The following is a 115,343-nucleotide window of genomic DNA, read 5'->3' as shown; positions in this document are numbered from 1 at the left end:
AGCGATATAACTTCAATGACTTGCTCGTGCAGCTGCGTGATAAAAATATAAAAAATGTAGCTGATGTTGAATTTGCTATTTTAGAATCTTCAGGAAGGCTATCCGTGTTTGAGAAAGATCAGCAATCAGGTGAAAAAGGCAATTTGAATTTGCCTTTTATCATTGACGGCATTGTTCAAGAAGAGCATCTGCTGCATGAACATAAAACGACGGAATGGTTAAGGACAGAGCTGGAAAAGCGAGGGTATTCAAACTTAGATAAGATTTCATATTGCAGCTACGACAACGGAAAATTTTTTATAGATTTGGTAGATGTGAAACAATAAAACGCGGATTGCTCCGCGTTTTATTTTCGTTTAAAATAGCGTAAAACAGAAAAACGGTTTAATTCTTCCTTTGTTATCAGTCTAAAAAGCAGCAAAAACAGTACGTATACAATGCTTGTAAGTGCAATCGATAAAACGGTTCGTAAGCTCAAAGGGATGGAAGTGAAAAGGTTCATATAAGCGAAGTGTCCAATAAAGCCTGATATGCCCATTACAGAAAAACTGCGAAGATACTCAAACACATGAATCTTATATGTGATTTTTTTCATGACGGTAGACAGGTGTAAAAGAGTGACAAGCATCATTCCCACAACAATTGCAAGACCAGCTCCCATAATGCCTAGATTTGGCTGAGTTGCGAGTAAGAAGATAAGAGATGTTTTGACCGCTGCTCCTATAAAACTGTTAATCATGGCTGCTTTTGCAAGGTCTAGCGCCTGCAGAACAGCTTGAAGCGGCCCTTGAAAGTAATAAAAGATAAAAAAAGGCGCCATGACTTTGACAAAAATAGCAGCTTTGTCAGAACCATACATCAATTCCATTACCGGATTAGCAAATACATAAAGAACAACAACGGCCAGTCCGCCTGTTACAAACGACAAGCGGAGAGCTTGATGAAGCCGATATTCGATTTGCTTCATTTGATTCTGTGCAAGAGATTCACTGATTGCGGGAACCAAAGATGTGGATAGAGACACCGTTACAAAAGAAGGCAGCATCAGGAGAGGGAGTGCAAAGCCTGTTAATTCCCCGTACTGCTTCGTTGCTACAGCTGTCGCTACTCCTGCAATTGCTAAACTTTGAGCTACTACAATCGGTTCTAAAAACCAAGAAATTGACCCAATCATGCGGCTTCCTGTCGTGGGAAGAGCGATTCGCATTAAGTCAAAGAACGTATCTTTGCCCGCATGTAAAGAAGCAAAAAATTTTCGTCTTACCGTTATTTTCTTCTTTCGCTTGAACATAAACACCATATAAAACAGTGAAGCTAGTTCTCCAAATACAGAAGAGAGCATAGCGCCAGCCGCAGCGTACTCAATTCCATAGGGCAAAAATGCTTTTGTACATACGGCAATTAACGTAATCCGCACCACTTGTTCGATAATTTGAGAATAAGCAGCAGGCTTCATTTGCTGCTTTCCTTGAAAATATCCGCGAATGACAGACGAGACGGCGATGATTGGAATAACTGGAATAATTGCAAGCAGCGGATAGATCGTACGTGAATCTGTAAAGAAGGTTTTTGCTACAACGGGAGCGAATAATATTAGTCCGAGCGTAAATAAAACGCTCAGCGTACACGTAATACTTAAAGAGACGACAAGTATTTTTTTTATTTTATGCCTGTCACCTAAAGCTTCTGCTTCTGCCACTAACTTGGATATGGCAACCGGTAGCCCAAGCTGTGTTAAGGTGATTACTAATACCAGCGTGGGGACCGCCATCATATAAAGTCCCACACCTTCGTCTCCAATCATTCGAGCCACCACAATTCGATTGACAAACCCGAGTACACGTGTAATTAAGCCAGCAATTATTAAAATAATAGTTCCCTGTAAAAATTTAGACATATACTCACTGCTTTCTTGAGGTTTATACAGTGAATATATGCGCCCCCGGTGTCCAAGCATGACAAGTATTCCTCATACGAGAAAGAAATTTTACGCGAAATGTCAAACAGAAAGGAGGATCGATATGACACATCCATTTATTTCAGCTTCGAAAGAACTTATACAGCCTGTCTTATCCAGCAAAATGGAAGAATTTCATATGCTTGGATATGAAGAAGTAACGGAGAACGATTTATTGAGTTATTTAGAAATGAAAAAATGGAAAAAAGAAAAGGAGCTATCTCTCCATCAAGTGGTAAATGATATTTTATCTGTTAAGATCACGCAGGTGATGAGCTATGTAACAATTGAATCTTATAAATCTGATATGTTCTCAAGTGTTAATAATGGAGAAGACTGGAAAGAATTATTAAAGTAGAGCTTGTAAAATACATGTAATAAAATTTGATAAGGTCTTTATTTGACAGACATTAGGTTATGAATGATAATTAGATTGGTCATTTATCTATTGTTATCATTTCATGTTTTTTACATAAGAAGGAGGATTTTCTGTCGATGGTTAAAAGAGGACGTATCGTTGCCTTTTTCCTCTTAGTACTGCTTGTGTTTAGTACAATCGGAACAACGATGACTGGAATTACAAAAGATATTAAACTTGGCCTCGACCTTCAAGGTGGATTTGAAATTTTATATAAAGTCAGTCCAGCTAAAAAAGGCGATGTCATTGACAAAAAGGCACTTAACAGCACGGTTGAAGCGTTGCGTCAACGTGTCGATGTACTGGGAGTTAGTGAGCCCAGCATTCAAATTGAAGGAAACGATCGTATCCGCGTTCAGTTAGCTGGTGTCACGAATCAAAAGCAAGCCAGGGATCTGTTATCCACTCAAGCAAACTTAACGTTCCGTGACGTGAACGATAAGGTGCTGATGGATGGTACAGACTTAGCGCAAGGCGGAGCAAAGCAATCGTTTGACCAAAGCAATCAGCCTAGCGTCTCACTAAAGTTAAAAAATGCGAAAAAATTTGAAAAGATCACGCGAGAGCTTTCTCAAAAACCAGCACCTAACAATTTAATTGTCATTTGGCTGGATTATGAAGAAGGAAAAGACTCATACCAAAAAGAAGCGACAAAACAAAATCCGAAGTATCTATCTGCAGCCTCTGTTAGCAGCGTGTTAACACAGCCAGATGTTGAGATTTCAGGTGGAAACTTCACAGTGAAAAGTGCAACGCAGCTGGCGGAATTGCTAAACGCCGGGTCGCTGCCGGTTAAATTGGATGAGCTATACTCTACATCCGTTGGAGCACAGTTCGGAGAAGAAGCTCTTCATACCACTATATTAGCGGGTATTATCGGCATCGGAATTATCTTCCTTTACATGCTGTTTTTCTATCGTTTACCGGGGCTTATTGCCGTTATTACACTCAGTTTCTATATCTACTTGAACTTAGTTGTATTTGACTTGATGCATGTGGTTATGACGCTTCCAGGTATCGCGGCTCTTATTCTCGGCGTAGGTATGGCAGTAGATGCAAATATTATTACCTACGAGCGGATTAAAGATGAACTCAAAACAGGAAGATCCGTTATATCGGCATACCGGGCAGGAAATCGTCGCTCTCTTGCCACCATTTTTGATGCCAATATTACAACGATGTTAGCGGCTCTTGTACTGTTCTTTTATGGTCAAAGTTCAGTAAAAGGATTTGCTACGACGTTAATGATCGGGATTGTGCTAAGCTTTGTAACTGCTGTTTATGGTACTCGTTTACTAATGAGTCTTTTAGTAAACAGCCGCTGGTTTGATAAAAAACCAGGCTACTTTGGCGTGAAGAAAGAGCAAATTCACGATTTAAGCAAAGATGACGGCACAACCGTTTTACCTACAGCGTGGGATAAAATTGACTTTGTTAAATACCGTAAAGCGTTCTTCACGTTTTCAAGCGTGCTCGTCATTATCGGTATTATCTCGGTTGCCGTGTTCAGGCTGAACCTCGGTATTGACTTTACAAGCGGAACTCGCATAGAGATTCCGGCAAATCATACCGTTACGCAGGCTGAGATACAGCGCGAAATGAAGTCCCTTGATATCGAAACGGATGACGTAGTTATTACAGGGAAAAGTAATGATACGGGTGTCGTACGTGTAGTCGGGGTCTTGAATAAAAAAGAAATTGCCAATTTAAAAGATCACTTTAAAGATAAATACGGTTCTGAACCAAATGTAAGCACCGTTTCGCCGACAGTTGGAAAAGAACTGGCAAAAAATGCAATGATGGCGATTGTAATTGCTTCAATCGGAATTATCATTTATGTAACGATTCGATTTGAATTTTACATGGCGCTTGCAGCCGTGCTTGCTCTGTTGCATGATGCGTTCTTTATCGTTACTGTTTTCAGCTTAACGAAGTTAGAGGTTGATTTAACGTTTATTGCTGCTGTCTTGACGATTGTTGGTTACTCAATTAACGATACGATCGTTACGTTTGACCGCATTCGTGAAAATATGCAGAAATTTAAATCCAAAACGTTTGACGACTTGGCGTTTATCGTAAATCTAAGTTTGCGTGAAACGTTTACTCGCTCAATGAACACCGTGTTAACAGTTGTGATTGCAGTTGTAGCACTTCTTCTATTCGGAAGTGAATCGATTCAAAACTTCTCAATTGCTCTGTTAGTAGGTTTAATCCTTGGTGCATATTCATCTGTGTTTATTGCTGCTCAGCTATGGCTTGTGTGGAAAGGAAAACAGTTGAAGCGTGAGGAACAAAAAGAAGTAGAAAGCAAGTAATTCAAAAACGTGCGAAGTATTCGCACGTTTTTTTGTGCGTCAAAATTCAAGACGTACTGTCAGAAAAATGTGCTTATTTTCTTTCGTTGCTCCATTTCATCCACTCTAGTATAATAATGTGGGTTAAGGGGTGAAGAGACATGTTACAGTCAAAAAAACGTTGGAATGTTCAAGAATGTGATGAACAACTTGTTAATGAATTTGTAGAAAACCTCAATATTACACCTCTAGTAGCTTCGTTATTACTTAATAGAGGCATGACAACAGTAGAAGCGGCGCGTGAGTTTTTACACGTTGATGCACAAACGTTCCACGATCCGTTTTTGTTGCACGATATGGACAAAGCAGTAGCTCGTATTCAGCAAGCAATTGATCATAATGAAAAAATTATGATCTATGGAGATTACGATGCTGACGGCGTCAGCAGCACTTCTGTTATGTTATCTGCTTTACAGCAGCTTGGCGCTGATGTTGATTTTTATATTCCTAATCGCTTTACAGAAGGTTATGGGCCGAATAAGGCGGCATTTGATAAAATAAGCGCAGGCGGCTATCAGCTGGTGATTACGGTAGACACAGGTATTTCGGCAGTCGAAGAAACTGCGTATGCACGTGAATTAAACTTTGATTTAATTATTACGGATCACCACGAGCCGGGGCCGGTTTTACCGGATGCTTATGCAATTATTCATCCAAAGCTGCCGGGAAGTACATATCCATTTAAAGAACTGGCAGGTGTAGGAGTGGCTTTTAAACTCGCTCATGCGCTGTTAGGGGAGCTTCCGGAACATCTGTTAGAACTAGCAGTAATTGGGACGATTGCTGACTTAGTTCCTTTAGTGGACGAAAACCGCTTAATTGCTCGCAAAGGTCTTGATTATCTCAAGCTCACGAAGCGCACGGGAATTGAAGCGCTGCTGAGCGTATGCGGAGTAAAACGTGAAGAAATTAATGAGGATACAATTGGATTTGCGATGGCTCCTCGCATTAATGCAGTAGGACGTCTTCAAGATGCTGATCCAGCTGTTCATTTACTTATGACGACAAATGCTGAAGAGGCAAAAGGTTTAGCTAAAGAAATTGATGCGTTAAACAAGGAAAGACAGCAAATCGTAAACGATATTACAGAAGAAGCCGTTGAATTTGTTGAGAGTATGTATCCTCCGGATGAAAACAGCGTTCTTATTGTAGAGGGAGAAGGATGGAATGCAGGCGTTGTTGGAATTGTCGCTTCTAGGCTCGTAGAAAAATTCTATAGACCAACAATTGTACTAAGTATTGACTCTGAAAACCGTATTGCCAAAGGTTCAGCAAGAAGTATCGAAGGTTTTGACTTATTCGCGAACTTATCTAAGTGCCGTGACATTTTGCCGCATTTTGGAGGGCATCCAATGGCAGCCGGCATGACATTAAACAGCGATGATGTAGAAGAGCTGCGCAGACGTCTTAATGAACAAGCAAGCAACGTGTTGACGGAACAGGATTTTATTCCAATTACATCAGTTGATACAGTATGCACAACAGAGGAAATTACGCTGGAAAACATTGAACAAATGAGTGCGCTTGCTCCATTTGGTATGCATAACCCGAAGCCAAAAGTTCTCATTAAAGATGTTCATACAACATCTATGCGGAAAATTGGTGCTAATAAAAATCATTTAAAACTCGTATTTGAAGACAGCGGTGTATCGGTTGATGCAGTAGGATTTGGGTTAGGCTATATATTAGATGAAGTATCTCCTATAGCTAAAGTATCATTAGTAGGTGAACTATCTATTAATGAGTGGAATAATATGCGCAAGCCGCAGCTGATGGTGGAAGATATTTCTGTAGATGAATGGCAGATGTTTGATTATCGCAGTGCAGTTGATGTCAAACGTTTCTTTCAGCAGGTATTTACGGATCAAATGAAAGTTGTTGCTTTTCACGCTTCAACAATTGATAAATACAAGTCGCTGCTGCCGATGGAGCATGTTGTTCTTATTCAAGATGAAGAACAGGCAAAAGCATGTATGTTTGCAGGGGAACAGATCGTTTTATTAGATTTGCCTCCTTCACAGAAATGGCTTGAATGTTTGTTTGTCCAAGGTATCCCTTCTAGAATATACGCTATTTTCTTAACGGAAGAAGACCATTATTTTGATACAATTCCAACTCGCGATCATTTTAAATGGTTTTACGGCTTTTTAGCGAAAAAGGGTCCCTTTGATTTAAAACGCTACAAAGAAGATTTAGCGATTCATAAGGGCTGGTCAAAAGAAACGATTGATTTTATGGCAAAGGTGTTTTTTGAGTTAGAATTTGTTACAATAAACAATGGCTTAATTTCGTTAGTGAAAAATTCTGCGAAACGTGATTTAATAGAATCTGCGACTTATCGCCAAAAGCAGCAGCAGATTGAAATAGAAAAAAACTTTATTTATACGTCATATGTACAGCTTAAAAATCAATTTCAAGATATTTTTAAGCGTTCGATTGAATGAGGAGGCAACATTAGAATGAATTTTAAAGATTATATTACAATTGTACCTGACTGGCCAAAACCAGGTATTACATTTAAAGATATCTCAACATTAATGGATAACGGTGATGCATACCGTGCCGCAACGGATGAGATTGTAAAATATGCGAATGATAAACAAGTTGATATTATCGTAGGGCCAGAAGCTCGCGGATTTATCGTTGGTTGTCCAGTAGCATATGCGTTAGGTATCGGTTTTGCACCTGTTCGTAAAGAAGGAAAATTACCGCGTGAAGTAATCAAAGTAGATTACGGTTTAGAATACGGTAAAGACGTATTAACGATTCACAAAGATGCAATTAAGCCAGGTCAGCGCGTGTTGATTACAGATGATTTATTAGCAACAGGCGGTACAATTGAAGCGACAATTAAGCTTGTCGAAGAATTAGGCGGAATTGTTGTTGGAGCTGCGTTCTTAATTGAACTTTCTTACCTTGACGGCCGTGACAAACTAGACGGTTATGATGTATTCACATTAATGACGTATTAAGAAGAACGATCACATAAAAAAGAGTACCTGATACAGGTGCTCTTTTTTCGTTAAAAAACGTTAATACGTAAAATGGAAATGAGGTAAATTTGATAAATTAAACGCAAAGGCTTTACATCCTTGGATTTTTTCAAGATAATAGTTACAATATGAATTAAAAATGCTAGTTGATAAAAGGTGATTTCATGGCAAATGAGCAAGTCCTAACAGCGGAACAGGTCATTGACAATACGAAGCGATATTTAAATGAAGAAGACGTGGCTTTTGTACAAAAAGCATATGATTTTGCAAAAGAAGCTCACAAAGAACAATATCGCAAGTCGGGTGAACCATATATTATCCACCCGATTCAAGTCGCAGGAATTTTAGTTGATCTAGATATGGATCCAGCAACAATTGCAGCTGGATTTCTACATGATGTGGTTGAAGATACAGAGATAACACTAAAAGATTTAGAAAAAGCTTTCAATGAAGAAGTAGCAATGTTAGTAGACGGCGTAACGAAACTGGGAAAAATTAAATATAAGTCTAAAGAAGAGCAGCAGGCTGAAAATCACCGCAAGATGTTTGTAGCAATGGCTCAAGATATTCGAGTCATACTGATCAAACTTGCGGATCGTCTTCATAACATGCGTACGCTAAAGCATTTACCGCAGGAAAAACAGCGACGCATTTCAAATGAAACGCTTGAAATTTTTGCTCCTCTTGCTCATCGTCTTGGTATTTCAAAAATTAAGTGGGAGCTTGAAGATACAGCTTTACGTTACTTAAATCCTCAGCAATATTATCGCATTGTAAATTTGATGAAGAAAAAGCGTGCGGAACGCGAGCAGTATTTGGCTGAAGTTATCGATGAAGTTCGAGAGCAAGTAGATGAAGTGTCGATTAAAGTTGAAATTTCAGGACGTCCAAAACATATTTATTCCATCTATCGTAAAATGGCACTGCAAAACAAGCAGTTTAATGAAATTTACGATTTACTAGCTGTGCGCATTATTGTAAATAGCATTAAAGACTGCTATGCGGTGTTAGGAATTATTCACACGTGCTGGAAGCCAATGCCAGGACGGTTCAAAGATTATATTGCAATGCCAAAACAAAATATGTACCAGTCTCTTCATACGACGGTTATCGGACCAAAAGGTGATCCGTTAGAAGTTCAAATTCGAACGTTTGACATGCACCAAATTGCTGAGTATGGAATTGCTGCTCACTGGGCTTACAAAGAGGGAAAAACAGCTGAGCATGCTTCATTTGAAGAAAAGTTGACGTGGTTTAGAGAAATTTTAGAATTTCAAAATGACGCAAACGATGCAGAAGAGTTTATGGAATCTCTAAAAGTTGATTTGTTTTCTGACATGGTTTACATTTTTACGCCAAAAGGCGACGTCATTGAGCTTCCTTCGGGTTCTGTTCCAATTGATTTTTCCTATCGTATTCATTCTGAAATCGGAAATAAAACCATTGGAGCAAAAGTCAACGGCAAGATGGTTACGCTTGATTACCGTTTGAAAACGGGGGACATTATCGAAATTTTGACGTCTAAGCATTCGTATGGTCCAAGCAAGGACTGGTTAAAGCTTGCTCAAACGTCTCAAGCCAAAAATAAAATTCGCCAATTCTTTAAAAAGCAAAGCCGCGATGAAAATATTGAAAAAGGCAAAGAGCTGGTTGAAAAAGAAATTCGTCAAATGGAGTTTGACTTAAAAGAAGTATTAACAGCTGATAATATCAAACGAGTAGCGGAGAAGTTTAATTTCTCAAACGAAGATGATATGTATGCAGCTATTGGGTATAACGGATTAACTGCGGCTCAAGTAGCTAATCGTTTAACCGAGAAGTGGAGAAAGCAGCGCGATCAAGAACAAGAGATCCAAATTGATGATATTGCACGCGACACTGCGGCCAAGCGTGTTCGCCAACATAAGCGAAAAGATTCCGGGGTTATCGTACCGGGTGTAGAGAACATGCTGATTCGCTTGTCTAAATGCTGTAATCCAGTTCCTGGAGATGAGATTGTTGGTTTTATTACAAAGGGACGGGGAGTATCTGTTCATAGAGCAGATTGTTTAAACGTTCACACAGATGATGCTGAAAGCCGTCTTATTCCTGTAGAGTGGGAAACACATATTAAAGAAGGCAAAGAGTTTAACGTAGAAATTGAAATTTCAGGATACGACCGCAGAGGCTTACTAAATGAAGTTCTGCAGGTTGTAAACGAGACTAAAACGAATATTTCAGCCGTTTCAGGAAAATCGGACCGAAACAAAATGGCTACGATTCATATGTCAATTTCTATTCATAACATCAGTCACCTTCATAAAGTGGTTGAGCGCATTAAGCAGCTTCGAGACATTTATTCAGTTCGCCGAATTATGCATTAAGAAAGGTCGTTATACATGAGAGTAGTCGTACAAAGAGCAAAGAATGCAAAAGTAACTGTTGCAGGTGAGACGGTCGGTGAGATTAAGCAAGGATATATGCTTTTAGTGGGCATTACCCATGACGATACTGAAGCTGATGCAGAGTATGTAGCAGATAAAATTGTGAATTTGCGAGTGTTTGATGATGAGTCTGGCAAAATGAATTTGTCGCTTCTAGATGTAGAAGGAGAAATTTTATCGGTATCTCAATTTACGCTTTACGGAGATTGCCGAAAAGGCAGAAGACCAAACTTTATGGGAGCTGCTAGGCCAGATCATGCTGTAACGCTTTACAACTATTTTAATAAAATATTATCAGAAAAAAATGTTCGAGTAGAGACCGGCGCATTTGGTGAAATGATGGACGTATCATTTACAAATGACGGACCGGTCACACTTATTGTAGAAAGCAAAGAAAAAACGCAGACTCACAGATGAGCCTGCGTTTTTTCTTTGCTTTGAAAGTAATGATTTAACCCTTCAGCGATAGCGGACGTCATCATTTGCTGATAACTGATGGAATTAATATACGTTTCTTCCCGTTCGTTGCTTAAAAAGCCCAGTTCAATTAATGTACTTGGACGTGTATTTTCGCGAAGAACATAATAGTTTCCAAAACGTTCTCCTTTGTCTTTCAATTTTGCATGATTAATAAGGGACTGATGAATAGAATGTGTGAGTGGACTGTCCTGATGCTGATGGTAATAATACGTCATAAGGCCAGTTAGCTGTGAGCTGTTCGTACTGTTGTAGTGAATGCTTATAAAAGCATCTGCTTTAGTCGATTGCAGCGTGCGCTGTGAAAGTAGAAGGTACTTATCATGGGTGCGGGTTAAAATGACGTGTGCGCCTTCTTTTTGAAGTTTGTTTTGTAAAATAAGTGCTGTTCGGAGAGTGAGGTCTTTTTCATATGTGCCCTGTGTGCCGATGGCTCCTTTGTCTTTTCCTCCATGGCCTGCATCAATAATAATTGTTTTGCCCTTTAGGTGCCGCAAGCTTTTACTCAGCGTATAAACAGGCTGGCGCTGCGCTACCTGCATGCTAGGCTGAACGCTGCTGAGCGCTACGGTTTTCGTGAATTTTTTAAACACCCATCCTTGAATATCCGAGCTTTCTACATAATACCAATCTCCTTGACGGTCTGAAACGGATAGTCTTGTATTCTTCGTCAATTTATTTGTAATTGAAAATGAACGTCCTGGACCGCTGCGTACATGAAGAGAGTCAGCTGTTACAATAATGGGTTGATGCACCGGTACATTTGGGCGCTCAAATGAGGACGAGCACAGTAACAAAAGGATACTTGCAGTCAAAACAGATACAGACTTCATGTTAAGATGGCGAATAGATAGACCTCCTTTTTATAACAAAATAGAGTATTCGATGAAAATAAAAAAAATCCTTTCTCTTATGTAAAAACATCTTTTTTGGGCAATGCTAATAAAAGGATAAGTAAGTGTAGGCAGGGAGGAAGAAACAATGAAGTTTAGTGAAAAAGGTGAACAATCATTTCAGCAGGTAAATCCGGTATTTGGCATTCATTTTCATGATTTTATTGATAGAGAAAGTGAAGCTTCATCCCTTGAATTGGCTTCTGAATTTGGTTTAACGCTTCGAGATATTCAGAAACTAAGAAAACAATTAGACCGCTCTTAACATGAAAGGTGCTTGACAACTGCTCATTTCATTCGTAATATAGAAAGCAATTGCTAAATTAAAATGAATGTATAACATTTTTATATTGATAAGCCAAAGATCGAGAAAAGTAGTAAAGATGACACATGGCTAGAGAGGAAATGTCTTAGGCTGAAAGCATTTCTACATGATGACTTTATGAAAGAACACTCAGGAGGCTTCACTCTGAAAAGGGAAACTTAGTAGGAGATGAACGTGTTCGTGCGTTAACGAAATGAGTGGAAACATGTCATATGTTTCAATTAGGGTGGTACCACGTGAGATCAACTCTCGTCCCTACTATGGAAAAATAGTAGAGGCGAGAGTTTTTTTGTATTGTAAATTTTAAATATAGGAGGCATATCACGTTATGTCAGTTCAAATACCTAGAGGCACACAAGATATTTTACCGGGCAAAGTAGAATATTGGCAGTTTGTTGAACAGCGAGCAAGAGAAATCTGCCGTGCGTTCAACTACCAAGAAATTCGTACACCAATGTTTGAACACACTGAATTATTTTTGCGCGGAGTGGGAGAAACAACAGATATCGTGCAAAAAGAAATGTACACATTTAAAGATCGAGGTGACCGCAGCTTAACGCTTCGCCCAGAAGGAACAGCTGCAGTTGGACGATCATTTGTGTCAAATAAGATGTTTGGAAATCCAACGCAGCCAACCAAGCTGTTTTATATTGGCCCTATGTTTCGCTATGAACGACCTCAAGCGGGACGTTTCCGTCAATTCGTTCAGTTTGGTGTAGAAGCATTAGGGGTAAATGATCCAGCTATTGATGCTGAAGTTCTTGCCCTGTTAATGAGCTTTTACCAATCGCTTGGATTGAAAAAATTAAAGTTGGTTGTTAACAGTTTAGGAGATACAGAAAGTCGTCAAGCTCACCGTCAAGCGCTTATTGACCACTTTGCACCTCGCATTGGAGAGTTTTGCAGCGACTGCCAAAGCAGATTGGAGAAAAATCCTCTTCGTATTTTAGACTGTAAAAAAGATCGGGACCATGAACTGATGGCTACAGCGCCGTCTATTCTTGATTATTTAAATGACTATTCAAAAGAATATTTTGAAAAAGTACAGCAGTACTTAACCGATTTAGACATTGACTATGTTGTAGATCCGACGCTAGTACGCGGGTTAGATTATTATAATCACACAGCATTTGAACTAATGAGTGAAGCAGAAGGATTTGGCGCCATTACAACTCTTTGTGGCGGAGGCCGTTATAATGGGCTGATTCAAGAAATCGGCGGACCTGAAACACCGGGTATCGGATTCGCTTTAAGTATCGAACGCTTATTATCTGCATTGGAAGCAGAAGGAATTGAGCTCCCGGTAGAAACAGGCGTAGATTGCTATGTAGTAACTATGGGCGATGAAGCAAAAGAAAAATCCGTTTCAATTGTGAATACGCTTCGACGTGCAGGCTTTGTAGCCGATAAAGATTATCAAGATAAAAAAATGAAAGCTCAGTTTAAAGCAGCTGATCGTGTACAAGCAAAATTTGTTGTTGTTCTAGGTGAAGATGAGCTAGCAAAACAAGTTGTAAACGTAAAGAATATGGAATCTGGCGAACAGCAAGAAGTATCAATTGATCAATTGGTCAGCTATTTGCAAGAACAAGTATAAGGGGGAACCATGATGACAAAACGTTCATACTACTGTGGTGATGTAACAGAACAAGCAACTGGCGAAACAGTTCTATTAAAAGGATGGGTTCAAAAACGCCGTGATTTAGGGGGATTAATCTTTATTGATTTACGCGACCGCGGCGGAGTTGTACAGGTTGTATTTAATCCTGAAAAATCTGCTGAAGCGCTAAAAATTGCTGAAGATGTACGTAATGAATTCGTACTGGAAGTGCAAGGAACTGTTGTAGCTCGTGAAGAGGGAACCGTTAACCCGAACTTAAAAACAGGTAAAATTGAAGTTCACGCTGAGCAGATTACGGTATTAAACAAAGCCAAAACACCTCCTTTTGCTATTGCGGATCAAACGGAAGTATCAGAAGATGTTCGATTAAAATATCGTTATTTAGATCTTCGACGTTCTGAGATGTTTAACACGCTTAAAATGCGCAATGACATTACAAAAACAATTCGTGACTTCTTAGATCAAAATGACTTTTTAGATGTTGAAACACCTATTTTAACGAAAAGTACGCCAGAAGGCGCACGTGATTATCTTGTACCAAGCCGCGTGCACGAAGGGGAGTTTTATGCTCTTCCTCAATCACCGCAAATCTTCAAGCAGCTGCTAATGGTAAGCGGAGTTGAGCGTTATTATCAAATCGCTCGCTGCTTCCGTGATGAAGACTTGCGTGCAGATCGCCAGCCTGAATTTACTCAAATCGATATTGAAACATCATTTTTATCTCAAGAGGACATCATGACAATGACGGAAGAAATGATGTCTAAAGTAATGAAGCGCGTAAAAGATTTAGATATAACGACGCCTTTCCCGCGCATGTCATATGATGAAGCGATGAGTCGCTACGGTTCAGATAAGCCGGATACACGTTTTGAAATGGAGCTAGTCAACTTATCAGAGCTTGTGAAAGACTGCGGATTCAAAGTATTTAGCGCAGCAGTTGAAAACGGCGGAGAAGTAAAAGCCATTAACGTAAAAGGTGCCGCTTCTAGCTATTCACGTAAAGATATCGATGCTCTAACAGAGTTCGTGAAAATTTACGGTGCTAAAGGGTTAGCATGGCTGAAAGTTGAAGCTGACGGCTTAAAAGGACCGATTGCAAAATTCTTCAATGAAGATGAGCAAAAGCAATTTGCGGAAGCTCTTCAAACGGAAGAAGGAGATTTACTTTTATTTGTAGCTGATAAAAAGTCAGTTGTAGCAGATGCACTTGGCGCTCTTCGCCTAAAGCTTGCAAAAGAACAAGGAATTATTGATGAAACGAAATTTAACTTCCTATGGGTAACAGATTGGCCTCTTCTTGAGCATGACGAAGAAGACAACCGTTACTACGCGGCTCATCATCCATTCACAATGCCAGTTCGTGAAGATTTACCAATGTTAGAAAGCGATCCTGGACAAGTCCGTGCACAAGCATATGACTTAGTATTGAATGGCTACGAACTTGGCGGAGGATCTTTACGTATTTACGAGCGTGATATTCAAGAAAAAATGTTTAAAACGCTTGGATTTACATTAGAAGAAGCATATGAGCAGTTTGGTTTCTTACTTGAAGCATTTGAATACGGTACTCCTCCTCACGGCGGAATTGCGTTAGGTCTTGACCGTTTAGTTATGCTTCTAGCAGGACGCACAAACTTGCGTGATACAATTGCCTTCCCTAAAACAGCAAGTGCAAGCTGTCTATTAACAAATGCACCTGGTGAAGTAAGTGAAGCGCAATTAGACGAGCTGCATTTGCAGGTAAAAAAGCAAAAAACAGAAGCGTAATCGATTGAACCGTCTGTTAAATCGAGCCTGTCACGTTCCAGTGACAGGCTCGATTTTTTTGTTTTACTTATTAATTGCAAAGTGATTTTTTCTGTGATAAGATACTTTCAAGAACTAAATAGTCCTGATGTGTTCGTCCTTAATCCAGTTTTGACCGAACAATTTTTTGCTTGGGAGCTCGGAGTTTTTAACGAGCGTACATGCCTCATCTCGAGGACTTACAATGGTTAAAGCAGAGCACCCACCTGCCGAGAGCGGGTTCAAAACGAAGGCACTCGAGACGGCACGATCGGGACTAGCATACATATAAAAAATCCTCTATGTAATTATTTGCATAGAGTTTTTTTATGGATAAATAACGAATGCTCATGTTCGTTTTGCTAAAAATATGGTATAGTCAATTTCGTTGTTTATTTGAATTATTCATACACGTTAGTGTATTTAATAGAGGAGTGTTTTAACATGTTGCATCAGTTTTCGCGTAATGAACTGGCGATAGGAAAAGAAGGGCTAGCTACTTTAAAAGGCAGCACAGTTGCTATTTTAGGGATAGGAGGAGTAGGGTCGTTTTCTGCTGAGGCTTTGGCTAGGTCAGGAGTAGGGCGTTTAATTCTTGTAGATAAAGACGATGTTGATATTACAAACGTAAATCGTCAAATTCACGCGCTGCTTTCTACGGTAGGTCAGCCCAAGACAGAATTAATGAAACAGCGTATTTTAGATATTAACCCAGACTGTGACGTCGTTTCTCTTCAAATGTTTTATACGGAAGAAACGTATGAAGAGTTCTTTAGTTACGAACCGGACTTCGTAGTGGATGCATCCGATACGATTTCGTATAAAATTCATTTAATGAAAGAATGTTTAAAACGTGATATTCCGATTATTTCAAGTATGGGTGCTGCGAATAAAATGGATCCAACACGTTTCAAAATTGCAGACATTTCAAAGACACATACAGATCCGATTGCAAAAGTGGTTCGTACTCGTCTGCGTAAAGAAGGAATTCGCAAAGGAATTAACGTCGTTTTTTCTGATGAACGTCCAATCGTTATTCGCGAAGAAGTTCGCAAAGAAGTAGGAAACGATCAAGCGCAAATTCGAAAAGCGAAAATGCCCCCATCTTCTAATGCTTTTGTTCCATCTGTAGCAGGATTAATTATGGGCGGTCATGTTATCAATGAATTATTAACTGATATTAAGATTCGCCGCGTAGGTGATCAATAAAAAGAAGGCTATCGCAGCCTTCTTTTTTTTATGGAAATATCTGTTCTATTTATGCTTTGGATGGAATCTTCTGTTTGATATGTATAAAAAGTACTAATAAATTGAAAAATATGGCTTGATGGTGAATTTACACTGTATTAAAAAAAGAGATTTATGTAAATTTATTTAACGCTTTATTTACATAAAATTTACGTTTTGGCTTTCTTTCTTTTGTATCTTCTACAGTAATGTCCAGAAAGTCTTATATATCAAGGGTTTTAATAGAAATAAGAAAAAATAAACCCCAAATAAGTAAGTTTACAGTAACTTAAAATTCACTTCATATAAAGACAACAATCTACTCGTATAATGTGTCTTGTACCTGTTGTTCGAGTACAAAGGACTAGTACTAATTACACATATATTTATTGGAGGGTAATGTAATGAAAACAAAGGGTTTTAAAGTAACATTAGCAGCTTTTTTAATGGTAGGAGCACTAGCAGCATGTGGTAAAGACGGAGCAAGCAACGACAGTGGTTCGGGCAGCAAAGAAGAAGTGTCAGGTACGTTAACAGCAGCGGGATCTACAGCTTTACAACCACTTGCAGAAGAAGCAGCGAATGGAATTACTGAAAAATATCCAAACCTTTCAGTAACGGTACAAGGTGGAGGTAGTGGAACTGGTGTTAACCAAGTAGCATCAGGAGCAGTTGACATCGGAAACTCTGACGTTCCAGCAGCCGATAAAATCGAAGATAAATCAAAAGCAGATAAACTTGTCGATACGAAAGTAGCGGGCATTGGGTTCGCACTTGTTGTAAATAAAGATGTAAAAGTAGAATCGTTAACACAAGAGCAAATTCAAAAGATTTTCTCTGGTGAAATTAAAAACTGGAAAGAAGTTGGCGGAAACGACGAAAAAATTAACGTAATCAACCGTCCAGCATCATCTGGTACACGTGCTACATTCGAGAAAACATTAATGGGTGACGCAAAAGTAAATGACAGCGTTGGTACAGCTCAAGATTCAAACGGAGCGGTTGAGCAATCAGTAAACTCAACGCCAGGAGCAGTAAGTTACCTTGCTATGTCGTATTTAATTGGCGATAAAAAAGAAAGTCTAAAAATGCTTAATATTGATGGTGTGGAGCCAACAACAGAAAACATTGTTTCTAAAAAATATCCGTTTTGGTCTTATGAGTACATGATTACAAACGGTGAGCCAAAAGATGCTGCAAAAGAGTACATTGACTATGTAGCTGGTAAAGACTTTGCTAAGCAAGTAGAAGATATGGGATATATCCCAATGACTGAGTTCAAAAAATAAGAGTGTTTTTAAAAAGAATAGGGCTGACTAACACAGTCAGTCTTATTCTATTTGAATGTTAATAAAGTATATAGCGAATAAAAAGAAAAGCGAATATATACTGAATATGTAAGGAGACAGAGCGATGAAGGGGAAAAAATCCATTAATTATGTAAAAAGCGAATACATTGGCCGTACGCTTTCTACATTTTGCGGTATTTTAATTGTACTTGTTACGTTAGCTATTATCGTATTTATTTGTGAAAAAGGCATACAGTCATTTTTACAAAGTAATATATCAATCGGTGAAATGTTGACTTCAACAAAATGGAGCCCAAACAATAAAGAATACGGGGCACTTGTGTTTATCCTGGGTTCCATGCTTGTATCGATCGGAGCCGTTATTATAAGTGCTCCAATTGGAATTGCTATCGCCATTTTTAACAACTATATTTCGCCTAAATTTGGGTCAACGGTTTTACGACCGGTTTTAGAACTTTTAGTCGGAGTTCCTTCAGTGGTATACGGCCTTTTAGGGGTTACCATTTTAGTACCGCTTCTTCGCGATAACTTCGGCGGAGTGGGCTTTAGTTTGATTGCCGGAATTATTGTCTTAAGCGTCATGATTCTTCCGACAATTGCAAGTATTGCTGACGATGCAATTCGAAGCGTAGCACCTGAATATTTAGAAGCTTCTTATGGACTAGGTTCAACAAGATGGCAGGCAATTAGCCGAGTCATTATTCCATCTGCTAAAACAGGTATTTTAACAGGTATCGTGTTAGGGCTTGCCCGCGCATTCGGAGAAGCGCTAGCTGTTCAAATGGTTATCGGAAATACGGTTAAGCTTCCTGAAAGCTTATATAGCCCAACGGCAACATTAACAGGTATTTTAACAATGGATATGTCTAATACGCTAAACGGAACGGCATGGAATAACGCATTATGGACGTTAGCCATGATTTTACTGCTTATTTCTTTCGTGTTCATTTTAATTATCCGAGCAATTGGGAAACGAGGTGCTCATCAATGAGAAACAAAAATGCACGCACAGTAAATAATATATGGACAGGTATTTTTTATGGCATTGCCGCTCTAGTTGTGTTGCTATTAGTGTATTTAGTTGTTGAAATTATCGCTAAAGGCTGGGGATTTTGGGATCCGAACTTTTTATTTGGAAAGCCAAGCAATACGATGGCAGGAGGCGGTATCGGACCACAGCTGTTTAACTCGTTCTACATGCTTGTTTTAACGCTGATCATTTCTATTCCTCTTGGTTTAGGAGCCGGAATTTACTTAGCGGAGTACGCGAAGCAAGGTCGTTTTTTAAATTTCGTCCGCTTATGTATTGAAACAATGGCGTCATTACCGTCCATTGTAGTTGGTTTATTTGGATTATTAATTTTCGTCACATTTTCCGGCTGGGGCTATACGCTTATCGGCGGAGCACTTGTGATTACAATTTTGAATTTACCGGGTTTAACGCGCGTATGTGAAAGTGCAATTGCATCTGTTCCTGCGAGTGTAAAAGAAGCAAGTTTAGGTTTAGGTGCAACTAAATGGCAGACAATTGTCAAAGTCGTCATTCCATCAGCGATTCAACAAATTATCACAGGCGTTATTTTAACAGCGGGACGAATCTTTGGAGAGGCAGCTGCGTTGATTTATACGGCTGGCTTAACGACGCCGATGTTAAATTCAAATGCCGACTTAACAAGTCCTGTAAACCCGTTTAATATTTTTCGACCAGCAGAGACGCTTGCCGTTCACATTTGGAAATTAAACTCTGAAGGAATCGTACCTGATGCAAGATTGATTGCAACAAAGTCAGCTGCTATTCTAATCATTATGGTTCTGTTGTTTAACATAGTCGCTCGTTTAGTCGCTAAACTTTTAGACAGCTACTTTAAAGGTTCAACAAAAACGAAAAAACGAAAAGACGTTAAAAGTGCAGCTTAATAGATAAAGACAAAAAAGAAAATGGCTTTGAAACTGAGCAACAGTTTCAGCCATTTTCTTTTTTTAATGTCTCTAAACGATTGAAAACTTTTGAAAAGTATTTTTCTTGTCCATTTTGTTTAGGATGAAAATATTGTTTGTTTTTGATGCGATCCGGTAAATACTGTTGAAGGACCCATCCGTTATCAAAATCATGCGGGTATTGATATTCAACGCCTCGGCCAAGGTTCTCTGCTCCTTTGTAATGAGCATCCTTCAAATGAGGGGGAACGTCGCCGGACAGCCCTTTTTTAATATCGCTTATCGCTTCATCTAATGCTTTGTAAGCAGCGTTGGATTTCGGTGATAGGCAAAGCTCAATAACGGCGTTTGCAAGCGGGATACGTGCTTCTGGGAGTCCTAATCGCTCAGTTGCTTGAATGGCTGCGAGAGTTCTCATGCCGGCATCCGGATCAGCTAGTCCAATGTCTTCATAGGCAATGACTAAAAGGCGACGATTGATGCTGATCAAGTCTCCTGCTTCAATTAGCCGTCCCAAATAATGAAGAGCGGCATTTACGTCGCTGCCGCGAATCGATTTTTGAAAAGCCGATAATACATCATAGTGAGCGTCACCATTTTTATCATGTGAAAAATATTTTTGCTGCAGACATTCTTCTGCCGTTTGTAAGGTAATAACGATTTTACCATCGCTTTCGCCTGTTGATAAAACAGCCAGTTCCAGAGCATTCAAAGCCGAGCGCACGTCACCGTTACAGCTGTTGGCAAAGTGGTTCATGGCGTCATCTTCTATGATAATTTTTCTATCCCCAAATCCATTGGATGAGTCGTTGAGTGCCCTTGTTAGCGCCATTTTGATATCATCTGGCGTAAGGGATTTTAATTCGAAGATTTGGCATCTGCTTCGAATAGCAGGATTAATTGCGTGATAAGGGTTACTTGTTGTCGCTCCGATTAGAATGATCATGCCATTTTCTAAATAAGGAAGCAAAAAGTCTTGCTTGGCTTTGTCAAGGCGATGAACTTCATCTAACAGGAGAATTACTTTGCCTGACATTTTGGCTTCTTCGGCGACAATTTCCATATCTTTTTTATTGTTTACAACGGCATTCAACTGACGAAACGCCGTGTTGGTTGTTTTTGCAATAGCTGTGGCAATTGTTGTTTTTCCAACGCCTGGAGGTCCATATAAAATCATCGAGCTTAAGTGATTTGCTTTTACCATTCGATAAATCATTTTATCTTTGCCAACTAAATGCTGCTGTCCGATAACATCATCTAAATGAGTCGGACGCATTCGAAATGCGAGAGGTTTTGTAGCCATATTTTTCTCCTTTCTTTTCTTTCACTGTATCATAAGAGGTGAATAGGTGGTGGAAATTTATCTTATAGGCATAGTATGTTATAATATCAACAGTTACATTTGCAAGAAATGCGTATAGAGAAGTTCATATAGCTTAGTAAAAAACGACTCATCACAGTATTCAGTGACAACGTGAGGGTCTTATTTTTTTCATAAATAAAAAAAGTGTATTGAAGGAGTGTATCGTATGAAAATTTCAACAAAAGGACGCTACGGTTTAACGATTATGATTGAGCTTGCGAAGCGCTTTGGCGAAGGTCCTATCTCGCTTAAAACTATTGCTCAAACGCATGACTTATCTGAACATTATTTAGAGCAGCTTATTTCACCGCTGCGTAACGCTGGGCTTGTAAAAAGCGTGCGCGGAGCTTATGGAGGTTACATCTTAGCACATGAACCTGCTAACATTACTTCTGGAGATATTATTTCTGTTTTAGAAGGTCCTATTAGTCCTGTAGAAGGAATTGAAGATGAAGAGCCTGCAAAACGCGAGCTGTGGATTCGTATTCGAGATGCGGTTAAAGAAGTGCTAGATAGTACAACGCTTGAAGATTTAGCAAATCATTCTGATGATGATCAAGCGTCTTATATGTTTTATATTTAATAATGAGCTAGGAGGCGTTTATTTTGGAACGTATTTATGTTGATCATGCAGCAACGTCTCCAATACATCCAGCAGTCGTTGAGAAAATGACGACTTTTATGTATGAGTACTTTGGAAATCCGTCTAGTATTCATCACTACGGGCGGGAAAGTCGACGCTATTTAGACGAAGCTCGCCAAACGATTGCAGCAAGTATTGGAGCACACGAAAATGAACTGATTTTTACAAGTGGTGGGACAGAAGCAGATAATATGGCACTGATCGGAGTAGCTCTTGCAAACCGCCATAAAGGAAATCATATTATTACCACGCAAATTGAACACCACGCTGTGCTTCATACGTGTGAATATTTAGAAACACAGGGCTTTGAAGTGACTTACTTGCCAGTTAATGAGTACGGACAAGTATCTATGGATGAAATAAAATCAGCCCTGACCGATCAAACAATTCTTGTGTCGGTGATGTTTGGAAATAATGAAGTAGGTGCTATTCAGCCAATTGGAGAAATTGGAGTTCTATTAAAAGAGCATGGAGCATATTTCCATACGGATGCAGTGCAAGCTTATGGATTAATTCCGTTAAATGTGCAACAATTAGGTGTCGATCTTTTATCCGTTTCGGCTCATAAAATTAACGGACCAAAAGGGATGGGCTTTTTATATGCAGCTGCTCACGTTTCACTGTCTCCTTTGCTATTTGGAGGAGAACAAGAGCGCAAACGACGAGCTGGAACTGAGAACATGACAAGTATTGTCGGGTTTGAAGAAGCTGTGAAAATTTCGCAACAAACGCTGCAAACACGTGCAGATGAATATAGAAGATACAAAGAAATAATGGTAGCTGTGTTGAAAGAAGAAGGTATTTCGTTTGAAATTAACGGACATCTTGAAAATGCTCTGCCACATGTGTTAAATTTATCATTTCCAAAAACAAATGTTGAATCGATGCTCGTAAATTTAGACTTAGCAGGAATTGCGGCATCGAGCGGTTCAGCTTGCACAGCGGGAGCAATCGATCCTTCTCATGTGCTTGTAGCTATGTTTGGAAAAGGGTCTGAACGTTTAACAACTTCTATTCGATTTAGCTTTGGCTTAGGAAACTCAGCTGAGCAAATTGAAAAAACCGCACGTCAAACAGCAAACATCGTTAAGCGACTAACGATGTAAATAGCAGCCATCAGTAGGGTCTTCATCCCTCACTGATGGTTTGTGTCGTTTCTTTCGCTTTTTAGCGAACAATTTAATTAAAATGAAGAAAACGGAGGTGGCGAAGTTGACAAAATCACCTAAAGATACACGTGTGGTAGTCGGAATGAGCGGAGGCGTTGATTCATCTGTAGCAGCTCTTTTGTTAAAACAACAAGGATACGATGTGATCGGAATCTTTATGAAAAACTGGGACGATACGGATGAAAACGGCGTTTGTACTGCGACTGAAGATTATAACGATGTTATTCGCGTATGTAATCAAATTGGTATTCCCTACTATGCAGTCAACTTTGAAAAACAATATTGGGATAAAGTATTTACCTACTTTTTAGATGAATATAAAGCAGGTCGTACACCGAATCCTGATGTAATGTGTAATAAAGAAATTAAATTCAAAGCCTTTTTAGAGCATGCAATGACGCTAGGAGCAGATTATCTAGCGACAGGACATTATGCACGCGTTGCGTACCGCGACGGGGAGTATAAAATGCTTCGAGGCGTAGATGGAAATAAAGATCAAACGTATTTCTTAAATCAATTAGGACAAGATCAGCTTTCCAAAGTAATGTTCCCGATTGGTGAAATTGAGAAATCAAAAGTGCGTGAAATTGCAAAAGAAGCAGGCCTTGCTACAGCAACGAAAAAAGATAGCACAGGTATTTGCTTTATTGGTGAACGCAACTTCAAAGAATTTTTAAGTCAGTATCTTCCTGCTCAGCCAGGTGTAATGCAAACGCTTGACGGCGAAGTGAAAGGCAAGCATGACGGTCTCATGTACTATACAATTGGCCAACGCCATGGTTTAGGTATTGGAGGCAGCGGTGAACCTTGGTTTGTAGTCGGAAAAGATTTAGAAAAAAATGTTTTGTACGTCGATCAAGGTTTTCACAATGAGTTGCTCTATTCTACATCTCTTACAGCAACCAATGTCAGCTGGGTAAGCGACCTTGACTGGTCGTCACCAATGACGTGTACAGCAAAATTCCGCTATCGTCAAACCGATTCAGCAGTAACTGTTGAAAAAGTCGATGATGATACAATTAAGGTTATTTTTGCTGAACCTGTTCGCGCAATTACGCCAGGTCAAGCAGTTGTGTTTTACAAAGACGATGAATGTCTTGGCGGAGCAACAATTGACAAAGTATTTCAAGAAGAAGAGCAAATCTGGTACGTATAATTCATATAAGCAAGAACGAAAAACCTCGGCCGTATATAGCTGAGGTTTTTCTATGATATACTTTACTTATTGGGTAAACTAATAACTTACATATTGTAGATTTTCATGATGTGAAAATCTTTTAAATCATAACTAAAACAGTGGAGTGAACGAAAAAATGACAGATAAAAATCAGCTAGGAATCCAGTATATGCAGGAAGGGAAATTTGAAGAGGCTGCTAAAACATTTTCAGAAGCAATTGAAGATAATCCAAAAGATCCAATTGTGTATGTGAATTTTGGCAATTTGTTAGCGGCTGTTAGTGAGATGGATCGTGCTTTGAAATTTTATGAACGTGCGATTGAATTAGATGAAGAAACGGCAACAGCGTATTACGGAGCAGGAAATATTTATTTTAATGCAGAGCAGCTTGAGCAGGCAAAGCACTACTTTGATTTAGCAATCAAAAAAGGCTTAGACTCATCCGATGCGTACTTTATGCTTGGTTTAACGCTGTTTCATATGGAAGAAATTCGTTTCGCGATGCCTTATCTTCAGCGGGCGGTAGAACTAAACGAACATGATGTAGAAGCAAAATTTCAGTACGGTCTTTGTTTAGCACAGCTCGAAATGGTAGATGAAGCAATTGCTGAATTTCTTAAGGTAGTCAATCAAGAGCCAGAACATGCCGATGCTTTTTATAATTTAGGCGTAGCTTATGCTATGAAAGATGACAAAGACAAGGCGATTGAGATGTTAGATGAAGCTTTAAACGTGCAGCCAGATCACGTAATGGCAGCAAATGCCAAACAAGTGCTGTCTACATTAGAACATTAAGAAAGCGGGTAAAGGAAGGATAACATGAACGAAGAACAAGTGAACCCTTCACAGCCAGAACGTCATTATATAAGCGGCACGTCGATTGTAACGGTCTTTCATAACGAAGAAAACTTATATAACGTTACGCGGATACGGATCAAAAAAACAAATTTAGAGATTGAAGATAAAGAAACGGTCGTTACAGGCTATTTTCCTAAGCTGAATGAAGATGAAGTATACACGTTTTACGGAGACTTCAAAGAGCATCCAAAGTTTGGTCTGCAGTTTCATGTTGAACAGTTTAAAAAAGAACTTCCGCAATCAAGGCAAGGGGTTGTTCAGTACCTGTCTAGCGATTTATTTCACGGAATCGGTAAAAAAACCGCTGAAAACATTGTGGACGCCCTAGGAGAACGCGCTATTTTTCGTATTTTGCAAAATGAGTCTGTGCTAAAAGAGGTTCCGAGGCTTTCAGCCGACAAGGCAGAAGCTTTAGTCACGCAGCTTCGTGAACATCAAGGGTTAGAAGAAGTAATGGTAAAGCTGACAGACCTCGGGTTTGGACCGCAGCTTTCGATGAAGATTTTCCAAGCGTATAAACAAGAAGCGCTTGAAATTGTTCAAAATAATCCTTATCAGCTCGTAGAAGATATTCAAGGTATTGGTTTTAGCAGGGCCGATGAACTTGGAAAGAGGCTTGGTATGGCAACCAATCATCCTGATCGTTTGCGCGCAGGTATTTTATACGTCATTGAGCAAGAATGCAATCAAATGGGGCATGTATACGTTACGGCAGACCAGCTGTATGGAAAAACAGCAGAGCTTCTTCGGAAAAGCAGGCATGAGAATCTGTCTGAAATGGATCTTACAAGAGAAGTGGACGCATTAAAAGCAGATAAAAAGCTTATCATCCAAGACGAAAAAATTTATTTTCCTCCCCTTTTCTATGCTGAAAAAGGGCTGGTTAAAGCTATTCAAAAAATTATGGCTCAAACGCAGTACGAAGAGCAGTTTCCGGAATCAGAATTCTTATTGGCTCTGGGTGAACTAGAAGAGCGGTTAGACGTCCAATATGCACCGTCTCAGCGCAAGGGTATACAAACCGCTTTAATGTCTCCAATGCTTCTCTTAACAGGTGGACCAGGTACAGGAAAAACAACGGTTATTAAAGGAATAGTCGAACTTTATGCAGAACTTCACGGATGTTCGTTAAATCCAGGGGACTATAAAAAAGATGAGGCTTTTCCTGTTTTACTTGTGGCACCTACGGGACGAGCTGCTAAACGAATGAGCGAAGCGACGGGACTTCCGGCAGTCACGATTCACCGATTATTAAAATGGAACGGACAAGAAGGATTTGATCATAATGAGGAAAATCCAATTGACGGAAAATTACTGATTGTAGATGAAGTATCAATGGTAGATTTGTGGCTCGCTCATCAGCTGTTTAAATCTCTTCCTGCTAATTTACAGGTTATTTTAGTTGGAGACGAAGACCAGCTTCCTTCAGTAGGTCCGGGACAGGTATTAAAAGATTTACTGAGTTCCGAAGTAGTTCCTACCGTCCGTCTGACAGATGTATACAGGCAAGCGGAAGGATCGTCAATTATTGATTTGGCTCATGAAATAAAAAAAGGAAAGCTTCCGGAAGACTTATCGAGGCAGCAAGGAGATCGTTCCTTTATTCGTTGTCAAGGACAGCACATTACGAACGTTGTGCAACAAGTTTGCGGGAATGCGTTAAAAAAAGGCTATACGGCTAAAGATATTCAAGTTTTAGCTCCTATGTATAAAGGTCCTGCAGGGATTGATAAACTGAATGAAGTTCTTCAGGAATTATTTAACCCGGCTTCTGAGCAAAGAAGAGAGCTTAAGCACGGAGATATTACGTACCGAGTCGGAGATAAAGTGCTGCAACTTGTAAATCAGCCGGATAGCAACGTATTTAACGGAGATATGGGAGAAATCGTTTCGGTTTTCTTTGCCAAAGAAAATACGGAAAAACAGGATATGCTGGTTATTTCATATGAAGGAAATGAAGTAACTTACACAAAGCAAGACTTTAATCAAATAACTCATGCATACTGCTGTTCCATTCATAAATCACAGGGAAGTGAATTTCCCATTGTTGTGCTTCCAATTGTTAAAAGCTATTACCGGATGCTGCGACGCAATTTACTTTATACCGCCGTTACGCGAAGCAAACAGTTTTTAATTTTATGCGGAGAAGACGAAGCGTTTCAGCTTGGAGTTAGCCGAAATGAAGACAGCGTTCGCCAAACGAATTTACAGCCGCTGCTTCGAGAAAGCTTGGATAACGACATAGAAGATCCCGAAATTCCATTTATGAAAGATGCAAATATTGGGATGGAAAACGTTACGCCGTATGATTTCATGTAACCTTTCGCATGCTAACAAAGAGTTAAATAAACTCCTTTGTTGCCATCCTTCTTTGCTAATTGTCAGAAAATAAAGTATGGACATGGAAAGAAGTGGACATAATGCGTTTATATAAGTAGAACGTATAAAGAGGTGTCGACTTTGTTTAAATGTCCAAACTGTAAAAGTATTGACGTTGGCAAAATTGGTGTAAATCAGTATTACTGCTGGAATTGTTTTATTGAAATGACTATTTCAAAAGGACAAATTAATACTCACCAAGTAGAAGAAGATGGAACATTGAGCTCGCTTGATGATTTATTCTCAGACGACGAGCGCACAATCAATTTCTAATTCTTTTTTACCGGGAGGAAGAGCAATGGGCAGAATCATTCCGTCAGTAGTCGCTTTCGGTCTTGGAGCTTATGCATTTAAAATGGCAGATGATCGAGAGATGTTTACAAAAAGAAATATGAAAAAAATGCGTAAACGTATGATGAAAGCTATTCACTAATAAAAAAAGCACTATTGCACTGAGCTGCAATAGTGCTTTTTTGCAGGCAGAAGAGACAACTGCATGTATAAACTCCTTTCTTTATCAAAAAATAGAAGAGAGGAGGAGTTTACGTTGAAAGATAGTTCATTCAAATGGTTCTATAGATTCGGACTGCTGTTATTAGCGCTGCTGTGCATATTAGTCTTTTTTAAAGTCCAGTTTTTATGGCTTCCTGTTATTTACATGTTTTTAAAAGCACTGCTGCCTTTTTTTATTGCAGCATTCATTACATATTTACTTCATCCGCTTATTGAAAAAACGCATGATAAAGGCGTGCCTCGTCCTCTAGCTATTTTACTGATCTACATCATCTTTTTTGGAGGAATTGGGTTTGGAGCCTATAAGTCGTATCCTATTTTTGTGGAACAAGTAAAAGATTTAAACGAACAGCTGCCTCATTTTACGAATACATATAGACATTGGGTAGAATCGATTCATGATCGTACAACTTCACTTCCAAACGGTGTACATGAGAAAATTGAAGGCAGCATTGATGATGTAGAGGCTACGCTCAACGTGTGGCTTACAAAAGTGGCGGAAGGATTAAAGTCATTGATTACCTCTTTTTTGATTTTAATCATTATTCCATTTATTGTTTTTTATATGCTGAAGGATTTTTCCTCTATTAAGAAAGCAACAGCTTATGTCACGCCTAAAAAGTGGCACAAACCAGGCGAACGTTTTTTATCGGATGTGAATGAATCACTCGGCAATTACATTAGAGGGCAATTTTTTGTTTGTCTCATTATTGGTGTGATTGCCACAGCGGCACTGTGGTTCTTTCATGTGCCTTATGCACTTCTTTTAGGCTTCATTATTGGCGTAACGAATATCATCCCTTATTTTGGCCCGATTATTGGTGCGGTTCCAGCGGCTATTATTGCAGCCACAATCTCGATAAAGTTGGTTATTACCATTGTCATTATAATCTTTGTGCTGCAGTTTCTAGAGGGAAATGTGCTGTCTCCGCTTATCGTAGGAAAGAGCCTTCATATTCATCCTTTGTTTATCATGCTTGCGCTCCTTTTAGGAGGAGAATTTGGAGGAGTATTGGGTCTCATTTTGGCTGTGCCAATTTTAGCAGTCATTAAAATATCTATTTTGCATATCCGCTCTTATACGCTCAAACATTGACAAAGAGCGGTTAATTTGTCATAATATCGCCATAAGAAAACGCTACATATTTTAAACACAATGATGGATCGAGTACGTTGCACACTAGTTTTTAGAGAAGGGCTTCCTTGGCTGAAAGAAGCGCTAAACAAAGAGCAGCGGAACGCTAGTCCAGAGTGCAGGCTAAAACCTGCCGTGTCAGCAACGTTAACGCTATGAAGGTGATAAATGCTTTTGGCATTTATAATCAGGGTGGTACCGCGAGTTCAACTCTCGTCCCTGCTACAGGGATGAGAGTTTTTTTGTGTGCAAATAACTAGTAATTGCTTTTGTACACAGAGAAAATAGATGCTTTTATGTCATCATTTTTTTGTCTATAAATAAGAAGAGTATTAAAGGAGGACCAATCATGAAAAAACTGACGTCAGCACAAGTTCGTCAAATGTATTTAGATTTCTTTAAAGAAAAAGGCCATGATGTAGAACCAAGCGCATCTTTAGTTCCGCATGAAGATCCGTCTTTATTATGGATTAACAGTGGAGTAGCTACATTAAAAAAATATTTTGATGGTCGTGTTATTCCTCAAAATCCGCGTATTTGTAACGCACAAAAATCCATTCGTACAAACGATATCGAAAACGTAGGTAAAACGGCTCGCCATCATACGTTTTTTGAAATGCTTGGTAATTTCTCTATCGGTGATTATTTCAAAGAAGAAGCCATCCAATGGGCATGGGAATTTTTAACGAGCGATAAATGGATTGGATTCGACGCAGATAAGCTATCTGTAACAGTTCACCCCGAAGATGAAGAAGCATTTAAGATTTGGAATGAAAAAATGGGCGTGCCTAAAGAGCGCATCATTCGTTTAGAAGGTAATTTCTGGGATATCGGAGAAGGTCCGAGTGGTCCAAATACAGAGATCTTTTATGATCGCGGAGAAGCATATGGAAATGACCTAACTGATCCGGAATTATATCCAGGTGGAGAAAATGAGCGTTATTTAGAAATTTGGAACCTTGTATTTTCTCAATTTAATCACAATCCTGATGGCACGTACACGCCGCTTCCAAAGAAAAACATCGATACGGGAATGGGCTTAGAGCGTATGGTTTCTGTTATTCAAGACGTGCAAACAAACTTTGATACAGATTTGTTTATGCCAATTATTGAAGCAACAGAAAACATTTCAGGCGCTAAATATCGTACAAATGATGAGCAAGATACGGCATTTAAAGTTATTGCTGACCATATTCGTACGGTAACATTTGCTGTAGGTGATGGTGCGCTTCCTTCAAATGAAGGTCGTGGGTATGTGCTGCGCCGTTTGTTACGCCGAGCAGTTCGCTATGCTAAAAAGCTAAACATTAATCGTCCGTTCATGTACGAGCTAGTGCCGGTAGTAGGTGAAATCATGGTTGATTTCTATCCGGAAGTAAAGGAAAAAACGGATTTTATCCAGCGCGTAGTAAAAAATGAAGAAGAGCGTTTTCACGAAACGTTAAATGACGGACTAGCTATTTTGGGAACCGTTATTAAAAAAGAAAAAGCGCAAAACAGTGATATGGTACAAGGCGAAGATGTTTTCCGTTTATATGACACGTATGGATTCCCTGTTGAATTAACGGAAGAATATGCAGAAGATGAGAACATGAAAATTGATCATGCAGGTTTTGAACGCGAAATGGAAGCACAGCGTGAGCGTGCACGTGCTGCTCGTCAAGATTCTAGCTCTATGCAAGTTCAAGGCGGCGTACTTGGTGAAGTAACTGTTGCAAGTGAGTTTGTTGGTTATGATAAAAATGAAGTAGAAACAGTTGTTGAAGCAATTATTGTAGACGGTGAGCTTGTTGACCGCGCTGAAGCTGGAACAGAAGCGCAAGTCATCTTAAGCCACACGCCATTCTACGCAGAAAGCGGCGGTCAAATTGCGGACCAAGGTACGATTCAAAGTGCTTCAGGAACAGCGGAAGTAAAAGACGTTCAAAAAGCGCCAAACGGCCAAAATGTCCAAACGGTAGCTGTAACAAACGGTGAGCTTGTAAAAGGTGAAACATATACGGCGGGGCTTGATGAAGAAAACCGCAGTGCGATTGTGAAAAACCATACGGCAACACATTTATTGCATCAAGCATTAAAAGATACGTTAGGAACGCATGTTAATCAAGCGGGTTCTTTAGTAACAGCGGATCGCTTGCGCTTTGACTTCTCTCACTTTGGTCAAGTGACACAAGAAGAGCTTGAGAAAATTGAACAAATCGTTAATGAAAAGATTTGGGACAGCATCTCTGTACAAATTGAAAACAAAGCAATTGACGAAGCAAAAGCGATGGGTGCAATGGCGCTATTTGGTGAGAAATACGGAGATATCGTGCGCGTAGTACAAGTAGGCGACTACAGCTTAGAATTATGTGGTGGATGTCACGTGCCAAATACGTCTGTTATCGGTTTATTTAAAATTGTATCAGAATCGGGAATCGGTGCAGGTACTCGACGCATTGAAGCTGTAACTGGAAAAGCTGCCTATCAGTTAATGAACGATCAAGTAGGCTTACTAAAAGAAGCTGCGGCAAAAGTAAAATCCAATCCGCGTGATTTAGTAGGGCGCGTTGAAGGATTACTAGAAGAAATTCGTAATCTTCAGCGTGAAAATGATTCACTATCTACAAAGCTTGGCAATATTGAAGCTGGCAATCTCGTTGACCGCGTACAAAACATTAATGGTGTGAATGTCCTAGCAGCGAAAGTGAATGCAACGGATATGAATAACCTTCGTGCAATGGTTGACGATTTAAAACAAAAATTAGAATCCGCTGTGATCGTATTAGCTTCTCCACAAGGTGAAAAGGTAAATATTATTGCAGGTGTAACAAAAGATTTAATTGCTAAAGGCCATCACGCTGGCAAACTTGTTAAAGAAGTAGCGACGATTTGCGGCGGAGGCGGAGGCGGACGCCCTGACATGGCGCAAGCTGGAGGAAAAGACGCTAGCCAAATTGAAAAAGCACTTGGCACTGTAGAAGAATGGGTTAAATCCGTTTAATTCTCCTCTTTCTTGGTGTACAATATAAATAAGACTTAGCATAGTGCACAATGTGTTCACAAATTAAGAGAGTGAGGTGGGACCGTGAGTTCATTTGATAAAACCATGCAATTTAATTTTCAAGATGAGCCAGCTGAAACAAACGTACATGAAGTATTGTTTACGGTTTATGACGCACTGCAAGAAAAAGGCTACAACCCAATCAACCAAATCGTTGGGTATTTGTTATCAGGAGACCCTGCTTACATTCCTCGTCATAACGATGCGAGAAATACAATTCGCCAGTTAGAGCGAGACGAGCTCATTGAAGAACTTGTTAAATCTTATTTACAACAGCATCGAAAGGATTCATAAATGCGCGTATTAGGATTAGATGTAGGAACCAAAACAATTGGTGTGGCAGTTAGTGATGAAATGGGATGGACAGCGCAAGGAATTGAAACAATTAAAATTGCAGATGAGCAGATGGAGCAATCATATCCTCGTTTACAGCAGCTAATTGACGAATATTCCGTAGAGAAAATCGTAGTGGGTCTTCCTAAAAATATGAATGGTACGATTGGCCCTCGAGGCGAAGCGTGCATTGAGTTTGCTGACAACGTCAAAGAAAAACTTAACATTGAAACGATGATGTGGGACGAGCGCTTGTCGACGATGGCAGCAGAGCGAGTACTGCTGTCTGCCGATGTAAGCCGTAAGAAACGCAAAAAAGTAATCGATAAAATGGCAGCTGTTATGATTCTTCAAGGATACTTAGACAGCAAGCAGTAAGAAAAGCAGCAGGCTTTGCCTCAGCTGAAAAGTTATGAATTTCCCTTTTGCATATTCTTTTGTACGTAAAAGGGAAGTGAAATAACTGAACGGCTTGCTTTTCGCTGAAGAAAAAGTTAAGCTAAGAGCTTACAATATAAAATGAGGTGCAAACATGAGCGTAGAAGAAAATAAAATTACAATCGTCGATGAGAATGGAAATGAGCAGCTATGCGAAATTTTATTCACATTTGATTCTGATCAATATAACAAATCATATGTAATTTACTATCCAATCGGAGCAGACCAAGATGATGAAGAGGAAATTGAAATTCATGCATCTGCTTTCACACCAAGTGAAGATGGTCAAGACGGTGAGCTTCAACCGATTGAAACAGAAGAAGAATGGGACATGGTTGAGGAAATGGTTAATACATTCCTTGACGAAGAAGGCGAATAATTATAGTGAAAAAGCTGATGACAATCGTTATCAGCTTTTTTTTACATAGCGGCTGTTCTTTTTAGATATAAAAAGGTTTTTCCTTGCATTCTTAGGGCAGATTGTATGATAATGACGAAAAATAAGATAAATTGTAGTATAATAATTCCTGCGTGTGAGAGTGCATTTTAATAAAAGAATTCATTGTTTGAACGGATGAAACTAGACTTTGGGCAGACAATAACATAAATCATGGAAAAATTTTAGAAGAGGCGAGAGTTTAAGGAAGCGATACCATCTCACACCTATAGGCGATACGAATGAATCGCAATCTCATGTCTCCTCTCTGTTTATACTTATAAAAAATCAAGAAGAAAAGAGGTGAAACTGGTTGTATCTTCTTTTACAGAAGTAGATTTAACCAGGAAGCTGCTTGTCGCAACAAACATTTTTACCACCTAATCGTTCAAGAAAAAAACGAGTTATTTTTATTACAATTATCGTACTTCTTTTACTAGTTGGCGGTGCATTTTTCTATGCTCAATCCCGCTTAACGCCCGTGGATCGAAACAGCAATAAAAAAGTAAATGTGACCATTCCACAAGGTTCTTCCGTCCAATCGATTGGTACGGTATTGAAAAAAGAAGATTTAATTAAAAGCAAAAGTGCATTTCGCTATTACGTAAAATTAACCCATGTGTCTGGATTTCAAGCTGGAACGTATTTATTTTCTCCTTCCATGAGTTTAGGGGAAATGGTTGAAAAAATGGAAAAAGGCCAGGTTTCAAAACAACCTGATATTCGTGTCACCATTCCAGAAGGACGCCAGCTTGTGGAAATTGCTGATATCATTGCTAAAAATACAAAGTTTACAAAAGACGAAGTCATGAAAAAGCTAGACGATAAGGCATTCGTCAATAAAATGAAAGAAAAATATCCAGATTTAGTAACGGATGAAGTGATGCAAAAAGATATTAAACATCCGCTAGAAGGTTATTTATATCCCGTTACGTATGATTTTTATGATAAAAATGTGTCGTTAGATGAAATATTGGATAAAATGGTAGGGAAAACAAATAATGTATTAGGTCAGTACAGTGGGCAAATGGAGAAGAAAAAATTCAGTGCACATAAATTGTTAACAATGTCTTCTCTGATTGAAGAGGAAGCAACTGCAAAAGTCGACCGAGAAAAAATTGCCAGCGTCTTTTATAATCGCCTTGAAAAAAATATGCCTCTTCAAACGGATCCAACCGTCTTATATGCCTTAGGAGAGCATAAAGACCGCGTGTTCTATAAGCATTTAGAAGTGGACTCTCCTTACAATACGTATAAAGTAAAAGGGTTGCCTCCAGGACCAATTGCCAGCTCTGGTTTGATGTCAATCAAAGCTGCGTTACATCCAGCCAATACAGATTATTTATACTTCTTGGCCACACCTGAAGGAAAAGTTATTTTCACCAAAACCTTAGAAGAACATAACAAAGAAAAAGCCAAGCATATTACAGGTAAAGAAAAGCAAAATACCGAAAAATAAGTGGAAATTTAAAATTGGGGAATCGCGATACTTCGCATTCCCCATCTTTTATGTTAAAATATATCGGGTTTACGTAAAAACGAAAAAAACTTATAATAGACTAGTTGTCTTACTATTTTGCAGTAATAAAACGTTATGAAAACATAATGTAAAATGTACTTCTGAGAACGGAGGAAGTGTTTTGCTTTTACAAAACGTAGAGCAGTATGTGGAAAAGCTTATTCCTAAGCGCCAGGAGCTTATTGAAGAAATGGAAGCTTATGCAAAAGAACATCACGTTCCAATTATGGAATTGATTGGTGTTGAAACGCTATTGCAAATTCTTCGTCTTCATCAGCCAAAACATATATTAGAAATTGGAACAGCGATTGCATATTCGTCTATTCGAATGACCCATGCGCTTCCAGAGGCACGAGTGGTTACGGTAGAACGAAATGAAGAGCGTTACCAAAAAGCGCAAGAATTTATTGAACGGGCGGGAAAACAAGATAAAATTGTGTCGTTGTTTGGAGATGCACTAGAGCTTAGAGATGAGATTGAACGTCATGGTCCTTATGATGCAGTGTTTATTGATGCAGCTAAAGGTCAGTATCAGCGTTTTTTTGAACATTATGAGCCGATGCTATCTTCTAAAGGAATGATTATTTCGGATAACGTACTATTTAAAGGTCACGTAGCGACCGATTTGGCCGAAGTAGAAACACGTCGACGCCGCAGCTTAATTAAAAAAATTCAGGCATACAATACGTGGCTGATGAATCATCCCGATTATTATACAACTATTCTCCCTATTGGAGACGGAATCGCGATTAGTATTAAAAGAGGTGACCAAGAATGAAAAAACCAGAACTATTAGTGACACCAACTGCAGTTTCAGAAATCGAATCATTACTACAAGCTGGAGCAACAGCTATTATGGTTGGTGAACAGCGCTACGGTTTGCGTTTAGCAGGTGAATTCAAACGTGAAGATATCGTAGAAGCTGTAAATATTTCTCATCAGCATAATGCAAAAGTCTACGTAGCGATGAACGGATTATTTCACAATGATAAAATCGCCGAACTAAATGAATATATTTTATTCTTAAAAGAAGCAAGCGTGGATGCGATTGTTTTTGGAGATCCTGCTGTATTGATGGCAGTGCGTGAAACAGCTCCAGAAATGAAGATGCACTGGAGTACTGAGACAACGGGAACAAACTGGTATTCATGTAACTACTGGGGGCGTAAAGGAGCTAAGCGTGCAGTTCTTGCTCGTGAGCTAAGCATGGATAGCATCATTGATATCAAAGAAAAAGCCGAGGTAGAAATTGAAGTTCAGGTGCATGGCATGACGTGTATGTTCCAATCAAAACGTTCACTTCTTGGCAACTACTTTGAGTATCAAGGAAAAGTCATGGAAATTGAAAATCGTAAAGTAGAAAAAGATATGTTTTTACTTGATAATGAGCGAAACAATAAGTATCCAATTTTCGAAGATGAAAATGGAACGCACATTATGAGTCCAAATGATATGTGCATTATCGATGAGCTTTCCGAGATGATTGACGCTGAAGTAGATGTATTCAAAATTGACGGCGTGTTAAAGTCACCGCAATATATTTTAGAAGTAACAAAAAAATATCGTCAAGCGATTGATTTATGTGTAGATGACCGTGAAGAATACGAAAATGTTAAAGACGATTTGTTAGAAGAAATTGAAAGCTTGCAGCCAATTAACCGCCCGTTAGACACAGGGTTTTTCTTTAAAGAAACGGTATATTAAAAAGCTTGCAAAGAAAGATAAACAAAGGAGGTACAAACGATGGCTGTTCAAATCGATACTGTAGTAGAAGGTAAACGAGTTATTACTAAGAAGCCTGAGTTGTTAGCTCCAGCCGGTAACCTTGAAAAATTAAAAGTTGCCGTACACTATGGAGCAGATGCTGTGTTTATCGGAGGAAAAGAGTTTGGCCTTCGTTCAAATGCAGATAACTTTACATTTGAAGAAATGGCAGAAGGTGTTCAGTTTGCAAACAAATACGGCGCACGTATTTATGTTACAACAAACATTTTTGCTCATAATGAAAATATGGACGGACTTGAAGATTATTTAATGGGATTAGAGCGCGCTGGTGTTTCTGGAATCATCGTAGCTGATCCGTTAATTATCGAAACCTGTCGACGCGTTGCACCTAAGCTTGAAGTACATTTAAGTACGCAGCAATCACTTTCAAACTGGAAAGCCGTTCAGTTCTGGAAAGAAGAAGGATTAGAACGTGTTGTACTTGCTCGTGAAACGGGTGCTGAAGAAATGCGCGAAATGAAAGAAAAAGTGGATATTGAAATTGAAGCTTTTATTCACGGAGCGATGTGTATTGCTTATTCAGGCCGCTGTGTGCTAAGTAATCATATGACAGCGCGAGATTCAAATCGCGGAGGCTGCTGTCAATCATGCCGTTGGGACTATGATTTATTTAAAGTAGAAGACGGTAAAACGGAAACGGCTTTATTTGATGAGCAAGACGATCCGTTTGCAATGAGTCCAAAAGACTTAAATTTAATTCAATCTATCCCTCAAATGATTGAGCTGGGTATTGATAGCTTAAAAATTGAAGGACGTATGAAGTCGATTCACTATATCGCAACAGTGGTGAGCGTATATCGCAAGGTGATTGACGCATACTGTGCAGATCCTGAGAATTTTGTGATTCAAAAAGAATGGCTTGATGAGCTAGACAAATGTGCAAACCGCGATACGGCTCCTGCCTTTTTTGAAGGAGTTCCTGGAGTGGATGAGCAAATGTTTGGCGTACACGGCAAGAAAACAAAATTTGATTTTGCTGGTTTAGTATTGAACTATGATGAAGAAACAAGCATCGTGACATTGCAACAGCGTAACTATTTTAAACCGGGAGAAGAAGTGGAATTTTTCGGTCCGGAAATTAAAAACTTTACGCAAAAAATAGATAAAATTTGGGACGAAGATGGCAATGAACTAGATGCTGCGCGTCATCCGCTGCAAATTGTGAAATTTAAAGTGGACCAACCTCTATTTTCATATAACATGATGCGAAAGGGGATTTAAATATAAAATGGGGAAAAAGCCCGTTGTAATCGGTATCGCTGGTGGATCCGGTTCTGGTAAAACAACTGTAACCAAAGCTATTTATGAATATTTTAAAGGGCATTCTATTATGCTTCTTGAGCAAGACTATTATTATAAAGATCAAAGCGATGTACCGTTTGAACAGCGTTTGCAAACAAACTACGATCATCCTTTAGCATTTGATAATGATTTGCTGATTGAACACTTGCAAAACTTATTAAATTATGAGAGCATTGACAAACCGGTATATGATTATGCAATTCATACGCGTTCTGAGAAGGTAATTAGAGAAGAACCAAAAGATGTTATTATCTTAGAAGGTATTCTTGTACTAGAAGATCAGCGCTTGCGTAATTTAATGGATATCAAGCTATACGTAGATACAGATGCGGATCTTCGTATCATTCGTCGTATGCTTCGTGATATTAAAGAACGAGAGCGTACGCTTGAGTCAGTTGTTGATCAATACGTATCTGTCGTTCGCCCGATGCATAATCAGTTTGTTGAACCAACAAAACGCTATGCAGATATTATCATTCCTGAAGGCGGTCAAAACCACGTAGCGATTGACTTGATGGTCACTAAAATTCAAACAATTCTTGAACAAAATGCCATTTTATAATAACATAGCATAGATGCAGGAATTTTTTTGAAGACAATGCAGACATATTCTGCTAACTAAACACAAACATTATAAAGAATAGAGAAACGAGCAGCTTCTGTTTTGAAGCTGTCATTTCTCTATTAACTGATTTTTCCACAGAGTGGAAAATTTTTTGTACATACAGAAATGGACTGTATACACTAGAGATTTTGAGTTCAAGAAGGAGTGAAGGGATTATGGCACAAGAAAAAGTATTTCCAATGACAGAAGAAGGAAAGCTAAAGCTAGAGCAAGAGCTAGAATATTTAAAAACAGTAAAACGTAAAGAAGTTGTAGAGCGTATCAAAATTGCCCGCAGTTTTGGAGATTTATCGGAGAACTCTGAGTACGATTCTGCAAAAGACGAGCAGGCTTTCGTAGAAGGCCGTATTACAACGCTTGAAAATATGATTCGCAATGCGAAAATTATTGAAGAAGATGTAGAAAATTCTTCTATTGTATCATTAGGTAAATCTGTAACATTTGTAGAGTTGCCAGATGGTGACGAAGAAACGTATACAATTGTAGGTAGTGCAGAAGCAGATCCGTTTGAAGGGAAAATTTCAAATGATTCGCCAATTGCTAAAAGTCTAATGGGCAAACAAATTGGAGATCAAGTAACTGTTCAAACTCCTGGTGGAGATATGTCAGTGAAAATTGTATCTGTTAAGTAAAACATCTGGTTGGAAGCGTTCTACTGAATGCTCGTAAGTAAAAAAGCTGACACGCGTCAGCTTTTTTTATATGATTTTAAAAAACGGAGAGAATAGAAAAGATATGTAAGAAAGGAAAGATGAAGATGAAAGATATCGATTTTACTAAAACAGCGCTTGTTTTAATTGATTTACAAAAAGGGATTGTTCCAATTGGAGGAGACGAAATTGTGGAGAAATCTGTTCAGCTTGTGAATCGTTTCCGCGAACAAAATGGATTTATTAGTTTTGTACGAGTAGATTTTCAAGATGGAAAAGATGCGTTGACGCCAGAAACGGATCAAAAGCCATCTGCTCCTCAAGAAAGACCTGCAGACTGGGCGGAATTCGATCCAAGACTTAATGTTCAAGAGAATGATTACATTGTGACAAAACGTCAGTGGGGAGCCTTTTTTGGGACAGATTTAGACCTTCAGCTTCGCCGAAGAGGAATTGATACAATTGTCCTTTGCGGAATTGCAACAAATATTGGTGTAGAAAGCACAGCTCGTGAAGCATTTCAGTATGGGTATAACCAAATTTTTATCACGGATGCCATGGCGACATTTACAAAAGAAGAGCATGAAGCAACTCTTTCTTACATCTTTCCGAAAATAGGAAAGCTAAGAACAACTCAACAATTTTTAACAGAAAATTAATAATAAAAACTTGCTGAATCAGCAAGTTTTTTTGTGAAATGAAAAAAAGAATGAATATTTCTTAAGATAATGGTTTTAAAAGTAATGGCAACGTCGACACTTGTAAAGAGTGAGGTGTAGTCATGAAAATAATTCACAAGCGAATTTATATTACTCTTATTTTTATTTTATTATTAATTAGTGGACTGGGAGCACGGCTTGTTCAACTTCAGCTTGTCAGCACAGAATCTTTTACTGACAAAAAGATTAACTTAATTGAAGGAAGCGTAAAACAGCGTACGCAGGAAATGGTGGTAGATGACGGGCGAGGGAAATTTGAAGATAAAAATGGACAGTCTTTAACATCTATCACGCACAATCGCTTAGTCTTGTTTCCATTTTTAGAAAAAATGAAGTGGCCTGTTCAGCAAGTAAGTGAAATCGTGGGAATGCAACCAAAGGAACTAACGAATAGACTAGCGAATGCTAAAACACCGGTTGTTATTACAAAAGAGTTATCCCATGCACAAGTCGAAAAAATAAATGCATTAAAGGTGCCTGGCGTATTTGGAATTCCTCTAAAAGATGAGCGTCCAGTTCCTCTTGCTGAACATTTAATCGGACTAGAGGCACAAAGCAAACAAATAATTGAAGAGAAGTATAGTGACAAATTGAAAAATGGAGCAATTAAATCAACTACGCCTGTAGGTATCTCAGGGATGCAGAGGGCTTTTGACGAGTTTTTGCTGCCTGAACAGGAGTCTAAGCTCCTTTATCATGTTGATCGCCTAGGTGGGCCTATGTTTGGCATCGATGTAAAGTACACGGGTACAGCTAACCCTTATTATCCAGTCAGTGTGCGTACGACGCTTGATTTGTCTGCTCAGGAGCTAGTGGAGAATACATTAAATCATTATAAGTTAAAAGACGGAGGAGCCGTCTTAATTGATATAAAAAGCAATAAAGTAATTGCGATGGCCAGCAGGCCTTCGATTAATAAGAAAGATCCATTTAAAAAGCAAAACGGTTCAGACAGCGTAGAAAATCGTTTGCTGACGCCACAAACTCCTGGATCTATATTTAAAACCGTAACAGCAGCTGCAGCGCTTGAACAAAATAAAATTCAGCCTTCTTTGACCTATAACTGCGATAAAAGTATTTATGGCAATAATGTAGAAGAAGATCATCAAAAAGGGCAGCTGACGTTTGAAGAAAGCTTCGCGCAAAGTTGTAATGCAACGTTTGCCCAGCTAGCAAAAGAAATGATAATATCTAATCCGAATATCCTTGAACAATATGCTGATAAGTTAGGACTTATTCAGCCTGTAGGATGGACGGGCGATGTGTTTCACTTTGAACATTTCAAGCAGTTTTCAGGAGAAAAATCGGGAAGAATATGGACAAATGCAAGAGAAAAAAAAGTACCAAATGCTGTAGGGCAAACGGCAATTGGACAGCTTGATGTAAAAGTGACTCCGCTTGCAGTAGCAAATATGATGGCGTCAATTGCACGCGGAGGAGAAAAGAAACAGGTAAAAGCTGTAGATGCGCTAGAGTATAAAAACAATACGTCATTGTATACATTTAAAGAGCATGAGTTAAAAGGAGATACCATTAATAAAGCCACAGCTGCTTCTATGCAGCAGCTTTTAAAAGGTGTCGTACAGAGCGAAAAAGGAACAGGAAGAAGATTTCAAACGCTTCCTTATGAAGTGGCAGGAAAGTCAGGAACTGCTGAAATCAATGTGAAAGACGATATCGTCAATAAATGGTTTGCGGGTTACTTTCCTGCAGATAATCCAAAATATGCAATGGTAGTAGTGGATTTAAATACAAAAAGTGCGATATCTCCCACAAACAGCGTATTTTATGATATTGTTAAAGGGATGTATGACTTAAATACACGTTAAAATAAGAAGAATTTGTAAAAAATATTACAAATATACTTCAAATAAATTTTGATGCTTCATGTATAAGAAAACACATGTTAGAATAAAGCATTATAAAAGTTGGAGGAAATTGTAGCAATGAATAACAATCGTTCTTCAAGACACGAAAACAAAGAAAAAAAAGTAAACCGATTATATAATCTGTTAATTGCTGTCGTAGCAGTTTTAATTGTATTTGTCGGTGGTACGATGATTCTTGGAAACAAGGATAAATCGGATAACCAAGCGGAAACAACTCAAAACAATCCGCAAACAAATGACCAAAAAACGGACAAGACGGCTAAAAAAGACGATGATTCTTCGAAAGAGGATCAAGCGACAGATGATCAAGCAACGGACGATCAAAGTTCCGAAGATGACCAAAGCTCTGAAGATGATCAAGCAACAGATGAAGAATCAAACGACTCAGATTCCCAGGCTGAAGTAGAGAAAAATCCAGAGCCTGGCGTGGCAGAACGCAAGGTAGATCCTTCATGGGATTCAGTAGGTACATCACAAGATGCACCTGCAGCAACATATAAAAAAGGATCAACGGATTGGAACGAAATGCTAAAAGCTGTAGGCGAAGGGTCAGGCATTAGTCCAAGCAATATGACCGTATGGCGTTTAGGGAATAACGGTGGCGTAGGTAAAGCCGTAGCTACGGTTAGTCCTAAAGGCAACTCTTCAACAAAATACCGCGTTCAAATTGAATGGGTAGATGGAGAAGGCTGGAAGCCCGCGGTAGTGGATAAGCTTCAATAAAAAAGCAGCGCGCTAGCGCTGCTTTTTTATTTTGAAATGAACAACTGCAGAGTACAGTTTTTTACCTTGTTCATAGTCCACAGACATTTGATGAGATACGCTGTGCACCTCAAGCAATATCGCTTTATTTTGATCAATTTTTTCAGCAATTTGTTTTTCAAGCACTTTAACATCAGGCGCTTCAAAAAATTCTATTTTATCTTCAATCATTTCAAATTCAAAGTTCATCTTACGACCTCCTTACCTCATTACTATAGTATAGCAAATAGAAAGTTAAAAGCTTAAAATATTTGTAAATGAAGAACAAACGATAGCTAAAAACATACTATATCCATAAGAATTATTAGTTATGAGGAGGCGTTTTTTATGGGGCTAGAGTTTTTAGATATCTTTGAAAAGTGGGCGAATGAGTATGATGCATCGGTAGGCGGGAAAGATGAACAGTATAGAGAAGTGTTTCGCAATTATAATGAAATCTTAGAATATGTAGCAGACCGTTCAATAGGGCATGTGATAGAATTTGGAACAGGGACTGGAAATCTAACAAAAAAACTGTTAGAAAAAGAACTGACTGTAGTAGGAATTGAACCTTCAGTACCAATGAGACAATTGGCACACCAGAAATTAGGGGCAGATGTTTTAGTCACACCAGGAGACTTTTTACAATTTGATACATCATTGTTTCCAGCAGAGAGCTTAGTTAGTACGTATGCTTTTCATCATTTAACAGATAAAGAAAAAGAAGAAGCTGTGATAAACTATGGAAAGTTACTTCAAAGCGGTGGTAAAATAGTGTTTGCTGATACAATGTTTGAAACAGCGGATTCATTTGCTGATACCATTGTTCAGGCAAAACAAAAAGGATATACGCAACTAGCAGAAGATCTAGAGAGGGAATACTATACAACGATTCCCGTCTTAAAGCAAATCTTTGAAAGCAATGGTTTTCACATAACCTTTACACAATTTAATCACTTTGTGTGGGTATTGGAGGCAACGAAACAATAGTAGAAAGAGGTTTTAAAATGAAAGTAGCAATCATTGGAGCAATGGAAGAAGAAGTGACGATTTTACGCGATAAAATTGAGAATCGTCAAGAAACAGTAATCGCAGGATGTGAATACTCAACAGGAACAATCAGCGGTGTGGAGGTTGTATTATTAAAATCAGGTATTGGAAAAGTAAATGCTGCGTTATCTACAGCCATCTTACTAGAGAAGTTCAAACCTGATTACGTTATTAACACAGGATCAGCAGGCGGCTTCCATCCAGAGTTAAACGTAGGGGATGCGGTTATTTCAACAGAAGTTCGTCATCATGATGTAGATGTAACGGTATTCAACTATGAATACGGTCAAGTGCCAAACTTGCCTGCAGCTTTTAAAGCAGATGATAAACTAGTTCATCTTGCTGAAGAAAGCGCTCTTGAAGTAACGGATATGAAAATTGTAAAAGGACTAATTGCTACAGGAGATTCGTTCATGAACGATCCTGTGCGCGTAGAGTTTGTTCGCTCTAAGTTTCCAGACCTGTATGCAGCCGAAATGGAAGCAGCGGCTGTCGCTCAAGTATGCTATCAATTTGGCGTACCGTTTGTTATTCTTCGTGCTCTTTCTGACATCGCCGGCAAAGAATCAAATGTTTCTTTTGAGCAATTTTTAGAAAAAGCGGCTGTTAACTCAACGAAATTAGTATTGAATTTTATTACAAAATTAAAATAAGCTGTTCGTAAAATATAGAGTTTGTTTTCGTCTACACTCTGCATCGTTTGTCATAACATGGGGTGTAGACTATATTTTTATTTAATTCCGACTTTATTTATAGGTTAAGTTATATTATTCGATAGCGAGGTGTTCAAGATTATGAAGGTAACCAAAAACGTTCATGAATTGATTGGAAACACACCTATGATTGAGATTACACAATTTGATTTACCCAGAGAAATCAGGATATTTGCTAAACTGGAATATGTTAATCCAGGAGGAAGTGTAAAAGATCGCTTAGGAAAAGAACTGCTGCAAGAAGCTCTTAGCTCTGGAAGACTGAAGCGAGGCGGAACGGTGGTTGAGCCTACTGCTGGGAATACGGGGATTGGGCTGGCTTTAGCTGCTCTTCAGCACGAAATAAACGTTATACTATGTGTTCCAGAAAAATTCAGTATTGAAAAACAGCAGCTTATGAAGGCTTTGGGGGCAACGGTGGTTCAAACGCCTACTGAAGCTGGTATGAAAGGTGCTATAAACAAGGCTCAAGAGCTGCTGCGTGAAATACCTGATTCTTATTGTCCTCAGCAATTTGCTAATCCGGCCAATCCTATGACTTATTACAAAACCTTAGGACCAGAAATATATGAACAGCTTGATGGAAAAATCGACGTGTTTGTAGCTGGAGCAGGTACGGGTGGAACATTTATGGGGACAGCAAAATTTTTGAAAGAAAAAAATCCTTTTCTAAAAACAGTCATTGTTGAGCCAGAAGGTTCGATTTTAAACGGAGGGAGATCCGGCCCTCACTTAACTGAAGGAATTGGAATGGAGTTCATCCCTGATTATATGGAGCGGTCTTATTTTAATGCTATTCATACTGTTGAAGATGTTTGTGCTTTTCAAAGAGTAAAAGAGCTGGCTTTAAAAGAAGGTTTACTAGTAGGAAGTTCTTCAGGAGCAGCCTTCGAAGCAGCCCTGCTCGAAGCAAAAAATGCAGAAAAAGGCGCTCATATTGTTACCATTTTTCCCGATAGCAGCGAACGGTACTTAAGTAAAAATATTTACGGTGGAGGAAGATAAGATGAAACGTAAAACACAGTTGATTCATGGCGGAATTGTTGGCGATGAACAGACGGGTGCTGTCTCTGTTCCTATTTATCAAGTGAGCACTTACAAACAAGAGGGAGCTGGAAAACATACGGGATACGAGTATTCGAGAACCGGTAACCCTACACGACACGCCTTAGAAGAACTTATTAAAGAAATTGAAGGAGGGTATGCTGGGTTTGCGTTTGGATCTGGTATGGCAGCTACTACTGCTGTATTCATGCTGTTTAACAGCGGAGATCATGTGTTAATTACAGATGACGTATACGGAGGAACGTACAGAGTGATTACAAAAGTACTGAGCCGTATTGGCATTGAAGCTAGTTTTATTGATACAAGTGACATCGAAAATATTAAGAAAGAAATTCGCCCCAACACAAAAGCTATTTATATCGAGACTCCCACAAATCCTCTCCTAAAAATAACTGACTTGCAGCAGGCTTCTTCAGTAGCTAAACAGCATCATTTACTTACCATCGTTGATAACACATTCAGTACCCCGTATTGGCAAAATCCTATCGAAAAAGGAGCGGATATTGTTCTGCACAGTGCAACTAAGTATCTAGGCGGCCACAGTGACGTTGTAGCAGGGCTAGCCGTTGTGAATTCGCCTAAATTGGCAGAAGACCTTCATTTTATTCAAAATGCGACTGGAGGCATTTTAGGACCCCAAGATTCTTGGCTTTTAATGAGAGGGGTTAAAACATTAGGAATACGAATGGAAGAACATGAATTCAACACTGGGAAAATAGTAGAATTTTTACTTGCTCATCCTGCTGTTACAAAAGTATATTATCCAGGATTAAAAACCCATCCAAACCACCTCATTGCTAAAAAGCAGGCAAGAGGTTTTGGGGGAATGGTTTCTTTTGATGTGGGAAGCGAAGAAAAAGCGGAACAAGTACTGAGCAAAGTCAAGTACTTTACATTAGCAGAAAGTTTAGGAGCCATTGAAAGCCTCATTTCCATTCCTGCCAAAATGACTCACGCTTCTATACCGAGCGACCGACGTAAAGAGCTAGGAATTACAGAGGGATTAATTCGTATTTCTGTAGGTCTTGAAGATGTAGAAGATTTAATTGAAGACTTAGAAGAGGCATTGAAATAAGGGTGGTAAAAATAGGATTTTCGTAGACCTATAGATCTATGATAAAGTAGAGTTATAACATTCTACTGAGAAGGTGATTGTATGAAAGCTCAACACATCAAAGCAAAAATTGAAGATTACAGCCGCTTTATTTACGTCCTTCTAGCCGTAAGTACATTCTTGTACATTGGTGTTATGATTGGCCAAGGTGAAAAAAGTGATATGCAGCTTGGAATAATGGAAGCGATCGTTATTCTTTTTGCCGCCCTTGCCTTTTATTTTAGTTATCAAACTAAAAAACTGAAAAAAGAACTAATGAAAGAAAAAGAATAATAGATATAAAAAGGCGATCATACATCGTCTTTTTTTTATGAGGGTTAAAGAAATAAAAAAATTCCCTATTTTTCAAAAAAACAGTTTACTTTTTGTGAGTCCGTGGATATAATTACCATTGTAAGGAAAATACTTTATTAAAAGGAGGTCGAGTCATATGTTAAGACGTTTATCAGTTATGGATCATCCAGCTTCAACTATGTCCAAAAATCGTCTATATACGTATACTATTCGGCCGTGTTCCTGTATCAAGTAACTTTCTTACCTTGATCATTAAAACACGTTAATTCACCACAGGTGCGAATAGTATCCCTGTGGTTTTTATTATTTTTCAGCCACAGGATGCTTATGCATTACTGTGGCTTTTTTGTGTATAAGGAGGTGATTGTAATGACACTGAACATTTTCTTTTTAACTATTACCATAAAGTCCCGTCAATACTCAGAGGAAGAAATTAAGCATGAACAGTATGTAAGACAATTAGAAGAAGAAATAAAAGACCGCAAGTATGAGTTTTATCGTCATTTCTAATTTGAACAGTGGAAAGGAGTGGATGAATGATGATTAATCAAAAAGGATATATCGTTGTATGGCTGCTTGTGGAGAAAGATTCCACCTAAATGATTAGTAGGGGGAGTAATGATGTGTTTGCTACGGATTATTATTTGGAAACTATTTTAAAAAAGAGCGGAAAGAAGGATTAATTATCCTTCTTTCCGCTCTTTTTTTTCTCTTTTTCGGCTCTGTAAAATTCGTGAAACATTTTCATCAGCGCTCGCTTTTCAATTCGCGAAACGTAACTTCTTGAAATATTTAATTCCTTTGCAATTTCTCGCTGGGTTTTTTCATCCTGCAGATCCAAACCGAAGCGGCCAACAATTACTTCCTTTTCTCGATCATCGAGGATATCGATGTATTCTTTTATTTTTTCTAATTCCATATTTAGTTGAATCATATCAATTACATCGTCTGATTCTGATTTTAATACATCAATCAAACTGATTTCATTTCCTTCTTTATCCTGGCCAATTGGATCATGCAGCGACACATCTTTTTTTGTTTTTTTGAGCGCTCGCAAGTGCATCAATATTTCATTTTCAATACAGCGTGCGGCGTAAGTAGCTAATTTTGTTCCTTTTCCTTGCGAATAACTTTCGATTGCTTTAATTAAACCGATTGTCCCAATTGAAATTAAATCCTCCGCATCCTCTCCCGTATTTTCAAACTTTTTAACAATATGCGCAACGAGTCGGAGATTGTGTTCAATAAGAAGGTTTCGCGCTTCTTGGTCTCCTTGTTCCATTAAAGATAAATATCTCTTTTCTTCAGCAGCAGACAAGGGTTGAGGAAACGCATTGTTTTTTACGTAGGAAACAAGGAAAACCAATTCTTTAAAGAAATAGCCTAGTGCGGTAAATAATGCAGACATCTCTTCACCTCCATAAGGGGATATCAACCTGTGAGAGACTAACATTACACTATATGTAAAAAGAAGGATGTCTTTGCCTGTACGTTTAAAATTCCCCCCGGGGACAAGAGAGTTTGAAAAAGTCCACAGATTTTTCTTTAGAGATAGTTAACAGCCTATACAGAGAAAAAGTATGTACATACGCTAGTAGTAGTTCATAGTGTAAGGAGGGAGAGTATGTACGGTTACGGAGGCTGCTGTTATCCTAATTATCCAGCATACCCATGTGGAGGAGGCTTCGGCTGGGGACTTGGATTGTTGATTGTTCTGTTTGTCCTGTTATTAATTTTCGGAAGCTTCTATTGGTTTTTTAGCTGCTGGTATTAAAAAAACTCATGCATGCGCATGAGTTTTTTTAGATGACATATCCTACCGAATAGAACCATTCATTTTTAAGAATTCTTAAGGAATTTTCGCTTTGTTTCTTAAAGAAGATGATTTATTCTATAATTAAGAAAAGAAGCAAGATGATAATATTCCTCTGTAAAAGTAAATGGAGCTCTATACTTTTTTTAGCTTGAAAGTACTAATCATCAAGCAAGCGAGTACGATAATTAAAAACATATAAAAGTGTGAAGGCAAATAAGGGACGCCCAAGTAGCTAAGAGTTAATAAACAACCTGCTGCGGTAATAGGGAGCCCTGTAAAATACCCAGTATTTTCTGTGATGTTAAAGCGGGCAAGACGAAGTGCTCCGCAAGCAATGTAACAGATGGTAACAATTGAACCTGCAGCACCAAAGTGAGACAAAATACTTTGATAAAGTAGTAGAGCTGGAGCGATGCCAAATGATATAATATCGCACATGGAGTCCAGTTGTTTTCCAAGTTCAGATTCAATTTGCAGCTTTCTGGCTACCATGCCGTCGAATCGGTCTGCTAACGCTGCTAAAAAAATTAGTAATAAACTTAAGTTCAATTCATTTTTCATGACAAATAAAATAGCAAAGCTTCCTAAACTTAAATTAACAATCGTTAAGGAGTTTGCCGCTTGGGATCTCAGCTTTTTAATTGTATGATCTAGATAGTCTAATAAAAACAATTTCCTCACTCCTTTAAAGGATGGAATGAACTAAAGGTAAAAATAATGGTAATTTCATTGTAGACGCAAACCTTATTCTAGTAAAGAACTATTCAGTATGTGGAGGTAAAATTATTGTTGCAGCACCTGTATCGAACGTTTATTGAGCTTACGAATCACCAAGGATCATCGAAGCTCATTCGAAAATTCACTTTCTCTAAATGGAGTCGGTTTGTTATACCCTCCTATACAAAAGTTTTTAAAGTAAATAAAGAAGAAATGGACAAGCCTCTGCATCACTATCAAAACTTACACGAGCTATTTATTCGCCGTTTGAATCCTTCTGCCCGTCCGGTCGATCAGCAGAAAGACAGCGTTGTCAGTCCTGTAGATGCAAAGATAGAAGCATATGGAGTCATTACGCCTCAAAAAGAAATGATTGTAAAAAACAAACCCTATTCTATACAGGAAATGGTTTCAAATGATCTCATTCTTGAAAAATATATAGAGGGACAGTTTATTATTCTCTATCTTAGTCCGAAAGACTATCATCGCATTCACAGTCCTCTTAAAGCCCAAGTGGGGAATACGTGGACCGTTGGACAAAAGTCTTATCCAGTAAATTCATTAGGAATCAAGTACGGGAAAGAACCGCTGGTGAAAAATTTCCGGAAGCTCACGGAGTTAACGTTTGAAAATGGTCACATGCTGATGGTAAAAGTAGGAGCCATGTTTATCAACAGCATTGAAGCGGTTTCTAAAAAAGAAGTAGTCGAAAAAGGGGAGGAAATGGCTTACTTCACGTTTGGTTCGACCGTCATTTTATTATTTGAGAAGAACTCAATCACTTTTGATTCTAACGTTCACTCAGGTTCTTATGTAAAGTATGGAGAACCAATTGCTCATTTGAAAAAATAGAGCCTATATAATAAAAGAGTAGATAGATAAATGAAGATGCAGCTTTCTTTTATTAAGAAGGCTCTTTTATTCGTTAAGAAGGAATTTGTATGTTAATCTTTAATGATCTTCTTTCAATTTCCTCTTCAATTAATTTTATAAAATCAGGGCTTAATTGCAGTTCGGTTGCTTTGCTGTATGATTCAATAAGCAGCTCATCTGATAATTTTCTCATAAGATTGCCGCCACCTCCTACTAAAATAAATATCCTAAAAAGTTATATTTAAATGCTAATAAATTCCTTATTTATAATCTAACATGAATCAAATAAAGGAACAATCGTTCTGTTATCCACAGCTTTCGGTGGATAAAATGTGGGTATGTTGTTTATAATTACCATTAATTGCTGAACTATAACAGAGGATAATGTGTATAAACTTATCCACATAATTAGGCTTATCATTTTTTGTCGAAAACTTTTAACAGAATTTGTTTACCACTTACCCTATTTGATAAGTAATAAACGTTTTCTGCACTATTTTTTATTTTAAGTTTGCAGAGAGTGAATATATCGTAAGCCCACGAACAAATAGAGGTTTGCTACCTTTTGTCAATAACTTTCTGTATAAAGTTAAAGCATTCACAAGGCATATCCTTTATACTAAGAAAAGACCTGTTTTTGAAGAGAATAAAATTTTAGGTTGGAAAATAACAAGAAGTCGTTATAATGATAGACGGCGTTAATTTTAGTATGTAACTATATATTCGAGGTGCATGATACGTGTTGAAACTTTTTTTACCAAATGAACATGTGAAAAACGTGTTTCAAATTAAGCCAGACGATTTGAAAGAGCGCGGAATAAAAGGAATTATTACCGACTTAGATAACACGTTGGTGGAATGGGATCGCCCTGATGCCACTCCGGAATTAATTGAGTGGTTTCAGTTAATGAAAGATAGTGGAATTAAAATTACGATTGTATCGAATAATGTGGAGAAACGAGTCAAGCTGTTTTCAGATCCAGTTGGACTTCCATTTGTATATAAAGCACGCAAACCGATGCGTAAAGCATTTAGGAGAGCTCTTCGTGATATGGAGCTGCAAAAAGATGAGGTTGTAGTTATTGGCGACCAGCTTTTAACGGATGTATTAGGAGGAAATCGTCTCGGCGTATATACAGTTTTGGTTGTACCAGTTGCGCAAACAGATGGATTTGTAACGAAATTTAACCGTAAAATGGAACGAAGAATTCTAGGTTGGATGAAACGAAAAGGTATGATTAACTGGGAGGATTAAAACGTGAGTGAAGAAAAATTACAGTGCGTAGGATGCGGAGTGGAGATTCAAACAGAACGACCGGATGAACTTGGCTATGCTCCAAAATCAGCACTAGAAAAAGAAGCTATTATTTGCCAGCGATGCTTTCGCTTGAAGCATTATAATGAAGTACAAGATGTTTCCTTAACAGACGATGATTTTTTAAAAATCTTAAATGGAATTGGTCAAACGGACGGTTTGGTTGTAAAAGTTGTAGATATCTTTGACTTTAACGGCAGCTGGTTACCTGGTTTGCATCGATTTGTTGGAAATAACAAGGTTCTTTTAGTGGGAAATAAAGCAGATTTACTGCCAAAGTCTATAAAGAAAAATAAACTCATTCATTGGATGAAGCGAGAAGCGAAAGAGCTTGGGCTAAAATCAGTGGATGTGTTCCTTATGAGCGCGCAAAAAGGACAAGGAATTCGCGAAATTGCCGAAGCCATTGAACATTACCGCGAAGGTAAAGATGTATATGTTGTGGGATGTACAAACGTTGGTAAATCAACATTTATTAATGCCATTATTAAAGAAGTAACGGGAGAAAAAGATATTATTACTACATCTCAATATCCGGGTACAACGCTGGATATGATTGATATCCCGCTTGATAACGGCGCGTCTTTATATGATACGCCTGGCATTATTAATCACCATCAAATGGCTCACTATGTAGATAAACGCGACTTAAAGTTAATTTCTCCTAAAAAAGAAATAAAGCCGAAGGTTTATCAGCTAAATGAAGGGCAAACGTTATACTTTGGAGGACTGGCGCGCTTAGATTATGTACAGGGAGGCCGCAAGTCATTAACATGTTATGTATCGAACGATTTGCATATCCATCGTACGAAGCTTGAAAAAGCAGATGAGTTGTATGAAAAGCAAGCAGGTGAACTGCTTCAGCCGCCGCGCCCAGAGCAAATGGATGAGTTTCCTGAACTGGTTGCACATGAATTTACAATAAAAAATGAAAAAACGGATATTGTTTTTTCAGGGCTTGGCTGGGTGACGGTTAATGAGTCAGGTTCAAAAGTTGTGGCGCATGCACCAAAAGGAGTCGGCGTATTTGTGCGCGATTCTTTAATTTAAACAAAAAGGGGAAAAAATCTTGAGTACATTATATGGGCTAGTTGGTTATCCGCTTGGGCATTCACTATCGCCATTGATGCAAAATGATGCCTTTAAACGTCTGAATATGGATGCTCATTATGAAGCTTTTCCAATTGAACCTGTTCATTTTGAGTCAGCCATTGGAGAGCTAAAAGATAAAAACATTCAAGGATTTAATGTCACGATTCCTTATAAAGTTGATATTATGAAGCATTTGGATGAAGTCGATCCATTAGCAAAGGCAATTGGCGCTGTAAATACAGTTGTTAATCAAGATGGCCGTTATATTGGATACAATACCGACGGAGAGGGGTATGTGACGTCTTTACTCAAAGCAGTAGAAGGAAGCTTATCCCAAAAAAGAATTTTAATTATTGGAGCTGGAGGGGCTGCAAAAGCTATTTTTTATACAATTGCAGCTCAGCATGCTCCCGACGTAATTGCGATATGCAATCGTACCGTTGAAAAAGCAGCTGTATTAGCTAACGAGCTGCCTTTTTCGACGAAAACGGCGGCGATGTCTATTTCTGATGCAGAAAAACAATTAGATACATTTGATATTATTATTAATACCACTTCAGTGGGAATGTATCCTAATGTTGATGAGCTGCCTTTAGCACTTACTTTCTTGCAAAAAGAAGCCGTAGTCAGCGATATTATTTACAACCCTTTAAAAACAAAGCTTTTAAAAGAGGCTGAAGCAAAAGGGGCAGGCACTCATAACGGTGTCGGTATGTTTGTACTGCAAGGTGCACTTGCATTTGAAAAGTGGACGAACGTCCGTCCTGACGAAGAGGCAATGGAACACATTGTTCTTTCAACACTAACTAAGAGATAAGATACAACGGAGGTTTTTATGTTAACAGGTAAACAAAAACGTTTTTTACGTTCAAAAGCACATCATTTAAATCCAATTTTCCAAGTAGGAAAAGGTGGAGTCAACGAGAATATGATTGGTCAAATTGCTGATGCATTAGAAGCAAGAGAATTATTAAAAGTAAGCATTCTGCAAAACTGTGACGAAGATCGTGACACGGTTGCTGCTCGATTAACAAAAGGAACAAAAGCAGAGCTTGTACAAGTGATTGGAAATACAATTGTATTATATAAAGAATCACGCGAAAATAAGCAGTTAATGCTTCCAAAAGTGAAATGAAATAGAGCGGGGAAACCCGCTCTATTTAAAAATGAAGTAAATTAAAGGAGTCGGGGATTGTTGAAGAGTATTGGAATTTTAGGTGGAACATTCAATCCGCCTCATTTGGGGCATTTAATGATGGCAAATGAGGTTTTGCATGCCTTGAAATTAGATGAGATATGGTTCATGCCGTCGTATATTCCACCTCATAAAACAATCAAAGAGCCTATTGAGCCATATCATCGTTTACAAATGCTAAAGCTAGCTATTGAAGAACATGATCAATTTATCCTGCAGCCGATTGAATTTGAGCGCAAAGAGCCTTCATATACATATGATACGATGAGAATACTAACGGAGAAATATCCAACGTATCAGTTTCATTTCATCATTGGTGCTGATATGGTAGAATATTTGCCGAAGTGGTATGAAATTGATGAATTAGTCAATTTGGTTACATTTGTAGGTGTAAAACGCCCGGGGTATACCATTACGTCCCCTTACCCGATAAAAGAAGTAGAAGTTCCGCAGTTTGATGTCTCCTCTTCCTTTATTCGCGAACGAGTAGTAAAGAAAGAAACCATTCGTTATTTTATACCTGCTGGTGTTAAACAATATATCGAGGAGAATCAATTATATGAATCGAACTGAGGCATTAGCAATCGTAAAGAAACAGTTAACAGAACGTCGTTATATTCATACTGTCGGGGTAATGGAAACAGCAATTGAATTAGCTAAGCGTTTTGAAGCAGACGAAAAAAAAGCAGAACTGGCTGCTATTTTTCATGACTATGCCAAGTTTCGTCCAAAGGAAGAGATGAAGCAAATTATTATTGATCAAAACATGAACCCTTCTTTATTGGAATACAATACCGAATTATGGCATGCTCCAGTAGGCGCGTTTTTAGTGAGAAATGAAGTAGGGATTACGGATAAGGAAGTATTGGATGCAATTGCTTACCATACATCCGGAAGACCTGGCATGACGTTACTTGAAAAAATTGTGTACGTTGCTGATTACATTGAACCCGGAAGGAGATTTCCAGGTGTTGATGAAGTGCGGGAGTTAGCTAAAACGGACTTAAATGCAGCACTTATTCAATCACTGAAAAACACCATTTCTTTTTTAATGACTAAACATCAGGCCGTTTATCCCGATACGATGATGACATATAATGATTTAATCTTAGGAGGTCAAACACATGACTGAACGTGAATTGCTATCTCTTGTTGTAGAAGCAGCAGACGATAAAAAAGCAATCGATATCGTAGCGTTAAATATGGAAGGAATCTCACTTGTGGCAGATTATTTTGTTATTTGTCACGGTAACTCAGATAAACAAGTGCAGGCAATCGCTCGTGAAATTAAAGAAAAAGCACACGAACAAGGCATTTCTGTGAAGCGTTTAGAAGGATTTGAGCAGGCTAAGTGGGTTCTTGTTGATCTTGGAGATGTTGTGGTTCACATTTTCCATAAAGATGAGCGCGGATATTATAACTTAGAACGCTTATGGGGAGATGCACCATTTGTAAGTTCAGAAGAGCTACAGCTATGAGCAGGTACGGAGAATTTGCCTACGTATATGATCAGCTAATGGCAGACGTTCCGTATGACGATTGGGCTGAATTTTTTAATCAGCAGGTGGCAAAAGCGAAAACAAAGCCTGACAGTATATTAGACCTTGCCTGCGGCACGGGGGAACTCTCCGTTGGATTTGCACAAGAAGGTTTCTCCGTAGTAGGCGTTGATTTGTCTGATGATATGCTTATGGTAGCCCAGGAAAAGGCGGCAGAAGCAGGGGTAACGCTATCTCTTTTTCAGCAAAACATGGCGGAACTTGAGTTATTGAAAGAGTTCGACTGTGTAGTAATCTTTTGTGATTCTTTGAACTATTTGCAAAGTGATAAAGAAGTTCAAGAAACCATTCAACGTGTATATAAGCACTTAAAACCAGGTGGGCTCTTTGTATTTGATGTTCATTCAGTGCACAAGATGAAGGACGTATTTGGAAATCAATCTTTTTCTTACGTTGATGAAGACGTGTCATATATTTGGAACTGCACCTATGACGATACAGACATGCGCGTAGAGCATGATATTACGTTTTTTGCTTATGATGAAGAAATGGATGCATATCATCGCTTTGATGAGGTGCATGCTCAGCGCACTTGGTCGATTGACCATTATCAATCTTGGCTGGGCGAAGCTGGTTTTATAAATATAGAAGTAAGTGCAGATTTCAAAATGAGTGAGCCTACTTCAAACAGTGAGCGCATCTTTTTCTCTGCGCAAAAAAAAGAAGCCGAGTAGAGGCTTCTTTTTTTGTTTCAAAGCAGGATTTCTACAGAAATTATGGAATAAGACTATCAAACTGATTGTGAACAAGCTCAATGTCTTCGTCAAATTTTTCATGTGTTTTTTGAAATACGTGCACAAACATCTCTCCGAGTTCAGCTTCTAAAACTTTAATACCTTCTCCGGTTACACCGCCTTTTACGCATACTTTATCCTGCAAGGTAGGAAGCGTAAATATTTCTTTTTCCAACAGTTTTCCCATTCCAATAATCATATCACTGGCCATGACGGTAGCTTCTTCTTCAGAAATATTTGTTTCTTGAACTGCTGCATCAATAAAGCGTTGAAGCAAAAAGCTGAAGAATGCAGGACCGCAGCTTACGATATCGGATGATACGCGCGTAATCGTTTGATCAATAGCCACAGGCTTTGACATAGATGAAAATAATTCATGTAAATAATTTTGGTAAAAAGGCGTACATCTTTCTCCAAACGTGAAAAGAGAAACACCTGCTAATGCCCGATTCGTAATGCTAGGGATAATTCTAGCTGCTTGACTCGGAATGAGGCGTTCGATTTGTTCTACGCTAATTGGACTGGTAATGGATACAATGCAATGATCTTTCGTCAGCAGTGGTTCTAATTTTATTAAAAGGGGGTGAATATCCAATGGCTTAACACAAATAAAAATGACTTTGGATGCGTGAACAACTTCTTCAGCTGTATCAGCAACATGAATTTTTTTATGCTGCTGTTGAATCTCTTTGGCTCTTTTTTTTGTGCGATTCATAATAGTAATTTTAGAAGGACGTACGGCTTTTGATTCAATAAACGCATCAATTAATATTTTCCCCATGTTTCCTGTTCCGATAAACCCTATGTTCACTGATTCATTCCCTCCTTCAAAAGCCTTTTCTTCTAAACACTATGAAGACATAATGGAATTTATGACGTTACTTCAAAATTCAAAGGAGTGTACAATTTGACTTTTTCAAAAAAACACTGGCTAATCGGGTGTATTTGCTTAGCAGTTGGCTTGGCTTTTTATATCTATCGCACAGGTGGAGAGAAACCGGAAAGTTCTCTTCAAACCTCAGATATGATAAGGGCAGAATCTTCTGCTGCAAAAAAAGGAGAGTCGTCTGATCAAGTAATTTCGAGCCAAGATTCTCCGTTTGTTATGGTGGATATTAAAGGAGCTGTTCAGAAGCCTGGTGTATACCAGCTTCCGAAAGATGCAAGGGTAAAAGATGCTCTAGCACAAGCCGGAGGCGCTACGAAAGAAGCGGACTTAAGACAGCTCAATTTAGCTAGCAAGCTACAAGATGAAATGGCAGTTTACATTCCAGCTGCTGGAGAAGAAATCCCGCCTTCATCTCCTGTTTCTTCAATCTCTTCCTCAGGAACTTCAAACGATCAGCCCCTTGTTAATATCAATACAGCGAACACTGATGAACTGCAAACGTTAAATGGCATTGGACCTTCAAAAGCGAGTGCCATCATTTCATATCGAGAGGAAAATGGCTTATTTCAAACAGTAGAGGATTTGGGGCAAGTATCAGGTATTGGCGAGAAGTCGCTAGAAAAAATCAAAGCTCAAATTACGGTACAGTAGAGACTTATTGACGAAAAAGGAAAAGAAACGCTACACTATGAAAGAGACAAGTATAATGATAATTATTCAGTTTTAAATAAAAAGGTAGGGAATGAGATGAACCGGATTTCATGGGATCAATATTTTATGGCACAAAGCCATTTGCTAGCTTTAAGAAGCACTTGTGAACGTCTGGCTGTTGGGGCTACAGTGGTGCGTGATAAACGTATTATAGCTGGAGGATACAACGGCTCGATCAGCGGAGGCGTGCATTGTGCTGACGAAGGTTGTTATGTGATTGATGGACACTGTGTAAGAACTGTCCATGCAGAAGTGAATGCACTCTTGCAGTGTGCTAAGTTTGGTGTGAAAACAGAAGATGCGGAAGTATACGTCACGCATTTTCCGTGTTTAAACTGCTGTAAAGCCCTTATTCAAGCGGGAATTAAAACAGTATATTACGCTAATGATTACAAAAATCACCCGTATGCTGTTGAGTTATTTCAACAGGCGGGAGTGAAAACAGCAAAAGTTGAACTTGATGAAGCAGTCATTGACTTAAAAAGTAAAGAGAAGCTTCAATTTGTGACGGATGTTCTCGCTCGTTTAGAAAAAAGCGGAGCGGACGAAGTAGAAGTGATGAATTTACAGCGTGAAGCTCTCGCTTTATTTACGGCAAATTAAAGGTGAAAGAGGTTTTTTACTATGTAACAGTAAGAAGCCTCTTTCTTTTAAGAAGAAAGGAGCTAAAAGTGAAAGGATATTATATTTACTGTGCTTTTAGCATGATGATAGCTTTATATGTATATGATAATTATTCTGCTGTAAGCCTGTTTTTGCTAATCGTGCTCTTCATTTTTCAATGGCTACAATGTCCGAGGAAAGTGGTTATTGCTTCTGCACTGTTGAGTGTTTTGTGCGTCTACCTATTAGCTGAGACAAATAAGCATAACAAAACGGTTCTTTTAGCTGAATCTTCTTCTTTTACAGGCGAAATTTCATCTGTGCCGCATAGTGACGGCGACAAGCTTACTTTTAAGTTTACGGTTCAAAATGAAGAGGTCATGGCTTTTTATAAACTAAAAACGTTGGAAGAGAAACAGCAGCTCGAAAAGCTAACGATTCATCAAGTTTGTCAACTAGCGGGGCAATTAACTTCTCCTTCACCTGCCCGCAACCTTCATGCATTTGATTATCAGCAATATTTGTACCATCAGTCTATTCATTGGCAGCTTAACGTTAAGAGACTTGATTTGGTAAAATGCCAGCTCCCCACTCTAACTCCACTTACGTACCTTACCTTTATTCGTCAAAAAGGAATTAATTATATTCAACAAAATATGTCGGATCCAGGCGCTGGGTTTATGCAGGCACTAATTTACGGCGAGCGCACCGGCATCGAAGAAGAGAGTATCAAGCGCTATCAGCAATTTGGTTTAATACACTTGCTTGCCATATCAGGTCTTCATGTTGGACTGCTGACAGCAATGTGTTTTTATTTGCTCATTCGGATTGGAATAACGCGCGAGCGAGCCATTACGCTTTTACTTTTGCTTCTTCCTGTATACATGGTTTTGGCTGGTGGCAGCGCTTCAGTTGTCCGAGCTGTTTTTATGAGTATGCTGATGCTTATATCGATAAAAATACAAAGAAAAATTCTTTTAGTTGATAGCATCAGCCTTGCTTTTATGGCCATGCTGCTTTTTAAGCCGTACTATTTATTTGATGTAGGATTTCAGCTTTCTTTTGCCGTTAGTTTTGCATTGATTTTATCGAGTCAGACGATTTTACCCCGTTTTCATTCTTCTTTCAGCCAGCTCATGGCTGTTTCAGCGATTGCACAAATCAGTTCACTTCCTTTACTGCTGTACTATTTTTATGGAGTATCTCTCCTCAGTTTGCCATTAAATATGGTGTTTGTACCTCTGTTTTCTCTTGTTATATTACCTCTTTGTTTGCTCATTCTTTTTGTTCGTATCCTCTTGCCGGGAGTGAGTGAACTGCTGGAGCAAATTCTTCATGTTCTTTTACTTGTTTGTGAAAAATTGCTTGGCTTTTTTGAGTGGATTCCCGCTGATTTTGTAACAGGAAAGCCCCACATTGTGCTGTTTTTGGGCATGTACGTATGCATTTATGCTTTATTTGTGGCGGTCGAAGAAGGGGAATTTTTCGTTCGCTATATGTTTCTTCTCCTGGCATTGTTAGCCGCCCAATGTATGTATCCTTATTTGAATCCAAAAGGAACGGTCACAATGGTCGATGTAGGACAAGGAGACTGCTTTATCATTGAGCTTCCTTATCGAAAAGGTGTGTATATGATCGATACCGGAGGAACGGTTTCATTTCCAAAAGAACCATGGCAAAAACGCCGTTCTTCTTTTGACGTGGGAGAAGACGTACTTGTTCCGTTTTTGCATTCAAAAGGAATAACAAGGGTCGATAAAATGATTATCACACATGGTGATTATGATCACGCAGGGGCGGCACAGCATTTATTTTCACAAGTGGCTGTAGGAGAGCTGGTGCTTGGAGAAAAAGCTGAATTAAATGAGGTAGAGACTGGTTTGGTAATCGCTGCTCAAAAACAAAGCGTACCTGTTCACATTGTTCAGCAAGGAGATAGCTGGCAAGATGGAGGTGTGTTATTTCAGATTATTTCTCCGACAGGTTTCGAAGAAACGAGCAATAACGGCTCGATTGTAATAGACGCTAAGTTAGGAAATTTAAGATGGCTATTCACCGGAGATTTAGAAAAGGAAGGAGAACAAAGAATATTGAAAGACTTTCCAAATCTTAAAGCAGATGTATTAAAAGTTGGGCACCATGGCAGTAAAACCTCAACTTCAGAAGAGTTTGTTCAACATTTAAATCCTAAAGTAGCGCTTGTTTCAGCGGGACAAAAAAATCGTTATGGTCATCCTCATCAAGAAATATTAGAGCTTCTGAAAAGCTGCGGGGTGTATATTTATCGAACGGATGAAGATGGTGGAGTAATGTATGAATTTACAAAAAAGTCAGGAACGTTTTCAAAGCAACTTCCATAGTCTATAGTAAGAAAAACGAACTAAAAAAGACTGCTAAGAAGCAGCCTTGAAGCAATTTTACGAACCCAAGTAGTGAATCACAGTTGCAATAACAAATAAGGCAGTGAAAAAGCCAAATGAAACACCAAATCCTACGGCAGAATCGACAGCGTCGTTGCGTTTACTTTGGACACTTTCTTCAAATTGGTTCATTAACACCCCTCCTGTTTACAGTATAGTCTAACTTTTTTAAAAAATCTAGACAATTTAAAAGCGTTTTCACAAACTGACAACAGTTAACAACTATACTTTACGAGCATGAGGAGAAAATAGAGATAAGGGTTTAATCATTAACAAATAAGTAACCTAGGGCTTATATTGTTAATGTTTATCATAAACTGAGGAATTGTCGTTTTAAGGCAATTCCTTTTGTATTGTTGCCAAAAACTCATAACACCTTTACGATAGAAATTGTATTTTGTTTATCAGTAACTATACATAATCAATATAGATGAATAAAAAAGAGGAGCGTATATACGTTGGCAGTTGATAGCTTAAAAAGTATTACCAAAAATAATATAGCCCCCGTTTACTTAATACACGGGGTCAATGCATTTATGAGTAAAAAGATTAGAGATAAAATCGTCGACTATACGTTGAATGAAGAAGATAAAGAATTTAACTTGTCACTATACGATTTAGAAGAAACATCGATTGATCAAGTTCTAGAAGATGCTGAAACGCTTCCTTTTTTAGGAGACAAGCGTGTAGTCGTTGCGAAAAATGCAGCATTTTTAACGGCTGAAAAATCGAAAGATAAAGTAGAGCATGATCTAGCAAAACTTCAGCAATATGTGGAGCAGCCCCCGTCTTTTTCAACGTTAATTCTGCTAGCTCCTTATGAAAAGCTGGATGAAAGAAAAAAAATAACAAAATTATTAAAAAAACAAGCAGCTTACATCGAAGCGAACGAATTTGGTGAAAAAGAAATGAAGCAGTGGATTCATAATTTACTTTCAAAAGATGGAGTGAATATGGATGAAGATGCTGTGACGCTCCTTATTCAGCTTGTGGGTCTTAATGTAACGCTTGTGACAAATGAAATTGAAAAAATGGTGTTATACGTTGGACAAGGCGGAGTTATTACAAAAGAAGTTGTGCTTAAGCTTGTGGCAAAAACGCTTGAACAAAATGTATTTACGCTTATTGACGCTGTTATTCAGCGAAAGGTTTCTACTGCTTTAAATATGTATCAGGATTTATTGCGTAATAACGAAGAGCCTATTAAAATTTTATCTTTGTTAGCGACGCAGTTTCGCTTGATTTATCATACGAAGCAGCTGTCTAGTCAAGGGTACGGTCAGCAGCAAATTGCTCAAACGATTAAGGTACATCCGTTTCGTGTGAAAATTGCTTTGCAGCAGAGCAGAAGTTTTGAGGAACAGCAGCTTAAAGAAATTTTAAAGGATTTAGCAGAGGCAGATTATGAAATGAAGACGGGGAAAATGGATAAAGCGCTTATTTTACAGCTGTTTTTATTAAAAAGAGCGCAATAAAAAAACGATCCTAATGGGATCGTTTTTGTCTCAATTATGCAGATAAACCGTTAAGTTTTACTGCTAAGCGAGATTTTTGACGAGCTGCAGCATTTTTGTGGATAATACCAGATTGTGCAGCTTTGTCTAATTTTTTAGAAGCAACAGCAAATGCTGCTTTTGCGTTATCTACATCGTTGTTTTCAACTAAAGCTTCAAAGTTTTTGATTGCAGTACGCATAGCTGATTTAGCTTGAATGTTATGAGCACGGCGAGCTTCAGTAGTTTTTACACGTTTGATAGCTGATTTAATGTTTGGCATCCGTTTCACCTCCCGAAATGATAACAATCGAGATTATATAGAACTCGACATTCTTCACAATAAGAACAAAAGATATTTTATCAAACACAAGGACAGAATGCAATAGCCTTGACAAGGAATTTTATATGACAGACCTCTCTTCAAAAGCTTGTAGCTGATATTGCGCCTTTCTTTCCACTTTTCATTTCTTAAATGCATGAATCTGCCAGTCCTCGGTGACAATAATTCCAACAAAGATTGTCTAGGAGGTTAAGAAGTGGAAAAAGAACTTGATTTAAGTCAATATAGCGTGCGCACGGATTTAGCTGTCGAAGCAAAAGACATAGCGTTAGAAAACCAGCCTAAACCGAATAACCAGTCAGAAATCAAAGGCGTAATTGTAAAAGAAAAAGAAGAACAAGGTGTCAAAATTTCAATGGTAGAAATTACGGAAGAAGGCGCAGAAGCAATCGGTAAGAAAAAAGGCCGATATGTAACCCTTGAATCGGTAGGTATTCGCGAGCAGGATACTGAAAAGCAAGAGGCCATGGAAGAAGTATTTGCTAAAGAGCTGAATTTTTTTATTAAAAGCCTCAACATTCCAGATGATGCTAGCTGTCTTGTAGTGGGTCTTGGAAACTTAAGTGTTACACCAGATGCGCTTGGACCAAAGGCAGTAGATAATTTGTTGATTACAAGACATTTGTTTGAGCTACAGCCTGAAAGCGTGCAAGATGGCTTTAGACCCGTTAGCGCCATTGTTCCGGGAGTAATGGGAATGACGGGTATTGAGACAAGTGATATTATCTTTGGCGTTGTAAAGAAAGTGAATCCAGATTTTATCATTGCAATCGATGCGCTGGCCGCTCGTTCGATTGAACGGGTAAATGCTACCATTCAAATTTCAGATTCAGGTATTCATCCGGGGTCTGGGGTTGGAAACAAGCGCAAAGAAATCAGTTATGAAACACTTGGCATTCCAGTTATTGCAATAGGTATTCCAACGGTAGTGGATGCTGTTTCCATTACAAGCGATACAATTGACTTTATCTTAAAACATTTCGGCCGAGAAATGAAAGAGCAGGGAAAGCCGTCTAAGTCGCTGCTTCCGTCCGGTATGACGTTTGGAGAAAAAAAGAAGCTCACGGAGGATGACTTACCCAATGAAGAGCAGCGTCAAACGTATCTCGGGATGATTGGCACCCTTCCTGATGAAGAAAAAAGACGTCTTATTCATGAAGTGCTTGCACCTTTAGGTCATAATTTGATGGTTACGCCAAAAGAAGTGGATATGTTTATTGAAGATATGGCTAATGTAGTTGCAGGAGGACTTAACGCTGCTTTGCATCATGAAGTGGATCAAGAGAACTTTGGAGCATATACTCATTAATACGCTTTTAGATGAATGAGTTCTTCACAATATAGTCATAATGGTTAGTACTACAGAAGATAAAGAAGTAAGGGGCCTAATAATATGATTAAATTCACTTTAAAATCAGTAGTGCTAACCATTTTTTTACTGTGCGTCGTATTTTTAGGGATGCAGACGGCTCAGCAAGGATTGATTAAAATGAAGGGATATAATGATCCTTCGATTGAACATGTTATTAATGTGTCTAAAACGTCAGATGGTCAGGTGGAAGCTGCAGTTTTAGGTTCAAAAAAAGTCGTGAATATTGATGAAAAACAGCAGTTTCTAGAAAAACGAAAGGCTTTTAACTTTTTCTCCTCGCTAGGTCAAAGTCTAGCGGAAGGCGTGAAAAGTACAATAGGAAAAGCTTTTAAGGCTATCCATCATCTTCTTAATTAAAAGCAGAATTTCTTTCTGCTTTTTTGTATGGAAAAATCCCCAATGGAATGCTTATTGAATGTTGACGAATGTGTTGTTATAATTTAGTTTAGTGTATTTTGCCGATTTTCAGTAGGAGTGAAAAAAATATGGATAGAGAAGCAAGATTGAAACGACAATCGAAAATTAGAAACTTTTCGATTATTGCTCATATAGACCACGGTAAGTCAACATTAGCAGACCGTATTTTAGAAAAAACAAATGCGTTAACACAGCGAGAAATGAAAGCTCAGCTTTTAGATTCGATGGATTTAGAACGTGAACGTGGAATTACCATAAAATTAAATGCTGTGCAGCTTCAATACAAAGCAAAAGATGGAGAAGAGTATACTTTTCATCTAATTGATACACCGGGACACGTCGATTTTACATATGAAGTGTCGCGAAGTTTAGCCGCGTGTGAAGGTGCTATTCTAGTAGTAGATGCAGCTCAAGGTATTGAAGCTCAAACATTAGCAAACGTGTATTTAGCACTTGATAACAATCTTGAAATTTTACCTGTCATTAATAAGATTGACCTGCCGAGTGCAGAGCCAGAGCGAGTGCGCCAAGAAGTTGAAGACGTAATTGGATTAGATGCGTCGGAAGCTGTATTAGCTTCAGCTAAAGCAGGAATTGGTATCGAAGAAATTTTAGAACAAATTGTTGAAAAAGTTCCTGCTCCTGAAGGGGATCCAGATGCACCGCTTCAAGCGCTGATCTTTGATTCATTTTATGATGCATACCGAGGTGTAGTTGCATCTATTCGTATCGTACAGGGACGAGTAAAAGTAGGCGACAAAATTAAAATGATGGCAACAGGAAAAGAGTTTGAGGTAACGGAGCTAGGTGTGTTAACGCCAAAAGCCGTTGCTAAAGATGAACTTTCTGTTGGCGACGTAGGTTTTTTAACAGCAGCTATTAAAAACGTTGGAGATACGCGAGTAGGGGACACGATTACTCTTGCTAAAAATGGAGCAAGTGAACCTCTTCCTGGTTATCGTCGTCTGAATCCAATGGTATACTGCGGACTGTATCCAATTGATACAGCGAAGTATAACGATCTTCGTGAAGCACTAGAAAAGTTAGAGCTAAATGACTCTGCACTTCAGTTTGAACCAGAGACGTCTCAGGCCTTAGGGTTTGGTTTCCGATGTGGATTCTTAGGGTTGCTTCACATGGAAATTATCCAAGAGCGTATTGAGCGCGAATTTAAAATTGATTTAATTACAACAGCTCCAAGCGTTATTTATGACGTGTATTTAACAGACGAGACTCACCTGTCTGTAGATAATCCGTCTAATATGCCGGACCCACAAAAGATTGAACGCGTGGAAGAACCGTATGTAAAGGCAACGATGATGGTACCAAACGATTATGTTGGTGCTGTGATGGAGCTTTGTCAGAAGAAGCGGGGCAACTTTATTGATATGCAGTACTTGGATGCTAATCGCGTGAGTATTGTATACGAAATTCCGCTAGCTGAAATTGTATATGATTTCTTTGATCAATTAAAATCAAATACAAAAGGCTACGCGTCGTTTGATTACGAGCTTATCGGATATCAGCCTTCGAAACTTGTGAAGATGGATATTCTCTTAAACGGCGAAACGGTCGATGCACTGTCCTTTATCGTGCACAGAGATTCGGCTTACGATCGTGGTAAAGTCATTGTAGAAAAGCTTAAAGAGCTTATTCCACGTCAACAGTTCGAAGTGCCGATTCAAGCGGCAATCGGTCAAAAAATTGTGGCGCGTTCAACAATTAAAGCCATTCGTAAAAACGTTTTAGCAAAATGTTACGGAGGAGATATCTCTCGTAAACGTAAACTTCTTGAAAAACAAAAAGAAGGTAAAAAACGTATGAAGCAGGTCGGTTCTGTTGAAGTACCGCAGGAAGCATTTATGGCTGTGCTTCGCATGGACGAAGATTAATAGCTGAAATTCTATTATTTAACATGTCAAATTAGTTTTGAAAATCAAGCTAATCTGATACGATAGTAAAGAGTTTTGAGCGCTGTAAATAAGTGTGAACGAACATAGATAAAAATACCGCAGAGAGACTCTGCGGTATTTTTATCATTTATAAATGTGATTGAGGTGAAAGTCCATGGTGAAGGCAGCATATCTGCATATCCCGTTTTGTCATCATATTTGTCACTATTGTGACTTTAATAAAGTGTTTTTTAAAAATCAGCCCGTTATGCCGTATTTGGAAAGCATGCGAGAAGAAATGAAACAAACAGTCGAACGTTATCCAACGACCAATTTAAACACGATATTCGTTGGGGGTGGAACGCCCACAGCGTTAGATGAACAGCAGCTAGAGTATTTTTTAGAATCCATTCGTATGTATCTTCCTTATGACGAAAAAGGTGAGTTTACATTTGAAGCGAATCCGAATGAATTGACGAAAGAAAAACTTCAGCTTCTTCATGATTATGGCGTGAATCGTTTAAGCATTGGTGTACAAACGTTTAATGAAAGATTATTGGAGAAAATTGGACGTGTGCATTCAAATAGACAGGTATTTGATTGTGTTGAGCAAGCGAGAAAGATTGGAATGTCGAATATAAGCTTAGACTTAATTTATAGCCTGCCGGAACAAACGGTAGCTGATTTCTCTTCTACGCTTCAAACCGCTTTTTCATTAGAGGTAGAGCACATGTCTGCCTATTCGTTGATTATTGAGCCTAAAACGGTATTTTATAATTTAATGAACAAAGGGAAACTGCCTCTGCCTGCTCAAGAAGAAGAAGCAGCTATGTATGAGCTGCTTATGAAAGAAATGGACAAACAAGGTTTTCATCAATATGAAATCAGTAATTTCGCAAAGCCAGGCTACGAGAGTATTCATAATCTAACCTATTGGAACAACGACGATTATTACGGAATTGGCGCAGGCGCACATAGCTATATAAACGGAATAAGACGAGCAAATATTGGACCATTAAAAAAGTACATTGATTCGGTCGAGCAAAAAGGAAATGCATATCTCAATGAAGTGAGCGTGACCGAGGCTGAAAAAATGGAAGAAGAAATGTTTTTGGGCCTTCGTAAAACGAAAGGAGTCTCAAAAGAGGAGTTTAAGAAAAAATTCAATCGAGAATTAAAAGATGTATTTGGAGAACCTATTCAAGAATACAAAGAGAAAGGACTTTTGGGTGAAGACAATAGCTCAGTCTTTTTAACACACAACGGTCGATTTTTGGGGAATGAAGTTTTTCAAGCCTTTATTGGGATAATCTAATATCAAATCGTTGACATCGCTATAGTGATTTGGTAATTTATTATTAGATTTAGCACTCAGAGTTTTAGAGTGCTAACAGAGGTGATGAAGCGTGCTTACTGATCGACAGTTATTAATTTTACAAGTCATTATTGATGATTTCATTCGATCTGCGCAGCCGGTAGGCTCTCGAACATTATCTAAGAAAGAAGAGTTTAATTTTAGTTCGGCTACAATTCGCAATGAGATGTCAGACCTAGAAGAACTTGGATTTATTGAAAAAACTCATACTTCTTCAGGGCGCGTTCCGTCTGAGAAAGGTTATCGTTATTATGTTGATCATCTAGTGTCCCCGCAGCACTTGAAAGCAAGCGACGTTTCCACGGTACGTTCGGTATTCGCTGAACGCATTGTAGAACTGGAGCAGCTCGTTCAAAAGTCAGCGCAAATTTTATCTGATTTAACGAGTTTAACGTCTATTGTGCTAGGACCAAAAGCGGTCAGCCATAAGTTAAAACAGCTGCAGATTTTACCTTTAACGGCTCAGTCAGCTGTTGCCATTATTGTGACCGATACAGGACACGTTGAAAGTCGGACGATTACGCTGCCGAGCAGTATTCAACCTTCCGATATTGAAAAAATGGTTAACATTTTAAACGAAAAGCTCATCGGCGTTCGCATTACTGATTTACATGATAAAATGTACAAAGAAGTAGCGACGCTCTTAAAAAGCCATATTCAAGGGTATGAGCAGACGATGGATATACTCAATGATGCATTAAAGCTCAACATGAATGGCAAATTAGTAGTTGGCGGCAAAACGAATATGTTTGCTCAGCCGGAATTTCATGATCTTAATAAAATTCGCGGGCTGTTTAACATTATTGAACATGAACAGCAGTTTTATAAGCTGTTAAGCCCAAATGAGGCTGGTATACATGTGAAAATTGGTCATGAAAATAAATTGAATGAAATGGTAGGGTGCAGCTTAATTACAGCTAGTTATTCCTTTGGTCACGAACAGCTTGGCACAATTGCTATACTGGGACCGACCCGCATGGAATATGCACGTGTGATTAGTTTGCTTACACTGCTGTCATCAGATATGTCTCAAGTATTAACAAACTTGTATAAAGAATAAAGGAATCGGGTGGAATATATTACTTCCATCCTTTCCCTGTGATAAAATAAAAAACGTTGTTTAAAATGTGAAAATGTGTGTAAACATTTAAGGGAGGTGAATGAATTGTCAAACGAAAAGCAAGTAGAAGAACAAAACGAAGAAGTGGTTGAAGAAGTTCAAACAAACTCTGCTGAAGCAACTGAAGCTGAAGCGTCTGAGGAAGTAAACCCTCTTCAACAAGAAAATGATCAATTAAAGCAACAGCTTGAAGAAGAAGAGAATCGCTACTTACGTCTACAAGCTGATTTCGATAATTTCCGTCGTCGTTCACGTCTCGATGCAGAAGCTGCTCAAAAATACCGTGCTCAATCATTAGTTTCGGATATTTTACCAGCACTTGATAACTTTGAACGTGCATTACAAGTTAACACAGCGGACGAACAAACTAAATCCGTGCTGCAAGGTGTAGAAATGGTATACCGTCAATTAGTAGAGGCACTTCAAAAAGAAGGTGTTGAAGCAATTGAATCAGTCGGGAAAACATTCGATCCATACGAGCATCAAGCAGTGATGCAAGTAGAAGACGATGAATACGAACCGAACACGGTAGTAGAAGAGCTTCAAAAAGGTTACAAATTAAAAGATAAAATCATCCGCCCTGCGATGGTTAAAGTGAATCAATAACACTACATATTATGAAGGAGGTCATTGTCAATGAGTAAGATCATTGGTATCGATTTAGGTACAACTAACTCTTGTGTCGCTGTATTAGAAGGCGGCGAACCAAAAGTAATTCCAAATCCAGAAGGAAACCGTACAACGCCATCAGTTGTGGCATTCAAAAACGGTGAGCGTCAAGTTGGGGAAGTAGCGAAACGTCAAGCTATTACAAACCCTAACACAATTATTTCAGTTAAACGTCATATGGGTACAGACCATAAGGTGGAAGCTGAAGGCAAGCAATACACGCCTCAAGAAATGTCAGCTATCATTCTTCAACATTTAAAAGGTTATGCTGAAGAGTATTTAGGTGAGCCTGTAACAAAAGCTGTTATCACAGTTCCGGCTTACTTTAATGATGCTGAGCGTCAAGCAACAAAAGATGCTGGTAAAATTGCTGGTTTAGAAGTAGAGCGTATTATTAACGAGCCTACTGCAGCAGCACTTGCGTACGGATTAGAAAAAACAGATGAAGATCAAACAGTTTTAGTTTATGACCTTGGTGGCGGTACGTTTGACGTATCTATTCTAGAACTTGGCGACGGCGTATTTGAAGTTCGCGCAACTGCAGGTGACAACCGCCTTGGTGGTGACGACTTTGACCAAGTAATCATCGACTATTTAGTCGCTGAATTCAAAAAAGAAAACGGCGTTGATTTAAGCAAAGATAAAATGGCGCTTCAACGTTTAAAAGATGCGGCTGAAAAAGCGAAAAAAGATTTATCAGGCGTAACATCTACACAAATTTCTTTACCATTTATCACTGCTGGAGAAGCTGGCCCTCTTCACTTAGAGGTATCTTTATCACGTGCTAAATTTGACGAGTTATCAGCAGGCCTTGTAGAACGTACAATGGCTCCTGTGCGTCAAGCTTTAAAAGATGCAGGCCTTTCTGCAAGCGAACTTGATAAAGTAATCTTAGTTGGTGGTTCAACTCGTATCCCAGCGGTACAAGATGCGATCAAAAAAGAAACTGGTCAAGATCCTCACAAAGGTGTAAACCCTGATGAAGTAGTTGCACTTGGTGCAGCAATTCAAGGTGGCGTATTAACGGGTGATGTAAAAGACGTTGTATTACTAGACGTAACGCCTTTATCACTAGGTATCGAAACAATGGGTGGCGTATTTACAAAGCTAATTGAGCGTAATACGACGATTCCAACAAGTAAATCACAAGTATTCTCAACGGCTGCAGATAGCCAAACGGCTGTAGATATTCATGTTCTTCAAGGTGAGCGTCCAATGTCTGCAGACAACAAAACGCTAGGTCGTTTCCAGTTAACTGATATTCCACCTGCACCACGCGGAGTACCTCAAATCGAAGTGTCATTCGATATTGACAAAAACGGTATCGTAAACGTTCGTGCAAAAGATTTAGGCACAAACAAAGAGCAAGCTATTACAATTAAATCTTCAACAGGTTTATCAGATGACGAAATCGACCGCATGGTAAAAGAAGCGGAAGAAAACGCAGATGCTGATAAGCAACGTAAAGAAGAAGTGGAACTACGCAATGAAGCAGATCAATTAGTGTTTACAACTGAAAAAACACTAAAAGATCTTGAAGGAAAAGTAGAAGAAGCTGAAGTAACAAAAGCTAACGAAGCAAAAGATGCTTTAAAAGCAGCGATTGAAAAGAATGACCTTGAAGAAATCAAAGCGAAAAAAGATGAACTTCAAGAAATCGTTCAAGCGTTAACTGTAAAATTGTATGAGCAAGCTCAACAAGCTCAGCAAGCAGGTGAACAAGGCGCTCAAAATGATGATGTTGTAGATGCAGAGTTTGAAGAAGTAAACGACGACAAAAAATAATGCATCTTGACGACTAACGTGAATGACGCCATGGTGCGATTCACATCTTTTTAAAAAGTCAAAGTCAAGCTTATTTCTTGGCTTTGACTTTTTTAACGTGGAAAAGCGAAAGGGAAAGTTTTTCACTTGGCTCTCTGCGTGCACGGGAGCAATAGAAAGTAACTTTTATGTTGCTATGGAATTATTAATAATGATACAATTACGTTTATGTGAAACGATTCGGGAGTGAGTATTGATGAGTAAGCGAGATTACTATGAAGTACTCGGTATCAGTAAGAGCGCTACAAAAGATGAAATAAAAAAAGCATACCGCAAGCTTTCTAAACAATATCATCCAGATATTAACAAAGCGGAAGATGCTGCTGACAAATTTAAAGAAGTAAAAGAAGCATATGAAGTATTGAGTGATGACCAAAAAAAAGCACAATACGATCAATTTGGTCATACTGATCCAAATCAAGGCTTTGGCGGCTTTGGTGGAGGCGGCTCAGACTTTGGTGGCTTCGGCTTTGAAGATATTTTCAGCTCGATCTTTGGTGGTGGTGGTCGCAGACGTGACCCTAATGCTCCGAGACAAGGTGCCGATTTACAATACACGATGACACTTTCTTTTGAAGAAGCTGTTTTCGGAAAAGAAACAACAATTGAAATTCCACGTGAAGAAACGTGTGAAACATGTCACGGTTCAGGTGCAAAACCTGGAACAAAAGTCGATACATGTTCGCACTGTAATGGTTCAGGTCAGTTAAACGTTGAACAAAACACGCCGTTTGGCCGCGTGGTAAATCGACGTGCGTGTCATCATTGTAATGGTACGGGAAAAATCATTAAAGACAAATGTGCAACGTGCCACGGTGACGGTAAAGTAACAAAACGACGTAAGATTAATGTTAAAATTCCAGCTGGTGTAGATGATGGTCAACAGCTGCGCGTAAGTGCTCAAGGAGAACCAGGGGTAAATGGTGGTCCTCCGGGAGATTTATACGTAGTGTTCCACGTGCGCACTCATGAATTCTTTGAACGTGATGGAGACGATATCTACTGCGAAATGCCTTTAACGTTTGCTCAGGCAGCGCTAGGTGATGAAGTAGAAGTACCAACTCTACACGGCAAGGTGAAGCTGAAGATTCCTGCTGGTACACAAACGGGAACGAAATTCCGTTTAAAAGGAAAAGGTGTGGCAAACGTACGAGGATATGGTCAAGGAGATCAGCATATTCACGTTCGAGTTGTAACTCCAACAAAAATATCAGAAAAACAAAAACAATTATTGCGTGAGTTCGCTGAACTGAGCGGTCAAGAAGCCGTTGATGAGCAGCATGATTCCTTTTTTGCAAAAGTAAAACGAGCAATTAAAGGAGAATAATTGTCTTTCATAGTAAACAGAGACAGGTTGGTAAAGGTACTTTGCCAACCTGTCATCTGTCATGTTCATATTTAAAATCCTATATTACTGAAGGCAGAAAGGATGAAGTTGGTAGCAATGAAATGGTCTGAAATTTGTATTCATACAGCGCAAGAAGCAATTGAACCCATCTCTCATATTTTACATGAATCAGGAGCTAGCGGGGTAGTCATTGAAGATCCTGCTGATTTAGTGAAGGACAGAGATACAACTTTTGGTGAAATCTACGATTTAAACGTAGAAGACTACCCAGAAGAAGGTGTAGTGATTAAAGCATATCTTCCAGTTAACAGCTTTTTAGCAGAAACTGTGGATGGTATCAAAAAAGAAATTAATGGACTGCTTGTTTACGACTTTGATTTAGGAGCTAACAAAGTTACGATCAGTGAAGTGAACGAGGAAGAGTGGGCCACTGCTTGGAAAAAATATTACCATCCGGTGAAAATTTCAGAGCGTTTTACGATTGTACCAACTTGGGAAAACTATGAAAAAGTAAGCACAGATGAATTGATTATCGAGCTTGATCCCGGAATGGCTTTTGGGACAGGTACGCATCCAACAACGGTTATGTCTCTTCAAGCATTGGAAAGAACAGTGAAAGCAGGAAATACTGTTATTGACGTGGGTACAGGTTCAGGAGTGCTAAGCATTGGCGCGGCTCTGTTAGGAGCAAGTAATGTACAAGCTCTAGACCTTGATGAAGTAGCCGTACGTTCTGCTCGCGAAAATATTGAATTGAATCAAGTTGGGAACGTCGTAACAGTAGGTCAAAACAACTTATTGCAAGGTATAGAAGGACCGGTTGACATTGTTGTGGCGAATATTCTAGCTGAAGTAATCGTTCGTTTTGTAGACGATGCTGCAAAAGTATTAAAGCCAGGAGGCATGTTCATTACATCAGGTATTATTAGTGCGAAAAAAGAAGATGTCAAAAAAGCGTTAACGGGAGCGGGCTTTGTTATTCAAGAAGTAACGCTTATGGAAGACTGGGTAGCAATTATTGCGCAAAAACAAGCTTAACAAGTGAGAAGGTGTCAAGATGCAACGTTATTTTCTGCCAAATGATCAATTTCAAGAGCAAAGTGTCATAGTGACACAAGATGATGCCCATCATATCTCACGCGTCATGAGAATGAATGAAGGATCACAGTTTATTGCCTGTAATGAACAGGGGCAAGCTGCTTTGTGTGAAATTGAAAATATTTCCGCTAACGAAGTGAAAGCATCTATTATAGAATGGATAAGCGAAGAAAAAGAGCTTCCAGTCCATGTTACAATTGTGAACGGTCTGCCTAAAGGGGATAAGCTCGAGCTTATTATCCAAAAAGGGACAGAACTTGGGGCGTATAAGTTTATCCCTTTTATTGCGGCTCGTTCAGTTGTTAAATGGGATGATAAAAAGAGTCAAAAAAAAGTAGATCGCTGGAACAAGATTGCTAAAGAGGCTGCAGAACAATCTCATCGTACGATTGTACCAGCAGTAGAAGCCCCAATTTCTTTTAAAAAACTAGTAGAAATTAGCGGTGACTATACTCATAAAGTTGTAGCCTATGAAGAAAGAGCAAAGCAAGGAGAAACATCTCATCTGCACGCTGTTCTTTCGGCTTTAAAACCCGGCCATTCCGTGCTTGTGGTTGTAGGCCCCGAGGGTGGTTTGACCGAGCAGGAAGTAGAAGTATTAGAAGAAAATGAATTTACAATAAGCGGATTTGGTCCGCGAATTTTACGAGCAGAAACAGCTCCTTTATATGCGCTGTCTGCTATATCTTATCAAACTGAGTTAATGAGGTGACGATTATGTCAACAGTTGCTTTTCACACGCTAGGGTGTAAAGTAAATCACTATGAAACAGAAGCAATTTGGCAATTGTTCAAAGGCCAAGGCTATGAGCGTGTTGAATATGAACAAACTGCCGATGTATATGTAATTAATACATGTACGGTAACAAATACAGGAGATAAAAAAAGCCGTCAAGTTATTCGCAGAGCTGTGCGGAAAAATCCAGATGCGGTTATTTGTGTAACTGGGTGTTATGCTCAAACTTCGCCAGCTGAAATTATGGCCATTCCTGGTGTTGATATCGTAGTAGGTACACAAGATCGCGTTAAGATGCTTGATTATATTGAACAATTTAAAAAAGAGCGTCAGCCGATTAACGGCGTAGGAAACATTATGAAAACACGCGTATATGAAGAGCTAGATGTACCGGCTTTTACAGACCGTACGCGTGCTTCGTTAAAGATTCAAGAAGGCTGTAACAACTTCTGTACATTCTGTATTATTCCATGGGCGCGCGGTTTAATGCGATCTCGTGATCCTAAAGAAGTAGTAGCACAAGCACAGCAGCTAGTGGATGCGGGCTATAAAGAAATCGTGTTAACAGGTATTCACACTGGCGGATACGGAGAAGACATGAAAGATTACAATCTTGCCCAGCTTCTTCGTGATTTAGAGTCTCAAGTAAAAGGATTAAAACGCATTCGTATTTCGTCAATTGAAGCAAGTCAAATTACGGACGAAGTGATTGAGGTACTAGATCAATCAGAAATGGTTGTACGTCATTTGCATATTCCTCTTCAATCAGGTTCAAATACGGTATTGAAGCGCATGCGTCGTAAGTATACAATGGAGTTCTTTGGTGAGCGCTTAAACCGTTTGAAAGAAGCTCTTCCTGGATTAGCGATTACATCAGATGTTATTGTTGGCTTCCCAGGTGAAACAGAAGAAGAGTTTATGGAGACGTATAACTTTATTAAAGAGCACGGTTTTTCAGAGCTTCATGTATTCCCGTATTCTAAACGTACAGGTACGCCAGCGGCTCGTATGACCGACCAAATTGATGAAGAAGTAAAAAATCAACGTGTGCATCGTTTAATCGAACTTTCAAATCAATTGGCAAAAGAATATGCTTCAACGTTTGAAGGAGAAGTACTAGAAGTAATTCCGGAAGAAAAATATAAAGAAGATCCTGAAAGTGGTTTATATGTAGGATATACTGATAACTACTTAAAGGTTGTGTTTAAAGCGTCTGAAGAAATGGTTGGAAAGCTTGTAAAAGTGAAAATTTCAAAAGCTGGATATCCTTATAATGAAGGTGAGTTTGTTCGCGTGCTAGATGAGGTTCATCTTCAAGATCAGGTGAAAATGAGCTCATAACACTTATTGGAAAGCTGCGTGTATATGCAGCTTTTTTCATACGTGTAAAAAAGCTGAACGAGTAATGTTTTATCAAGAAAGTTCATAAAATAAAGGGGGAATAACTGCATTACTTTATGTAAAGCGGTTGACCTTAAGGAATCATTATATTATAATTGCAAAAGACATGTCTAACATGTCATTTCATTATGATGTTAGTGGTTTTGTTCGGAGGGAGGGAATTAGAATGTCAAGAACAGTTGTTCGTAAAAACGAATCGCTTGAAGATGCTCTTCGTCGCTTCAAACGTTCAGTTTCAAAAACTGGTACGTTACAAGAAGCAAGAAAGCGCGAATTCTATGAAAAGCCTAGCGTAAAGCGTAAGAAGAAATCTGAAGCTGCTAGAAAACGCAAGTTCTAATAAGAGGGTGGATTTATGAGTCTTCTCGAGCGTTTAAATAGTGATATGAAACAAGCGATGAAAAACAAAGAGAAAGAGAAGCTTGGGGTCATTCGTATGGTCAAAGCATCTCTTCAAAACGAAGCCATTAAGTTAGGAACCGACCTAACTGAAGCAGACGAGTTGACGGTTATTTCTCGCGAATTCAAACAACGTAAAGACTCCCTCCATGAATTTGAGAAAGCAGGTCGTCAAGATCTTGTTGATAAAATTCATTCTGAATTAGCGGTTTTAGAAGTTTACGCTCCTAAACAGCTAACTGAAGAAGAGTTATCTGAAATTATTAAAACGACGATTGAAGAAACGCAGTCTTCCTCTAAAGCTGATATGGGGAAAGTTATGGGAGCGCTTATGCCGAAAGTAAAAGGCAAAGCGGATGGCTCTCTTGTTAATAAGCTTGTCCTTCAACACTTATCATAAAAAACACCTTACCTTGTGTAAGGTGTTTTTTATATGGATAACAATCGAACGTATGTTTTGTTTTTCTTGTGCAAAGAATAAAATAGATAAATTTTAAAAAATTTGAAACTATTGTTAAAGTTATTCGTATATACAGATACATGCTCATACTATCTATGGAAGGAGGGAAGTGTATTCGGTGAAAACCTTATTTTCTTTCGTGTGCTTTCTTATCTTAGCCACTGGGTTATTCCCCACTATTAGCACCGCTGACGTGAAGCGTGTACACGTTATCCCTGTAAATAAAACGGTAGAAAATGGACTGCTTTCTTTTCTAAACAGATCCATTGAAGATGCGGAAAATGACGGTGCAGATTTGATTATATTGGACATAGATACTCCTGGAGGAGCTGTAGATGCAGCTTCTGAAATAGCTAAAAGCTTAACCTCAACACCTATTCCTACCGCTGCTTTTGTCGATAAAAAAGCATTATCAGCCGGAGCGTATATTGCACTTAACGCCGATCAAATTTATATGACACCCGGTTCTACAATGGGATCGGCAGCTGTGATTGACCAACAGGGAAATGCCGCAGGAAAAAAAGCTCAGTCCTACTGGTTATCGGCTATGAAGAGTGCAGCAGAGCAAAATAACCGAAACCCTAAATATGCAGAAGCGATGGCAAATACCAAGATGGTAATACCTGAGCTCAACTTAAAAGGAAACGAATTGCTGACGCTCACTCCGAAGCAAGCCGAGCAAGTTGGTTATTCAGAAGGGACTGTGAAAAATTCAGACGATCTCCTAAGCGTACTTGGCTATGAAGATGCTAAACTGACGTATGCGAAAATGAGTGTAAGTGAACAAATTGCTCGTTTTCTTACCCATCCACTTGTTGTTCCCATTTTATTATCCATTGGTGCTTTAGGAATTGTAATTGAATTGTTTACGCCTTCATTTGGTATTGCGGGTTCTATTGGAATAGCTTCACTTCTTTTATTTTTCTATGGTCATATGGTAGCAGGATTAGCTGGCATGGAAGCGCTCGTTTTATTTATAGCAGGAATTATATTGCTTCTGTTAGAGATTGTAGTACCAGGCGGAGTTTTAGGACTACTAGGGCTTGGAGCTATCATTTTAAGTTTTTTTATGTCAACAGATAATAATGTCGAAATGGGAATTTCTCTTGTAATTGCAATAGTGGTGGCACTGGGAGGTGCGTTTGTGATGATGAAATTTTTTAAAAGAAAGCTTACACCTTTCAAAAAAATGGTGCTTAATGATTCACTTAATACCGAATCTGGCTACGTGTCGAATCAAAATCGTTATGAATTAATAGGAAAACAAGGTAAAACAACAACACCGCTTCGTCCTTCAGGTACCGTGCTCATCGATGAAGAGTATGTGGATGTAGTCACTGAAGGCGGATATTTAGACAAAGATGTGTTAGTAAATATTATAAAAGTAGAGGGATCAAGGGTTGTGGTGCGGAAGCTTACAGAGCCTTTGAAAAAGGAGGACCTTAATTAATGGAAGTAGGTAGCGTATTGTTTTTTGTAGTTATTGGTCTAGCAATTATTGCTTTAGCTGTTTTTTTCACTTTTGTACCGATTATGCTATGGATTTCAGCATTAGCAGCAGGCGTTCGTATTAGTATTTTCACACTGGTCGGAATGAGACTTCGTCGAGTGATACCATCTCGCGTTGTGAACCCGTTAATTAAAGCAAGTAAAGCAGGTTTAGGTATTACCATTAATCAATTAGAAAGCCACTATTTAGCAGGCGGTAACGTTGACCGCGTGGTAAACGCGCTGATTGCAGCGCACCGAGCAAATATTGAGTTAACATTTGAGCGCGGAGCAGCTATCGACTTAGCGGGCCGTGATGTGCTAGAAGCTGTACAAATGAGCGTTAATCCAAAAGTTATTGAAACACCTTTTATTGCAGGGGTGGCTATGGATGGAATCGAAGTCAAAGCAAAAGCTCGAATTACTGTTCGTGCAAACATTGATCGACTAGTAGGGGGAGCAGGAGAAGAAACGATTATTGCCCGTGTTGGCGAGGGGATTGTTTCTACAATCGGTTCGCAAAAAGATCACAAAAAAGTATTGGAAAATCCCGATATGATTTCTCAAACGGTGTTAGGAAAAGGGTTGGATTCAGGAACAGCGTTTGAAATCTTATCCATTGATATTGCTGACATCGATATTGGTAAAAATATTGGGGCAGTTCTTCAAACAGACCAAGCGGAAGCAGATAAAAATATTGCACAAGCAAAAGCCGAAGAACGTCGTGCTATGGCCGTTGCTCAAGAACAAGAAATGCGTGCAAAAGTAGAAGAAATGCGTGCAAAAGTAGTAGAAGCAGAAGCAGAAGTACCGTTAGCGATGGCAGAAGCACTGCGCTCTGGAAATATTGGCGTCATGGATTATATGAACATTCAAAACTTGACTGCTGATACGGATATGCGTGATTCAATTGGAAAAATGTCTAAAGAAGACGATGAGAAATAATGAATCAGCTTAACAAGGAGGTTTTCTCCTAATGAATATCGTTGAAACGCTTATTAAACTAATTATTAATAATGCTTTCATTTTTGTCATCATTGGAGGGATTATTTTTAACGTTGTGCAGCGTTTTATGGCTCAGTCAAAAGAGGAAGAACAGCAGCGTTCTAAAAGAGCTCCTATGCCTCCTGTAAACAATCCTTCAAGGCGGGAAAGACCTAGATATCGACCTGTCAAAGAAGAGCCAAAAACAGCTCGTATGGAGCCGGAAACTGTTCCATCAGCAGAAACAAATCCTTTGCAAGAAAAATTGGAAGAGCTAAAAAATCGTCCGTATCATGAACCGTCTATTCAAAAGAAAATCACGGTTGACAAACCAAAAATCACAGGTGAGAAAAACGTTTTCAAGCCCATTTCTCGTAAAGAAGCTGTTCAAGGAGTGGTATGGTCCGAAATTCTAGGGCCGCCAAAATCGAAACAACGTAAATATAAACGATAAATAGATGTGATACATTAACCCCCTTTCTCATAAACATGAGATGAAAGGGGGTTCTTTTTATGAGCAAAAAGTGGAGACACCAAATGAAAAGATGGATGACAAAAACAATGGAACTACCCGCTGATGTATTAATGGATCTTCCCCGTATTACGTTAGTTGGACAAATACACATTTATATTGAAAACCATAAAGGTTTATTAGCCTTTTCTGATACTGAAATACGCGTGTTACTAAAACAGGGACAAATGTTAATTCGAGGTGAAGGACTGGTCATTAAAGTAATACTGCCAGAAGAACTGGTTTTAGAAGGTAAAATCAATCAAGTTCTTTATTTAGAACAATAACACAAGGAGGAAAAAAATGAAGAATGGATGGACAAACTTTGTTATTGGTACCGTACGTATTCGAATTGTTGGAAAAGGAATTGAACGTTTCTTAAATAATTGTGTGAGACAACAGATTATGATTTCGAATGTCCATAAAGTTGACGGTCAGCTAGCGACAGCAACAATATTATTGAAAGATGTAAAGAAAATTCGTATACTAATTCGCAACGCAGATTGTAAAATTTACTTTATAACAGGCAGGGGTTTTCCTTTTTTAACAAAACGAGTGATCAAAAATAGTGGATTTGCTTTAGGTTTTCTTTCTTTTTTTATTATTCTTGGTTTGCTTTCCAACATGGTGTGGAAAGTGGAAATTAGCGGTGCAGAACCACAAACAGAACATCAAATGACTAAGCAACTCGCCAAAATAGGTGTAAAAAGGGGAGAGTTTCAATTTCTGTTAGAGAGTCCTGAAAAAATCCAGCGCTATTTAACGGATAATATGAACAATATTACCTGGGTGGGAGTAGAAGTGCGCGGCACTTCTTATCACTTCCAAGTGGTTGAAAAAAATGAGCCCAAGCCTCAGCAAAAAACACCTTACCAACATTTAATTGCTAAAAAGAAAGCCATTATTACGAATTTGTTTGTCGAAAAAGGACAACCTTTAGTCAAGGTTAATGATTTTGTCAATGAAGGCGAGGTCTTAGTTTCCGGTATTATTGGAAACGAAAAAAATAAAAAAGTAGTAGCTGCTAAAGGGAAAGTCTACGGTGAAACATGGTATAAGTCTGAGGTGGAAGTGCCTTTAAAAACTGATTTTCAGGTATTAACGGGTAATGGATATACGAAGCACTATTTAGATTTTCAAGCTTTTAAAATGCCTCTTTGGGCTTTTAACAAAGAAAAATACGGTTCAAAGGTGACAGAAAAAGTGGAGCATCCACTCTATTTTTTAAAATGGAAGTTACCTCTGTCGTATGAGAAAGTTGCTGTACGAGAAGAACAGAACTCGCAGCGCGTCTATTCTAAACAAGAGGCGGTGGAAAAAGCTTTGGAAATCGGTCGAAAAAAATTACTATCAACTTTAGGTGAGGATGCTAAAATAAAAGGTGAAAAAGTTTTGCACCAAGAACAGGACAATGGTAAAGTTAGATTATCAATACATTACCAAGTTATAGAAAATATTGCGAACACTCAACCAATTATTCAAGGAGATTGATGAATGTCAGAACAGCTAGTAACAATTAACGTACAACTTGATGATTCAAACGAAGCCATTTCATTATTTGGCGTACAAGATGCGAATTTAAAGCGAATTGAAGAAGAAATGCAGGTCTCTATCATTTCAAGAGGTGAGACTGTTGTAGTCTCCGGAAGTACAGAAAATGTTCAGCTAGTGGAAGAAATGCTTAAAAAGTTACTGAACATTATCCGAAAAAATATTTCCATATCTGAACGAGATGTTGTGTATGCGATTCAATTAGCTAAGAAAAATTCTCTCGAGTTTTTTGAAGATGTATATGAAGAAGAGATTGGTAAAAATGTAAAAGGTAAGACTATTCGTGTTAAGACATTAGGACAAAGTCAATACATTTCGGCTATTAAGAAAAATGATTTGGTATTTGGAATTGGGCCTGCTGGTACTGGTAAAACGTATTTAGCCGTTGTCATGGCCGTTAATGCTCTTAAAAATGGTCACGTGCAGCGTATTATTTTAACACGTCCTGCTGTTGAAGCAGGTGAAAGTCTTGGCTTCTTGCCAGGAGATCTGAAAGAAAAAGTAGATCCGTACTTGCGGCCTCTGTACGATGCATTACATGATGTATTAGGAACAGAACATACGCAACGCCTAATCGAACGCGGAGTTATTGAAATAGCACCCCTTGCTTATATGCGAGGTCGTACACTAGATGATGCGTTTGTTATCTTAGACGAAGCGCAAAACACCACGATGGCGCAAATGAAGATGTTTTTAACACGACTAGGATTTGGGTCTAAAATGGTGATTACAGGAGATATTTCACAAATTGATTTACCAAAAGGAGCTCAGTCTGGTCTAGCGGCTGTCTCGAAAATCCTGACCAATGTTAAAGGTATTTCGTTTATTCATCTAGAACAGTCAGATGTTGTGCGCCATCCACTTGTGGGACGCATCGTTCAAGCGTACGAACAAGCTGACCAAAAGACCCTTTCTTAATAGGGTCTATTTTTTGTAAAAGGGGGTACGTTTGTGTCAACGTTTCGGATAATCAAGCAAACAATGGCACAGATCGAGCGATTACGGTTAATTCAAATTGGGTTATATGCCTTGTTAGGTGTAATGATGTTTGCGTCTATGTATAGCAATGTAAAGCCGCAGGAATTAGATCTCAGATTACTATCTATTTCCCCGCAAACCATTTACTCACCCGTTACCATTGAAGATAAAGAGAGCACAGAGAAAAAACGGGCAGAGGCAGAACAAGCCGTTGAAGATGTGTATACACAAAAAACAGAATACGCACAGAACCAAGTCGATCTTGTTGCATCTATTTTTGATGCGATGATGGAAGTTAATACAGAATATGAAAAAGAAGATCATGAAGATGACAGTATCGATGCTGTATTAAAAACCAAACAAAAAATGCTAGAGGACAAGCTTCCTGAAGACATTCAAAAAAATTTGCCAAAAGATACCATTAAGCAGCTGCTTCAGTCTTCTAACAGTGATTTATCGATTGCGAAAGATGCTGTAGTCACGGCCGTTCATCATGTGATGAAAGATCAAGTGAAGATTAGCGATGTAGAAGAGAAAAAAGATCAAGTAGAAAGTCAGCTTGTTTACACCAATGTCAGCAATTCTCTAAAGGATTCGATGAATGCAATTGCTAAATTCGCTATCATTCCAAATGTGATTTATGATCCACAAAAAACAGCTGAAAACCGTCAAGCAGCTGTGGAAAAAGTGGAGCCTGTCCGAATCAAACAAGGCCAGATTATTGTAGAAGAAAATCAGCTTATTAATCCTGATATATATCGTCAGCTCCAGCTCGCGGGATTGTTGAATAATAAAGGATCTATTCAGCCTTTTGCGGGGTTAGCTTTGCTGATTGTAATGATGATAGCGGGCCTCATTTACTATTTGCGTGAATTTCACACCAAGACATATCAGCCCTTGCTGTTGTATGTATTGGTAGCAACCATTACGATTGGCCTCATGAAAATTTTAAGCTTGTTTCAGCAAATTGATTTATCAGAAATTGGTTTCTTAGCTCCTGTTGCGGTGGGAGGTTTGCTGATTCGAATTTTAATGGATGAACGCATTGCTATTTTATCAAGCATTGTATTTGCTATTTGTGGAAGCATTATTTTTAATGGTGAATTGACAACCTCGTTTAATATGAACATTGGGATCTACTTTTTAATTAGCAATATTGCTGCTATTTTATTTTTAAGCAGGCAGCACAGACGTTCACGGATTTTGCAGGCAGGTCTATTTGTAGCTATGGTAAACGTAATTATCAGCTTTGCTATTATTTTTATTAAAAATGGCCAAATCGGCACTGTAGAGCTTGGCTATTACAGCATGATGTCAATTGCATCTGGTGTTATTGCTTCCGTTTTAACTATAGGTTTGCTTCCGTTTTTTGAAAGTGGATTTGGCATTTTATCTACGATGAAGCTGATTGAATTATCGAGTCCTACTCATCCGCTATTACGCAAAATCTTAACCGAAACACCTGGAACATATCATCACAGCGTAATGGTGGCAAACTTATCTGAAGCGGCGTGCGAAACAATAGGAGCTAACGGTTTATTAGCGAGAGTCGGGGCTTATTACCACGATATTGGTAAAACGAAGCGACCGCAGTATTTTATTGAAAATCAAATGAATATTATTAATCCGCATGATAAACTAAGTCCGAAGACTAGTAAAAATATTATAATCGCACATGCTACAGATGGAGCTACCATTTTGCGGAATCACAAGTTTCCAAAAGAGATTGTAGATATTGCAGAGCAGCATCACGGAACAACTCTTCTTAAGTTTTTCTATCATAAGGCACTTGAACAAACAGAAGAAAAAATTGATGAAAAAGAATATCGCTATCCTGGACCAAAGCCTCAGTCTAAAGAAGCAGCGGTTATTTGCATAGCTGATAGTGTAGAAGCAGCCGTAAGGTCAATGTCCAATCCCACTCCGGAAAAAATTGAGAACTTGGTGCGAAATATTATTAAAGATCGCTTGCAGGATGAGCAGCTTAGCGAGTGTAACGTAACGCTCAAAGAGCTAGAGTTAATTCGTCAAGCACTATGTGAAACTTTAAATGGGATTTTTCATTCCCGAATCGAATATCCAGAGATAAAAAAAGAGAAGGTGAAGGTATGAGTTTAGTTATTGATTTTATTGATGAAACAAACGAAGTAAGTGAAGAACAGCAAAAAGAGCTTGAAAAGCTGCTTGAAGCCGCTGCTATATATGAAAATCTGCAAGAGGATGCAGAAGTGTCCGTTACATTTGTGGATAATGATCGAATTCAAGAAATCAATCATCAATATCGCCATAAAAATCAGCCAACGGATGTAATATCGTTTGCGCTAGAAGAAATGGGCGAAGATGAAATGCAAATTATCGGAGATGAGATGCCAAGAGTCCTAGGGGACATTGTCATTTCGATTCCAAAAGCTCATGAGCAAGCAGAAGAATACAATCACTCGTTTATGAGGGAGCTAGGATTCTTAACGGTTCACGGTTTCTTGCACTTGCTTGGATATGACCATGAAACATCAGAAGATGAAAAAGAGATGTTTACACGTCAAAAAGATATTTTAGAACAATATGGACTCTCGCGATAAAAAGGGGATAGCTAAAGTTGTCAGTAGCTTTGGCTATGCAATAGAAGGGTTTATTTATGTTTGTAAAACACAGAGAAATATGCAAATTCACGTAGCAGCTTCTTTCATCGTCCTTTTCTTAGGCGCCGTGCTGTCAATTACAGCTGGTGAATGGACGGTTGTGCTGCTTCTGATTGCAGGCATGTTCAGCTTGGAGTTAATGAATACAGCAGTTGAAAAAGTTGTCGATTTAGTTTCTCCTGAATATCACATACTAGCAAAACACGCAAAAGATGCAGCCGCAGCCGCGGTGTTGGTCTATGCGTGTTTTGCTGTCCTTATAGGAGGAATTATTTTCTTAAAGTATTTGTTTTAAAAAGGATTCTTTTTGGTTCTTTACACCCCCGTGGTATAATAAAAAAGGACAAGTTAAAAGACATGTAGAAGCGCAAAAGGAGAGCGGATAAATGGATAAGACCGGACTGATTGATGAGGCGAAAAAAGCTCGTGAAATGGCTTATGTACCGTATTCAAAATTTAAAGTTGGTGCAGCTTTATTGACGAAGGATGGAAAGGTTTATCGCGGCTGCAATATTGAAAATGCAGCTTATAGCATGTGCAATTGCGCTGAGCGTACGGCTTTATTTAAAGCCTATTCAGAAGGAGATAAAGAGTATGCAGCACTTGCTGTAGTAGCTGATACTGATCGTCCTGTTTCTCCGTGTGGAGCATGCAGACAAGTAATCTCTGAGCTTTGTCCAAAAGAAATGAAAGTTATATTAACCAATTTAAAAAATGACATACAAGAATTAACTGTGGAAGAATTACTTCCAGGAGCATTTTCATCGGAGGATTTACATGAGTAATAATGAATTTAAGTCAGGTTTTGTTTCAATTATTGGAAGACCAAACGTAGGGAAATCAACTTTTTTGAACCGAGTAATTGGTCAAAAGATCGCGATTATGAGTGACAAACCGCAAACAACTAGAAATAAAATTCAGGGTGTGTACACGGAAGATCAGGCGCAGATTGTGTTTATTGATACACCAGGAATTCATAAACCAAAGCATAAATTAGGCGACTTTATGATGAAGGTAGCGCAAAATACGCTTAAAGAAGTAGATTTAATTTTATTTATGATTAACGCAACAGAAGGCTTAGGTCGAGGCGATGAATTTATTATCGAGCGTTTAAAGGACACAAAAACGCCTGTTTTCCTTGTGATTAATAAAATTGATGAAATTCATCCAGACGAATTGTTTTCAATTATCACGAATTATAAAGACTTATATCCTTTTGCTGAAATTGTGCCAATTTCAGCTTTACAAGGAAATAACGTGGAGCGTTTGCTTGATCAAATTAAGCAGCGATTGCCGGAAGGTCCGCAATATTATCCGGCAGATCAAGTAACTGATCACCCGGAGCGCTTTATTATTACGGAATTAATTCGTGAAAAAGTACTGCATGCAACGAGGGAAGAAATACCTCATTCTATTGCCGTTGTGATGGATTCTATGCAAAGACGAGATAATGGTGCGGTTTACGTAGGCGCTACAATTATCGTCGAAAGAGATTCACAAAAAGGCATCGTAATTGGAAAGCAAGGAAAGATGTTAAAAGAGGTAGGAAGAAAAGCAAGAGCAGACATTGAAGCCCTTTTAGGTTCAAAAGTATTTTTAGAACTATGGGTAAAAGTGCAAAAAGATTGGCGAAACCGAGCGTCGCATCTCCGTGACTTTGGATTTAGAGAAGACGAATATTAATCATTTGAGTTCTTGTTTGCGTCGATTTATATCCCTTCATAAAAGAAGGTAATTTGTAAAAAATTGTGTTACATGATTTTACGTCGGAAGGCTATTCTAAACATAAGGAATTGAAATATGTATCTGATCTTTATGGTTAGAAAGGTGGGAGTTCTATGTTGAATTTTACTTGGAACATTTTTTCACAAACAGGTAGCATTGATACTTATCTCATTTTTAAGGAACTTGAAAATGAAGTGAAAGAAAGACCCGAAACATATGAGGACAACAGCGAAAGTCTCAATTCTCCCTTGTCTTAGCCTTCTGTAAGATGGCGGTGATGATGATTGTTTAAAAAGTGTGAAGGAATTGTGATTCGAACGAATGATTACGGTGAATCAAATAAAATTGTCACCATTTATTCACGTGAACTCGGAAAAGTGGGTCTCATGGCAAGAGGGGCAAAAAAGCCCAGTAGTCGCTTAGCTTCCGTCACACAATTATTTACGTATGGATACTTTTTTATACAAGCAGGTTCAGGAATGGGTACTCTCCATCAAGGAGAAGTTATCTCATCTATGAGAAGCATACGCGAAGATATCTTCACAACAGCGTATGCTTCTTATATTCTTGAATTAACGGATAAAGCTACTGAGAACAATAAGCCAAATCCATTTCTATTTGAACTGCTGCACCAAACCATTCATTATATGAACGAAGAGTATGATGCAGAGATCTTAACATTTATTTATGAAATGAAAATGTTAAACGTTCTAGGTCTTCATCCTACATTAAATGAATGTGCAGTCTGCCACCAAGGTGAAGGAACTTTTCATTTTTCCATTCGAGAAGGTGGGTTTATTTGTCATCGATGCTTAGAAAAAGATCCTTATCATTTGAAAATTAGTCCGATGACGGTTAAACTATTAAGGCTATTTTATTACATTGATTTAAAGCGGTTAGGTTCTATTTCTGTTAAGCCCGAAACAAAAAAACAATTAAAGTTCGTAATTGATCAATATTACGAAGAATATTCAGGATTGTTTTTAAAAACAAAGCGGTTTTTGAATCAGATGGAGTCTTTAAAACAATCGCTCTCTGATGAGAAGTAGAAAAGATAATCAGTGATATGCAAGGAATTGCTGTCGCTAGGGTGCCTCGTAGTGTGTAGGGGACACCCTTTTTACTGTGGAGCGAAGGTGTAGTTTCGCTTATTGTAAGCGTAATGCCTGCTTTTTTTGAGAAGCCGTGGTAAAATAAACGGCATTCTAAAAAGATAAAATGCTAAAATTAATAAGTTATAGCTTTTACTTTTGCTTAAAAAGTATATAATGTTTTATAAATAGTATGTCACATTTAATGATTAGGTGGTGAGTACAATCGAACTGAACAAACGACAAGAACAAATTTTGCAAATTGTCAAAGACGAAGGCCCTATTACAGGTGAGCATATTGCAGATCAGCTTAGCCTTACGAGGGCAACGCTAAGACCGGACTTGGCTATTTTAACAATGGCCGGTTATTTAGAAGCGCGACCGCGCGTAGGTTACTTTTACACAGGTAAAACAGGAGCACAGCTTCTTACAGATAAAATAAAAAAAATACAGGTGCAAGAATATCAGTCTATCCCGGTAGTCGTGAACGAAAATGTGTCGGTATATGATGCTATTTGTACAATGTTTCTAGAAGACGTGGGGACCCTTTTTGTAGTGGATGAGAAATCCCAGCTAGTGGGAGTACTGTCGCGTAAAGATTTATTGCGCGCGAGTATCGGAAAGCAAGAGCTCACATCTATTCCTGTTCATATTATCATGACGAGAATGCCCAACATTACATATTGCTATCGCGAAGATTTGTTGATTGATATTGCTAAGATCTTAATTGAAAAACAGATTGATGCTATGCCCGTTATTAAAGAGGGAGACGGCAATTTTGAAGTGGTGGGACGCATTACCAAAACAAATATTACAAAATTACTAGTAGCATTAGCAAATGATGAAGTATTATAAGTGAAAAAGGATTAAAAAGGGGATGCACAAAATATGAACAACCCATGTCTTTATGTCATTTCGGATTCTGTAGGTGAGACAGCTGAACTAGTTGTAAAGGCTGCATCAAGTCAGTTCAATATGACGGACTTTGTAATTAAAAGAGTACCTTACGTAGAGGACATCGCAACACTTTCAGAAGTGGTTTCAGTAGCGAAGATGAACAACGCTATTATTGGTTTTACGCTAGTAAAGCCTGAAATGAGAGAATTTTTAATTCAAGAAGCGTCCAAGAATGGGGTAGAGGTATTTGATATTATTGGACCTTTAATTGATAAAATTCAATCTTCTTATCAACTTTCTCCTCGCTATGAGCCAGGAATGGCTAGAAAATTAGACGAAGATTATTTTAAGAAAGTAGAAGCGATTGAATTTGCAGTAAAATATGATGATGGGCGTGATCCGAGAGGCATTCTTAGAGCGGATATCGTATTAATCGGTGTATCAAGAACATCTAAAACACCTCTTTCTCAATTTTTAGCACACAAGCGTTTGAAAGTAGCCAATGTTCCGATTGTACCTGAGGTTGATCCACCAGAAGAGCTGTTTCACGTATCACCTGAGAAGTGTATAGGGCTTACTATTAGTCCTGAAAAACTAAACGATATTCGTAAAGAGCGTTTAAAGTCTCTTGGGCTAAATGATAAAGCAATTTATGCTAATATTGGCCGTATTAAAGAAGAACTTGAATTTTTCCAAGGGATTGTAGATAAGATTGGCTGTGAAGTGGTGGACGTATCCAACAGAGCCGTAGAAGAAACAGCAGGTATCATTCTCAATACCATCAAAAAGAAATAAACGATAGATCTCCTCTGTGCGTGACAGAAAGGAGATTGCTTTCTTATGTTTGTATGCTGTAAGCCTAAGAAAATATCCCAAAGATGAATATGACAGAACTTTTAAAAACAAGTGACTTTGGTATAGAAAATATAGGTTGTTTATATTATAATAAAAAATTGTGATAAAAAAGAATAGTTTTAGGTTTAGACTTTGTTAAGAACGAATAAACTATTTATATAAAAGTCAAGTCAGAATCGAAAAAAGTATTCGACAAATGCCATCTACAGGAAATAACAAATTGTTAGAAGGAATCTCTGGAGGGATGTAGAATACAGAGTTATAGCAAAAGAAAAAGTAAAGTTTTTGTCGATGCTGATGCATGCCCTGTTAAAGCAGAAATCGTTGAACTTACACATACATATGACATCGATCTTGTGTTTGTTGCTTCCTATGCTCACATGCAAACAAATCCTACACCAGGAAAATGGGTCTATGTGGATGCAGAAAAGGAAGCCGCAGATTTATATATTTTAAATCACGCAGTCAAGCAGGATATTGTCGTAACTCAAGATACTGGCTTAGCAAGCATGTTAGTAAGTCGAGGGGTTTACGCACTGTCTCCTCGTGGAAAGTACTATAATGACGACGAAATGAATACGGTGCTTTTCTTTCGCTATGTTTCTGCAAAAGAGCGACGGTCAGGCCGTCATACTAAAGGCCCAAAGGCATTTAGTGAAGAAGATCGCCAGCATTTCATTCAAGCTTTTGAAAAAATGTTGTCGAAACTTGCAGGAATTTAGCACTTAGTGAAGAATATTATATGAAATACGGAGCTGTTACTATGGCAAATCGAATTCCTGATGAAGTAATCGACCGTATTCGGCATTCAGTAGATATTGTCGACGTCATAAGCGATTATGTACAACTAAAAAAACAAGGGCGCAATTATTTTGGACTCTGTCCGTTTCATGGGGAAAGCACACCGTCTTTTTCAGTATCGCCTGATAAACAAATTTATCATTGCTTTGGATGTGGTGCAGGAGGGAATTCATTTTCATTCATAATGGAATTAGAAGGACTGTCCTTCACGGAAGCAGCTCAGCAGCTTGCTGAAAAAGGAGATATTCCTTTCGAACATGAGATACATCCTCATGAAGAAGATAATCAAAAGCCTAGCAATAAAATGATTGAAGCACACGAGCTTTTAAAGAAATTTTACCATCATTTATTGGTAAATACAAAAGAAGGCCAAGATGCTTATGATTATTTAATAAATCGAGGGTTTTCACGAGAAATTATCGATGAATTTGAGATAGGTTTTGCTTTAGATTCGTGGGAATTTGTAAGTAAGTTCTTAACAAAACGTGGGTTTAATCCGCAAGAGATGGAACATGCAGGTTTAATCATTAAACGCAACCAAGATGAAACGTACTTTGATCGTTTTCGTGATCGAATTATGTTTCCTATTGCTGACTTGCAAGGCAAAACAATTGCATTTTCAGGGCGCCTGCTAAAAGAGATAAAAGGGCAGCCTAAATATTTAAACAGTCCCGAAACTTCTATTTTTAACAAAAGTCGCACACTCTACAACTTTCACCGCGCTAAAAAACATATACGCAAAAATCAGCAGGTTATTTTATTTGAAGGATTTGCAGATGTTATTTCGGCTGTTAAAGCGGGTTGCCCGAACGCAATTGCAACAATGGGAACTGCCTTAACAGAAGAACAGGCCAAGATTATTCGCCGAAATGTAGAGTCCGTTATCATTTGCTACGATGCAGATTCTGCCGGAATTGAAGCAGCGCACAAAGCAACTGCTATCTTAACAAATGTGGGTTGTACCGTTAAGATTGCTGTGATGCCGGATGGTTATGACCCGGATGATTATATTAAAGAATACGGGGCAGAGAAGTTTCAAAATGATGTTATTAATAGCAGCTTGACCTTTATGGCATTTCAAATGAGGTATCTCCGCCGAAAACGAAATCTACAAAATGAATCTGAACGTATGCAATACATTGAAGACGTTTTGAAAGAAATAAGCCTCCTTACGAAAGCCGTAGAGCGAGATCATTATTTACGCCAATTGGCACAAGAGTTTTCCATTTCATTAGATGCGCTTAAAGAACAGCAGTATCAAGTGTATCGAACTGAAAAAAAGAAAAAGGATAATGATTCTCCAAATCGAAATAATATAAATAGACAACCAGTCGTAAAGAGAAGCTTATTACCGGCTTATCAAAATGCAGAACGTTTTTTGATCGCTCATATGTTGAAAGATAAGGATGTAGCATTTAGAATTCAAGACCGACTTCAAGGTCAGTTCAATGTCGAGGAACATCGTGCGCTTGTTCTATATTTGTATGCTTATTACGAGGAAGGACACGAGCCTAATCCGAGCGGATTTATCGAGCGGTTGCCCGAGTCTTCGTTGTCTAGTCTAGCTTCAGAATTGGCGATGATGTCAATCAATGATGAATTGTCGGAGCAAGCTTTGAATGATTATATCCAAACGATATTGATTTACCCACAAAGGGTAGCGATAGAAAAAAAAGAAGCAGAAAAGCAAGAAGCAGAGCGTCAAAAAGATTATTTAAAAGCTGCGACAATAGCAATGGAAATTTTACAGTTGAAAAAAACGTTAAAATAAACGATATTGCGTATTAGTCCCACTTTTAGAAGGTTTTCCTTAAAATTTTGGAAGGAGGGGATCTGATGGCTGAAAAATCAGCTCAATCAAAACAACTTGATTCAGATTTAACAATTGAACAAGTAAAAGATCAATTGACCGAAATCGGAAAAAAACGTGGTGTGCTCACATACGAAGAAATTGCAGAGCGTATGGCGAACTTCGAAATTGAATCCGATCAAATGGATGAATATTATGAATACCTTGGAGAACAAGGTGTTGAAGTAATGAGTGAATCTGAAGCAAATGATGACGATGCCGATCCCGATATTCAAGAACTGTCAAAAGAAGAAGAGTTTGATTTAAATGATTTAAGTGTACCTCCTGGTGTAAAAATTAATGATCCAGTTCGTATGTACTTAAAAGAAATCGGACGCGTTGACTTATTGTCAGCAGAGGAAGAAATCAATTTAGCAAAACGTATTGAAGAAGGCGATGAAGAAGCGAAACGTCGTCTTGCTGAAGCAAACTTACGTCTTGTTGTAAGTATTGCAAAACGCTATGTTGGACGCGGAATGCTGTTTCTTGATTTAATTCAAGAAGGAAACATGGGTCTTATTAAAGCGGTAGAAAAATTTGATTATCGCAAAGGTTATAAATTCAGTACGTATGCGACATGGTGGATTCGTCAAGCTATTACTCGTGCAATTGCTGACCAAGCAAGAACGATTCGTATTCCCGTTCATATGGTTGAAACAATTAACAAGCTAATTCGTGTTCAACGTCAGCTTCTACAAGATTTAGGTCGCGAACCATCTCCTGAAGAAATTGCAGAAGATATGGACTTAACACCTGAAAAAGTTCGTGAAATCTTAAAAATTGCTCAAGAACCGGTTTCTCTTGAAACACCAATTGGTGAGGAAGATGATTCTCATTTAGGTGACTTCATTGAAGACCAGGATGCAACATCACCTTCTGAACATGCTGCATATGAATTATTAAAAGAGCAGTTAGAAGACGTCCTTGATACGTTAACAGATCGCGAAGAAAATGTTCTTAGACTCCGCTTTGGTCTGGACGATGGACGTACGCGTACGCTTGAAGAAGTAGGAAAAGTATTTGGCGTAACGCGTGAGCGTATTCGTCAAATTGAAGCTAAAGCGCTTCGTAAGCTTCGTCACCCTAGCCGAAGCAAACGTTTAAAAGATTTCTTAGAATAGATAAAAGCGTAAATAACGCTTATGAGATAGCTTCTTTCCTAGAGGAAAGGGGCTATCTATTTTTTATGGAATAAATTTCATAAAAACGCATTTTGAAGAAGTATATTGATTTTTTTACCAACTTTTCTTCTTTCATATATTTTACTGAATTGTCCTGCGTTTTGCAAATGCTCCTTTGTATTCTTTTGTCACAGAGCGTAAGCTGTTCAAATTCCTTTTAAACATCCGAAAAATGGAATCGCTATCATTTTATTCATGCTTTGATTAGTACTCTTATATTATAACACGAAAAAATTAAAACGTTTTAAAAGTTGAGAAAATTTACAAAAATGAATTATAATTAAATAATGTAAGCGTATACATTTTTTTAGGGGGAATAAAAAATGAATTTTGAATTAACCAATGAACAAAAGATGATTCAACGGACGCTCAGAGAGTTTTCAGAAGCGGAAGTAGCACCGAATGCACTAGAGCGCGATCGAAGTAAGCAATTTCCGCTTGATGTTTTTAAAAAGTTAAGTGAGCTTGGTGTAATGGGGCTTCCTTTTCCTGAAGAGTATGGAGGCGGAGGAGCAGATACGGTTAGTTTTGCTATTGTCGTAGAGGAATTAAGTAAAGCTTGTGGCTCTACAGGAATTACATACTCAGCTCATGTTTCGCTCGGGGGCGCACCTATTTATTTATTCGGAACAAAGGAGCAAAAAGAACAGTACCTACCTGCTTTATGCTCCGGGGAATCTTTTGGAGCGTTTGGTTTAACCGAACCGAACGCAGGAAGTGACGCGGGGGGAACGGAGACCGAAGCAGTGTTGAAGGATGGAACATTTAGGATTAATGGAAGTAAATGCTATATTACGAATGCCAGCTATGCAAAGTTTTTAGCTTTAACGGCTGTTACAAATCGTACAGAAGGGAAAAAAGAAATTTCAGCTATTATCGTGCCTACAGAAGCTCGAGGTTTTACTGTAATAGACAATTACGAGAAAATGGGTCTACATGCTTCAAATACAACTGAACTCGTTTTAGAGGATGTTGAAGTGCCTGAAGAGAATTTACTCGGTGTAAGAGGAGAAGGCTTTAAACAATTTCTAATGACGCTTGACGGGGGAAGAATTGGAATTGGAGCAATGGCCGTTGGAATCGCTCAAGCGGCTTATGAAAAAGCACTGTCATATGCGCAGGAAAGAAAGCAATTTGGGAAAGCTATTTCATCATTTCAAGCGATTCAGTTTAAATTAGCTGATATGGCGATGAAAATTGAGTTAGCAAGAAATATGGTGTATAAAGCAGCGTGGTTAAAAGACCAAGGAAAGCCATTTACGAAAGAAGCTGCTATGTGTAAACTGTATGCTTCTGAAATTTGTATGGAAGTAGCCAGTCAAGCTGTTCAGATTCATGGAGGATACGGCTACATGAAGGAGTATCACGTGGAGCGGTATTTACGAGATGCCAAGCTTTTAGAAATTGGAGAAGGAACTTCAGAAATTCAGCGCTCGGTTATTGCAAGACAAATTGGCTGTTAAGATACGCAATAAGAAATTAGTTAATTATGTAAATAAAACCCTTTCACTTATGAGCATTTTCAAGTAAAATAAAAGTGCTTATACTATTTTGTTATTTCTAGGGATGGGAATACATAAAGGGGGTATAGTGAGTGAAGCGAAATCCGCTAATACCATTTTTATTAATTGCGGTAATTGGGATTGCTTTAATGTTAACGCTTTCGTTCAACGGATTGAATAACGCAAAAGAAATCGCGGCTGAAAAAGAAGGCGGTGGCGCGGAACAGCAGGCTTCAGCTAAACCAGAAGAAATTTATCAAAAAACTTGTATTGGTTGCCACGGTGATCAGTATCAAGGTGGAGTAGGTCCTTCGTTAAAAGGAATTGGGAAAAAAGTTTCTCAAGACGAAATTGCAGATATTGTTGTAAACGGTAAAGGAAACATGCCGCCTGGGCTGGTTCCTCCGGAAAAAGCGAAGGAAATGGCTAAATGGGTATCAGAAATTAAATAGAGTTCAGAAACATGATTTTCTGGAAAGCCGCTCATTTATAAAGCAGGCTTTTTTTTTGTGATTTTTTATAAGCATTCAGCTAAAAGGAAAACATGAAGAGAAATAGGAATCATGCAGCTATCTATGTTAAAATAATGAACAGTAATCACATAGAGAATAGGTGACAAAATGAATGAATTAAACTTATCAATAAGACTTGAAGAAGTAGTAAAGTCGATTCCTTTGGGAGCAAAGATAGCAGACATTGGCTCAGATCATGCATACTTGCCGTGTTTTGCTTATTTAAATGGATATATTAGCGGTGCCGTAGCAGGAGAAATTACAGAAGGGCCTCTTCAATCTGCTATTCAGCAGGTGAAAAAAACAAGCTTAACGGACGTTATTGACGTTCGAAAAGGAAACGGCCTAGAAGTAATATCACCGAATGAAGTAGACTGTATTACAATCTGCGGAATGGGCGGAACGCTTATTACAATGATTTTAGAAGAAGGAAAAGCAAAGTTAGAAGGAGTAAAAAGGCTTGTACTTCAGCCGAATATTGGTTCACATCATATTCGCAGCTGGCTGATTGAACACAGCTGGGAAATCATTGATGAAAAAATCATCGAAGAAGACGGTCGTATGTATGAAGTCATCGTCGCTGAACCTGGAAACGCCTTAGCTCCTTATAACGGTGAAGTGGAAGCCGGTGTGTTAATGGGCCCTATTTTAAAAGAAAAGCGCTCTTCTGCTTTTATGACAAAGTGGACGCATGAACTAAATCATCTTAAACAAATTGTCAGCCAAATGGAGCTGGCTCAGTCCGAGGAAAGCAAAGCAAAACTTCAAAAACTTACCCAAGACATCTCATTAATTGAGGAGGCGTTAAAATGAGTAAAATTCCTAACGGATTTCAAGTAATTGAAGCATTTGAATCATTTTCTCCCAAGCATTTAGCGGTTGAAGGAGATAAAATTGGTTTGCAGATTGGAACGTTAAACAAGCCTGTAAAAAAAGTAATGGTAACGTTAGATGTTCTTGAAACGGTCGTAGACGAAGCTATTGAAAAACAAGTGGATTTGATTATTGCTCATCATCCTCCTATTTTTAGACCTCTAAAACAAGTGGTTACAGAACGTCCTGAAGGGCGTATTTTAGAGAAATGCATCAAACATGATATTGCTGTATATGCTGCTCATACAAACTTAGATATAGCTAAAGGCGGAGTAAATGACCTGTTAGCCGAAGCATTGGGGCTACAAGAGACAAAAGTGCTGGTTCCAACAACGTCTATTCAGCTGAAAAAGCTTGCTGTATTTGTTCCTTCAAATCATGCTGAAGCAGTGCGCACAGCTATTTGTGATGCGGGAGCTGGACATGTGGGTCTTTACAGCGACTGTACGTTTTCAACTGAAGGGGAAGGCACGTTTAAACCTTCTTCAGAAGCCAATCCATACATTGGCTCAAAAGAAGAGTTAGAACGTGTAAATGAAGCAAAAGTTGAAACTATTTTTGAAGCGGGTCAACAAAATAAAATTATTCGTGCCATGCTCAGTGCTCATCCTTACGAAGAAGTAGCCTATGACATTTATCCAGTGGAACAAACGGGCGAGACGCTTGGACTTGGACGAATTGGTAAGTTAAAAGAAGAGATGACGTTAAAACAGTTTGCCGCTCATGTTAAACAAGTATTGGATGTGGATGGTGTTAGAGTAGTAGGGTCTATGGATGCCACAGTGAAAAAAGTAGCTGTTCTTGGCGGAGATGGAAACAAATATATTACAAACGCAAAATTTAGCGGAGCAGATGCCTATGTAACAGGTGATTTGTATTTCCACGTTGCGCATGATGCAATGGCAATGGGATTAAACGTTGTAGATCCTGGTCATCATGTTGAAAAAGTTATGAGACAAGGTGTAACGCGTGTATTAACCAGTCTTTTTGATGCGAAAAACTTTGAGTGTGAAGTATTTGATTCAAAAGTAGACACAAACCCATTTACGTTTATGTAACAAAGAAAGAAGGTGTTGACGAATGTCAACACCTTCTTTTGCGTCTATTAAGACGATTTTTTTGTTCGAACTTTTGGTAAGATCTTTGAAAGAGGCACGCTTTTTTCACGTGTCCAAGTTGTTTCATCTTCCGGATCGAACTGATCTAGAAAATTGATGACCTCTTTTGTGATTGGAGTAGGGGTAGATGCTCCTGCCGTAACAGCTACGGTTTTCGCGTTCATCAACCATTCGATCTGCAGCTCTGAGATGTCACCGATACGATATGCCTCAGTGCCGGCAATCTCCATTGATACTTGAGCTAAACGGTTTGAGTTGTTACTTTTAGGATCTCCTACTACAATTGTAACATCTGCTTCACCTGCTTGCTCGGCTACAGCTTCTTGGCGAACTTGTGTAGCTAAACAAATTTCCTTGTGAACTTCAGCGTGCGGATATTTTTCTTTTACCTTTTCCATTACTTCTGCAACGTCCCACTGACTCATTGTTGTCTGATTTGTTACAATGATTTTTTCACGTTGAATATTTAAATGGGCTACGTCTTCTGCTTTTTCAATTAAATGAACGATATCTGGCGCGATACCAAGTGCACCTTCTGGCTCAGGATGATTTCGTTTTCCGATATAAATAACGTCATAACCTTCTTTTTCTTTTTGGCGAATAAGGTCATGGGTTTTTGTAACATCCGGACATGTAGCATCGATTGTTGTTAAGCCTTTTTCTTTTGCTCGTTCTTTTACTTCTGGAGATACTCCGTGCGCAGTAAAAATAACGGTTCCTTCATTTATTTGGTCTAAGATTTCTAGGCGATTAGCACCGTCCAGTGTGATAATGCCGTCCTCTTCAAACGCATCTGTAACGTGTTTATTATGAACAATCATTCCTAAGATATAGATTGGTCGAGGCAATGATTTATCTAAAGCGGCGTTTCGTGCAATGACCATTGCGTCTACTACACCATAACAATAGCCGCGCGGTGCAATTTTAATAACTTTCATTTCAATTTCCTCCTCATCATAATCCTGACGAGCAATTCAACTCGCTTCTATTATATAAAAGAGGAAGGAAGAATACAAAGATATTCTTTTTTTGCTCACTGTATTTCCTTAAGGAATCAGCAGATTTATCAAATATAAAGTTTTGGTTTAGACACCCGATCTCTGGATGAATGTTCAATTTCTTCTTCAAAGAAATCCAGCTCATCATCGGATGAATCCGTGCTTTCTGCGCCTGCTGATAAAACCTTACTGTCTTTACTTTCATCAGTTTCAGAAACCTCTGTTCCTTCTGCTTCGAGTACTTCATCTGTGTCATCACTTGAGCGCAAGGCCTGATAGATTTTCCATAGAGAAGGAGCATTTTTGACAAGAGGTCCGTATTGTTGAATCATAGGTCCCATCGTTTCCGCTGCTTTTAGTACTCGCTGAACATTCCCCATCATGGAGCTCAAGTTAGCAGGGTTCGTTAATCCTTGCAAACCTCCAAGCAGGGAAGAAGAGTTAGTCGCTCCTGCAGCACCTTGGGCTCCTGAAAGTCCAGAAAACAAAGAACCTCGAGGAGCAGCCGCAGCCGCTTGTTGAAATGGTATGTTTCTATTTCCGCCTCTTCGGAATAGGCGAGTTAAGAAGTTACCTCCTCCACGGTTCAGGCCTTGCTGATTCGGGTAAAATGATTGTTGAGCATTTGTTTGCTGGGCAAAGTTACGAAACTGCTGTAATGGATTAAATTGGCCAAAGTTACCAGGTTGTTGCCCAAAGCCGTTTTGTGGTGGCATTCCTGGCATCATTCTTCTTTGCATACCGGGTGGAAATGGTGGTCTTCGCTGTAGCAAAGGACGCACCTCCTTTAGTAAAGTAGATTTTCTTTTACTATCGTATGCAACTCGCGATAAAATGTTTTTGAAACAGGTAATAAGTTTTAGTAATATGAATGAGAAGTAGTCACAGAAGGAAAAATCGATTATAATCATATATTGTGCCTTAAAAGATGAACGTGAATGTAAAAAAGGAGACTATTATGGAAAAAACAAACTTTGAACGTTTTGAGTTTCAACCATTTTTAATAGAAGCAATTAAACAATTAGGTTTTTATCAGCCTACAGAGATTCAGGAGCGCTTAATTCCTTCCGTTTTAAAAGGGGAAAGTGTAATTGGTCAGTCGCAAACAGGGACCGGCAAAACACACGCTTATTTATTGCCTTTACTTGAAAAGGTAGACCCTAAAAAAGAAGAAGTACAAGTTGTAATCACCGCTCCAACTCGTGAGCTTGCTTCTCAAATTTATCAAGAAGTATTAAAGCTAACAAAACACAGTGCTGAAGGAGAAGAAATTTCAGCAAAATGTTTTATCGGCGGTACAGATAAGCAGCGTACAATCGACAAATTAAAGAAGCAGCCTCAAGTTGTTGTAGGAACACCGGCTCGTTTGTTTGATTTAGTAAATGAAAAAGCGTTAGTTGTGTATACAACAAAGGCGTTAGTAGTAGACGAAGCTGATTTAATGCTTGATATGGGATTTTTAGAAGATGTGGACCGTTTGGCAAGCAATATGCCTGAAAAATTACAGATGCTTGTTTTTTCAGCAACTATTCCTGAAAAATTAAAGCCATTCTTAAAAAAATACATGGAAAATCCAAAATTCACGCATGTTTCGCCGAAGCAAGCAGCAGCAGCTAAATTAGAGCATGTATTAGTTCCACTGCGTCATCGCAACAAGTTTAAGCTCCTGCATGATATGCTTATTTCTTATAATCCTTATTTAGCTATCGTCTTTACAAATACAAAGAAAATGGCGGACGAAGTAGCAGATGACCTACTGTCTAAAGGATTAAAAGTAGGAAGAATTCACGGAGACTTATCTCCTCGTGACCGTAAGAAAATGATGAAGCAAATTAATAATTTAGAATTTCAATACGTAGTAGCGACAGATTTAGCAGCTCGCGGTATTGATATTGAAGGAATTTCACACGTCATTAACTTTGAGCTTCCTTCAGATCTAGATTTCTACATTCACCGAGTAGGACGTACAGCTCGTGCTGGTCATTCTGGAATTGCTGCTACAATCTTCGATGTGGAAGATGAAGATGCAGTAAATAAGCTGGAGAAAATGGGAATCGAGTTTGTAAACAAAGATCTTCAAAAGCAAGAATGGGTTTCCATCGATGACCGTAACCGCCGTAAAAAGCGTGTAAAGAAAGCGGATGAAGTGGGAGAAGAGGCACATCGCTTTATTCAAAAGCCGAAGAAAGTAAAGCCTGGCTACAAGAAAAAACGTGCTCGTGAAATTACAAAGTATGTGCAAAAGAAAAAGCGTAGTGAAAGACGCAACAATCGTTAATCGCAATAGGTTAGAGGTGTAAAAAGTAATGTTGAAAATTGGTTCTCACGTATCAATGAGCGGCAAAAAGATGCTTTTAGGAGCAAGTGAAGAGGCAGCTTCTTACGGAGCGAATACGTTTATGATCTATACAGGCGCTCCACAAAATACTCGTCGCAAAAAGATTGAAGAGCTTAATATTGAAGCTGGTCTTTTGCATATGAAAGAGCATGGAATGACAGATATTGTTGTACATGCTCCCTATATCATTAATCTAGGAAATACAACAAAGCCCGAAACATTTGAGCTTGGAGTAGATTTCTTAACGTCTGAAATTCAGCGCACCCATGCTCTTGGTGCAAAGCAAATTGTTCTTCACCCAGGAGCTCATGTGGGCGCTGGAGCAGATGCCGGTATTCAGCAAATTATCAAAGGTCTAAACGAAGTGTTGACAGCTGATCAAGAAGTTCAAATTGCGCTTGAGACAATGGCTGGAAAAGGAACAGAGTGTGGAAGAAGTTTTGAAGAAATTGCCCAAATTATTGATGGCGTGACGCACAATGAAAAGCTCTCTGTTTGTTTTGATACATGTCACGTACATGATGCTGGTTATGATATCGTTCAAGACTTTGACGGTGTATTAAATGAATTTGACAAAACCGTAGGCATACAGCGAATTAAAGTGCTTCACATCAATGATAGTAAAAATGTATGCGGTGCTCGAAAAGACCGCCATGAAAATATTGGATTTGGTGAAATCGGATTTGGTGCACTGAATTATATTGTTCATCACCCAGCGTTTACAGAAGTTCCTAAAATTCTAGAAACTCCTTATGTAGGAGAAGATAAGAAAAATAAAAAAGCGCCATATCAGTTGGAAATTGATATGGTTCGTGCACAAAGCTTTGATTCAGAGCTAAAACAAAAGCTTATGTAATTTCATATGTAAAAGAAGAGGTCATGTCTATAGACATGACCTTTTCTTCTACATCAACTGCTGAAATAATTCGTTCACTCGTCTGGCAGTTTCACGATCTGTTACTTGAGCAATTTGTTTGATTAAATTTCGGCGCTCTTCAAGGTTATAAATATTTACGGGCTGCTGTCTAATGACGGATACAAGTGTGTGTGCCTGCTGATCTGTAATGGGGATGTTGTATTGTTTGCTATACTTTAAAAGCTCTTTCGGGGTAATGTTGTTTACTTTCTTATTGACAATCTGCTGTACAATTTTCATATGATTACCTCCTCGTCATATACAGTTTATGAATAAAAAAGAAAGATGTGACTATATTGTGTAATAAAACAACATTTCGAGTCGGATGAACTTACGGAGATAAGAAAGCAAAGGAGTGAAACGGCTTAGTTTACAAATAAAAGACAATCCTGTATACTACATTAATGACTAAATCGTAATGATTCTGAGAAAGTAAATGGGTAACGGAGTATACGATAGAAACCGTGCCCTCTTTTGTATGGAGAAATATAAAAAAAGAATGGTGAGGCGCATATGAATACACCTGATATCATTGAAATTGATCATTTATCATTTCAATATGATGGAGTGAATGTATTAGAAGATATAAGTTTTTCAATTCCAAAAGGAGCTTTTTTGGGTCTCGTTGGTCCAAATGGCTCTGGGAAATCAACGCTAATCAAATGTTTGCTTGGTTTGCAAAAACCATCTCAAGGGGCAATTCGTTTATTTGGAAAAGATCAGAGAAGGTTTAAAGAACGAAGTAAAATTGGATATGTATCGCAAAAAGCGAATAGTTTCAACAGCGGCTTTCCTGCTACCGTTTTTGAAGTAGTTTCCACGGGTCTTACTTCAAAATTAGGTTTGTTTCGCTTTATGAATGCTTCTCATAAACAAAAAGTAAAAGAAGCGGTAGAAGCAGTGGGGATGAGCGAATTTTTAAATCGAAACATAGGAGAACTGTCCGGTGGTCAGCAGCAGCGAATTTTTATTGCGCGCGCGCTTGTAAGTGAACCCGAGCTGTTAATTTTAGATGAGCCAACAGTCGGAGTGGATGCACAAAATGTGTACACTTTTTATGAGCTTCTCGAAAAGTTAAATAAAGAAAAAGGAATTACGCTTGTGCTTGTTACTCACGATATTGGCACTGTCTCAGAAAAAGTAACCCACGTTGCTTGTTTAAATAAATTTCTACACTTTCATGGGAATGCTAAAGAATTCGAACAGCTTTGTGAACATGACGTATCTATGTTTTATGGTCATAATGTTCATGTGTTAACCCATGATCATCATCATGGAGGGCAGCACGTATGATAAGCAGTTTATTTCAATTTGAGTTTTTACGAAATGCATTTTTAACCGGTATGATTATTGGCGTCTTAGCTCCTTTATTGGGCACGTTCATCGTAGTAAGACGTCTTTCTTTAATTGCAGACGCGTTAAGTCACGTGACGCTAGCAGGGATTTCTGCGAGCTTGCTTCTTAGTCAGAAAATAGGGTTTATGCAAGGAGTGAACCCCGTCTATTTAGGGATGGTATCTTCCGTTACAGGCGCTCTTTTTATTGAAAAACTTCGAAGCGTCTACAAGCATTACCAAGAGCTGGCCATTCCGATTATTTTATCGGGCGGAATTGGGATTAGTGCAATTTGTATCTCGCTAGCGGACGGTTTTAATAATGATTTAATGAACTATTTGTTTGGAAGCGTAAGTGCGGTGAGTCGTTCGGATCTTTGGACAGTTGTTGTCATAGCCGTATTTGTTATAGCTATTGTCTTTTTCTTATATAAAGAATTGTTTATTTTATCTTTTGACGAGGAGCACGCTTCTGCTTCTGGGATTAAATCGAAGTGGATGCACTTTTTATTTATTGTGATGGTTGCTCTTGTCATTGCTGTATCGATGCGTATCGTCGGTATCTTATTAGTGTCATCTCTTATGACTCTTCCTGTAGCAGCAAGCATTCGCTTAGCTAGAGGCTTTAAACAAACGATTCTGCTTTCGGTGATTTTTGGCGAAATATCTGTTTTAGGCGGATTATTTTCAGCGTACTACTTGGATTTAGCACCAGGCGGTACAATTGTTGTCATTGCTGTTGTTATTTTAATCATATCTATTATGATTAATAAAGGACGGAAGGGGAAACAAAAATGAATTTAACTGAAGCCATTCATTTATTAAAAGATCAAGGATATAAACATACAGGAAAGCGTGAAGAAATGCTTGCCCTGTTTTCAAAATCAAATAAGTACTTAACGGCAAAAGATGTATTAGAGTACATGAAGCCTGATTATCCTGGTCTGAGTTTTGATACAATTTACCGTAATTTATCATTGTTTGTGGAGTTAGGCGTACTTGAAATGACGGAGCTTTCGAGCGAAAAGCACTTTCGATTTAAATGTGCGACCGCCCATCATCATCACCACTTCATTTGTTTAGATTGTGGAAAAACAAAAGAAATTGAAGCTTGTCCGATGGAGTATGTAGACGAGGATTTGCGTGGGTACAATATTACAGGCCATAAATTTGAAATTTACGGTCAATGTATAGAATGTAATCAATAAAAAAGAGAGGGCGTTATGCACCTCTCTTTTTTATTTTTGCTGTTCTTTTAACCAGCTGGCTACCCACTGATCTGCTTCTAGCCAATTGTATACGCGAACCACTCCTTTTGGAACAGGTAAGCGATTATAAGGAGTATCAAATAAGATAACAGGGATATTGCATTCTTCACTGATTTCACAAGCATTATCATGTTTGTCTTCAAAAAAGATATCAACATCATATCGTTTTGCTGTCTCAACTTTAAAATGAGAACCCACTAACTCAATGTGATGAAACGATAGTTCATTTTTTTGAAACCATTCTTCCGTGACGTCCAATAGCTTATCGTGCCTTGCACTAATAAAGAATAATTCGTGCTTTTGATGCCATTTTTGCAAAACCGCTTTTGCATCGTCTGCAAGTGGAGAGGTTTCGTAAATAGAGCGTTCATTTGCTTTAAACCATTTCCCGAGTTCAGCAGGTGATACATTTACAAAAGGGCTGAAATCATATTCTGTAATGTCTTCAAGTGTTAAATTTAAGTTAAAGGCTTTATTTAAATGAGGAACAAAAGTTTCAGGAGAAGTAACAGTTCCATCAATGTCAATTCCAAACTTTTTCGTCAACTACGTGCACTCCTTTAATACGTTTATTCTACTTAGGTGCTTGATTATTCTTGTCTAGTGTAACATAAAGCCTAAAGAGAAACAGTAATACTTTTTATACGCCTTTAGCAAAACGTAATGATCACTGCACGGCCTGGTGATTGCGTCTGTACCTATTTCTTATAAGGGAGCGAGCGGCTGTATAAGATTAACACTTATAATTTTTCCCCGCATTCAGATACTATAAATGCTCCTTATTTACGAAAGCGAGGGATTAAGCATGGAGAATGAAGAACAAAGGCGTAGAAAAGATGTATATGAAGCTGATTTCATGGAAGAAACTGCAGCTGAAGTGGGCGTTCCTTACCGAGTAGGAGAGCCTCATGCAGAGCGTGAAGTTATAGATATTGATCGCAATCGCAATCGCAATCATGAAGTCGCTGGACGAGGAGAAGGAACGGGATACGGTCGTTTCGCACTCGTGCTTTCGATTCTTTCACTATTCTTTTTACCAATTATTCTTGGTGCCGCTGGGATTATTCTAGGGTTTATCGCACGCAGAAAAGGAGCACTTACGCTAGGAGCATGGGCAATAGGGATCGGAGTTGTATCGATTATTGTCGGTACGTTTATATTACCGTTCTTTTCATAAAAAAAGCGAGGCGCATATGCGCCTCGCTTTTTTTAGTTATGATTTAGCTGCAGCTTTTTCAGCTTCTTGCTTTGCGTGATATTCAGCAGCAATTTTATCAATTTCTTTTTTTAGTTCCTCAACCATTGTTTCTTCAGGAACTTTGCGTACGATTTCGCCTTTGCGGAATAGTAGACCTTCACCGCGTGCTCCTGCAATCCCGATATCAGCTTCACGAGCTTCACCAGGACCGTTTACAGCGCAGCCAAGTACCGCTACTTTAATCGGTGCTTTTACAGTTGAAATATACTCTTCAACTTCATTAGCAATGCTAATTAAATCAATTTCAATACGTCCGCAAGTTGGGCAAGAAATAAGAGTTGCAGCATTGGAAGCTAAACCGAATGATTTTAGCAATTCGCGCGCAACCTTTACTTCTTCTACAGGATCCGCACTTAAAGAAATACGTAATGTATTTCCGATTCCTTTAGATAAAATAGCGCCAAGACCTGCTGCACTTTTTACAGTTCCTGCAAATAATGTACCCGATTCTGTAATTCCTAAGTGAAGAGGGTAGTCAAATGCTTGAGCAGCTTTTTCATAAGCTTCAATTGCCAAGTTAACATCCGATGCTTTCATTGAAACGATGATGTCATGGAAATCAAGGTCTTCTAAAATTTTAATGTGATGAAGTGCACTTTCTACCATGCCATCTGCTGTCGGATAGCCGTATTTATCTAAAATACGTTTTTCAAGTGAACCAGCGTTAACTCCAATACGAATTGGAATATTTTTAGCTTTTGCAGCATTTACAACAGCTTCCACTTTTTCACGGCGACCGATATTACCAGGGTTGATACGGATTTTATCCGCTCCGCCTTCAATAGCTTTTAATGCTAAGCGATAGTCAAAATGAATATCCACAACTAATGGAATGTTAATGCGTTTTTTAATTTCAGGGATTGCATCTGCTGCGCGCTCGTCTGGACAAGCAACACGAACAACTTGGCATCCTGCTTCTTCTAAACGTTTAATTTCTGCAACCGTTGCTTCAACATCATGTGTCTTAGTGGTTGTCATACTTTGAATAACTAACTCGTTGCTGCCTCCGATTGTTAAATCTCCAACTTTAACCGGGCGTGTTTTTGTACGATGTATAATTTCACTCACGTGATAATCTCTCCTTCAAAATGAAATCAAGAATTTGAATTCATTAATAGAATAACTCTTTATGAACAAAATAACTAGTAGAAAGTACTACCTTAGCTATTTTAACAATGACTATCCCATCTTGACAAGAAGAATGCTGTCATTACTTGTAAATAGGGAACTTATACGTTTTTCCAATTTGAATATCCTCAGGCGCTGTACCGTTATTTAACTTTTTGAAGTCTGTAATCATTTGGTTCATAGAAACCGGTATCGATTTTTTTGTAAGCTCCTCAATGACGGATAAAACTGTATCGCCTGGCTTAATTTTTATTTTTGTATAGGTGGAAGAAGAGCTGGCGGCTTTTGTTTCTGCAGGCTGCGCTTTGCTGACTTGAACTGCTTCAGTAGCAGTGGGAATGGTCCCGTATTTAATGTCGTAGTGACAAATATATCCGATAAAAGCGAAAGCGGCTAATGCACATAGCTTTTTCATTATGCTCCTCCTTCATTCTTTTGCTTATGTGTAAAGCCTATGCTTGTCTTACTTAAATATGATTGGAGAACGAAAATTGAAAGGAAAATTAATGGTTGTTTCATTAGGCTTATTGCCTTTAATCATGGTGCTGGGAAATTCCATGCTCATTCCTCTGCTGCCAAGCATTCAAAAGTCACTTCACTTAAGCGGAGTTCAAACCAGTTTGATACTGAGTGCATTTTCGATTCCAGCCGCATTGTGTATTCCTGCTGTAGGAATTTTATCAGACCGGTATGGGCGTAAAAAGTTAATCATATATTCACTCGTCATGATGATAATAGGCAGTGTCATCGCTGCTGGTAGTGCTTTATTCTCTTCTGGAAGCTTTGCTGTGTTGATGGCAGGCAGAGTCATTCAAGGGATTGGAGCTGCAGGTACTACAACGTTGGCAATGGCATTAACTGGAGATGTATTTACAGGGGAAAAAAGAGCAAAAGTCCTCGGGATTTTAGAAGTGTATAACGGAGTTGGAAAAGTGGTTGCGCCGATAATTGGAGCATCGGCAGCACTCGTCGTATGGTATGCCGCATTTTTTGTCTATCCTTTAGCTGCAGGTGCTGCTTTAGTAGGTATAGTGATGTATGTGAGAGAAGGGAAAACAGGCTCGGATTTAGTATCTGTTCAAGAATATTTAAAGAGAGCCATTGGGATTGTCTATGATAAAAGAAAATCGCTTTTTCCTTTATTCTTTGTGGGGGGATTGGGGTTATTTTTATTATTTGGCATTTTATATTACTTATCTTTTCTAATAGAGGAAACGTATCATATAGACGGTTTTTTTAAAGGAACCGCTTTTTTATTTCCTCTTGGTGCGATGACGCTCGTTTCTTATTGGACGGGTCAACGCATCAAAACAGATGTAGAGCTCATGAAAAAATTAATGATAGTAGGGATAACTCTTTTATTCCTGATGTTTGGAGTATTAACGATTATTTATACGCTTCCTGTGCTGATGTTTTGTTTGACAGTCGCCTTTGGCGGCTTAGGATTTGTTCTTCCGTGTATTAATATGATGATTACTTCAGCGGCTTCAGACGAAGAAAGAGGGTTTATTGTATCCATTTATGGAACGGTGAGATTTTTAGGAGTAGCGTTGGGACCTGTTGTTTTTGAAGTGTGGATGCACACTGAAAGGCTGATGTTTGTTTATAGCTTTATTCTGCTCACAGCAGGAGGTTTGTGGGTTTTGTATCAGTTGAAAATTCTTCCTTGTGCAATGGGAAGAAGAAAAGTTGTACCGAAATAAAGAGGCTGAGACTTAACTACATCACTCCAATCACCAGCTAGAAGCAGCCGCATACATGAAACCTGCGTTCACCATATCAATAAAAAAATCCAAAAGAGGTGGATTCTCTATCAAGAATCTAGATTCCTCGTTTGGATTTTCCTTCAACTAAGATACGTTTGTCCCAGCATCTTTATTAGGTTTTACTTTTTTTCTTATAGGAACCCTTGTGACGAGCAACAAGTAAATGAAGAATGTTCCTATCCAGTAAAGAGAGCTATGTAGTGCTAGAGACAAAGAAAAAGCTTCAAAAAGCGTATACAGCAGCGTGAAGGCTACTGTACTATAAGCGCTCAGTGCCCATAGCTGCTTGAAAGGAAGCTGCTTTTTAGTAATGAGTCCAATCAGTTTCCCAAGATAAGCAAGGCAGGTAATAAAAAGGAAGTTTAGTCCAGATGTTAATACGTACAGTAAAAGCATAGCGATAGGGACAAGTATGTATAAAGAAAATTTTTGTTCGTGCAGCAAGTTTAGCAGTTCATTTTTATCTTTATGATGCCAGTTTAGCAACTCATATGAATACGTTTGTGTTTGTGAATTAGTCGTGATGTAAATTCCATCCTTTAAAAAACCAATGGCATGAGCAGGGGAATGAAACCGTTCAATAGACTGTGAGGGGTTTAAGATAAAAGCGGTACCATTTACTTTTTTTGTGAAAGGTTGACTTGACGTAAGCTGTGAGTTTGAAATAGAAAAAGAAGAAACAGATTTCGGAAGATCTGTAGTAGCGATATGATAGCCATTTACAATCGTCAAAGTCATAAAGAAAAATGTAGGCAGCAAAGAAATAAATGTTAAAAACAGCACAAAGCCAATTGTTTTATTCGTATGCTCAAAGCGAAGCGACCTTATTTTTTTGAAGGAAGTAAAACTCCATGCCATCTTTTTCAGCATGCTCATTGTAAAGCCTCCTCTTATTGAAGATTCTGGTTATATCTTATTTTATAGCGAAAATTTAAGGTTTACAATAGATTTTAGAAACCGTTACCAATTACAATGATGCGGTGGAGCGTTTTGTCACAAGCACATCTTATGCGTATATGTACAGGTTTCCCTGTCATTGTTTTTGGGGGATATTACGGGCAGCTTGAGGACCGTGCTGTTAATATTGCAGAGGTACACTCAAAAATCGTATTCGAAAGTAAAATAAAGGAAGGACTCGTCGTGCAAGGTCTTTCTTTATGGGAGTGGTTATTGTATGATAAATAGTAATAATAAAAAGGATAGGTGCGGGCATGGCTATTTTATGTTGGGCATTAATTATCATTAGCTTTGTTGTATCGTTTGTTGGGTTGGTTTATCCCATCATCCCAAGCGTGCTATTTGTAGCTCTGGGATTTGTTATATACGGTTTATTTTATGATTTTAGCTCCTATAGCTGGTTATTTTGGGTGATACAAGGATTGTTAGTTGTCGCACTTTTTTTAGCAGACTATATAGCTAATATTATTGGTGTGAAAAAATTCGGAGGCACTAAAGCAGGTGTTTGGGGAAGTACAGTTGGGCTGCTTGTGGGTCCGTTTGTCATTCCGGGATTTGGAATTATTTTAGGGCCGTTTATCGGAGCGATTGTAGGAGAACTGATTGTTCATCGGACCACAATTAGCAACGCAGTAAAAATTGGAGTAGGTTCGGTTATTGGCTTTTTTAGTGGCGCTATTTCAAAAGGATTTATTCAACTGCTGATGATTGCCTATTTTTTATACGCTGTTTTAAAATAATATATTGACTTTAGGTTAGAAACATGTTAAATTTTTAATGTCGCTAGTAAATGTTATATTGTTCCACAGTAGCTCAGTGGTAGAGCTATCGGCTGTTAACCGATCGGTCGTAGGTTCGAGTCCTACCTGTGGAGCCATGGCGGTGTAGCTCAGCTGGCTAGAGCGTACGGTTCATACCCGTGAGGTCGGGGGTTCGATCCCCTCCGCCGCTATTTTCCAATTTGCGTTTGTGACATACATAATTCATATTGTTCCACAGTAGCTCAGTGGTAGAGCTATCGGCTGTTAACCGATCGGTCGTAGGTTCGAGTCCTACCTGTGGAGCCATGTGGACCCTTAGCTCAGCTGGTTAGAGCAGACGGCTCATAACCGTCCGGTCGCAGGTTCGAGTCCTGCAGGGTCCACCATTTATAGGGTTGGAGGAATACCCAAGTCCGGCTGAAGGGATCGGTCTTGAAAACCGACAGGGGTGTTAAAGCCCGCGGGGGTTCGAATCCCTCTTCCTCCGCCATACTATTGTCTATTCAAAGCTTCTTTTGAGAAAAAGAAGCTTTTTTTATGTTTAAAAGAATAGCGAATGGGAATTAGGTAAATATAAATCATGGATTAGGAACTTTTTATTTGAAACAGTAGGGTAAATTTGCTAATCTAAACGTATATGGTGCTTTTGCGCCAAAATGCTTACATATTTTGAAGGAGGAATTATTCATGGCTTACAAATTACCAGAACTACCTTATGCATACGATGCACTGGAACCACATATCGACAAAGAAACAATGAATATTCACCACACAAAACATCACAACACATATGTTACAAATCTAAACGCTGCTGTTGAAGGCAAAGCGGATTTAGAAAGCAAAAGTATTGAAGAGTTAATTTCAAACTTAGATGCTGTTCCTGAAGATATCCGTACAGCAGTACGCAATAACGGTGGCGGTCATGCGAACCACTCATTATTTTGGACAATCCTTTGCCCTAACGGCGGCGGTGCTCCAACTGGTGAATTAGCAGACGCTATCGCTAGCAAATTCGGCAGCTTTGATCAATTCAAAGAAGAATTTGCAAATGCAGCTAAAACTCGCTTCGGTTCTGGCTGGGCTTGGTTAGTTGTAAACAACGGCGAATTAGAAGTAACAAGCACACCAAACCAAGATAGCCCATTAATGGAAGGCAAAACGCCAATTCTTGGTCTAGACGTTTGGGAGCACGCTTACTACCTAAATTACCAAAACCGCCGTCCAGATTACATTTCAGCATTCTTTAATGTTGTAAAATGGGACGAAGTTGCTAAACGTTACGACGCTGCAAAATAAGCTGAAGACGTATTTAAGAGCCAGTAAAGTAATTATTACCTTTACTGGCTTTTTTGTTTTCCAATTCTTTTACATATCTCCTTTTCTTTTTCACACACTAGGTGTAGAAGAGAAAAGGAGTTTTTTGATATGCCTTTATTAAAAAAAGTAGTTGGAGATGTAGAAGTTAGTAAAGATTTACTTTTGCTTTTAATTATAGGCGGTCTTTATGCCTTGGCTATTTCAATTTCCAATTCGTTTGTTAACATTTATCTGTGGAAACAATCAGGCGAATTTTCGGATCTCGCTATTTATAATTTAGCGGTAGTGGTGCTTCAGCCGCTTACGTTTATTTTAGCAGGTAAATGGGCCAAACGAATTGACCGGGTTGTGGTTTTAAGATTAGGTGTATCTTTTTTAGCTGTTTTTTATATCGCTGTATTAATCAGTGGAGCTAACGCAGCCCAGTATTTAGTATTGCTTGGCGGACTGCTGGGTATAGGATACGGCTTTTATTGGCTAGCTTTTAATGTGCTAACTTTTGAAATTACAGAACCTGATACAAGAGACTTTTTTAACGGATTTTTAGGGATCTTAAACTCTTTTGCAGGGATGATTGGTCCTTTAGGAGCGGGCTTTGTTATTTCCGCTTTGTATGAATCACTTGGGTATAAAATCGTGTTTGGTGTATCGCTGCTATTGTTTATCGGTGCCGTTGTGCTTAGTTTTTTTATTACAAGACGCGCAGCGGAAGGAGTATACAAATTTAAAGAAGTATGGGCTGAACGAAAAGTCAATAAAGACTGGAATCGAATATTGCAGGCTCATTTCTTTCAAGGGTTGCGTGAAGGTACGTTCATTTTTGTTGTATCCGTCATGGTATTTATTACGACGGGAAGTGAACTAGCTTTAGGAACATATGGACTGGTGAATTCAGCAGTTGCGTTTGTAGGATACTATGTTGCCTCAAGGTTTATTAAGCAAAAAAATCGCCTTCGATTTATCTTCGCAGGGGGCCTCCTTCTCTATGGAGCAGTCTTTTTGCTTATCTTTAACTTATCGTATCCAAAGTTAATTATATATGCTGTTTGTATTGCCATTGCTTATCCTATTTTGTTGGTTCCATTCATTTCTCTAACGTACGATGTGATTGGGCGAGCAAAAGACGTTGTTTCAAAAAGAATTGAATACATTGTTGTCAGAGAAGTATTTCTGAATATTGGACGCGTCGCTTCCATATCTTTATTTTTAATAGCTGTACTATTTTTTGATGAAGCAAAAAGTATTCCCATTTTATTAGCTATTGTTGGAGCAGGGCATACAATCATTTATTTTTGTGTGAGACATATCTCACAGCCTCTGCACAAAAAAGAAACGACTGTTACTCCTCCGGTATTAAATGAAGGAGACGGAGAGTCTCCAGCTTAGAGTATTGTGAGCTCCTTCATTTGTACTATGGAAAATGCTTCGCTTTTCTTTTAGAATAAATACGTTGTGTAAATAGGCACCTGCCAGGTGTCTATTTATTTGCTAAATAGCTGATTTTATGGTGTTATGGTATATATGTTTTATAAAGTGTAGGTGTTGGTATGAAAAAGAAAAAAAGAAGAAAAAGTCACGTGCCTTTTCGTGTGAACTTACTTTTCTTGACCGTATTTGCCCTATTTTCCGTATTAATTTTGCGGTTGGGACTTGTTCAAATTGTATACGGTGAGAATTACGAACGAGAAGTCGAAAAAACACAGGACGTTACGGTCAGTACGCCTGTTCCTCGAGGGAAAATGTACGATCGTTATAACCGCGTAATTGTAGATAATACCTCTTTAAATACAATTACATATACTCGTTTTCAAGGAAATACAGCTGAAGAAAGGCTGCGCATCGCTAAAAAGTTAGCCACTATGATCGATGTTCCTTACACCACAAATGTGATTGATATTCCGGAAAATAAAAAGAATAAAGATGCTAAGAATGTGGTAAAAATTACAGAACGCGATATGAAGGATTATTGGATTATGCTTCACCCTAAAGAAGCGGAACAGAAAATTACGCAAGCTGATCGCAAAAAAGTTCAAGTTGGTGAAATGACTGATGACGAACTGTATCAACGTCAGTTAGACCGCATCTCTAAAAAAGATTTAGAAAGTCTAAAGAGTGATTTAGAAGTTCTCGCTATTAAGCGCCAAATGGAGGCAGGTTACTCTAACACCCCGCAAATTGTTAAGAGCGGTGTGACAAATGAAGAGTATGCCGTTGTAAGTGAGCACTTAGATGAACTTCCAGGTGTTGATACAACAACGTACTGGGATCGCTCATACCCAGAAAACAGTACTCTTCGCACTTTGCTTGGAAATGTATCATCTGCCAACGAAGGACTGCCTAAAGATAAAGTACAGTATTACTTGTCAAGAGGCTATAGCCGAAATGACCAAGTTGGGACGAGCTATTTAGAGAAGCAATACGAAGCTCAGCTCAGCGGTCAAAAAGAAAAAGTCCAATATGTAACAGATAAAAAAGGAAATCTCCTTGATACAATTCAAGTGTCTAAAGGTGAACGCGGCAGTGATTTGGTTTTAACTATTGATATGGAGCTTCAAAAAGCGGTAGAAAAACAAATTACCGACCAGCTTTTAGCCAAAAAGCAAATGAAAGGAACGCAATTTTTAGACCGTGCTTTTGTTATTATGATGGATCCTCACACAGGAGAAATTTTAACAATGGCAGGTAAAAAATACACCATTGATAAGAAGACTGGAGCGCCTAAAATAGAAGATTTTGCATTAGGAAATATTTCAACATCTTATACAATGGGCTCTGTTGTAAAAGGAGCAACGGTTTTAGCCGGCTTAGATTCAGGAGCTATTAAGCCAAACACAGTGTTCGTTGATGAACCGTTAAAAATTAAAGGAACACCGGTTAAAAAATCAGCTGAGGCTGAAGGGCTAGGACCCTTAACGTATTCATCTGCGTTAAAATATTCATCCAACGTATTTATGTTTAAAACGGTAATGGCTATGGCTGGGTTACAGTATCATAAAAACATGACTTTACCGATTAAACCTGATACATTCAGCGAACTGCGTTCTTACTACAGTCAGTTCGGCTTAGGCGTATCAACAGGCATAGACCTTGATAACGAATCAACAGGTGTCCAAGGCGGAAGCGATGTTCCAGGTACGGCGCTTGATTTAGGAATTGGTCAGTATGATACGTACACGCCGCTGCAGCTTGTTCAATATACTTCTGCAATAGCTAATGGAGGGTATCGCATTAAGCCGCAGCTAGTAAAAGAAATCCGAAAACCAACGATTAAAACCGATGAAATTGGCGGTACGCAGCATTCATTTGAACCTGATGTGTTAAATCGTATCACGATGAAAGAAGAATACATTAAAGATGTTCAAAGTGGCTTTAAGCGCGTTACTCAAGAACAAGGCGGTACAGGGTATGCAGCTTTCCATACAGCGAACTATAATCCTGCTGGTAAATCAGGAACGGCACAAGCCTATGAGAAAAACCCAAGCGGAGGGGATCCGATTAAAGTTAATAATTCAAACTTTGTGGCCTTTGCTCCGGCGAATGATCCTGAAATTGCAGTAGCTGTAGTGGTACCATCGGCATTTGTGCCAAGTGCACCAAATACCATTACAAAAGAGCTTGCTCGTTCTGCGCTCGATACGTATTTTGATTTAAAGAAAAAAGGTGAACAAGAAGTAAAAGACCAAGAAGAGAATCAACAGGCTGTCATTGCAAACGACGCCAATTAAAGAGGCTGGAATAAAAGCATATTAGTTAAAGTAAGATCCGAACGAAGTTGATTAAGAATCAGCTTCGTTCGGATTTTTTTATTGGTAGAGTAAACGTAGATTTCGTGTAGGTAGGCCCTTTTAGCGATTGATTGGAGGGCAAGGTGAAGACTTCTGCAGGGAAAGCGAAGCGATGAGGAGGCTCACCGGCTGTCCGTGAAACGAAAATCAACAGCGGTATCGGAAGTAATTCATACTGGCTTATTAATCCAATCCACCCACCTTTAGATTGAATTAATTTAGTTATGTCTCTACCTCTTCTTTTTTTGTTAAAAATCTTTACATATATGGTTTTTTATTGAATTTAAGGGTCGTAAGAACTAGTTTTTTACCTAAAAAACACGCAGATAGACCTTCGTTTACAAAAGCTTTACATTGAGTTAAAACACAATTAATAGTCGGCTATTATTCTGTAAGTGTAAGGGTTAATAGAAATGA

At 38.6% G+C, this 115,343-nt stretch carries 119 protein-coding genes, 5 tRNA genes, 1 other RNA gene and 2 other annotated features (1 of these 127 running past the window's edge); of the genes, 108 read left to right on the top strand and 17 right to left on the bottom strand.

Annotated features, from left to right (window positions below; genetic code table 11):
• A protein-coding gene (locus ACFX40_RS10790; protein ID WP_483879798.1) for a DUF421 domain-containing protein crosses the window boundary here: on the top strand, positions 1-326 show its final stretch. 328 nt of this gene lie to the left of the window's left edge; the window shows 326 of its 654 coding nt (coding positions 329-654); the start codon falls outside the window, past its left edge; it ends in the stop codon at positions 324-326.
• A gap of 20 nt (positions 327-346) precedes the next feature.
• Here the strand turns inward: ACFX40_RS10790 and spoVB are convergent, their stop codons facing one another.
• Complete coding sequence (gene spoVB, locus ACFX40_RS10785; protein WP_377254909.1) at positions 347-1,957, bottom strand: stage V sporulation protein B; 1,611 nt, start codon at positions 1,955-1,957, stop codon at positions 347-349.
• A 64-nt stretch (positions 1,958-2,021) separates the two neighbouring features.
• On the opposite strand from spoVB, the gene ACFX40_RS10780 reads away from it, so the two are divergent.
• The 6 genes from ACFX40_RS10780 to dtd all read left to right on the top strand — a co-directional run bounded on the left by ACFX40_RS10780 (position 2,022) and on the right by dtd (position 10,562).
• Positions 2,022-2,315, top strand: coding sequence for a post-transcriptional regulator (locus tag ACFX40_RS10780; RefSeq protein ID WP_025750585.1), 294 nt, complete (start codon positions 2,022-2,024; stop codon positions 2,313-2,315).
• 137 nt (positions 2,316-2,452) lie between these two features.
• Positions 2,453-4,690 (top strand): protein translocase subunit SecDF, encoded by a 2,238-nt coding sequence (secDF, locus tag ACFX40_RS10775; RefSeq protein ID WP_098331500.1) that lies wholly within the window; start codon positions 2,453-2,455, stop codon positions 4,688-4,690.
• Positions 4,691-4,830: 140 nt separating this feature from the next.
• A complete protein-coding gene (recJ, locus tag ACFX40_RS10770) occupies positions 4,831-7,173 on the top strand; it encodes a single-stranded-DNA-specific exonuclease RecJ (protein WP_274154528.1) in 2,343 nt (780 codons plus the stop codon).
• A 15-nt stretch (positions 7,174-7,188) separates the two neighbouring features.
• The gene (locus ACFX40_RS10765; protein WP_013059309.1) at positions 7,189-7,701 is read left to right on the top strand and encodes an adenine phosphoribosyltransferase; all 513 of its coding nucleotides are present in this window, start codon (positions 7,189-7,191) and stop codon (positions 7,699-7,701) included.
• 185 nt (positions 7,702-7,886) lie between these two features.
• Complete coding sequence (locus ACFX40_RS10760) at positions 7,887-10,085, top strand: RelA/SpoT family protein (protein ID WP_013059308.1); 2,199 nt, start codon at positions 7,887-7,889, stop codon at positions 10,083-10,085.
• A 15-nt stretch (positions 10,086-10,100) separates the two neighbouring features.
• Positions 10,101-10,562, top strand: a complete 462-nt coding sequence (gene dtd / locus ACFX40_RS10755; protein ID WP_028410584.1) for a D-aminoacyl-tRNA deacylase — start codon at positions 10,101-10,103, stop codon at positions 10,560-10,562.
• Here the strand turns inward: dtd and ACFX40_RS10750 are convergent.
• On the bottom strand, positions 10,553-11,437 hold the full coding sequence (locus tag ACFX40_RS10750; RefSeq protein WP_231504553.1) for an N-acetylmuramoyl-L-alanine amidase family protein: 885 nt from the start codon (positions 11,435-11,437) through the stop codon (positions 10,553-10,555). The two genes, dtd and ACFX40_RS10750, sit on opposite strands and share 10 nt — an antisense overlap.
• Positions 11,438-11,603: 166 nt before the next feature.
• Between ACFX40_RS10750 and ACFX40_RS10745 the strand changes: the two genes are divergently transcribed.
• From ACFX40_RS10745 to pstA, 8 genes are all read left to right on the top strand, one after another.
• Positions 11,604-11,780: a hypothetical protein gene (locus ACFX40_RS10745; protein ID WP_013059305.1), complete on the top strand. Its 177-nt coding sequence runs from the start codon at positions 11,604-11,606 to the stop codon at positions 11,778-11,780.
• 87 nt (positions 11,781-11,867) lie between these two features.
• Positions 11,868-12,100: a binding site (T-box leader), on the top strand.
• A 68-nt stretch (positions 12,101-12,168) separates the two neighbouring features.
• Positions 12,169-13,437 (top strand): histidine--tRNA ligase, encoded by a 1,269-nt coding sequence (gene hisS / locus ACFX40_RS10740; RefSeq protein WP_028410586.1) that lies wholly within the window; start codon positions 12,169-12,171, stop codon positions 13,435-13,437.
• Positions 13,438-13,449: 12 nt separating this feature from the next.
• Positions 13,450-15,228: an aspartate--tRNA ligase gene (aspS, locus tag ACFX40_RS10735; RefSeq protein ID WP_028410587.1), complete on the top strand. Its 1,779-nt coding sequence runs from the start codon at positions 13,450-13,452 to the stop codon at positions 15,226-15,228.
• Positions 15,229-15,346: 118 nt separating this feature from the next.
• Positions 15,347-15,528: non-coding RNA, 6S RNA (ssrS, locus tag ACFX40_RS10730), on the top strand.
• Between the two features lie 162 nt (positions 15,529-15,690).
• Entirely contained in the window at positions 15,691-16,455 is a 765-nt protein-coding gene (locus ACFX40_RS10725) for a tRNA threonylcarbamoyladenosine dehydratase (protein WP_028410588.1), read from the top strand.
• Between the two features lie 422 nt (positions 16,456-16,877).
• A complete protein-coding gene (locus ACFX40_RS10720; RefSeq protein WP_377254906.1) occupies positions 16,878-17,762 on the top strand; it encodes a phosphate ABC transporter substrate-binding protein PstS family protein in 885 nt (294 codons plus the stop codon).
• Between the two features lie 124 nt (positions 17,763-17,886).
• The gene (pstC, locus tag ACFX40_RS10715) at positions 17,887-18,774 is read left to right on the top strand and encodes a phosphate ABC transporter permease subunit PstC (RefSeq protein WP_013059300.1); all 888 of its coding nucleotides are present in this window, start codon (positions 17,887-17,889) and stop codon (positions 18,772-18,774) included.
• Entirely contained in the window at positions 18,771-19,700 is a 930-nt protein-coding gene (pstA, locus tag ACFX40_RS10710; RefSeq protein WP_028410590.1) for a phosphate ABC transporter permease PstA, read from the top strand. Before pstC ends, pstA begins: the two co-directional genes overlap by 4 nt.
• A 46-nt stretch (positions 19,701-19,746) precedes the next feature.
• On the opposite strand, the gene ACFX40_RS10705 is transcribed toward pstA, so the two are convergent.
• Complete coding sequence (locus tag ACFX40_RS10705) at positions 19,747-21,024, bottom strand: replication-associated recombination protein A (protein WP_028410591.1); 1,278 nt, start codon at positions 21,022-21,024, stop codon at positions 19,747-19,749.
• 226 nt (positions 21,025-21,250) lie between these two features.
• Here ACFX40_RS10705 and cymR point away from each other — a divergent pair, with 226 nt between their 5' ends.
• The 21 genes from cymR to ACFX40_RS10600 all read left to right on the top strand — a co-directional run bounded on the left by cymR (position 21,251) and on the right by ACFX40_RS10600 (position 42,421).
• Positions 21,251-21,667: a cysteine metabolism transcriptional regulator CymR gene (gene cymR, locus ACFX40_RS10700; RefSeq protein WP_013059297.1), complete on the top strand. Its 417-nt coding sequence runs from the start codon at positions 21,251-21,253 to the stop codon at positions 21,665-21,667.
• A 23-nt stretch (positions 21,668-21,690) separates the two neighbouring features.
• On the top strand, positions 21,691-22,833 hold the full coding sequence (locus ACFX40_RS10695; protein WP_098524642.1) for a cysteine desulfurase family protein: 1,143 nt from the start codon (positions 21,691-21,693) through the stop codon (positions 22,831-22,833).
• 106 nt (positions 22,834-22,939) lie between these two features.
• Positions 22,940-24,052 carry a tRNA 2-thiouridine(34) synthase MnmA gene (gene mnmA / locus ACFX40_RS10690; RefSeq protein WP_028410593.1) on the top strand — a complete coding sequence of 371 codons (1,113 nt, stop codon included), beginning with the start codon at positions 22,940-22,942 and terminating at the stop codon, positions 24,050-24,052.
• A 157-nt stretch (positions 24,053-24,209) separates the two neighbouring features.
• The gene (locus ACFX40_RS10685) at positions 24,210-24,869 is read left to right on the top strand and encodes a tetratricopeptide repeat protein (RefSeq protein ID WP_013085089.1); all 660 of its coding nucleotides are present in this window, start codon (positions 24,210-24,212) and stop codon (positions 24,867-24,869) included.
• A 24-nt stretch (positions 24,870-24,893) separates the two neighbouring features.
• A complete protein-coding gene (recD2, locus tag ACFX40_RS10680) occupies positions 24,894-27,251 on the top strand; it encodes an SF1B family DNA helicase RecD2 (protein WP_013059293.1) in 2,358 nt (785 codons plus the stop codon).
• 141 nt (positions 27,252-27,392) lie between these two features.
• Positions 27,393-27,584, top strand: a complete 192-nt coding sequence (locus ACFX40_RS10675) for a hypothetical protein (protein WP_013059292.1) — start codon at positions 27,393-27,395, stop codon at positions 27,582-27,584.
• A 25-nt stretch (positions 27,585-27,609) separates the two neighbouring features.
• Positions 27,610-27,744: a YrzQ family protein gene (locus tag ACFX40_RS10670; protein WP_013059291.1), complete on the top strand. Its 135-nt coding sequence runs from the start codon at positions 27,610-27,612 to the stop codon at positions 27,742-27,744.
• A 114-nt stretch (positions 27,745-27,858) separates the two neighbouring features.
• Positions 27,859-28,920, top strand: a complete 1,062-nt coding sequence (locus ACFX40_RS10665; protein WP_013059290.1) for an AI-2E family transporter — start codon at positions 27,859-27,861, stop codon at positions 28,918-28,920.
• 51 nt (positions 28,921-28,971) lie between these two features.
• Positions 28,972-29,183: a binding site (T-box leader), on the top strand.
• Positions 29,184-29,308: 125 nt separating this feature from the next.
• Positions 29,309-31,942: an alanine--tRNA ligase gene (alaS, locus tag ACFX40_RS10660; protein ID WP_028410594.1), complete on the top strand. Its 2,634-nt coding sequence runs from the start codon at positions 29,309-29,311 to the stop codon at positions 31,940-31,942.
• 84 nt (positions 31,943-32,026) lie between these two features.
• Positions 32,027-32,296 (top strand): IreB family regulatory phosphoprotein, encoded by a 270-nt coding sequence (locus ACFX40_RS10655; RefSeq protein WP_013059287.1) that lies wholly within the window; start codon positions 32,027-32,029, stop codon positions 32,294-32,296.
• Positions 32,297-32,713: a Holliday junction resolvase RuvX gene (gene ruvX, locus ACFX40_RS10650; RefSeq protein WP_013059286.1), complete on the top strand. Its 417-nt coding sequence runs from the start codon at positions 32,297-32,299 to the stop codon at positions 32,711-32,713.
• A gap of 154 nt (positions 32,714-32,867) precedes the next feature.
• Positions 32,868-33,152, top strand: a complete 285-nt coding sequence (locus ACFX40_RS10645) for a DUF1292 domain-containing protein (RefSeq protein ID WP_013059285.1) — start codon at positions 32,868-32,870, stop codon at positions 33,150-33,152.
• Between the two features lie 412 nt (positions 33,153-33,564).
• Positions 33,565-34,668: an endolytic transglycosylase MltG gene (mltG, locus tag ACFX40_RS10640; protein WP_028410595.1), complete on the top strand. Its 1,104-nt coding sequence runs from the start codon at positions 33,565-33,567 to the stop codon at positions 34,666-34,668.
• A 181-nt stretch (positions 34,669-34,849) separates the two neighbouring features.
• Positions 34,850-35,506, top strand: a complete 657-nt coding sequence (locus ACFX40_RS10635; RefSeq protein WP_013059283.1) for an O-methyltransferase — start codon at positions 34,850-34,852, stop codon at positions 35,504-35,506.
• Positions 35,503-36,432, top strand: a complete 930-nt coding sequence (locus ACFX40_RS10630) for a peptidase U32 family protein (RefSeq protein ID WP_028410597.1) — start codon at positions 35,503-35,505, stop codon at positions 36,430-36,432. The genes ACFX40_RS10635 and ACFX40_RS10630 overlap by 4 nt, the downstream gene beginning before the upstream one ends.
• 39 nt (positions 36,433-36,471) lie before the next feature.
• A complete protein-coding gene (locus ACFX40_RS10625; RefSeq protein ID WP_013059281.1) occupies positions 36,472-37,734 on the top strand; it encodes a peptidase U32 family protein in 1,263 nt (420 codons plus the stop codon).
• Between the two features lie 7 nt (positions 37,735-37,741).
• Positions 37,742-38,377 (top strand): uridine kinase, encoded by a 636-nt coding sequence (gene udk, locus ACFX40_RS10620; RefSeq protein ID WP_013059280.1) that lies wholly within the window; start codon positions 37,742-37,744, stop codon positions 38,375-38,377.
• Positions 38,378-38,595: 218 nt separating this feature from the next.
• On the top strand, positions 38,596-39,072 hold the full coding sequence (gene greA, locus ACFX40_RS10615) for a transcription elongation factor GreA (protein ID WP_013059279.1): 477 nt from the start codon (positions 38,596-38,598) through the stop codon (positions 39,070-39,072).
• Between the two features lie 119 nt (positions 39,073-39,191).
• Positions 39,192-39,749 carry an isochorismatase family protein gene (locus ACFX40_RS10610; protein ID WP_028410598.1) on the top strand — a complete coding sequence of 186 codons (558 nt, stop codon included), beginning with the start codon at positions 39,192-39,194 and terminating at the stop codon, positions 39,747-39,749.
• A gap of 122 nt (positions 39,750-39,871) precedes the next feature.
• Entirely contained in the window at positions 39,872-41,638 is a 1,767-nt protein-coding gene (locus ACFX40_RS10605) for a peptidoglycan D,D-transpeptidase FtsI family protein (RefSeq protein WP_377254903.1), read from the top strand.
• 117 nt (positions 41,639-41,755) lie between these two features.
• The gene (locus ACFX40_RS10600; RefSeq protein ID WP_028410600.1) at positions 41,756-42,421 is read left to right on the top strand and encodes a YrrS family protein; all 666 of its coding nucleotides are present in this window, start codon (positions 41,756-41,758) and stop codon (positions 42,419-42,421) included.
• Positions 42,422-42,433: 12 nt separating this feature from the next.
• Here the strand turns inward: ACFX40_RS10600 and ACFX40_RS10595 are convergent, their stop codons facing one another.
• Positions 42,434-42,649, bottom strand: a complete 216-nt coding sequence (locus ACFX40_RS10595) for a YrzA family protein (protein ID WP_014458162.1) — start codon at positions 42,647-42,649, stop codon at positions 42,434-42,436.
• Between the two features lie 138 nt (positions 42,650-42,787).
• On the opposite strand from ACFX40_RS10595, the gene ACFX40_RS10590 reads away from it, so the two are divergent.
• The 6 genes from ACFX40_RS10590 to ACFX40_RS10565 all read left to right on the top strand — a co-directional run bounded on the left by ACFX40_RS10590 (position 42,788) and on the right by ACFX40_RS10565 (position 47,185).
• Complete coding sequence (locus ACFX40_RS10590; protein WP_377254900.1) at positions 42,788-43,429, top strand: class I SAM-dependent methyltransferase; 642 nt, start codon at positions 42,788-42,790, stop codon at positions 43,427-43,429.
• Between the two features lie 17 nt (positions 43,430-43,446).
• The gene (gene mtnN, locus ACFX40_RS10585; RefSeq protein WP_028410602.1) at positions 43,447-44,142 is read left to right on the top strand and encodes a 5'-methylthioadenosine/S-adenosylhomocysteine nucleosidase; all 696 of its coding nucleotides are present in this window, start codon (positions 43,447-43,449) and stop codon (positions 44,140-44,142) included.
• 141 nt (positions 44,143-44,283) lie between these two features.
• Positions 44,284-45,207 (top strand): PLP-dependent cysteine synthase family protein, encoded by a 924-nt coding sequence (locus tag ACFX40_RS10580; protein WP_028410603.1) that lies wholly within the window; start codon positions 44,284-44,286, stop codon positions 45,205-45,207.
• Between the two features lies 1 nt (position 45,208).
• Entirely contained in the window at positions 45,209-46,342 is a 1,134-nt protein-coding gene (locus tag ACFX40_RS10575; RefSeq protein WP_028410604.1) for a bifunctional cystathionine gamma-lyase/homocysteine desulfhydrase, read from the top strand.
• An 81-nt stretch (positions 46,343-46,423) separates the two neighbouring features.
• Positions 46,424-46,654, top strand: coding sequence for a YrhC family protein (locus tag ACFX40_RS10570; protein ID WP_013059270.1), 231 nt, complete (start codon positions 46,424-46,426; stop codon positions 46,652-46,654).
• Between the two features lie 390 nt (positions 46,655-47,044).
• Positions 47,045-47,185 carry a YrzI family small protein gene (locus ACFX40_RS10565; RefSeq protein ID WP_014458165.1) on the top strand — a complete coding sequence of 47 codons (141 nt, stop codon included), beginning with the start codon at positions 47,045-47,047 and terminating at the stop codon, positions 47,183-47,185.
• A gap of 169 nt (positions 47,186-47,354) precedes the next feature.
• On the opposite strand, the gene sigK is transcribed toward ACFX40_RS10565, so the two are convergent.
• Positions 47,355-48,083 (bottom strand): RNA polymerase sporulation sigma factor SigK, encoded by a 729-nt coding sequence (gene sigK, locus ACFX40_RS10560; RefSeq protein WP_028410605.1) that lies wholly within the window; start codon positions 48,081-48,083, stop codon positions 47,355-47,357.
• 216 nt (positions 48,084-48,299) lie between these two features.
• Here sigK and ACFX40_RS10555 point away from each other — a divergent pair, with 216 nt between their 5' ends.
• Positions 48,300-48,449: a hypothetical protein gene (locus ACFX40_RS10555; protein WP_013085077.1), complete on the top strand. Its 150-nt coding sequence runs from the start codon at positions 48,300-48,302 to the stop codon at positions 48,447-48,449.
• Positions 48,450-48,623: 174 nt separating this feature from the next.
• Here the strand turns inward: ACFX40_RS10555 and pssA are convergent, their stop codons facing one another.
• Positions 48,624-49,163, bottom strand: a complete 540-nt coding sequence (gene pssA / locus ACFX40_RS10550; RefSeq protein WP_013059266.1) for a CDP-diacylglycerol--serine O-phosphatidyltransferase — start codon at positions 49,161-49,163, stop codon at positions 48,624-48,626.
• Positions 49,164-49,277: 114 nt separating this feature from the next.
• Between pssA and ACFX40_RS10545 the strand changes: the two genes are divergently transcribed.
• Complete coding sequence (locus ACFX40_RS10545) at positions 49,278-50,060, top strand: phosphatidylserine decarboxylase (RefSeq protein ID WP_028410606.1); 783 nt, start codon at positions 49,278-49,280, stop codon at positions 50,058-50,060.
• Between the two features lie 73 nt (positions 50,061-50,133).
• On the opposite strand, the gene ACFX40_RS10540 is transcribed toward ACFX40_RS10545, so the two are convergent.
• Positions 50,134-50,274, bottom strand: a complete 141-nt coding sequence (locus ACFX40_RS10540; protein ID WP_028410607.1) for a sporulation histidine kinase inhibitor Sda — start codon at positions 50,272-50,274, stop codon at positions 50,134-50,136.
• Between the two features lie 549 nt (positions 50,275-50,823).
• Between ACFX40_RS10540 and ACFX40_RS10535 the strand changes: the two genes are divergently transcribed.
• From ACFX40_RS10535 to ACFX40_RS10500, 8 genes are read left to right on the top strand one after another with little or no spacing between them, the layout of a single operon-like run.
• On the top strand, positions 50,824-51,336 hold the full coding sequence (locus ACFX40_RS10535) for a YqeG family HAD IIIA-type phosphatase (protein WP_013059263.1): 513 nt from the start codon (positions 50,824-50,826) through the stop codon (positions 51,334-51,336).
• 3 nt (positions 51,337-51,339) lie between these two features.
• Complete coding sequence (gene yqeH / locus ACFX40_RS10530) at positions 51,340-52,446, top strand: ribosome biogenesis GTPase YqeH (RefSeq protein ID WP_013059262.1); 1,107 nt, start codon at positions 51,340-51,342, stop codon at positions 52,444-52,446.
• 19 nt (positions 52,447-52,465) lie between these two features.
• The gene (aroE, locus tag ACFX40_RS10525; protein WP_028410608.1) at positions 52,466-53,305 is read left to right on the top strand and encodes a shikimate dehydrogenase; all 840 of its coding nucleotides are present in this window, start codon (positions 52,466-52,468) and stop codon (positions 53,303-53,305) included.
• Between the two features lie 18 nt (positions 53,306-53,323).
• Positions 53,324-53,623, top strand: coding sequence for a ribosome assembly RNA-binding protein YhbY (gene yhbY, locus ACFX40_RS10520; protein WP_013059260.1), 300 nt, complete (start codon positions 53,324-53,326; stop codon positions 53,621-53,623).
• Positions 53,624-53,683: 60 nt separating this feature from the next.
• Entirely contained in the window at positions 53,684-54,256 is a 573-nt protein-coding gene (locus ACFX40_RS10515; protein WP_028410609.1) for a nicotinate-nucleotide adenylyltransferase, read from the top strand.
• On the top strand, positions 54,243-54,815 hold the full coding sequence (yqeK, locus tag ACFX40_RS10510; protein WP_028410610.1) for a bis(5'-nucleosyl)-tetraphosphatase (symmetrical) YqeK: 573 nt from the start codon (positions 54,243-54,245) through the stop codon (positions 54,813-54,815). Before ACFX40_RS10515 ends, yqeK begins: the two co-directional genes overlap by 14 nt.
• The gene (rsfS, locus tag ACFX40_RS10505; protein ID WP_013085071.1) at positions 54,808-55,161 is read left to right on the top strand and encodes a ribosome silencing factor; all 354 of its coding nucleotides are present in this window, start codon (positions 54,808-54,810) and stop codon (positions 55,159-55,161) included. Before yqeK ends, rsfS begins: the two co-directional genes overlap by 8 nt.
• On the top strand, positions 55,158-55,916 hold the full coding sequence (locus ACFX40_RS10500; protein WP_377254896.1) for a class I SAM-dependent DNA methyltransferase: 759 nt from the start codon (positions 55,158-55,160) through the stop codon (positions 55,914-55,916). Before rsfS ends, ACFX40_RS10500 begins: the two co-directional genes overlap by 4 nt.
• 40 nt (positions 55,917-55,956) lie before the next feature.
• Here ACFX40_RS10500 and comER read toward each other — a convergent pair whose 3' ends face one another.
• Positions 55,957-56,787, bottom strand: coding sequence for a late competence protein ComER (gene comER, locus ACFX40_RS10495; RefSeq protein WP_025750559.1), 831 nt, complete (start codon positions 56,785-56,787; stop codon positions 55,957-55,959).
• Between the two features lie 96 nt (positions 56,788-56,883).
• On the opposite strand from comER, the gene ACFX40_RS10490 reads away from it, so the two are divergent.
• From ACFX40_RS10490 to ACFX40_RS10480, 3 genes are all read left to right on the top strand, one after another.
• Positions 56,884-57,516 carry a helix-hairpin-helix domain-containing protein gene (locus ACFX40_RS10490; RefSeq protein WP_028410612.1) on the top strand — a complete coding sequence of 211 codons (633 nt, stop codon included), beginning with the start codon at positions 56,884-56,886 and terminating at the stop codon, positions 57,514-57,516.
• Between the two features lie 96 nt (positions 57,517-57,612).
• Positions 57,613-58,179, top strand: a complete 567-nt coding sequence (locus tag ACFX40_RS10485) for a ComE operon protein 2 (protein WP_028410613.1) — start codon at positions 57,613-57,615, stop codon at positions 58,177-58,179.
• Between the two features lie 68 nt (positions 58,180-58,247).
• Positions 58,248-60,539, top strand: a complete 2,292-nt coding sequence (locus ACFX40_RS10480) for a DNA internalization-related competence protein ComEC/Rec2 (RefSeq protein WP_098579228.1) — start codon at positions 58,248-58,250, stop codon at positions 60,537-60,539.
• A gap of 57 nt (positions 60,540-60,596) precedes the next feature.
• On the opposite strand, the gene ACFX40_RS10475 is transcribed toward ACFX40_RS10480, so the two are convergent.
• A complete protein-coding gene (locus ACFX40_RS10475) occupies positions 60,597-60,731 on the bottom strand; it encodes a YqzM family protein (protein WP_013059251.1) in 135 nt (44 codons plus the stop codon).
• A gap of 326 nt (positions 60,732-61,057) precedes the next feature.
• On the opposite strand from ACFX40_RS10475, the gene holA reads away from it, so the two are divergent.
• Complete coding sequence (gene holA / locus ACFX40_RS10470) at positions 61,058-62,074, top strand: DNA polymerase III subunit delta (protein WP_028410615.1); 1,017 nt, start codon at positions 61,058-61,060, stop codon at positions 62,072-62,074.
• Between the two features lie 34 nt (positions 62,075-62,108).
• Here the strand turns inward: holA and rpsT are convergent, their stop codons facing one another.
• Complete coding sequence (gene rpsT / locus ACFX40_RS10465) at positions 62,109-62,375, bottom strand: 30S ribosomal protein S20 (protein ID WP_013059249.1); 267 nt, start codon at positions 62,373-62,375, stop codon at positions 62,109-62,111.
• A gap of 256 nt (positions 62,376-62,631) precedes the next feature.
• On the opposite strand from rpsT, the gene gpr reads away from it, so the two are divergent.
• The 35 genes from gpr to ACFX40_RS10290 all read left to right on the top strand — a co-directional run bounded on the left by gpr (position 62,632) and on the right by ACFX40_RS10290 (position 97,040).
• On the top strand, positions 62,632-63,744 hold the full coding sequence (gene gpr / locus ACFX40_RS10460) for a GPR endopeptidase (RefSeq protein ID WP_013059248.1): 1,113 nt from the start codon (positions 62,632-62,634) through the stop codon (positions 63,742-63,744).
• An 84-nt stretch (positions 63,745-63,828) separates the two neighbouring features.
• The gene (locus ACFX40_RS10455) at positions 63,829-64,164 is read left to right on the top strand and encodes a DUF3679 domain-containing protein (RefSeq protein WP_014458177.1); all 336 of its coding nucleotides are present in this window, start codon (positions 63,829-63,831) and stop codon (positions 64,162-64,164) included.
• 128 nt (positions 64,165-64,292) lie between these two features.
• The gene (gene lepA, locus ACFX40_RS10450) at positions 64,293-66,116 is read left to right on the top strand and encodes a translation elongation factor 4 (protein ID WP_013059246.1); all 1,824 of its coding nucleotides are present in this window, start codon (positions 64,293-64,295) and stop codon (positions 66,114-66,116) included.
• A gap of 175 nt (positions 66,117-66,291) precedes the next feature.
• The gene (gene hemW, locus ACFX40_RS10445) at positions 66,292-67,431 is read left to right on the top strand and encodes a radical SAM family heme chaperone HemW (RefSeq protein ID WP_028410616.1); all 1,140 of its coding nucleotides are present in this window, start codon (positions 66,292-66,294) and stop codon (positions 67,429-67,431) included.
• 91 nt (positions 67,432-67,522) lie between these two features.
• Positions 67,523-68,551, top strand: coding sequence for a heat-inducible transcriptional repressor HrcA (gene hrcA, locus ACFX40_RS10440; RefSeq protein WP_013059244.1), 1,029 nt, complete (start codon positions 67,523-67,525; stop codon positions 68,549-68,551).
• Positions 68,552-68,656: 105 nt separating this feature from the next.
• The gene (gene grpE / locus ACFX40_RS10435; RefSeq protein WP_028410617.1) at positions 68,657-69,217 is read left to right on the top strand and encodes a nucleotide exchange factor GrpE; all 561 of its coding nucleotides are present in this window, start codon (positions 68,657-68,659) and stop codon (positions 69,215-69,217) included.
• A 30-nt stretch (positions 69,218-69,247) separates the two neighbouring features.
• Entirely contained in the window at positions 69,248-71,065 is a 1,818-nt protein-coding gene (gene dnaK, locus ACFX40_RS10430; RefSeq protein ID WP_013059242.1) for a molecular chaperone DnaK, read from the top strand.
• A 235-nt stretch (positions 71,066-71,300) separates the two neighbouring features.
• Positions 71,301-72,431 carry a molecular chaperone DnaJ gene (gene dnaJ, locus ACFX40_RS10425; RefSeq protein ID WP_013059241.1) on the top strand — a complete coding sequence of 377 codons (1,131 nt, stop codon included), beginning with the start codon at positions 71,301-71,303 and terminating at the stop codon, positions 72,429-72,431.
• 117 nt (positions 72,432-72,548) lie between these two features.
• Entirely contained in the window at positions 72,549-73,490 is a 942-nt protein-coding gene (gene prmA / locus ACFX40_RS10420) for a 50S ribosomal protein L11 methyltransferase (protein ID WP_028410618.1), read from the top strand.
• 19 nt (positions 73,491-73,509) lie between these two features.
• Entirely contained in the window at positions 73,510-74,262 is a 753-nt protein-coding gene (locus ACFX40_RS10415) for a 16S rRNA (uracil(1498)-N(3))-methyltransferase (RefSeq protein ID WP_043976188.1), read from the top strand.
• Between the two features lie 5 nt (positions 74,263-74,267).
• On the top strand, positions 74,268-75,626 hold the full coding sequence (mtaB, locus tag ACFX40_RS10410; protein ID WP_025750549.1) for a tRNA (N(6)-L-threonylcarbamoyladenosine(37)-C(2))-methylthiotransferase MtaB: 1,359 nt from the start codon (positions 74,268-74,270) through the stop codon (positions 75,624-75,626).
• A gap of 226 nt (positions 75,627-75,852) precedes the next feature.
• The gene (rpsU, locus tag ACFX40_RS10405; RefSeq protein WP_013059237.1) at positions 75,853-76,026 is read left to right on the top strand and encodes a 30S ribosomal protein S21; all 174 of its coding nucleotides are present in this window, start codon (positions 75,853-75,855) and stop codon (positions 76,024-76,026) included.
• Positions 76,027-76,041: 15 nt separating this feature from the next.
• On the top strand, positions 76,042-76,485 hold the full coding sequence (locus ACFX40_RS10400) for a GatB/YqeY domain-containing protein (RefSeq protein ID WP_013059236.1): 444 nt from the start codon (positions 76,042-76,044) through the stop codon (positions 76,483-76,485).
• 178 nt (positions 76,486-76,663) lie between these two features.
• A complete protein-coding gene (locus ACFX40_RS10395) occupies positions 76,664-77,995 on the top strand; it encodes an NfeD family protein (protein WP_377254893.1) in 1,332 nt (443 codons plus the stop codon).
• Entirely contained in the window at positions 77,995-78,978 is a 984-nt protein-coding gene (gene floA, locus ACFX40_RS10390; RefSeq protein WP_013059234.1) for a flotillin-like protein FloA, read from the top strand. The genes ACFX40_RS10395 and floA overlap by 1 nt, the downstream gene beginning before the upstream one ends.
• Positions 78,979-79,009: 31 nt before the next feature.
• Positions 79,010-79,471, top strand: coding sequence for a hypothetical protein (locus ACFX40_RS10385; RefSeq protein WP_028410622.1), 462 nt, complete (start codon positions 79,010-79,012; stop codon positions 79,469-79,471).
• Positions 79,472-79,530: 59 nt separating this feature from the next.
• A complete protein-coding gene (gene yqfC, locus ACFX40_RS10380) occupies positions 79,531-79,815 on the top strand; it encodes a sporulation protein YqfC (RefSeq protein ID WP_013059232.1) in 285 nt (94 codons plus the stop codon).
• Between the two features lie 16 nt (positions 79,816-79,831).
• Positions 79,832-81,019: a sporulation protein YqfD gene (gene yqfD / locus ACFX40_RS10375; protein ID WP_377254891.1), complete on the top strand. Its 1,188-nt coding sequence runs from the start codon at positions 79,832-79,834 to the stop codon at positions 81,017-81,019.
• Positions 81,020-81,022: 3 nt separating this feature from the next.
• Positions 81,023-81,997 (top strand): PhoH family protein, encoded by a 975-nt coding sequence (locus tag ACFX40_RS10370; protein WP_028410624.1) that lies wholly within the window; start codon positions 81,023-81,025, stop codon positions 81,995-81,997.
• Between the two features lie 63 nt (positions 81,998-82,060).
• Entirely contained in the window at positions 82,061-84,169 is a 2,109-nt protein-coding gene (locus ACFX40_RS10365) for an HD family phosphohydrolase (RefSeq protein WP_377255020.1), read from the top strand.
• Positions 84,166-84,636 (top strand): rRNA maturation RNase YbeY, encoded by a 471-nt coding sequence (gene ybeY / locus ACFX40_RS10360; RefSeq protein WP_025750544.1) that lies wholly within the window; start codon positions 84,166-84,168, stop codon positions 84,634-84,636. Before ACFX40_RS10365 ends, ybeY begins: the two co-directional genes overlap by 4 nt.
• Positions 84,620-84,991, top strand: coding sequence for a diacylglycerol kinase family protein (locus ACFX40_RS10355; protein ID WP_025750543.1), 372 nt, complete (start codon positions 84,620-84,622; stop codon positions 84,989-84,991). The genes ybeY and ACFX40_RS10355 overlap by 17 nt, the downstream gene beginning before the upstream one ends.
• Positions 84,992-85,082: 91 nt before the next feature.
• Positions 85,083-85,481, top strand: coding sequence for a cytidine deaminase (locus tag ACFX40_RS10350; RefSeq protein ID WP_013059226.1), 399 nt, complete (start codon positions 85,083-85,085; stop codon positions 85,479-85,481).
• Positions 85,474-86,379: a GTPase Era gene (gene era / locus ACFX40_RS10345; protein ID WP_013059225.1), complete on the top strand. Its 906-nt coding sequence runs from the start codon at positions 85,474-85,476 to the stop codon at positions 86,377-86,379. The genes ACFX40_RS10350 and era overlap by 8 nt, the downstream gene beginning before the upstream one ends.
• A gap of 155 nt (positions 86,380-86,534) precedes the next feature.
• Positions 86,535-86,678 (top strand): YqzL family protein, encoded by a 144-nt coding sequence (locus ACFX40_RS10340; RefSeq protein WP_014458193.1) that lies wholly within the window; start codon positions 86,535-86,537, stop codon positions 86,676-86,678.
• Positions 86,679-86,705: 27 nt separating this feature from the next.
• Positions 86,706-87,470, top strand: coding sequence for a DNA repair protein RecO (gene recO, locus ACFX40_RS10335; RefSeq protein WP_013059224.1), 765 nt, complete (start codon positions 86,706-86,708; stop codon positions 87,468-87,470).
• Positions 87,471-87,728: 258 nt separating this feature from the next.
• Positions 87,729-88,367, top strand: a complete 639-nt coding sequence (gene ccpN / locus ACFX40_RS10330; protein WP_025750542.1) for a transcriptional regulator CcpN — start codon at positions 87,729-87,731, stop codon at positions 88,365-88,367.
• A 33-nt stretch (positions 88,368-88,400) separates the two neighbouring features.
• On the top strand, positions 88,401-89,204 hold the full coding sequence (locus ACFX40_RS10325) for a pyruvate, water dikinase regulatory protein (protein ID WP_013059222.1): 804 nt from the start codon (positions 88,401-88,403) through the stop codon (positions 89,202-89,204).
• Between the two features lie 311 nt (positions 89,205-89,515).
• On the top strand, positions 89,516-89,986 hold the full coding sequence (locus ACFX40_RS10320) for a YaiI/YqxD family protein (protein WP_026106699.1): 471 nt from the start codon (positions 89,516-89,518) through the stop codon (positions 89,984-89,986).
• A 41-nt stretch (positions 89,987-90,027) separates the two neighbouring features.
• Positions 90,028-91,836 carry a DNA primase gene (dnaG, locus tag ACFX40_RS10315; protein WP_016765586.1) on the top strand — a complete coding sequence of 603 codons (1,809 nt, stop codon included), beginning with the start codon at positions 90,028-90,030 and terminating at the stop codon, positions 91,834-91,836.
• Positions 91,837-91,901: 65 nt separating this feature from the next.
• Positions 91,902-93,035 carry an RNA polymerase sigma factor RpoD gene (gene rpoD / locus ACFX40_RS10310; protein WP_013059219.1) on the top strand — a complete coding sequence of 378 codons (1,134 nt, stop codon included), beginning with the start codon at positions 91,902-91,904 and terminating at the stop codon, positions 93,033-93,035.
• A gap of 383 nt (positions 93,036-93,418) precedes the next feature.
• Positions 93,419-94,558 (top strand): acyl-CoA dehydrogenase family protein, encoded by a 1,140-nt coding sequence (locus ACFX40_RS10305; protein ID WP_013059218.1) that lies wholly within the window; start codon positions 93,419-93,421, stop codon positions 94,556-94,558.
• A 131-nt stretch (positions 94,559-94,689) separates the two neighbouring features.
• Positions 94,690-95,049 (top strand): cytochrome c550, encoded by a 360-nt coding sequence (gene cccA / locus ACFX40_RS10300; RefSeq protein WP_013059217.1) that lies wholly within the window; start codon positions 94,690-94,692, stop codon positions 95,047-95,049.
• A gap of 168 nt (positions 95,050-95,217) precedes the next feature.
• The gene (locus ACFX40_RS10295; RefSeq protein WP_028410626.1) at positions 95,218-95,922 is read left to right on the top strand and encodes a tRNA (adenine(22)-N(1))-methyltransferase; all 705 of its coding nucleotides are present in this window, start codon (positions 95,218-95,220) and stop codon (positions 95,920-95,922) included.
• The gene (locus tag ACFX40_RS10290; protein WP_377254888.1) at positions 95,919-97,040 is read left to right on the top strand and encodes a Nif3-like dinuclear metal center hexameric protein; all 1,122 of its coding nucleotides are present in this window, start codon (positions 95,919-95,921) and stop codon (positions 97,038-97,040) included. The genes ACFX40_RS10295 and ACFX40_RS10290 overlap by 4 nt, the downstream gene beginning before the upstream one ends.
• Before the next feature lie 47 nt (positions 97,041-97,087).
• On the opposite strand, the gene ACFX40_RS10285 is transcribed toward ACFX40_RS10290, so the two are convergent.
• Entirely contained in the window at positions 97,088-98,038 is a 951-nt protein-coding gene (locus ACFX40_RS10285) for a 4-hydroxy-3-methylbut-2-enyl diphosphate reductase (RefSeq protein ID WP_013059214.1), read from the bottom strand.
• A 128-nt stretch (positions 98,039-98,166) separates the two neighbouring features.
• Positions 98,167-98,880 carry a YqfQ family protein gene (locus tag ACFX40_RS10280; protein WP_223272395.1) on the bottom strand — a complete coding sequence of 238 codons (714 nt, stop codon included), beginning with the start codon at positions 98,878-98,880 and terminating at the stop codon, positions 98,167-98,169.
• A gap of 176 nt (positions 98,881-99,056) precedes the next feature.
• Here ACFX40_RS10280 and ACFX40_RS10275 point away from each other — a divergent pair, with 176 nt between their 5' ends.
• Together ACFX40_RS10275 and ACFX40_RS10270 are read left to right on the top strand one after the other, a co-directional pair.
• The gene (locus ACFX40_RS10275; RefSeq protein ID WP_013059212.1) at positions 99,057-100,376 is read left to right on the top strand and encodes a DEAD/DEAH box helicase; all 1,320 of its coding nucleotides are present in this window, start codon (positions 99,057-99,059) and stop codon (positions 100,374-100,376) included.
• Between the two features lie 28 nt (positions 100,377-100,404).
• Positions 100,405-101,292, top strand: a complete 888-nt coding sequence (locus tag ACFX40_RS10270; RefSeq protein ID WP_028410628.1) for a deoxyribonuclease IV — start codon at positions 100,405-100,407, stop codon at positions 101,290-101,292.
• Positions 101,293-101,340: 48 nt separating this feature from the next.
• On the opposite strand, the gene ACFX40_RS10265 is transcribed toward ACFX40_RS10270, so the two are convergent.
• On the bottom strand, positions 101,341-101,592 hold the full coding sequence (locus ACFX40_RS10265; protein WP_013059210.1) for a DUF2624 domain-containing protein: 252 nt from the start codon (positions 101,590-101,592) through the stop codon (positions 101,341-101,343).
• A gap of 273 nt (positions 101,593-101,865) precedes the next feature.
• Between ACFX40_RS10265 and ACFX40_RS10260 the strand changes: the two genes are divergently transcribed.
• The 3 genes from ACFX40_RS10260 to ACFX40_RS10250 are packed head-to-tail and all read left to right on the top strand — an operon-like array spanning position 101,866 to position 103,894.
• A complete protein-coding gene (locus ACFX40_RS10260) occupies positions 101,866-102,645 on the top strand; it encodes a metal ABC transporter ATP-binding protein (RefSeq protein WP_013059209.1) in 780 nt (259 codons plus the stop codon).
• Positions 102,642-103,484 (top strand): metal ABC transporter permease, encoded by an 843-nt coding sequence (locus ACFX40_RS10255; protein WP_013059208.1) that lies wholly within the window; start codon positions 102,642-102,644, stop codon positions 103,482-103,484. Before ACFX40_RS10260 ends, ACFX40_RS10255 begins: the two co-directional genes overlap by 4 nt.
• On the top strand, positions 103,481-103,894 hold the full coding sequence (locus ACFX40_RS10250) for a Fur family transcriptional regulator (RefSeq protein ID WP_013059207.1): 414 nt from the start codon (positions 103,481-103,483) through the stop codon (positions 103,892-103,894). The genes ACFX40_RS10255 and ACFX40_RS10250 overlap by 4 nt, the downstream gene beginning before the upstream one ends.
• A 30-nt stretch (positions 103,895-103,924) precedes the next feature.
• Here ACFX40_RS10250 and ACFX40_RS10245 read toward each other — a convergent pair whose 3' ends face one another.
• Complete coding sequence (locus ACFX40_RS10245; RefSeq protein ID WP_013085038.1) at positions 103,925-104,500, bottom strand: 5' nucleotidase, NT5C type; 576 nt, start codon at positions 104,498-104,500, stop codon at positions 103,925-103,927.
• Positions 104,501-104,759: 259 nt separating this feature from the next.
• Between ACFX40_RS10245 and ACFX40_RS10240 the strand changes: the two genes are divergently transcribed.
• Positions 104,760-105,131, top strand: coding sequence for a DUF4190 domain-containing protein (locus tag ACFX40_RS10240; RefSeq protein ID WP_377254885.1), 372 nt, complete (start codon positions 104,760-104,762; stop codon positions 105,129-105,131).
• Positions 105,132-105,167: 36 nt separating this feature from the next.
• Here the strand turns inward: ACFX40_RS10240 and ispG are convergent, their stop codons facing one another.
• Both ispG and ACFX40_RS10230 read right to left on the bottom strand, forming a co-directional pair.
• Positions 105,168-106,271 (bottom strand): flavodoxin-dependent (E)-4-hydroxy-3-methylbut-2-enyl-diphosphate synthase, encoded by a 1,104-nt coding sequence (gene ispG, locus ACFX40_RS10235; protein ID WP_201763664.1) that lies wholly within the window; start codon positions 106,269-106,271, stop codon positions 105,168-105,170.
• Between the two features lie 151 nt (positions 106,272-106,422).
• A complete protein-coding gene (locus ACFX40_RS10230) occupies positions 106,423-106,755 on the bottom strand; it encodes a hypothetical protein (protein WP_013059203.1) in 333 nt (110 codons plus the stop codon).
• A gap of 76 nt (positions 106,756-106,831) precedes the next feature.
• Here ACFX40_RS10230 and ACFX40_RS10225 point away from each other — a divergent pair, with 76 nt between their 5' ends.
• The gene (locus ACFX40_RS10225; protein ID WP_377254882.1) at positions 106,832-108,043 is read left to right on the top strand and encodes an MFS transporter; all 1,212 of its coding nucleotides are present in this window, start codon (positions 106,832-106,834) and stop codon (positions 108,041-108,043) included.
• 147 nt (positions 108,044-108,190) lie between these two features.
• Here the strand turns inward: ACFX40_RS10225 and ACFX40_RS10220 are convergent, their stop codons facing one another.
• Positions 108,191-108,982 carry a DUF1189 domain-containing protein gene (locus ACFX40_RS10220; protein WP_377254879.1) on the bottom strand — a complete coding sequence of 264 codons (792 nt, stop codon included), beginning with the start codon at positions 108,980-108,982 and terminating at the stop codon, positions 108,191-108,193.
• Positions 108,983-109,096: 114 nt separating this feature from the next.
• Between ACFX40_RS10220 and ACFX40_RS10215 the strand changes: the two genes are divergently transcribed.
• The 10 genes from ACFX40_RS10215 to ACFX40_RS10170 all read left to right on the top strand — a co-directional run bounded on the left by ACFX40_RS10215 (position 109,097) and on the right by ACFX40_RS10170 (position 114,866).
• Positions 109,097-109,291, top strand: a complete 195-nt coding sequence (locus ACFX40_RS10215) for a hypothetical protein (RefSeq protein WP_034276871.1) — start codon at positions 109,097-109,099, stop codon at positions 109,289-109,291.
• Between the two features lie 26 nt (positions 109,292-109,317).
• Positions 109,318-109,803, top strand: coding sequence for a DUF456 domain-containing protein (locus ACFX40_RS10210; RefSeq protein WP_013059199.1), 486 nt, complete (start codon positions 109,318-109,320; stop codon positions 109,801-109,803).
• 62 nt (positions 109,804-109,865) lie between these two features.
• Positions 109,866-109,940 (top strand) — tRNA-Asn (locus ACFX40_RS10205).
• A gap of 1 nt (position 109,941) precedes the next feature.
• Positions 109,942-110,015 (top strand) — tRNA-Met (locus ACFX40_RS10200).
• A gap of 40 nt (positions 110,016-110,055) precedes the next feature.
• Positions 110,056-110,130 (top strand) — tRNA-Asn (locus ACFX40_RS10195).
• Positions 110,131-110,133: 3 nt separating this feature from the next.
• A tRNA-Ile gene (locus ACFX40_RS10190) sits at positions 110,134-110,210 on the top strand.
• 11 nt (positions 110,211-110,221) lie between these two features.
• A tRNA-Ser gene (locus ACFX40_RS10185) sits at positions 110,222-110,314 on the top strand.
• Positions 110,315-110,511: 197 nt separating this feature from the next.
• Complete coding sequence (gene sodA, locus ACFX40_RS10180; protein WP_013059198.1) at positions 110,512-111,120, top strand: superoxide dismutase SodA; 609 nt, start codon at positions 110,512-110,514, stop codon at positions 111,118-111,120.
• Between the two features lie 129 nt (positions 111,121-111,249).
• On the top strand, positions 111,250-112,527 hold the full coding sequence (locus ACFX40_RS10175) for an MFS transporter (RefSeq protein ID WP_028410632.1): 1,278 nt from the start codon (positions 111,250-111,252) through the stop codon (positions 112,525-112,527).
• 161 nt (positions 112,528-112,688) lie between these two features.
• Positions 112,689-114,866 (top strand): peptidoglycan D,D-transpeptidase FtsI family protein, encoded by a 2,178-nt coding sequence (locus ACFX40_RS10170; RefSeq protein WP_377254876.1) that lies wholly within the window; start codon positions 112,689-112,691, stop codon positions 114,864-114,866.
• Positions 114,867-115,343: the final 477 nt, after the last annotated feature.

The sequence above is a fragment of the Priestia sp. YIM B13552 genome (assembly GCF_042787775.1).
Taxonomy (GTDB): domain Bacteria; phylum Bacillota; class Bacilli; order Bacillales; family Bacillaceae_H; genus Priestia; species Priestia megaterium_E.
The sequence above is the reverse complement of the archived record's forward strand: the minus strand, read 5'-3'. Positions and strand labels throughout refer to the sequence as shown.

Excerpts from the sequence above, each read along its gene's own strand:
- spoVB (WP_377254909.1), bottom strand. The coding sequence starts at position 1,957 with ATGCTTGGACACCGGGGGCGCATATATTCACTGTATAAACCTCAAGAA.
- ACFX40_RS10780 (WP_025750585.1), top strand. The coding sequence starts at position 2,022 with ATGACACATCCATTTATTTCAGCTTCGAAAGAACTTATACAGCCTGTC.
- secDF (WP_098331500.1), top strand. The coding sequence starts at position 2,453 with ATGGTTAAAAGAGGACGTATCGTTGCCTTTTTCCTCTTAGTACTGCTT.
- recJ (WP_274154528.1), top strand. The coding sequence starts at position 4,831 with ATGTTACAGTCAAAAAAACGTTGGAATGTTCAAGAATGTGATGAACAA.
- ACFX40_RS10765 (WP_013059309.1), top strand. The coding sequence starts at position 7,189 with ATGAATTTTAAAGATTATATTACAATTGTACCTGACTGGCCAAAACCA.
- ACFX40_RS10760 (WP_013059308.1), top strand. The coding sequence starts at position 7,887 with ATGGCAAATGAGCAAGTCCTAACAGCGGAACAGGTCATTGACAATACG.
- dtd (WP_028410584.1), top strand. The coding sequence starts at position 10,101 with ATGAGAGTAGTCGTACAAAGAGCAAAGAATGCAAAAGTAACTGTTGCA.
- ACFX40_RS10745 (WP_013059305.1), top strand. The coding sequence starts at position 11,604 with ATGAAGTTTAGTGAAAAAGGTGAACAATCATTTCAGCAGGTAAATCCG.
- hisS (WP_028410586.1), top strand. The coding sequence starts at position 12,169 with ATGTCAGTTCAAATACCTAGAGGCACACAAGATATTTTACCGGGCAAA.
- aspS (WP_028410587.1), top strand. The coding sequence starts at position 13,450 with ATGACAAAACGTTCATACTACTGTGGTGATGTAACAGAACAAGCAACT.
- ACFX40_RS10725 (WP_028410588.1), top strand. The coding sequence starts at position 15,691 with ATGTTGCATCAGTTTTCGCGTAATGAACTGGCGATAGGAAAAGAAGGG.
- ACFX40_RS10720 (WP_377254906.1), top strand. The coding sequence starts at position 16,878 with ATGAAAACAAAGGGTTTTAAAGTAACATTAGCAGCTTTTTTAATGGTA.
- pstC (WP_013059300.1), top strand. The coding sequence starts at position 17,887 with ATGAAGGGGAAAAAATCCATTAATTATGTAAAAAGCGAATACATTGGC.
- pstA (WP_028410590.1), top strand. The coding sequence starts at position 18,771 with ATGAGAAACAAAAATGCACGCACAGTAAATAATATATGGACAGGTATT.
- ACFX40_RS10705 (WP_028410591.1), bottom strand. The coding sequence starts at position 21,024 with ATGGCTACAAAACCTCTCGCATTTCGAATGCGTCCGACTCATTTAGAT.
- cymR (WP_013059297.1), top strand. The coding sequence starts at position 21,251 with ATGAAAATTTCAACAAAAGGACGCTACGGTTTAACGATTATGATTGAG.
- ACFX40_RS10685 (WP_013085089.1), top strand. The coding sequence starts at position 24,210 with ATGACAGATAAAAATCAGCTAGGAATCCAGTATATGCAGGAAGGGAAA.
- recD2 (WP_013059293.1), top strand. The coding sequence starts at position 24,894 with ATGAACGAAGAACAAGTGAACCCTTCACAGCCAGAACGTCATTATATA.
- ACFX40_RS10670 (WP_013059291.1), top strand. The coding sequence starts at position 27,610 with ATGGGCAGAATCATTCCGTCAGTAGTCGCTTTCGGTCTTGGAGCTTAT.
- alaS (WP_028410594.1), top strand. The coding sequence starts at position 29,309 with ATGAAAAAACTGACGTCAGCACAAGTTCGTCAAATGTATTTAGATTTC.
- ruvX (WP_013059286.1), top strand. The coding sequence starts at position 32,297 with ATGCGCGTATTAGGATTAGATGTAGGAACCAAAACAATTGGTGTGGCA.
- ACFX40_RS10645 (WP_013059285.1), top strand. The coding sequence starts at position 32,868 with ATGAGCGTAGAAGAAAATAAAATTACAATCGTCGATGAGAATGGAAAT.
- ACFX40_RS10630 (WP_028410597.1), top strand. The coding sequence starts at position 35,503 with ATGAAAAAACCAGAACTATTAGTGACACCAACTGCAGTTTCAGAAATC.
- ACFX40_RS10625 (WP_013059281.1), top strand. The coding sequence starts at position 36,472 with ATGGCTGTTCAAATCGATACTGTAGTAGAAGGTAAACGAGTTATTACT.
- udk (WP_013059280.1), top strand. The coding sequence starts at position 37,742 with ATGGGGAAAAAGCCCGTTGTAATCGGTATCGCTGGTGGATCCGGTTCT.
- greA (WP_013059279.1), top strand. The coding sequence starts at position 38,596 with ATGGCACAAGAAAAAGTATTTCCAATGACAGAAGAAGGAAAGCTAAAG.
- ACFX40_RS10610 (WP_028410598.1), top strand. The coding sequence starts at position 39,192 with ATGAAGATGAAAGATATCGATTTTACTAAAACAGCGCTTGTTTTAATT.
- ACFX40_RS10605 (WP_377254903.1), top strand. The coding sequence starts at position 39,872 with ATGAAAATAATTCACAAGCGAATTTATATTACTCTTATTTTTATTTTA.
- ACFX40_RS10600 (WP_028410600.1), top strand. The coding sequence starts at position 41,756 with ATGAATAACAATCGTTCTTCAAGACACGAAAACAAAGAAAAAAAAGTA.
- ACFX40_RS10595 (WP_014458162.1), bottom strand. The coding sequence starts at position 42,649 with ATGAACTTTGAATTTGAAATGATTGAAGATAAAATAGAATTTTTTGAA.
- ACFX40_RS10590 (WP_377254900.1), top strand. The coding sequence starts at position 42,788 with ATGGGGCTAGAGTTTTTAGATATCTTTGAAAAGTGGGCGAATGAGTAT.
- mtnN (WP_028410602.1), top strand. The coding sequence starts at position 43,447 with ATGAAAGTAGCAATCATTGGAGCAATGGAAGAAGAAGTGACGATTTTA.
- ACFX40_RS10580 (WP_028410603.1), top strand. The coding sequence starts at position 44,284 with ATGAAGGTAACCAAAAACGTTCATGAATTGATTGGAAACACACCTATG.
- ACFX40_RS10575 (WP_028410604.1), top strand. The coding sequence starts at position 45,209 with ATGAAACGTAAAACACAGTTGATTCATGGCGGAATTGTTGGCGATGAA.
- ACFX40_RS10570 (WP_013059270.1), top strand. The coding sequence starts at position 46,424 with ATGAAAGCTCAACACATCAAAGCAAAAATTGAAGATTACAGCCGCTTT.
- ACFX40_RS10565 (WP_014458165.1), top strand. The coding sequence starts at position 47,045 with ATGACACTGAACATTTTCTTTTTAACTATTACCATAAAGTCCCGTCAA.
- sigK (WP_028410605.1), bottom strand. The coding sequence starts at position 48,083 with ATGTCTGCATTATTTACCGCACTAGGCTATTTCTTTAAAGAATTGGTT.
- ACFX40_RS10555 (WP_013085077.1), top strand. The coding sequence starts at position 48,300 with ATGTACGGTTACGGAGGCTGCTGTTATCCTAATTATCCAGCATACCCA.
- ACFX40_RS10540 (WP_028410607.1), bottom strand. The coding sequence starts at position 50,274 with ATGAGAAAATTATCAGATGAGCTGCTTATTGAATCATACAGCAAAGCA.
- yhbY (WP_013059260.1), top strand. The coding sequence starts at position 53,324 with ATGTTAACAGGTAAACAAAAACGTTTTTTACGTTCAAAAGCACATCAT.
- yqeK (WP_028410610.1), top strand. The coding sequence starts at position 54,243 with ATGAATCGAACTGAGGCATTAGCAATCGTAAAGAAACAGTTAACAGAA.
- rsfS (WP_013085071.1), top strand. The coding sequence starts at position 54,808 with ATGACTGAACGTGAATTGCTATCTCTTGTTGTAGAAGCAGCAGACGAT.
- ACFX40_RS10500 (WP_377254896.1), top strand. The coding sequence starts at position 55,158 with ATGAGCAGGTACGGAGAATTTGCCTACGTATATGATCAGCTAATGGCA.
- ACFX40_RS10485 (WP_028410613.1), top strand. The coding sequence starts at position 57,613 with ATGAACCGGATTTCATGGGATCAATATTTTATGGCACAAAGCCATTTG.
- ACFX40_RS10475 (WP_013059251.1), bottom strand. The coding sequence starts at position 60,731 with ATGAACCAATTTGAAGAAAGTGTCCAAAGTAAACGCAACGACGCTGTC.
- rpsT (WP_013059249.1), bottom strand. The coding sequence starts at position 62,375 with ATGCCAAACATTAAATCAGCTATCAAACGTGTAAAAACTACTGAAGCT.
- ACFX40_RS10455 (WP_014458177.1), top strand. The coding sequence starts at position 63,829 with ATGATTAAATTCACTTTAAAATCAGTAGTGCTAACCATTTTTTTACTG.
- lepA (WP_013059246.1), top strand. The coding sequence starts at position 64,293 with ATGGATAGAGAAGCAAGATTGAAACGACAATCGAAAATTAGAAACTTT.
- hemW (WP_028410616.1), top strand. The coding sequence starts at position 66,292 with ATGGTGAAGGCAGCATATCTGCATATCCCGTTTTGTCATCATATTTGT.
- dnaK (WP_013059242.1), top strand. The coding sequence starts at position 69,248 with ATGAGTAAGATCATTGGTATCGATTTAGGTACAACTAACTCTTGTGTC.
- dnaJ (WP_013059241.1), top strand. The coding sequence starts at position 71,301 with ATGAGTAAGCGAGATTACTATGAAGTACTCGGTATCAGTAAGAGCGCT.
- prmA (WP_028410618.1), top strand. The coding sequence starts at position 72,549 with ATGAAATGGTCTGAAATTTGTATTCATACAGCGCAAGAAGCAATTGAA.
- ACFX40_RS10415 (WP_043976188.1), top strand. The coding sequence starts at position 73,510 with ATGCAACGTTATTTTCTGCCAAATGATCAATTTCAAGAGCAAAGTGTC.
- mtaB (WP_025750549.1), top strand. The coding sequence starts at position 74,268 with ATGTCAACAGTTGCTTTTCACACGCTAGGGTGTAAAGTAAATCACTAT.
- rpsU (WP_013059237.1), top strand. The coding sequence starts at position 75,853 with ATGTCAAGAACAGTTGTTCGTAAAAACGAATCGCTTGAAGATGCTCTT.
- ACFX40_RS10400 (WP_013059236.1), top strand. The coding sequence starts at position 76,042 with ATGAGTCTTCTCGAGCGTTTAAATAGTGATATGAAACAAGCGATGAAA.
- floA (WP_013059234.1), top strand. The coding sequence starts at position 77,995 with ATGGAAGTAGGTAGCGTATTGTTTTTTGTAGTTATTGGTCTAGCAATT.
- ACFX40_RS10385 (WP_028410622.1), top strand. The coding sequence starts at position 79,010 with ATGAATATCGTTGAAACGCTTATTAAACTAATTATTAATAATGCTTTC.
- yqfC (WP_013059232.1), top strand. The coding sequence starts at position 79,531 with ATGAGCAAAAAGTGGAGACACCAAATGAAAAGATGGATGACAAAAACA.
- yqfD (WP_377254891.1), top strand. The coding sequence starts at position 79,832 with ATGAAGAATGGATGGACAAACTTTGTTATTGGTACCGTACGTATTCGA.
- ACFX40_RS10370 (WP_028410624.1), top strand. The coding sequence starts at position 81,023 with ATGTCAGAACAGCTAGTAACAATTAACGTACAACTTGATGATTCAAAC.
- ACFX40_RS10365 (WP_377255020.1), top strand. The coding sequence starts at position 82,061 with ATGGCACAGATCGAGCGATTACGGTTAATTCAAATTGGGTTATATGCC.
- ybeY (WP_025750544.1), top strand. The coding sequence starts at position 84,166 with ATGAGTTTAGTTATTGATTTTATTGATGAAACAAACGAAGTAAGTGAA.
- ACFX40_RS10355 (WP_025750543.1), top strand. The coding sequence starts at position 84,620 with ATGGACTCTCGCGATAAAAAGGGGATAGCTAAAGTTGTCAGTAGCTTT.
- ACFX40_RS10350 (WP_013059226.1), top strand. The coding sequence starts at position 85,083 with ATGGATAAGACCGGACTGATTGATGAGGCGAAAAAAGCTCGTGAAATG.
- era (WP_013059225.1), top strand. The coding sequence starts at position 85,474 with ATGAGTAATAATGAATTTAAGTCAGGTTTTGTTTCAATTATTGGAAGA.
- ACFX40_RS10340 (WP_014458193.1), top strand. The coding sequence starts at position 86,535 with ATGTTGAATTTTACTTGGAACATTTTTTCACAAACAGGTAGCATTGAT.
- ACFX40_RS10325 (WP_013059222.1), top strand. The coding sequence starts at position 88,401 with ATGAACAACCCATGTCTTTATGTCATTTCGGATTCTGTAGGTGAGACA.
- dnaG (WP_016765586.1), top strand. The coding sequence starts at position 90,028 with ATGGCAAATCGAATTCCTGATGAAGTAATCGACCGTATTCGGCATTCA.
- rpoD (WP_013059219.1), top strand. The coding sequence starts at position 91,902 with ATGGCTGAAAAATCAGCTCAATCAAAACAACTTGATTCAGATTTAACA.
- ACFX40_RS10305 (WP_013059218.1), top strand. The coding sequence starts at position 93,419 with ATGAATTTTGAATTAACCAATGAACAAAAGATGATTCAACGGACGCTC.
- ACFX40_RS10295 (WP_028410626.1), top strand. The coding sequence starts at position 95,218 with ATGAATGAATTAAACTTATCAATAAGACTTGAAGAAGTAGTAAAGTCG.
- ACFX40_RS10290 (WP_377254888.1), top strand. The coding sequence starts at position 95,919 with ATGAGTAAAATTCCTAACGGATTTCAAGTAATTGAAGCATTTGAATCA.
- ACFX40_RS10285 (WP_013059214.1), bottom strand. The coding sequence starts at position 98,038 with ATGAAAGTTATTAAAATTGCACCGCGCGGCTATTGTTATGGTGTAGTA.
- ACFX40_RS10275 (WP_013059212.1), top strand. The coding sequence starts at position 99,057 with ATGGAAAAAACAAACTTTGAACGTTTTGAGTTTCAACCATTTTTAATA.
- ACFX40_RS10270 (WP_028410628.1), top strand. The coding sequence starts at position 100,405 with ATGTTGAAAATTGGTTCTCACGTATCAATGAGCGGCAAAAAGATGCTT.
- ACFX40_RS10265 (WP_013059210.1), bottom strand. The coding sequence starts at position 101,592 with ATGAAAATTGTACAGCAGATTGTCAATAAGAAAGTAAACAACATTACC.
- ACFX40_RS10260 (WP_013059209.1), top strand. The coding sequence starts at position 101,866 with ATGAATACACCTGATATCATTGAAATTGATCATTTATCATTTCAATAT.
- ACFX40_RS10255 (WP_013059208.1), top strand. The coding sequence starts at position 102,642 with ATGATAAGCAGTTTATTTCAATTTGAGTTTTTACGAAATGCATTTTTA.
- ACFX40_RS10250 (WP_013059207.1), top strand. The coding sequence starts at position 103,481 with ATGAATTTAACTGAAGCCATTCATTTATTAAAAGATCAAGGATATAAA.
- ACFX40_RS10240 (WP_377254885.1), top strand. The coding sequence starts at position 104,760 with ATGGAGAATGAAGAACAAAGGCGTAGAAAAGATGTATATGAAGCTGAT.
- ACFX40_RS10230 (WP_013059203.1), bottom strand. The coding sequence starts at position 106,755 with ATGAAAAAGCTATGTGCATTAGCCGCTTTCGCTTTTATCGGATATATT.
- ACFX40_RS10220 (WP_377254879.1), bottom strand. The coding sequence starts at position 108,982 with ATGAGCATGCTGAAAAAGATGGCATGGAGTTTTACTTCCTTCAAAAAA.
- ACFX40_RS10210 (WP_013059199.1), top strand. The coding sequence starts at position 109,318 with ATGGCTATTTTATGTTGGGCATTAATTATCATTAGCTTTGTTGTATCG.
- sodA (WP_013059198.1), top strand. The coding sequence starts at position 110,512 with ATGGCTTACAAATTACCAGAACTACCTTATGCATACGATGCACTGGAA.
- ACFX40_RS10175 (WP_028410632.1), top strand. The coding sequence starts at position 111,250 with ATGCCTTTATTAAAAAAAGTAGTTGGAGATGTAGAAGTTAGTAAAGAT.
- ACFX40_RS10170 (WP_377254876.1), top strand. The coding sequence starts at position 112,689 with ATGAAAAAGAAAAAAAGAAGAAAAAGTCACGTGCCTTTTCGTGTGAAC.